83 protein-coding genes, 1 tRNA gene and 1 pseudogene are annotated in these 94,647 nt (G+C 56.3%); 49 read left to right on the top strand and 36 right to left on the bottom strand.

Annotated features, from left to right (window positions below; all coding sequences use genetic code 11):
• Positions 1-201: 201 nt before the first annotated feature.
• Entirely contained in the window at positions 202-465 is a 264-nt protein-coding gene (locus tag RBB62_RS09105; RefSeq protein WP_309398443.1) for a hypothetical protein, read from the bottom strand.
• Between the two features lie 22 nt (positions 466-487).
• Here RBB62_RS09105 and RBB62_RS09100 point away from each other — a divergent pair, with 22 nt between their 5' ends.
• From RBB62_RS09100 to RBB62_RS09065, 8 genes are all read left to right on the top strand, one after another.
• Complete coding sequence (locus RBB62_RS09100) at positions 488-1,180, top strand: hypothetical protein (RefSeq protein WP_309398442.1); 693 nt, start codon at positions 488-490, stop codon at positions 1,178-1,180.
• Positions 1,180-4,398, top strand: coding sequence for a cytochrome c biogenesis protein (locus RBB62_RS09095; protein WP_309398441.1), 3,219 nt, complete (start codon positions 1,180-1,182; stop codon positions 4,396-4,398). The genes RBB62_RS09100 and RBB62_RS09095 overlap by 1 nt, the downstream gene beginning before the upstream one ends.
• A 136-nt stretch (positions 4,399-4,534) precedes the next feature.
• Positions 4,535-4,744 (top strand): hypothetical protein, encoded by a 210-nt coding sequence (locus RBB62_RS09090; RefSeq protein ID WP_309398440.1) that lies wholly within the window; start codon positions 4,535-4,537, stop codon positions 4,742-4,744.
• 403 nt (positions 4,745-5,147) lie between these two features.
• Entirely contained in the window at positions 5,148-5,816 is a 669-nt protein-coding gene (locus RBB62_RS09085; protein WP_309398439.1) for a response regulator transcription factor, read from the top strand.
• A gap of 32 nt (positions 5,817-5,848) precedes the next feature.
• The gene (locus tag RBB62_RS09080; protein ID WP_309398438.1) at positions 5,849-7,255 is read left to right on the top strand and encodes an ATP-binding protein; all 1,407 of its coding nucleotides are present in this window, start codon (positions 5,849-5,851) and stop codon (positions 7,253-7,255) included.
• Positions 7,256-7,306: 51 nt separating this feature from the next.
• Complete coding sequence (locus tag RBB62_RS09075; RefSeq protein ID WP_309398437.1) at positions 7,307-8,680, top strand: replication-associated recombination protein A; 1,374 nt, start codon at positions 7,307-7,309, stop codon at positions 8,678-8,680.
• Between the two features lie 80 nt (positions 8,681-8,760).
• Positions 8,761-9,300 carry a hypothetical protein gene (locus tag RBB62_RS09070; protein WP_309398436.1) on the top strand — a complete coding sequence of 180 codons (540 nt, stop codon included), beginning with the start codon at positions 8,761-8,763 and terminating at the stop codon, positions 9,298-9,300.
• A gap of 20 nt (positions 9,301-9,320) precedes the next feature.
• Positions 9,321-9,779 (top strand): phage holin family protein, encoded by a 459-nt coding sequence (locus tag RBB62_RS09065; protein ID WP_309398435.1) that lies wholly within the window; start codon positions 9,321-9,323, stop codon positions 9,777-9,779.
• Positions 9,780-9,800: 21 nt separating this feature from the next.
• Here the strand turns inward: RBB62_RS09065 and RBB62_RS09060 are convergent, their stop codons facing one another.
• Complete coding sequence (locus RBB62_RS09060; RefSeq protein ID WP_309398434.1) at positions 9,801-10,703, bottom strand: LysR family transcriptional regulator; 903 nt, start codon at positions 10,701-10,703, stop codon at positions 9,801-9,803.
• Between the two features lie 72 nt (positions 10,704-10,775).
• Here RBB62_RS09060 and RBB62_RS09055 point away from each other — a divergent pair, with 72 nt between their 5' ends.
• Positions 10,776-11,465, top strand: a complete 690-nt coding sequence (locus tag RBB62_RS09055; protein WP_309398433.1) for a YggS family pyridoxal phosphate-dependent enzyme — start codon at positions 10,776-10,778, stop codon at positions 11,463-11,465.
• Between the two features lie 458 nt (positions 11,466-11,923).
• On the opposite strand, the gene RBB62_RS09050 is transcribed toward RBB62_RS09055, so the two are convergent.
• The 6 genes from RBB62_RS09050 to RBB62_RS09025 form a co-directional block, all read right to left on the bottom strand.
• A complete protein-coding gene (locus tag RBB62_RS09050) occupies positions 11,924-13,597 on the bottom strand; it encodes a putative manganese-dependent inorganic diphosphatase (protein WP_309398432.1) in 1,674 nt (557 codons plus the stop codon).
• Positions 13,598-13,790: 193 nt separating this feature from the next.
• The gene (locus RBB62_RS09045) at positions 13,791-14,492 is read right to left on the bottom strand and encodes a type II secretion system protein (RefSeq protein ID WP_309398431.1); all 702 of its coding nucleotides are present in this window, start codon (positions 14,490-14,492) and stop codon (positions 13,791-13,793) included.
• 159 nt (positions 14,493-14,651) lie between these two features.
• Entirely contained in the window at positions 14,652-15,923 is a 1,272-nt protein-coding gene (glyA, locus tag RBB62_RS09040) for a serine hydroxymethyltransferase (RefSeq protein ID WP_309398430.1), read from the bottom strand.
• A gap of 742 nt (positions 15,924-16,665) precedes the next feature.
• Positions 16,666-17,118 (bottom strand): hypothetical protein, encoded by a 453-nt coding sequence (locus tag RBB62_RS09035; protein WP_309398429.1) that lies wholly within the window; start codon positions 17,116-17,118, stop codon positions 16,666-16,668.
• Between the two features lie 56 nt (positions 17,119-17,174).
• Positions 17,175-17,717 (bottom strand): hypothetical protein, encoded by a 543-nt coding sequence (locus RBB62_RS09030; protein WP_309398428.1) that lies wholly within the window; start codon positions 17,715-17,717, stop codon positions 17,175-17,177.
• Between the two features lie 219 nt (positions 17,718-17,936).
• Positions 17,937-19,475 (bottom strand): endonuclease/exonuclease/phosphatase family protein, encoded by a 1,539-nt coding sequence (locus RBB62_RS09025; RefSeq protein WP_309398427.1) that lies wholly within the window; start codon positions 19,473-19,475, stop codon positions 17,937-17,939.
• Positions 19,476-19,553: 78 nt separating this feature from the next.
• On the opposite strand from RBB62_RS09025, the gene ispH reads away from it, so the two are divergent.
• The gene (gene ispH / locus RBB62_RS09020; protein ID WP_309398426.1) at positions 19,554-20,414 is read left to right on the top strand and encodes a 4-hydroxy-3-methylbut-2-enyl diphosphate reductase; all 861 of its coding nucleotides are present in this window, start codon (positions 19,554-19,556) and stop codon (positions 20,412-20,414) included.
• Between the two features lie 290 nt (positions 20,415-20,704).
• Here ispH and RBB62_RS09015 read toward each other — a convergent pair whose 3' ends face one another.
• Genes RBB62_RS09015 through RBB62_RS09005 form a run of 3 tightly spaced genes read right to left on the bottom strand, consistent with a single transcriptional unit; the run spans position 20,705 to position 21,931 of the window.
• Positions 20,705-20,881: a hypothetical protein gene (locus RBB62_RS09015; protein WP_309398425.1), complete on the bottom strand. Its 177-nt coding sequence runs from the start codon at positions 20,879-20,881 to the stop codon at positions 20,705-20,707.
• A gap of 58 nt (positions 20,882-20,939) precedes the next feature.
• Positions 20,940-21,461: an SMI1/KNR4 family protein gene (locus RBB62_RS09010; protein WP_309398424.1), complete on the bottom strand. Its 522-nt coding sequence runs from the start codon at positions 21,459-21,461 to the stop codon at positions 20,940-20,942.
• A 23-nt stretch (positions 21,462-21,484) separates the two neighbouring features.
• The gene (locus tag RBB62_RS09005) at positions 21,485-21,931 is read right to left on the bottom strand and encodes a DUF2262 domain-containing protein (protein WP_309398423.1); all 447 of its coding nucleotides are present in this window, start codon (positions 21,929-21,931) and stop codon (positions 21,485-21,487) included.
• A gap of 645 nt (positions 21,932-22,576) precedes the next feature.
• Here RBB62_RS09005 and dnaB point away from each other — a divergent pair.
• The 10 genes from dnaB to RBB62_RS08955 all read left to right on the top strand — a co-directional run bounded on the left by dnaB (position 22,577) and on the right by RBB62_RS08955 (position 32,824).
• Positions 22,577-23,989, top strand: coding sequence for a replicative DNA helicase (gene dnaB, locus RBB62_RS09000; protein ID WP_309398422.1), 1,413 nt, complete (start codon positions 22,577-22,579; stop codon positions 23,987-23,989).
• Positions 23,961-26,438 (top strand): outer membrane protein assembly factor BamA, encoded by a 2,478-nt coding sequence (bamA, locus tag RBB62_RS08995; RefSeq protein ID WP_309398421.1) that lies wholly within the window; start codon positions 23,961-23,963, stop codon positions 26,436-26,438. Before dnaB ends, bamA begins: the two co-directional genes overlap by 29 nt.
• Before the next feature lie 91 nt (positions 26,439-26,529).
• Positions 26,530-27,078 carry an OmpH/Skp family outer membrane protein gene (locus tag RBB62_RS08990; RefSeq protein WP_309398420.1) on the top strand — a complete coding sequence of 183 codons (549 nt, stop codon included), beginning with the start codon at positions 26,530-26,532 and terminating at the stop codon, positions 27,076-27,078.
• 130 nt (positions 27,079-27,208) lie between these two features.
• Positions 27,209-28,249 (top strand): UDP-3-O-(3-hydroxymyristoyl)glucosamine N-acyltransferase, encoded by a 1,041-nt coding sequence (gene lpxD, locus RBB62_RS08985; protein ID WP_309398419.1) that lies wholly within the window; start codon positions 27,209-27,211, stop codon positions 28,247-28,249.
• Between the two features lie 148 nt (positions 28,250-28,397).
• The gene (locus tag RBB62_RS08980) at positions 28,398-29,354 is read left to right on the top strand and encodes a ribose-phosphate diphosphokinase (protein ID WP_309398418.1); all 957 of its coding nucleotides are present in this window, start codon (positions 28,398-28,400) and stop codon (positions 29,352-29,354) included.
• A 186-nt stretch (positions 29,355-29,540) separates the two neighbouring features.
• Complete coding sequence (locus tag RBB62_RS08975) at positions 29,541-29,777, top strand: hypothetical protein (protein WP_309398417.1); 237 nt, start codon at positions 29,541-29,543, stop codon at positions 29,775-29,777.
• 187 nt (positions 29,778-29,964) lie between these two features.
• Positions 29,965-30,201: a ribose-phosphate diphosphokinase gene (locus RBB62_RS08970; RefSeq protein WP_309398416.1), complete on the top strand. Its 237-nt coding sequence runs from the start codon at positions 29,965-29,967 to the stop codon at positions 30,199-30,201.
• Positions 30,202-30,505: 304 nt separating this feature from the next.
• Positions 30,506-31,264: an HU family DNA-binding protein gene (locus RBB62_RS08965; RefSeq protein WP_309398415.1), complete on the top strand. Its 759-nt coding sequence runs from the start codon at positions 30,506-30,508 to the stop codon at positions 31,262-31,264.
• A gap of 325 nt (positions 31,265-31,589) precedes the next feature.
• The gene (locus RBB62_RS08960) at positions 31,590-32,057 is read left to right on the top strand and encodes a hypothetical protein (protein ID WP_309398413.1); all 468 of its coding nucleotides are present in this window, start codon (positions 31,590-31,592) and stop codon (positions 32,055-32,057) included.
• Between the two features lie 32 nt (positions 32,058-32,089).
• Positions 32,090-32,824 carry a hypothetical protein gene (locus RBB62_RS08955; RefSeq protein ID WP_309398411.1) on the top strand — a complete coding sequence of 245 codons (735 nt, stop codon included), beginning with the start codon at positions 32,090-32,092 and terminating at the stop codon, positions 32,822-32,824.
• A gap of 68 nt (positions 32,825-32,892) precedes the next feature.
• On the opposite strand, the gene RBB62_RS08950 is transcribed toward RBB62_RS08955, so the two are convergent.
• Both RBB62_RS08950 and RBB62_RS08945 read right to left on the bottom strand, forming a co-directional pair.
• A complete protein-coding gene (locus tag RBB62_RS08950) occupies positions 32,893-33,930 on the bottom strand; it encodes an alkaline phosphatase D family protein (protein ID WP_309398409.1) in 1,038 nt (345 codons plus the stop codon).
• Between the two features lie 152 nt (positions 33,931-34,082).
• Positions 34,083-35,111, bottom strand: a complete 1,029-nt coding sequence (locus RBB62_RS08945) for an aspartate-semialdehyde dehydrogenase (protein ID WP_309398407.1) — start codon at positions 35,109-35,111, stop codon at positions 34,083-34,085.
• Between RBB62_RS08945 and RBB62_RS08940 the strand changes: the two genes are divergently transcribed.
• A complete protein-coding gene (locus RBB62_RS08940; protein WP_309398406.1) occupies positions 35,110-35,652 on the top strand; it encodes a L,D-transpeptidase in 543 nt (180 codons plus the stop codon). The genes RBB62_RS08945 and RBB62_RS08940 overlap by 2 nt on opposite strands.
• A 279-nt stretch (positions 35,653-35,931) precedes the next feature.
• Here RBB62_RS08940 and RBB62_RS08935 read toward each other — a convergent pair whose 3' ends face one another.
• Entirely contained in the window at positions 35,932-36,933 is a 1,002-nt protein-coding gene (locus RBB62_RS08935) for an SPFH domain-containing protein (RefSeq protein ID WP_309398405.1), read from the bottom strand.
• Between the two features lie 20 nt (positions 36,934-36,953).
• A complete protein-coding gene (locus RBB62_RS08930; protein WP_309398404.1) occupies positions 36,954-37,388 on the bottom strand; it encodes an NfeD family protein in 435 nt (144 codons plus the stop codon).
• A 139-nt stretch (positions 37,389-37,527) separates the two neighbouring features.
• Here RBB62_RS08930 and RBB62_RS08925 point away from each other — a divergent pair, with 139 nt between their 5' ends.
• Positions 37,528-38,199: a polysaccharide deacetylase family protein gene (locus RBB62_RS08925; RefSeq protein WP_309398403.1), complete on the top strand. Its 672-nt coding sequence runs from the start codon at positions 37,528-37,530 to the stop codon at positions 38,197-38,199.
• Between the two features lies 1 nt (position 38,200).
• On the opposite strand, the gene RBB62_RS08920 is transcribed toward RBB62_RS08925, so the two are convergent.
• Positions 38,201-39,019 carry an AraC family transcriptional regulator gene (locus tag RBB62_RS08920; RefSeq protein WP_309398402.1) on the bottom strand — a complete coding sequence of 273 codons (819 nt, stop codon included), beginning with the start codon at positions 39,017-39,019 and terminating at the stop codon, positions 38,201-38,203.
• An 85-nt stretch (positions 39,020-39,104) separates the two neighbouring features.
• Between RBB62_RS08920 and melA the strand changes: the two are divergent.
• From melA to RBB62_RS08860, 12 genes and pseudogenes are all read left to right on the top strand, one after another.
• A pseudogene (gene melA, locus RBB62_RS20385) lies at positions 39,105-40,382 on the top strand (alpha-galactosidase); the annotation flags it as partial.
• A gap of 1,048 nt (positions 40,383-41,430) precedes the next feature.
• Positions 41,431-42,027, top strand: a complete 597-nt coding sequence (locus RBB62_RS08910; protein ID WP_309398400.1) for a crossover junction endodeoxyribonuclease RuvC — start codon at positions 41,431-41,433, stop codon at positions 42,025-42,027.
• Between the two features lie 65 nt (positions 42,028-42,092).
• Positions 42,093-42,935: a DUF4339 domain-containing protein gene (locus RBB62_RS08905; protein ID WP_309398399.1), complete on the top strand. Its 843-nt coding sequence runs from the start codon at positions 42,093-42,095 to the stop codon at positions 42,933-42,935.
• A complete protein-coding gene (locus RBB62_RS08900; RefSeq protein ID WP_309398398.1) occupies positions 42,935-43,435 on the top strand; it encodes a hypothetical protein in 501 nt (166 codons plus the stop codon). The genes RBB62_RS08905 and RBB62_RS08900 overlap by 1 nt, the downstream gene beginning before the upstream one ends.
• A 24-nt stretch (positions 43,436-43,459) precedes the next feature.
• Positions 43,460-44,479 carry a DUF975 family protein gene (locus RBB62_RS08895; protein WP_309398397.1) on the top strand — a complete coding sequence of 340 codons (1,020 nt, stop codon included), beginning with the start codon at positions 43,460-43,462 and terminating at the stop codon, positions 44,477-44,479.
• A 21-nt stretch (positions 44,480-44,500) separates the two neighbouring features.
• Positions 44,501-44,812 (top strand): B-box zinc finger protein, encoded by a 312-nt coding sequence (locus RBB62_RS08890; RefSeq protein ID WP_309398396.1) that lies wholly within the window; start codon positions 44,501-44,503, stop codon positions 44,810-44,812.
• Between the two features lie 2 nt (positions 44,813-44,814).
• Positions 44,815-46,488: a hypothetical protein gene (locus tag RBB62_RS08885; protein ID WP_309398395.1), complete on the top strand. Its 1,674-nt coding sequence runs from the start codon at positions 44,815-44,817 to the stop codon at positions 46,486-46,488.
• A complete protein-coding gene (locus RBB62_RS08880; protein ID WP_309398394.1) occupies positions 46,485-47,744 on the top strand; it encodes a DUF4350 domain-containing protein in 1,260 nt (419 codons plus the stop codon). The genes RBB62_RS08885 and RBB62_RS08880 overlap by 4 nt, the downstream gene beginning before the upstream one ends.
• Positions 47,741-48,703 carry an AAA family ATPase gene (locus RBB62_RS08875; RefSeq protein WP_309398393.1) on the top strand — a complete coding sequence of 321 codons (963 nt, stop codon included), beginning with the start codon at positions 47,741-47,743 and terminating at the stop codon, positions 48,701-48,703. The genes RBB62_RS08880 and RBB62_RS08875 overlap by 4 nt, the downstream gene beginning before the upstream one ends.
• Before the next feature lie 7 nt (positions 48,704-48,710).
• Positions 48,711-50,057, top strand: coding sequence for a DUF58 domain-containing protein (locus tag RBB62_RS08870; RefSeq protein ID WP_309398392.1), 1,347 nt, complete (start codon positions 48,711-48,713; stop codon positions 50,055-50,057).
• Between the two features lie 9 nt (positions 50,058-50,066).
• Positions 50,067-51,089 (top strand): stage II sporulation protein M, encoded by a 1,023-nt coding sequence (locus tag RBB62_RS08865; RefSeq protein ID WP_309398391.1) that lies wholly within the window; start codon positions 50,067-50,069, stop codon positions 51,087-51,089.
• Positions 51,086-51,883, top strand: coding sequence for an RDD family protein (locus RBB62_RS08860; protein ID WP_309398390.1), 798 nt, complete (start codon positions 51,086-51,088; stop codon positions 51,881-51,883). Before RBB62_RS08865 ends, RBB62_RS08860 begins: the two co-directional genes overlap by 4 nt.
• 95 nt (positions 51,884-51,978) lie before the next feature.
• Here RBB62_RS08860 and rpmH read toward each other — a convergent pair whose 3' ends face one another.
• Complete coding sequence (rpmH, locus tag RBB62_RS08855) at positions 51,979-52,140, bottom strand: 50S ribosomal protein L34 (RefSeq protein WP_309398389.1); 162 nt, start codon at positions 52,138-52,140, stop codon at positions 51,979-51,981.
• Positions 52,141-52,161: 21 nt separating this feature from the next.
• Positions 52,162-52,238, bottom strand: a tRNA-Val gene (locus tag RBB62_RS08850).
• Positions 52,239-52,789: 551 nt separating this feature from the next.
• Here RBB62_RS08850 and recN point away from each other — a divergent pair.
• Complete coding sequence (gene recN / locus RBB62_RS08845) at positions 52,790-54,460, top strand: DNA repair protein RecN (RefSeq protein WP_309398388.1); 1,671 nt, start codon at positions 52,790-52,792, stop codon at positions 54,458-54,460.
• Between the two features lie 266 nt (positions 54,461-54,726).
• On the opposite strand, the gene RBB62_RS08840 is transcribed toward recN, so the two are convergent.
• A complete protein-coding gene (locus RBB62_RS08840; protein WP_309398387.1) occupies positions 54,727-55,020 on the bottom strand; it encodes a hypothetical protein in 294 nt (97 codons plus the stop codon).
• Positions 55,021-55,351: 331 nt separating this feature from the next.
• Complete coding sequence (locus RBB62_RS08835) at positions 55,352-56,410, bottom strand: CNNM domain-containing protein (RefSeq protein WP_309398386.1); 1,059 nt, start codon at positions 56,408-56,410, stop codon at positions 55,352-55,354.
• Between the two features lie 198 nt (positions 56,411-56,608).
• Here RBB62_RS08835 and RBB62_RS08830 point away from each other — a divergent pair, with 198 nt between their 5' ends.
• From RBB62_RS08830 to RBB62_RS08805, 6 genes are all read left to right on the top strand, one after another.
• On the top strand, positions 56,609-57,607 hold the full coding sequence (locus RBB62_RS08830; protein WP_309398385.1) for an AAA family ATPase: 999 nt from the start codon (positions 56,609-56,611) through the stop codon (positions 57,605-57,607).
• Positions 57,608-57,628: 21 nt separating this feature from the next.
• Positions 57,629-58,510, top strand: coding sequence for a DUF58 domain-containing protein (locus tag RBB62_RS08825; protein ID WP_309398383.1), 882 nt, complete (start codon positions 57,629-57,631; stop codon positions 58,508-58,510).
• Positions 58,510-59,067 carry a hypothetical protein gene (locus tag RBB62_RS08820; RefSeq protein WP_309398382.1) on the top strand — a complete coding sequence of 186 codons (558 nt, stop codon included), beginning with the start codon at positions 58,510-58,512 and terminating at the stop codon, positions 59,065-59,067. Before RBB62_RS08825 ends, RBB62_RS08820 begins: the two co-directional genes overlap by 1 nt.
• Positions 59,064-60,140, top strand: coding sequence for a vWA domain-containing protein (locus RBB62_RS08815; RefSeq protein WP_309398381.1), 1,077 nt, complete (start codon positions 59,064-59,066; stop codon positions 60,138-60,140). The genes RBB62_RS08820 and RBB62_RS08815 overlap by 4 nt, the downstream gene beginning before the upstream one ends.
• 65 nt (positions 60,141-60,205) lie before the next feature.
• Positions 60,206-61,171: a vWA domain-containing protein gene (locus RBB62_RS08810; protein WP_309398380.1), complete on the top strand. Its 966-nt coding sequence runs from the start codon at positions 60,206-60,208 to the stop codon at positions 61,169-61,171.
• Positions 61,164-63,059, top strand: coding sequence for a tetratricopeptide repeat protein (locus RBB62_RS08805; RefSeq protein ID WP_309398379.1), 1,896 nt, complete (start codon positions 61,164-61,166; stop codon positions 63,057-63,059). Before RBB62_RS08810 ends, RBB62_RS08805 begins: the two co-directional genes overlap by 8 nt.
• A gap of 108 nt (positions 63,060-63,167) precedes the next feature.
• Here the strand turns inward: RBB62_RS08805 and RBB62_RS08800 are convergent, their stop codons facing one another.
• From RBB62_RS08800 to RBB62_RS08780, 5 genes are all read right to left on the bottom strand, one after another.
• Positions 63,168-64,115 (bottom strand): metal ABC transporter permease, encoded by a 948-nt coding sequence (locus RBB62_RS08800; RefSeq protein ID WP_309398378.1) that lies wholly within the window; start codon positions 64,113-64,115, stop codon positions 63,168-63,170.
• Positions 64,112-65,404, bottom strand: a complete 1,293-nt coding sequence (locus RBB62_RS08795; protein WP_343219082.1) for a metal ABC transporter permease — start codon at positions 65,402-65,404, stop codon at positions 64,112-64,114. The genes RBB62_RS08800 and RBB62_RS08795 overlap by 4 nt, the downstream gene beginning before the upstream one ends.
• 145 nt (positions 65,405-65,549) lie before the next feature.
• A complete protein-coding gene (locus tag RBB62_RS08790; RefSeq protein ID WP_309398376.1) occupies positions 65,550-66,377 on the bottom strand; it encodes a metal ABC transporter ATP-binding protein in 828 nt (275 codons plus the stop codon).
• Between the two features lie 35 nt (positions 66,378-66,412).
• Positions 66,413-67,375, bottom strand: a complete 963-nt coding sequence (locus RBB62_RS08785) for a metal ABC transporter solute-binding protein, Zn/Mn family (RefSeq protein WP_309398375.1) — start codon at positions 67,373-67,375, stop codon at positions 66,413-66,415.
• 6 nt (positions 67,376-67,381) lie between these two features.
• Positions 67,382-68,593 carry a carbohydrate porin gene (locus RBB62_RS08780; protein WP_309398374.1) on the bottom strand — a complete coding sequence of 404 codons (1,212 nt, stop codon included), beginning with the start codon at positions 68,591-68,593 and terminating at the stop codon, positions 67,382-67,384.
• 239 nt (positions 68,594-68,832) lie between these two features.
• Between RBB62_RS08780 and RBB62_RS08775 the strand changes: the two genes are divergently transcribed.
• Positions 68,833-69,258: an iron dependent repressor, metal binding and dimerization domain protein gene (locus tag RBB62_RS08775; RefSeq protein ID WP_309398373.1), complete on the top strand. Its 426-nt coding sequence runs from the start codon at positions 68,833-68,835 to the stop codon at positions 69,256-69,258.
• A gap of 8 nt (positions 69,259-69,266) precedes the next feature.
• On the opposite strand, the gene RBB62_RS08770 is transcribed toward RBB62_RS08775, so the two are convergent.
• A complete protein-coding gene (locus tag RBB62_RS08770) occupies positions 69,267-70,439 on the bottom strand; it encodes a hybrid sensor histidine kinase/response regulator (protein WP_309398372.1) in 1,173 nt (390 codons plus the stop codon).
• Positions 70,440-70,494: 55 nt separating this feature from the next.
• Between RBB62_RS08770 and RBB62_RS08765 the strand changes: the two genes are divergently transcribed.
• The 3 genes from RBB62_RS08765 to RBB62_RS08755 all read left to right on the top strand — a co-directional run bounded on the left by RBB62_RS08765 (position 70,495) and on the right by RBB62_RS08755 (position 74,090).
• Complete coding sequence (locus tag RBB62_RS08765) at positions 70,495-71,196, top strand: PDDEXK family nuclease (protein ID WP_309398371.1); 702 nt, start codon at positions 70,495-70,497, stop codon at positions 71,194-71,196.
• 869 nt (positions 71,197-72,065) lie between these two features.
• Positions 72,066-73,376 carry a PEP-CTERM sorting domain-containing protein gene (locus RBB62_RS08760; RefSeq protein WP_309398370.1) on the top strand — a complete coding sequence of 437 codons (1,311 nt, stop codon included), beginning with the start codon at positions 72,066-72,068 and terminating at the stop codon, positions 73,374-73,376.
• 72 nt (positions 73,377-73,448) lie between these two features.
• Entirely contained in the window at positions 73,449-74,090 is a 642-nt protein-coding gene (locus RBB62_RS08755; protein WP_309398369.1) for a carbohydrate binding domain-containing protein, read from the top strand.
• Positions 74,091-74,160: 70 nt separating this feature from the next.
• Here RBB62_RS08755 and RBB62_RS08750 read toward each other — a convergent pair whose 3' ends face one another.
• Positions 74,161-75,219 (bottom strand): LacI family DNA-binding transcriptional regulator, encoded by a 1,059-nt coding sequence (locus tag RBB62_RS08750; protein WP_309398368.1) that lies wholly within the window; start codon positions 75,217-75,219, stop codon positions 74,161-74,163.
• Positions 75,220-75,301: 82 nt separating this feature from the next.
• Between RBB62_RS08750 and RBB62_RS08745 the strand changes: the two genes are divergently transcribed.
• The 3 genes from RBB62_RS08745 (at position 75,302) to RBB62_RS08735 (ending at position 80,486) form a co-directional block, all read left to right on the top strand.
• Entirely contained in the window at positions 75,302-76,357 is a 1,056-nt protein-coding gene (locus tag RBB62_RS08745) for a hydroxyacid dehydrogenase (RefSeq protein WP_309398367.1), read from the top strand.
• Positions 76,358-76,423: 66 nt separating this feature from the next.
• Positions 76,424-78,694: a heparinase II/III domain-containing protein gene (locus tag RBB62_RS08740; protein ID WP_309398366.1), complete on the top strand. Its 2,271-nt coding sequence runs from the start codon at positions 76,424-76,426 to the stop codon at positions 78,692-78,694.
• 22 nt (positions 78,695-78,716) lie between these two features.
• Positions 78,717-80,486, top strand: a complete 1,770-nt coding sequence (locus tag RBB62_RS08735) for a sodium:solute symporter family transporter (protein ID WP_309398365.1) — start codon at positions 78,717-78,719, stop codon at positions 80,484-80,486.
• A 188-nt stretch (positions 80,487-80,674) separates the two neighbouring features.
• On the opposite strand, the gene RBB62_RS08730 is transcribed toward RBB62_RS08735, so the two are convergent.
• The 9 genes from RBB62_RS08730 to RBB62_RS08690 all read right to left on the bottom strand — a co-directional run bounded on the left by RBB62_RS08730 (position 80,675) and on the right by RBB62_RS08690 (position 93,894).
• Complete coding sequence (locus RBB62_RS08730; protein WP_309398364.1) at positions 80,675-81,388, bottom strand: hypothetical protein; 714 nt, start codon at positions 81,386-81,388, stop codon at positions 80,675-80,677.
• The gene (locus RBB62_RS08725; RefSeq protein WP_309398363.1) at positions 81,388-84,822 is read right to left on the bottom strand and encodes a hypothetical protein; all 3,435 of its coding nucleotides are present in this window, start codon (positions 84,820-84,822) and stop codon (positions 81,388-81,390) included. The genes RBB62_RS08730 and RBB62_RS08725 overlap by 1 nt, the downstream gene beginning before the upstream one ends.
• A 111-nt stretch (positions 84,823-84,933) precedes the next feature.
• Positions 84,934-86,280: an acetylxylan esterase gene (locus RBB62_RS08720; RefSeq protein WP_309398362.1), complete on the bottom strand. Its 1,347-nt coding sequence runs from the start codon at positions 86,278-86,280 to the stop codon at positions 84,934-84,936.
• Positions 86,281-86,305: 25 nt separating this feature from the next.
• Positions 86,306-87,616 (bottom strand): trehalase family glycosidase, encoded by a 1,311-nt coding sequence (locus RBB62_RS08715; RefSeq protein ID WP_309398361.1) that lies wholly within the window; start codon positions 87,614-87,616, stop codon positions 86,306-86,308.
• A gap of 9 nt (positions 87,617-87,625) precedes the next feature.
• A complete protein-coding gene (locus RBB62_RS08710) occupies positions 87,626-89,623 on the bottom strand; it encodes a heparin lyase I family protein (protein WP_309398360.1) in 1,998 nt (665 codons plus the stop codon).
• A 123-nt stretch (positions 89,624-89,746) separates the two neighbouring features.
• Complete coding sequence (gene metX / locus RBB62_RS08705) at positions 89,747-90,895, bottom strand: homoserine O-acetyltransferase MetX (RefSeq protein WP_309398359.1); 1,149 nt, start codon at positions 90,893-90,895, stop codon at positions 89,747-89,749.
• Between the two features lie 63 nt (positions 90,896-90,958).
• Complete coding sequence (locus RBB62_RS08700; protein WP_309398357.1) at positions 90,959-91,417, bottom strand: SRPBCC family protein; 459 nt, start codon at positions 91,415-91,417, stop codon at positions 90,959-90,961.
• Between the two features lie 148 nt (positions 91,418-91,565).
• On the bottom strand, positions 91,566-92,525 hold the full coding sequence (locus tag RBB62_RS08695; protein WP_309398355.1) for a sodium:calcium symporter: 960 nt from the start codon (positions 92,523-92,525) through the stop codon (positions 91,566-91,568).
• Between the two features lie 643 nt (positions 92,526-93,168).
• Positions 93,169-93,894, bottom strand: coding sequence for a PEP-CTERM sorting domain-containing protein (locus RBB62_RS08690; RefSeq protein WP_309398444.1), 726 nt, complete (start codon positions 93,892-93,894; stop codon positions 93,169-93,171).
• Between the two features lie 282 nt (positions 93,895-94,176).
• Here RBB62_RS08690 and RBB62_RS08685 point away from each other — a divergent pair, with 282 nt between their 5' ends.
• Positions 94,177-94,437 carry a putative signal transducing protein gene (locus tag RBB62_RS08685; protein WP_309398354.1) on the top strand — a complete coding sequence of 87 codons (261 nt, stop codon included), beginning with the start codon at positions 94,177-94,179 and terminating at the stop codon, positions 94,435-94,437.
• The last annotated feature ends 210 nt before the right edge of the window (positions 94,438-94,647 follow it).

The raw sequence follows: 94,647 nt of genomic DNA, 5'->3' as shown, positions 1-94,647 counted from the left end.
CGTCCTTTTGGCATGAGCGAAGATAAGCAGGAAGGAAGCCAATTATTTAGCGAATTTAACTCGCGGGACACTAGCAGGCGCTTGCTTGGGCGAAGATTATCGCGGCATAAAGCCGCTTGCACGGCCGCTTCGTATTAGGTTGGAGCGGCTTTTTGCCGCGATGTGCTACCCAAAAGTTTGCTTTAGATTCCATGATTTGGGTCAAAATTGGGCAAAAAAGTGCATAAAAGTATTGGTTTGAAGCCTGGATTTTGAATTTTTGATGTGTAAGATGTTGATGGATATGAGTTTATGGCTTTTTTGTGAGCAGGGGCTATTTTCGAAACCAATCGTCCAAAAAAATGAGGTGTTTTTGGCCTCCACAGCATGACCTAAAGGCCGAATGAGCGGCCCGAATCCAAGTGATGAATTTTGCGCATCGGCGGAATCGTCCGGTTCGCCTTGACCTTTGATCGGGCTCGGCAAACCTTGGCCAAACTCGACTCTGATGTATCTTAGAACCACACTCTCCATAGTGCTTGGCACCGGGCTGCTGCTCACTGGCTGCAAGCCGAAGCCCGAAGTTAGCACTTACACGATTCCCAAGGAGGAAACTGCGTCCCGCCCGACGATGGCGGGCACCGGCTCAGGCGATGCGCCGATGACGCCCCCCGCGAGCGGCGCTCCGGCAGGGCCGATGATGAGTGGCGGCGCGCCGATGGCAGGCGGTGGTTCGATGACCGCGACTCCCGGCATGGTGGCGCAGGTGAGCGGCTTTGCAACGCCGAGCTGGACTGCACCCGCGGACTGGCAGGCGAAGGATCCCGGCTCCGTGCGCAAGGGCTCGTGGGACATCGTGGGCGACGGCGGCAAGGCCGATATGTCCGTTACGGTGTTTCCCGGCGATGTGGGTGGCGACCTGCAAAACGTCAACCGCTGGCTGCGTCAACTGGGGCAACCGCCGGTCGACGCTGCGGGCCTGCAATCGATGATGATGCACCTCGACTTTGGCGGCGCGCACGGGCACGTGGTCCACTTGGAGAGCCCGGACGGGCAGGCTATTCTGGGCGCGATTCTCCCGCGCGACGGCGCCACGTGGTTCTTTAAAATGCAGGGCGACAGCGCTCTGGTCGCCAGCCAGGAACCGGGCTTCCTTAGCTTCCTGGAATCCGTCGACTTCTCCAACACCGGCAATCCCTGATGAATCCAATTTTCCGCTTTTTTAGCTCACTCACGTTGACGGTTTGGCTGCTGGCCCTGTCGATTGTCTTGGTGTTTTTCGGCACCCTCGACCAGGTTCAGTGGGGCATCAGCCACACGCAGAAGTTGTATTTTGAAAGTTGGGTGGTGATGTCGCCCGTGGTGTCGCTGATCAAGGTGTTCACCTCGCAGCAATTCGACCCCGACTTGGCGCACATCAAGTTCCCGCTGCCCGGCGGCTTCACGCTGGGTGCCTTGCTGCTGATCAACTTGACCTGCGCACATTTCCGCTACTTTAAGGCGAGCTGGAAAAAGTCCGGCATCGCGATTTTGCACCTGGGCGTGCTGCTGCTGATTATCAGCGGCTTCACCACGGCGATGCTTCAGCAGGAGAGCCAAATGACGCTCAACGAGGGTGGGGCGCCGGTCAATTTCTCCGTTGATTACAACGATCAGGAAATTGTGCTGATCGATAAGTCCGCCGCCGATACTGACACGGTTACAGCCGTGCCGTTTACCCTGGCGATGGACGAAGATTCGGTCACCTTGCCGAACGGCTTCCAGCTCAACATCCTGGCAGCCGTCGAAAACGGCGGCATGGGGATGCGTTCGAACTTGCTGACCGAGTATGAAACCTTTGCCAACGGCGTCGGCAAGCGGGGTGCGCCGCAGATGAGCGAAGCGCAGTTTCGGCAGGTATCCAACTCTGCCGCCAGCCTGCGCGACCCCAACGTCGTCATGCTCGACATGCATGGTCTGCCGCTACTCAACGCCGAAGGGCTGGCTTTGAAAGGCTTTGCGCCGATGATGGACGGGGTAGTGATCGAACACCCGCCGACGTTCAAGCAGGACGAGGCCAACATGGCCGCCGCTGCCGTGCAGGTGGTTGCACCCAACGGCGAGACGCTCGGCACGTGGCTGCTTAGCGCGGGCCTCGGTCCAGAGTTCCCCGCCCAGGGCTTTGAATACGAGGGCAAACGCTACGACCTCGCCCTGCGATTTGAGCGCACGTATTTCCCGTTTACGCTACAGTTGAAGGACTTCAAGCACGACAAATACCCGGGCACGGAAATCCCGCGCAACTTCTCCAGCGACGTCATCATCGACAACCCGGAGACCGGCGAAAATCGCCCGACGCTGATTTACATGAACAACCCGCTGCGCTACGGCGGCTACACGTTCTTCCAGGCGAGCTTTGCCAACGAGGATACGACCTCAATTCTGCAAGTCGTCAGTAACGCCACCTGGTGGCTGCCTTACCTGGCGATCACGCTGGTGGGCCTAGGCATGTGCGTGCAGTTCGGCTTGGGCTTGATGTCGTTTGCCAATCGCAAGAGCAGCGCAAAAAAGAAGCAGCCCAAGGGGATGGTGCCGCCGTTGGCGGGTGGCGTGATTGTGCCCGGGATTTTCTTGGTGATCGGTTTACTGATTTCGTTTTGGGGCTTGTTCTCGCTGCCAAAGTCCGACTTCGATGTGCAGGGCTTTGCGGAGCTACCGGTGCAGAGCGGTGGGCGCATTTTGCCGATCGATTCCGTGGCGCGTAACTCACTGCGCATCATTCGTGGTCGCCAGAATGTGCGCTTGGAAGACGGCACGAAACTCAGCGCCGCCGAGTGGCTGCTCAACTTGTCTTACAAGCCGCAGGAGGCGGACGATTACCCCGTTTTCCGTATCGTCAACGCGGAGGTATTGGGGCTCTTTGGCTGGCAGCAGGACGACCGCAAATATTTCTCATGGAATGAGCTACAGCCTCAGTTTAACCAACTCGCTGAGCTCGCGCGCCAAGTGCCGGAGCAGGAGACGCAGCGCACGCCTTTCCACAAGGCGCTGCTGAAATTGACTAATGCCCTCACGCTTTACAACTCGCTTGGCCATGCGCTCAATCCTGGTGAGGACTACGCGGTGTGGCCGGAGATTGCCGGGCCCGGCGGTGAAGCTCTGCAAAATCGCGAGCAAGGCAAGCCATTCAGCGAAGAGGCGTTGACGCCCTTCATCATGATGGCGGATTACTACATGCGCCTCGCCAATACCGCCGATCTGGGCATTACGCCGCCGCCCGAAAGCCGAGGTAACAACGACTGGCTGAACATCGGCGAAGGCATGTTCATGACGATCCAGAGCGGTAGTCTGAATCCCGTGGTCGCTGGCTACGGCGCTGCTGGTGATGCTTACCGTACGGGCGACCCGGTTGTCTTTGCCAACGCCGTGGCCGGCATTGAGCACGAGCTTTCGCAAGATGTGAATGCCGGGCGCGTGAAGTTCGAGGAGTGGTTTAACCTGATACAGCCTTTCTATTATACGATCGTGATTTACGTGCTGATCTTCGCTCTGGTTTGCGTGAGCTGGCTGAAGTGGGCGGCGCCGCTGCAAAAGTCGGCCTATTGGCTGCTGATCCTGGCGCTGGTCGTGCACACCTTCGGTCTGTTTGCCCGTATGTATATCCAGGGGCGTCCACCGGTGACGAATCTCTACTCGTCGGCGATTTTTGTTGGCTGGGTGTCGATTATCCTGGGTGTTATACAGGAGCGAATTTACCGCAATGGCGTGGGCAGCTTTGTCGCGTCGCTGATCGGCTTTGCGACGCTGATTATTGCGCACAACCTAGCCCTGACTGGCGACACGCTCGAAATGATGCGCGCGGTGCTCGATGATAACTTCTGGCTCGCGACGCACGTGGTGATCATCACGGCAGGCTATGGCGCGGTGTTCCTGGCCGGTGCGCTGGGGATCATTTACATCAAGCGCGGCTTGCTGACGCCGAGCCTCGATAAATCGACCGCCAAGACGCTTTACGGTATGAGCTACGGCATCACCTGTTTCGGGCTGTTGTTCAGCTTTGTGGGCACGATGCTGGGCGGCGTATGGGCTGACCAAAGCTGGGGCCGCTTCTGGGGCTGGGACCCGAAGGAGAACGGCGCGCTGATCATCGTCTTGTGGGGCGCGTTGATGCTCCATGCGCGTTGGGGCGGCTTGGTGCGCGAACGTGGGTTCATGGTGCTCGCGGTCGGCGGAAACATTGTCACGGCTTGGAGTTGGTTCGGGACAAACCTTTTGGGCATCGGTCTGCATTCGTATGGTTTCCTGAGCGCGGCTTTCACTTGGCTGACAATATTCTGGCTGAGCCAGGTCTTGATGATTGCCTTGGGGATGCTGCCTCTTAAGCTATGGGGAAGTAAACAGTTATGCGAAGACTCACCTCCTCCTTTGCCGCAGTCTTAATGTCTCTAATCTTATCTGGCTGCGCATCATCATCAGAATCGGAAAATTCTGATCGCACAGAAAATGTGCTCAAGATGGAACAAAAGCGTCAGGAATATCAACCACAGGCGCCCGGTAACTAGAGCGTTAATTAAACATGAAAATAGCCCTTATTAAATTCACTATTGCGATGTTCATAAGCGCTTCTCTTTTGATCGGTTGTCAATCGACTCCGCTCACTGCAAAAGAAAAAGAGGCCTACGCCAAAGATGAGGCCGTATTGAGTTACGAGAATCAACAAGAGGCTAATGAAATGGAGTTTCTAAGTGGCGACGGCGTTGATGGCGATGGTCAATTGAATCCCTGAAAATTGGCAATTACCAAAGGCTATAGGTAGACTTACTTAGTTTCCTGTTGGCAAAATAATGACTTCGGAGCCGTGGTTCACGAATTTTTGACCACAAAAGTTACAAAACGCATTTTTTTGAAAAAAAGGCTTCTCAAAGCATAAGGTTTTAAGGAACATGTCGTTTATATTATTGACGATACAAGCGTTGGGTAAAACCAACACTTCAGTCAGTAGTAGCAGTAGTAGTAGTAGTAGTAGCAGCCAGTCCCCGCCCTGTGGGCGGGGACTATCTGTGTACAAATTTCCGAAGTGCTCTTTATCTTCATGTCGACCTATTCTTGCGTTTGATGCCCCTACAGCGTCATGTTTTTTTGGCAGCGGGCTGCAACTATCTGTTATAAACGCTGTTTATAAGGTGATTATGAAAATTCTTGCTGTTGAGGACGAACGAAAGATCGCGGACTTCATTCGCAGTGGTTTAGAGGCCGAGGGCCACGTAGTAGACCTCGCGCACTCTGGCACCGAGGGGCTTAATCAAGCTCGGGCTCAGAGCTATGACGCCGTTGTGCTCGACATTATGCTGCCCGAGCAAGACGGACTTGATGTGCTGCGCAGCATGCGGCGTGAAGGGTTGAATATGCCGGTTGTTCTGGTGACCGCGCGTGGACAGGTGGAAGATCGCGTTGAGGGCCTTCAGCTCGGTGCTGACGATTATCTGGTGAAGCCATTTTACGTGGAAGAGCTAGCCGCACGTTTGCAGGCCGTGAGCCGCCGAACCTCAGGTGAGCACTTAAACCTACGGCAATATGGGGATCTCACGCTCAACCTGGCCACACGGGAAGTTCGTTGGGGTGAGCAATCCATCGAGTTGACTTCGCGGGAGTTCAATATGCTGGAGTATTTTATGCGTTCACCGGGGCGGGTCTATACGCGCCCACAAATTCTGGAACACGTGTGGCAATATCATTTCGATCCGGGCACAAACCTCGTTGATGTTTACATTAAGCGCTTGCGTCAGAAGCTGACGGATGAAGGTGCGCCACCTTGTATTGAAACTGTTCGGGGGGTTGGCTACCGTCTGGCCGCCTAGCTATGTGCTGGCTGAATTCATTTCGCTGTCGTGTGGCGCTGTGCAGCGCACTGCTGATTCTGGGCATTATTTCCGGCCTCGCATTGACGCTTCGTTTCACCATGAAGGGGCTGTTGATCGATAGCCTCGACGAGAAAATGCATTCGCAGTTGGATTTCTATTGGCCCACCCGCGATACACTGAGTAGCGACCCTTATGGAATCGGGGATTTTCACATGCCTCCGATGCCGCCACTGGAAAATGGTGCAGCTTTGGTAGCCTATGATGAAGGCGGCTTGTTGCTTATGCAGCGGGGCAACGTTGGTGCGTTGAATAGTGATCGGCTATGGGAAGCAGCGCAAGATTTGCCTCCTGCTCAGGCGGGTGGCTTCCACTATTTCAGCTATCCGAAAGGGACCAATGAATGGCGCTTGGCGGTTTCCCGCGAAAATGGCGTTACGTTTGCCTGGGTGGTGAGCCAAGCAAATGTGGTGCTGGCCCTTGCGAAGCTTGACCGCGCGTTTCTGGTTCTGTTGCCATTTGCGTTGATTACAGCGGGCATTGGTGGGTGGGAAATTGGTCGACGGACACTGCGGCCCGTTAGCGTGCTGGCTGAGCGGATGCATGAAATTGATGCCGCCGGCCTCGACAAGCGGCTTGATGAGCGTGGCGCGACGTCTGAGATCCGCGTGCTTATCCTCAATCACAACCGTATGCTTGATCGTTTAGAACGACAATTTCACCAGGCCTCGCGTTTTAGTGCTGACGCTGCTCACGAGCTCAACACGCCACTCACCGTCATGCAGAGTGAGGTGGAGGCGCATTTACGCACGGTGGAGAATTCCCCCGCGGACCTGCGTTTGTGTGAAAGCTTGTTGAGCGAGATTATGCGGCTCAAAGCGATGTCGCAAAAGCTGCTTATGCTGGCCCGCAGTGACAACGGGCAGATGCCCATTGATCGAAAGAGTATTGATTTATCGGCGCTTGTTTCGGACTTGTGGGAAGACATTCCCCTGATCAACCCAGAGCTGAGCTACACCGCACATATGGCTCCGGATGTTCAAGTATTGGCCGACGCCGATATGCTGCGCTTGCTAGTGCAGAATTTATTGGTCAACGCGGTGCGCTACAATCGCCCCGGTGGTTGGGTCCGCGTGACGTTGACGGCGAATGCAGCCGAAGCTGAGCTGACCGTTGCGAATGCTTCCTCTCCAATCCCTCCTGAGCAGGCTGAGCGTTTGTTTGACCGTTTTTACCGAGTGGACGCATCACGTACGAGCGCCTCCGGTGGCAGCGGATTGGGGCTCAGTTTGGCGCGGGAAATTGCTGATGCTCATCATGCTGAGCTGAAGCTTTGTCGTAACGACGGCGGCGTGGCGGCTTTTCGCCTCAAGCTGGCTTGCGACAGTGGGCAGGCCGAAGCAAGGGTGCGTCCGGCGAGTCGCATTTTGGTGGGGTAACTCGCAGCGAAGGTTTGCAAGCCGAGGCGTGGGCGCCCATGTTTTCGGTTCATGCCACGTTCCGAACAAACCTCGCTCTTTCAGAGCTCGTCCTCGCAGAAGTCTGGAGATGAGCCTATCGAGCCAGCCTCTGCGAAGGCGCATCAGCCGTTGGCCGTGCGCATGCGCCCGCGCAACTTGGGTGAGGTTATTGGGCAGGAACATTTATTAGGCGAAGGTTGCCTGCTGCCGCGCTTGATCAAGGCGGATTCGTTTGGCAGCCTGCTGTTTTACGGCCCCCCGGGCTGTGGTAAGACGACGATGGCGGAAGTCATTGCCGAAGAGACGGGTAGCCACTGTGTGCGGCTGAACGCCGTGTTATCCAATGTGGCCGAGCTCCGTGATGTGCTCCGCGTGGCGCGTTATCAGCCAGATAGGCGGACTATCTTGTTTATCGACGAAATCCACCGCTTCAATAAGGCGCAGCAGGATTTGCTCTTGCCTGATGTGGAGGCGGGGCACGTGCGTTTGATTGGCGCCACGACGCATAATCCCGGCTTTTACGTGATCCCGCCGCTGCTTTCGCGGAGTCATTTGTTCCGGCTCGAGCCGTTGCCTGAAGGCTCCGTGGTGCAGGTGCTGCGTCGGGCGCTGGAAGACGCGGAACGCGGTTTGGGCAAGTCGCATTGTACAGCGCAGGACGAGATCCTCCTCGGCTTGGCGCATTTGTGCGACGGCGATACGCGCCGCGCATTGAACGCCCTGGAGACCCTGGTGCTTAGCCACCCTATGGGCAGTGAGCTGACGACGGACGATTTATCCGTCTTCGCCCGTGAGCGGCAAATTCGTTACGACAACAACGAGGACGAGCACTACGATACGATTTCGGCCTACATCAAAAGCATGCGTGGGGGCGATCCAGATGCGGCGCTTTACTGGTTGGCCAAGATGCTGGCCGGAGGCGAAGACCCGCGGTTCATTGCGCGTCGTTTAGTGATTTTGGCCAGTGAGGATGTTGGCATGGCGGATTCCCGGGCGCTTCCGCTGGCGGTCGCGGCGTTTCAGGCATGTGAATTTATTGGCATGCCTGAGTGTGAGCTGAACTTGGCGCATGTGACGGTGTTTATGGCCTGTGCGCCTAAGAGTAATTCGACCACAATGGCGATCAGCGCGGCAAAGCAGGCGATCCACCAGGGTCCCTTGCAGGCAGTGCCGATGTGGCTGCGTGACGCTCATACCAAGCTCAATAAAAAACTAGGACAGGGGGCAGGCTACCGCTACAGCCATGAGTACCCGGAGGCGGTGTCAGGGCAGGACTACATGATCGACCCGCAGACTTTTTACGAGCCGAAGCAAGCCGGCGCCGAGGTGGCCATTGGTGAGCGCTTGAGTAAGTGGCGCGCGATGAAGGCTGAGATACAACGTGCCGAAGGCGATCAGGGGTAGGTGGTGCGCATCTGGGCTATAGACCGGAGGGGGGAACTTGTCGCTTGAGGATTAGCCTGAGTGTTGCTAGATATTTGCTTATGAAATTAACCGCCAACATTCGATTCGGATTCTCCCTGTTGTTCATTTTGGCCGCTGCCGCCCTTGAGGGGCAGGTCGTCGAAGGGGAAAAATTAGAGCCTGAACTCGGGCTCTATGTTGATATCGACGCGAAAGAATGGGGCGCTGCGAAGCTCAATCTGCGCATTGTTAACAACAATTTTCAGGCTTATTTTTTAGATGAAAACGATCTGTTAGTCGCACCGCCGATCGATAAGATGATTGTGCATTATTCTAATTTTATCAAAAAATCCCAAGCTAAGCTGACGATTATGCTTGAGCCTGCTGGCATGATGATGACCTCCAAGCGGGTGATACCGCCACCTTATCGCTATCAAGTGCGCATCTTCCTTAAGAAGACAGTGAACCCGGATGACTATTACGAAGAAAGCTACGAGGAGAAAGAATTTATCGGAATGCACACGCTTAACCAATTGGGTGGTGACATGTTGGAAAAGACCACGACCGAGCCGACCAGCGTTGCTCCGCCAGCAGAAGAAGGAGCCGCCGAGAAGGAATAACGTGCAGCAATTCGAATAAGATGGCAGAACCAAAAGCTCAAAACTGGGGCACCTGGTTTCGTTCTTGGGCAATCATTGCACTGGGTGTCCTCGTGGCGGCTTGGACGAACGACGGCATTAGTTTTCACAGTAATGCGGCTCTCGTGCTGGGCGTGCTACTTATCAGCTTGCTGAATGTCTTTTTGCGGCCGCTATTGCTACTGTTTGCGCTGCCCTTCGTCGTGATGACTTTGGGTGTGGGCATCGTGTTGATCAACGGTCTCTTATTCTGGCTGGCCAGTAGTGTGGTGCCAGGTTTTGAAGTGGCTGGCTTTTGGTCAGCCGTGTGGGGCGCGGTGGTGGTTAGCATCACCAATTTCTTCGCCAATGCCTTACTTGGTGGCCCGAAACGTTTCCGAGTACAAGTAAACCGCGGCTCTGGCGGTCAGCAGAAGCCGCGGGATACTGACAAACGTGACGACGATGTAATCGACGTTTAAGCCCTTGTTGGTGGAAGGACGTTATTCGGCGTCCTTGTGAAGCAGATTCTTGGTGGTCAGTAGCTTCACAAACTTCTTCATGGCGGGAGTCAAGACGCGGCCTTTGCGGTGCACAATAGCAAGGGGACGGGTAACCTTTTTGCCGCGCAGTGGCACTGCGGCGAGTAGGCCTTGCTTCACTTCTTGCAGAACCGTGGTGGACGGAACCAACGAGACGCCGGCGTCGATTTCGACCGCGCGCTTGACGGTTTCGATGTTGTCGAACTCCATAACTGGGTCGATGTCGAGCTTGCTGTCGCGGAAGAGTTGGTCGGTGGCCTTGCGGGTGGGAATGTCCGGATCGAAGCCGATGAACTTGTAATTTTCTAGTTCCTTGAGCTCGACGCTCTTCATATTAGCCAAGGGGCTGCTTGGTGAGCAAATGGCGACGAGTTGGTCTTCCTGGAATGGAATGGTCTCAAGCTGGCGCAGCTTTTGCGGGTAGGCGACCAAACCGAAGTCCACCGCGTTATGGAGGATGTCTTCGTAAACGAGGTTGGCGCGGCGGTATTCCACGCGGACGTTGACGTCCGGGAACTCTTGTAGGAACTCCTTCACGTAAGGGGGCAGTTCGTGGAGACCAATGGAGTAGATCGTGGAAATATGAATAGTGCCACTGATGACCTTCTTCATTTCCTGTAGCTCGCTCATCAGCTTTTCATAGAGATGAAGGAGCTCCTTGGAGGATTCGTAAAGCTTGGCACCTTCGCGGGTGAGGTGGAATTGCTTTTGACTGCGGTCCACGATTAGCGCATTAAAGTGCTTTTCCATGGCGCGTAATTGCTGGCTGACAGCTGATTGGGTAATGCCATTCAATTTTGCCGCCTTTGAAAAACTCTGGCTTTCAACGAGATCAGAAAAGATTTTCAGATTTTCTATATGCATAATTAAGTCTAATATCACGAGAGCTAATCGGTTTGCAATATAAAAAATAGCAAAACTTATCGGGATTTTTAAGTGATTACCTACGAACAGTTTTTAGAAAATAATCAACGGGTGCAGGAGCGTTTTTGGGCTGCTTGCGAGGCAGCAGGACGAAAGTCCAGTGATGTCCAGATCATGCCCGTGACGAAGACGCATCCGGTGGATGCCGCTGTGTATGCCGCACAGGCAGGTTACGTCGCAGTGGGTGAGAATCGTGTGCAGGAAGCTCTGGATAAGATTGCCGATGGCAAGGCGCCGATTCGCTGGGAACTGATTGGCCATTTGCAGTCAAATAAAGCCAAGGTAGCCGCAGAGAAGTTTGACCGCGTTCAGTCCGTGGATAGTGTCAAGCTGTTGCAGAGGCTGAATGCGGCGGCGGAGTGCTGTGGCCGCCGTCTGCCCATTTTACTTCAAGTCAACGCGGGGAATGATCCGGCAAAGTATGGTTTGGCGGTAGAAGCGACTCCCGGGGTGTTGGAGCACGCACTAGAGTTAGAGTATCTGCAGGTTGACGGGTTGATGACGATTGCTCCCTTGTCTGACGATGCCGACGTGGCGGTGCGTTGCTTTATGCGCTTGCGTGAGCTGCGTGATCAGCTCGCCAGTAAGTTTGGCGTTGCTTTGCCAGAACTTTCGATGGGGATGAGTGGTGATCTGGAAGCTGCTGTTGCCTCAGGAAGCACCTTGCTGCGGGTAGGAAGTGCGTTTTTCGGCGCTCGCTAGTCTAGAACGCCAGATATCCGCCAAGGCTGTGCTTAAGAGGTTTTGTGCGGCACTTCTGACTGCATGTCGCGGTGTCGCCGAATGTGCATAAGGATTCACAGGGGGAGCAGGTTGGCTCTGGTCTTTTGTTAGTTTTTCACTCAGTGCTTTCATGTATCAAGGGTAATAATCGGTCGAAAAACCCCAGCATTAAGCAAAATTGTGCTACTGAACTTTGGGAAAACCAAAATGTCGGCGCAGCTCACGGACGAGTCGCTCCAATTCGTCTGAGCCAGCCTGAATTTGGTCTATACTCTTAGCGAGTTGGTTTTCGTCTTGGCTGCGCTTAATGATCTCACAATGTCCCCGAATAAGAAATATCTGGCCATTCATATCATGGACCATGGATCGCAGGGAGTCTTCCTCATTTTCAGAGAGGTTCATAGGGGCACAATGCGATTAATTGTGGGCAGTGCAACCTAAACTGCCTCCACTCCCATGCTATCCAGCAAATTGCTCAAATAGGGAATCAATTGCTTTTTACGGGAGACAATGCTGGGCATGTCGAAAATATTCCGGTGATTATCGACATGTGTGAAGGAAATGTTGGCGATGATATCGCTTTCGCCTGAGGTCAGTAGGAGTGAATTCTGCTGATTGATATCGGTTACGAGCAAGCAGGAGAAGTTCAAGCCATTGTTGGTTAGGTAGTTGTCGAGTGCCTTTTGGATGGCATCCTGGTGCTTCCAGAAGTTTTCGTAGCCGAGTTCTTCGATCTGCGAGACGGAATACCTGATGCCGCCCTGGTCATACTGCTTGCAGTCTGTCTCGATGACGCGGTCCGGAGTCGAGGTGAGAATGATGGAGCCAGAGTTGAAGACTAGATCGCACATTTCTTCGACGGAGACGCCGGACAGCTCCACCAGCCAAGGTAGGAGTTCGGCATCTTTGGCGGTCGAAGTTGGGCTTTGCAGGTTGAGTGTGTCCGAAATCAAGCCTGCCATCATGATGCCAGCTATTTCTGCGGATGGCGTGATTTTCGCTGCCTGGAAAAGGCTTGCGATGATGCTACTGGTGGAGCCGATGATTTCGTTGCGGAAGAAGATAGGCTGGGCGGTGGCTGGGTTGGCCAAGCGGTGGTGGTCGATGATTTCGACAATGTTCACTTCGCCAGCGCCATTAACCGCCTGGCCCAGCTCGTTGTGATCCACAAGCACGAGTCGGGTGGGGACGGGCTTGAGCAGGTCGGTTTTAGAGAACAGGCCGATGAGCTTTTTATTTTCGTCAACTACGCAGAAAATCGGTGCGCTCAAATTGGCAATCTTGCGCTTTACAGAGCTGATCTTCTCATCGGGCCCAAAGGTGGGGACCTCGCGGTCGATCATCGGCTCAAGTAAAGTCGCGGTGCGAATAATCCACGAAGTCGTGGCGGAGTCAGCCTCGCTGACGATCAGTGAGACGCCGCGGTCTTTGGCAAACTCGATTACTTCCTTGTCTACTTCAAGGCCACCCGTGATGACTACCAGGCGGGCACCACCTTGGATGGCCTTCTGTTGGATGTCGTAGCGGTCGCCGACGACGACAACGCTTTCCTTGAAGGTAACGCCTTCACTCTCGGTGAACGCGCCAAAGGAGCGGATGTCCATCGCGCCAATGCGGACGTAGAGGTCCTGCGTCATCTCGGGATCGATTACGTTGAGCACCTCGGCCTTGAGCGAGCGAATGATGTGCCCGATCGAAGTGAAGACGTGGCGCATTTTGCGCGGTTCTTTGGGCTTTGGAATGAAGAATTCGCCGAGGGAGAAAATAGAGACCTGGCCAGCGAGCACGCCGTCGGGGTTGACCACAGGCAGGGAGCGGATGTCGTGCTCGTCGATGATCTCGAGGGCTTCGGCGCAAGTGGCTTTGTCGCCAATGCGGTAGATGTCGCGGCGCATGATGTCGTGTACGCGGGGAGTGACGTCGCCAAGGAAAAGGGGGAGGGGCTGGTCAAAGCGCTTCAGGATGGCGTCAATACGGGCATTGGAGTTGCCGCAGCGTGCGGCGGTGTAGCCCTTTTCGCCAATGGCTTGCTTGTAGGCGGCGTAAGCGATGGCCGAGCAAATGGCGTCTGCATCCGGGTTCTTATGACCAATAATATACGTGGGTGTCATGGATTTATGTACTCTATCAAAGTAGCCTAGCAAGATACTCACCTAATTGTGGAACGCGAGAACTAAAGCTGGATTTGGGAGAAAATGAAAGTAATCTTTCGCTATCTTTCAAACGCGTATGCCTCATTAGCAAACAAAAAGACCGGGTCGAAACCCGGCCTTTTGAAAAATAGGTTTATGTGTTAATCAGCGCTTACTTAACGCTGTCCTGATATGTCTTGGCATTGCTGTTCTGCGCTTCTGGGATGGTGTATGCTTCACCAGAGCCATCATACTTGGCAAGTGGTTCTTCTTCGAGGTCTTCGTAGAAGGTCACGTGACCGTCGAGGAAGATGATGTGGCCGCCGTCACCCTTCCAAGGTGAGGTAGTGTCCCAAGTGCTGGCGGAGTCTTCGATACCGCGTGTGTAGAGCAATGGGGTGGTGCTGGTCGGCGCATTGCTGGAGAGGTTACAGGTAATTGCCCAACTGATCGGGCCCTCGAAGGACGTGAGGTTGTTGGTCGGCTCGCTGGAACCTTCGGCGGTGGTGATGACTGTCTTCGGAATGCTCAGGCCTGCGAGGTTGTCATCGCTGGTGATGTACCAGATGGCAGCATCATTCAGGTCTGCCTTGTCGGCAAGAATTGCCGCGAATTCTGCTGGGGTGGTTGCCGAATAGGTGGAGCTTGCGCTGTTACCGATCACGCGGGTCTTGCCGCCGCCATTGGAGAATGTGCTGTAGGCGAGACCTATTTGGCGACCATCACTGGATGCGGCAGACTTTTTTGCGGATTCCTGCACCTTACCAACGGCGGGAATCAGGATCGCGGCGAGAATGCCGATGATCGCGATAACCGTCAGAAGTTCGACGAGGGTGAAGCCTTGGCGGCTGATTGCTTTACGAGATAGTGTCATTTTCCGGTAATCGGGTTGTGGGATTAGTCGATAGCGGGTTAGACCATCGATTGATGATTTATAATCTTCAGGTTAATTATGAATATCACTTCAAGTCGGCTGAAAAGCAAATTTTCGCTGTTAATCGCGATATTTTCAGGGGCTTGGTGATGGTTGTGCTTAGTAAGGAAGCGGAAATTGGTTCGATAATTCTAGGGCGATTGCTTTAGCTTGGGCAATCTTTTCTTCACTATCGGGATCGCTGAGCACCAAATCGATGGCTTCGACGATCTTCACCATCTCGGCTTCCTTCATGCCACGGGAGGTAACAGCGGGAGCGCCGAGACGTAAACCACTGGTTTGGAACGGGCTACGCGTTTCGCCGGGCACGGTGTTGCGGTTGGTGGTGATGTTGGCTTTGTCGAGGGCGATCTGGGCAACCTTGCCGGTCAGGTCTGGGTGGCTGGGGCGAAGGTCAACGAGCATAAGGTGATTATCGGTTCCATCGCTCGTAAGTTTATAGCCCTTGTCAATTAAAGCCTTGGCCATGGCGTCGGCGTTGAGCTTGACCTGCTTGGCGTATTCCTTGAAGGCCGGCTTGGCGGCTTCCTGGAAGCAAACGGCCTTGGCGGCGATGATGTGCATCAGCGGGCCACCCTGGCCACCGGGGAATACGGCGCTGTCGATCTTCTTGGCAAATTCGGCGTTGCACATGATCAGGCCGCCGCGGGGGCCGCGGAGGGTCTTGTGCGTGGTGGTGGTGACAAAGTCTGCGATGCCGACGGGGGAGGGGTGCTCACCGGCGGCGACCAGGCCAGCGATGTGCGCGATGTCGGCCAGCAGTAGTGCGCCAACGCTCTTGGCGATCTCACCCATGCGGGCAAAGTCGATGACACGCGGGTAGGCGGAGGCGCCCACGGTGATCATCTTGGGCTTTTCCTTTTCGGCTTGTGCGGCGAGGCCATCGTAGTCGATGCGGCCATCTTCCGGGCTCACGAAGTAGTGGACGACGTCGTACAGCTTGCCGGAGAAGTTGGCCGGGTTGCCGTGGGTCAGGTGACCGCCGTCGGAGAGGTTCATGGTCAAAATCTTGTCGCCGGGCTGAAGCGTAGCCGCGTAAACAGCGAAATTGGCCTGGCTGCCGGAGTGCGGCTGCACGTTGGCGTGGTCGGCACCGAAGAGGGCCTTGGCGCGGTCGATCGCGATCTGCTCAACGACGTCGACGAACTCGCAACCGCCGTAGTAGCGCTTGCCCGGGTAGCCCTCGGCATACTTGTTGGTCAGCACGCTGCCGGCGGCCTCAATGACGGCGGGCAGGGTGAAGTTTTCCGAGGCGATCAGCTCGATGTGGCTTTGCTGGCGAGCCTTCTCCTTCTCCATTGCGGCGAAGATGTCGGGATCGAGTTGAGCGAGCGGGGTGGCGTCGATTGCGGAGGTTGCTTCGGTCATCATGATAAAAGGTGAATACGTTGAGGGATTTTGCGCGGATCGCAAAGAAAAAGAAGGGGAAGTTTCGGTGTGCTGAGTGGTGAGGAGTGGGTGGTGAGTTTTGAGAATTCAGGGGAGGGGGGGGTAAAATCAGGCTTCGGGCAAATGTGCGGGCGCAGCAAGGCATCCCGTGGGCCGGAGTGGCGTTGAGCGGGAGGCAGGCGCCCCGTTGTGTCGGGCGCACCAACGTCGATGCGGGCAACGGGCAGGCTGGCATAATTTCGCGCGGACCTTGCTGGACGATGGCTGTCATCGGCCGGATTAAAACCTGGGGGCGTCAACGGGCTGTCTGCTGTCACCAGAGCAGGCGTTGAATAAGCCCCGTTAATGGCTCAAGGGCGCGGGAAAACGAATGCAGTCGCGCGGCATCGACTGGACTAGCCGCACGCTAAGGCGGGCTCGGCAGAATGGTGGGAGTGTGTTTCATGGCGGTGTTGTGTTGGGAGTGGTGGTAGGGCGCAGTCTCTAGACAAGCCGCCAGCATCCTGCTGGACCGATAGATTTGCCATGGGCAAATACCACTCCGTTGGGCGGCTTGTCTGGAGACTGCGCCCTACCTCAGAGTCATGGATTTAGGCTTAACTAAATGTTCATAATAACACTATCTAGCGGAACGGAATTTGCCAACTAAAAAGTGAACATGCGGACATTTTTTGCCAAAGTTTTTTGGCCAATGATTCTTCTGGGAAAAGGGTGCCCTCGTGGCCTATCTCTTGGCTTCGTCGTAGATGGCCTTGACCGACGGGCGCATAAGCACGATGAGCGTTATTGCGCCCAAGGCGGTGCCGATGGGAAAGGCCACGCAGTTGATGCAGGCGACGACGAAGGAGAAATTGTATCCCCGCCGTCGCTTGAGCTGGCGGCCGGAGAGGATGAGCGAAATCGCCAAGGCCTGGCCCAACAGGAAGAAGACCAGTCCAGCGATGAAGAAGAACCAGCCAAACAGTTCTGGTGGAAACGGAAAGCCCTCCGGGTGCTTTTGCAGCTCTTCGGCCATCGGGTTGCCTCCGATAATGAAGCTCAGGCCGACAACCATGTGAATCAGCGGCATGCAGGCAAACAGCACACCGATGCCGCCAATGGCGTAGTGTGCGATGGCCAGCGAATTGAGATGGGATTCATCTTGCGAGGCAGGCAGGGCTGGAGGCGTCTGTTGCATAAACTGTAGCGACTATTAATGTATACGGAGATGCTGTCATTATTTTAATGGCTGATCTACACCTCCCGAATCGCGTCGACTTCGGCGAGGATGTCGCGGACTTTTTCGGCGTCCTTGACGCCATCGACGATGACCGGGCGGTTGCCGGTGGTGGACATGAATAGGCGATGAATGCCGGCCCAGCGCATTAGGTGGTCTTGGGCGACGGAGAAGTCCGTGATCGAGCGAAAGTGAATCTTGCGGTCTTCGTGCTCGGGTATGCTTTGGACGACTTTGAGGAACGGACCCTGGACTTCGATACTGGCGGCGTTGGCCCGGCGCTTGGCGCGCCAGTGGGAGAATAGCAGGTGGAGGATTCCGCCAGTGAGTACACCGCCGATGAAACCAACGACGCCGCCAGCGCCGAGGTAGAGGCAGCACTGTAGAAGCGTGGCTTGGTGAACGCTGTCAAGCCACGCTGAGCCTAGGATGAAGCCTGGCACAATGCCTATTATGCCAAAGAACCAGCCAAAGCCCCAGAGTGAAGCCAACTGGTAATACCGGCGCAGCTTGAGGCGGTCGATTTCAATGGTGAAGTTTTCAGGATAGCGGTCTTTCATGCCGCTATTTTCTCACTTTCGAGGCACGCGTGCTATTGCAATGAAAGGGGGTGTTTATAACGCGGCGCGGCGGGCTGGGTGATGTTGGCTCGCGGTGGATGCATCCCGTAGCAAACGCCCGTTATCCCTAATGGGTAGTTCCATCCTGCTGGGCCTACATTAATAGATGTGACTGCGAACTGGGTTGATCCGCGCTACCTTTGCAACTAAGCTGCATCCTTACTGAATCCAGCTGATGTCGTGGATCACAAACTGCGGCTTGCCCTGGTATTCGCCAAGCTGGCCGATGAAGCGGAATTCGCTGTCGACTTGTTGCTCGCCGAGGCGGGCTTTGACTTCGATCACCGGCGAGTAGAGTTCGTACTCGTGGCCGTTGACGTTGATCGTGCTCGGGCGGTTGTTGGTGTAAACGCCGGTGACTGCGTAGACCTCGCCCATGTTCTTGGAAAGGGTTTCCGCCTTTTGATTCACTAAGCCGCTGAACTCCATGACGTTGTCGAAATCCAGGGTGGTGTAATCGACCGTCGGCACGGAGTTAGGGGCGTTGGCCCTCAGGTTGGAGGGCTTATCAAAAAGTGGCTCCGGGTCCGTGGAAAGCGTGATCGCGATGGGGTAGTGGTCGGAAAAACCGCCGCCGGTCTCGCCCATGAAGTGCCAGGATTGCGGCTCATGCCAGGGGCCGTGCGAGTTGAGCCCGGGCACAGCGATGACGCGGAATGAGTTGTCCACGTAGTGCAGCCCCTGGCCGTTATAGAGGCCGGGCGTGATGAGGATTTCCATCAGCGTGCCCCAGTAGCCGCGGTAAAGTTCGCTGCCGCGCTGGTCCTCGGGGAGCTCAAACCAGAGGTTGTAGAGTGCGGCTTTGCCGTCGCGCGTGGCCTTTTCATTGCCCTGGGAGCCAAGCTCAGCAATGGAAAATTCCTGGACATGGCTCCAGCGATCCGGGTGCTCCTTGGGAAAGTGTTCAGGGGCGTTGTAGTAGGTATTCAGATCACCGCCGATGAGGACGTCCGCCTGCGGGTTTCTCGCCAGGACTGCCTCGACGGCGGCGCGGAGGTCACGGGCGTTTTGCACACGCTTGGGCTCGGTTCGGGGGCTGGAGGCACCGCTTTTCCAGTGGTTGTTAAACACGATCAGCTCGCTGCCATCGACGTCGATGCCGACTTCCTGAATCACGCGCGCGCTGGGCGTGGGATGATCTTTTTCGTAGGTGATCGGAAATTTCGTGAAGACGACGTTGGTGTGCGCGGGGGAGTCCTCAAACGGTGTCAACGGGGCAGGCAGGGCGACGTGGTAGCCCTTTAGGCCGTGGTCCTCGAAATACTTCAAGATGAGCGCATCGACGGGGAGGCCTTTGACGGTGTCGTCGAACTGCTCGGTCAGCATCAGGTCGACCGTGGTGTCTTTATAATACTCCAGAAAGGTGGCGTAGTTTGGCACGGTGCTCTCCGGGGTGCGGTCGAGCTCAAACTCTTGGAAGAGAATGATTTCCGGGCCCTCACCGTTGTTGAAACGTTGCAAGACCTTGGTGATGTTCTGGATCTTGGTCAGTGTCTTGCGCGGGCTGTAGGGGGCGGGGTTGTTGTCGTTGTCGGGCTGATAATCGCCGTAGAGCGCCACGCCGTCGGCGTCGAAGAGGTTCTCGACGTTGTAAACAACGAGCGTCAATTGGCGTCCTTGGAGGGGAGCGAGCGTGATTAGCAAGCAAACAAGCGCGTAAAAGCAGCGTAACATGATGGTTTCCTTAGCTAGGTTCATTCCTGAATTCAAGCGATGCAGTTTTAAATTTGGGTTACGGTGTTTGACCTGCGCGCGATTTAGCGCATCTTATGCGTTGTGAAAGTAATTACTGCACCTAGTGCCGGCTTCTGCTGGGGAGTTGAACGCGCCATCGATATTGCCCGTAAAAACACGGGCGAGGATCGTCGCGTCTACACCGATGGCCCACTAATCCATAATCGTCAAATGATGGAACAACTTGAGGGCGAAGGCATCCGCGAGGTGGGGGACTACCAGAGCCAGTCGCCGCTGGAGCTGGAAAATCAGACCGGCGACGTGATGGTCGTGCGCGCACATGGGGTCTCCCCCGAGCGCCGGACCTACCTGAAAAACCTCGGCATGACTTTTAAGGACGCGACCTGCCCGGACGTGGGCATCATCGCAGGCAAGGTGAAGCTCCACGCGCGCAAGGGCTACCAGGTGGTCATTTTTGGCGACCCCAAGCACCCGGAAGTGATCGGCATCCTCGGCTACGCCACGAGCGGCGGCCACGTGGTGAGCAACCCGGAAGACATCGCCGCGCTGCCCGACCTGGGCGAAGAAGTGTGCATGGTCTCGCAGTCGACGATGTTTGTGGATGAGTTTCAGAAGCTGGCCAGCCTGCTGGTCCAGCGTTTCCCGAAGGCGGTGATCATCAACACGATCTGCGGCGCCACCCGCGAGCGTCAGGACGATATTTACACGCTGATCAACCAAGGCGTCGAGGCCATCGTGGTCGTCGGCGGCCGCCACTCGGCAAACACGATCAAGCTCGCCTCGTTGGTCGAGAAAAACGGCCTGCCAGCATTCCATGTCGAGTCGCCGGAAGAGTTGGACGTGAGCTGTCTGAAGCAATACGCCAAAATCGGCCTCACCGCCGGCGCCTCAACCCCCGGCTACCTGATCGACGCCGTCCGCGAAAAGCTGGAAGCGGAGTAGAGGGGGGCGCTGTCCAAATTGGCAAACTCGCTTTACGGAGTTTGGACGATTTCTAGGACTTTTACTTCTTTAACCGGGTGATCAGGGTAGTAAGTGATCGCGTAATCTCGAACGATCTTGCAGTAGACTATTCGTCCCTCCCGATCAGTCTCCGGAAAATCCCCTTCATCGAAGGGGTTATCTGAAAGGTAATCGATATACTTTTCGATTGCCCGTTTGCGATACCCACGAAGAGTCTTCAATAAATCGTGGACAGGCCGCTTCAAGAAAATGGCGTATGGCTCCGACATCTATTGGTCGGCATCCGGTGTCCAACGGACAAAATCTTCGCCATCAATTAGTTCCGCCAGTTGATCCTTCCTTTCGGGGTCACGGGCGCGGCGCAGTTGTAGGATCAATGCCGCAACTTCATCCAAGTCCGCTGCTTGTAAGGCTTTGATTTCCTCTTTGATTTCAACCAAACTCATATCCTTAGCATAGTTATTCAGTGCCGATTTTCAAACTTTCATTTTCCTAACGCTGAACTCAGGAATGGGGAGCTTGCTCGCCATTTCCTGAAGTGGCTTCTTGTGGTTTATCATCTGGAGTGGTAAGTGAGTTTAGAAATGTTGTGAATCTATCGCAGACAAAAATACACCCATCATCTCCTCCGATCTCATGGAACCAGTATACTATGCTTGGTTCTTCTTTGTTCTCTCGGTAGTCGAAGCATATCCAATTCCCACCGCCATCTTCACCAAACGGAATTATCTTTTCACTTAATTCGTGTTCATTCCATGCGCTCAAAGATGACCAAATAGTTTCTCTGTCCCATGGGCTTAAGGACAACCAGATACCCATGGAACCGCCATATTCTGAGCCAGGTATGGGGAAATCAACATCGCCATATGCTCCGTTGAACTCCCTTATTACTTTTTTATATTCTTCAGGGAAAGATACACCGATAAGGTTCTCAGCTCCCTCGATCTGAGTTTCGGTAATCGGTGATTCGGATTTGTCGAAACCTTTCATAACCTTTTTACCATAACAGTATTTTTTGAAATTCATTTGTAGGACATAGACAAAAAAAGCTACCCAGCGAGATGGGGATCAGAGACTGAACCATCTTCGCTATGCCATACTACTATTGAATGTTCTTCAAAAAAGCCCCCATCATCAAAAAACATTTCCGCTAAACCTCCCTTTGAGAGATTGATTGTTGCTCCCTGTGGAACGATTGCGTCCATCAGCATCTCTCTAGTTATTGGATCTTCATTTTCGTCCAGCCAGCTTTCATTTTTCAAAGGAACCATTTTTTCCGCAATAAGCAAGTGGGCCTCAGCCATAACACTCTCAATCCGATTACAGAATTTCCTTAATTCAGAGATGAAGTCTTCCATCCTCTCGAACTCATCACAACTCAGGCTCACTTCGACCTTCCCGTATTTTGTATCCAGCAAAACATCATACCAATTTAAGTCGGGATTGTAAATCAACGGACCTAGTTCTTTGTCAAAATATTTTCCTTCTTTCTTCATTTCAACAGTATTTTTTAAGTGACGCGAACGTTCATTGAACAAGGAGAGTAATCTGAGGGTGAGGCAGATTGAATGAAAGCGGTGTCGTGGATAGCGATGCTTGGCGGGATACGGGTTATGGCACGGGAGGGTGGCTGGTCGCTCCTTCCAACGTGGTAAAGTACTTTACTGTCGTTATCGGCAAAGATGACAAGGGTAAAGTAATTGCATTCAATGAATTTTACATGGGCGGAAGGTGTGGCCGCCTTAGATTGCTGTTGAGGCAAGCCACTGGGGGTTCGGGACCCAACCCTCCCCAGGGTTTCGACACGAACAAGCTAAGGGTTGTGACCAAACCCTTAGTAGGGTTGGGTCGAAGCGTCGGCGAAGTGTCGGGGACTTCGGTAGGGCGTCCATTTTCTCGGCGCGGACCGGGGAGAGGTCGGGGATGTTCCTTTCGAACTTAATATTGGCGTTCAGCAGCGCGATCGAGAACAGGGCGACTAACTAAGGTAGGGGCCGGTCGCCGCAACTTTTTGGGCAAAAGTGTAGGAGGGTTTCAGCGCTTGGGCTCCTGAGGTTATTCACAGTCGGATGTGAAAAACTTCTTGGGCGCTGGTTGACGTTTTTCTTGAAGGGCAGGGGGGCTTTCACAATGTTGATCCGATGGCTGATACCAAGAGGAAGTCGCGACCGTTCGAGAAGCGCGATAAGCTAGATTTTGACCATTATTCCGGCGATCGGATTATCCCGCACGACTTGCGCCTCGAGCAGGCGCTCTTGGGCTGTGTGCTGCTGGAAGGCGGTGCCGACACCATGGCTCAGTGCATTCAGGAAAAGCTCCGTCCGGAGTGTTTCTACAGCCCGAAGCATCAGCTGATGTTCGAGGTGATGACCGAGCTCTACAACAACTCGACCCCGATTGACGAAGTCATCCTGCGCGACGAGCTCACCCGCACCAAGCGTTTTGAGGAAATCGGCGGCGACGCCTACCTGTTTGAGGTCACCGACCAGATCAGCACCACGGCGCACCTGCCGCACTACATCGACCGCATCAAGGAATACCACCTGCTGCGCGAGCTGATCCGCTTCTCCAACCGCACCATCGAGGGTGTGTTTGAGAACCCGGACGACGTCACGGCCTTCATTGAGGACGTCGAGCAGAGCATTTACAAGATCAGTGAAGACCGCATTTCGGACGCCGCTCAGCCGGTCGAGAAGACCGTCGACGACGCGATGCGGATGATCTACCAGATGTATGAAAACCGCGGTGAAATCACCGGCACGACCACGGGCTTCATCGACCTGGACAAGATGACCACGGGCTGGCATCCTGCGGAAATGATCGTTGTCGCCGCCCGTCCTTCGATGGGTAAAACATCGATTGCGCTGAACATGGTCGAGGGCGCGTTGTTCCCCCGCGTAGGTGAGGCGGCGCCGACACTGGTCTTCTCGCTGGAAATGCCCTCCGAGCAGCTGGCTGTCCGTATGCTTTGCAGCCGCGCCCGCGTCAACATGTCGAAGCTGCGCGAGGGCTTTTTGCCCAAGGAGAAGCAGCAGGACCTCGTGAAGGTCGCGCAGGAGCTCAAGCAGGCGCCTTTGTTCATCGACGACAGCTCGGGTCTGACGATTTTGGAAATCCGCGCCAAGGCCCGCCGACTTTCGAATCAGGTCAAGCTCGGTCTGGTGATGGTCGACTACCTGCAGCTTGTGGCCGGCGACAACAACATCCCGCGCGAGCAGCAGATTGCGGAAATTTCCCGCGGCATGAAGGGCATGGCGAAGGAACTCGGCGTCCCGGTCATCGTGCTCGCGCAGCTCAATCGTGAGAGTGAAAAAGAGAAGCGCCAGCCCCGAATGAGCGACCTTCGTGAGTCCGGATCGATCGAGCAGGACGCAGACGTAATTTTGCTAATATCCAAGCCAAGAGAGTTTGATGAACAGGAAGACCTTGCCAGTGACGCGGTTGCACGCGATTTAATCATTGCCAAGCAACGCAATGGGCCGGTAGGAACCGTGCCTTTAATGTTCACAAAGAACCTGACGCGCTTTGAAAACTACACGCCACAACCTGCTTGACTGGACGGTCAAGGCATTCCTGTTTCTCACTTTGCTTCTCGCGCCCCAGTCTGGCTGGGCGCAGGAAACAACAGGCTCCGGGCCGATTGTCGAAAAAATCGATATCCAGTTCGAGGGCTTCAAAAACGTAAGCGAACAGAATGTTTTTGCTCACATTCAGCAGCGGGTGGGTACGCCCTACGCTGAAGCGCAGATCGATAAATCCGTTCGATCGCTCTACCAGAGCGGACTTTTCGAATTCATTGAGGCGCGCCGCACGACGCTCCCCAGCGGCAACTACGAGGTAATCTTCGTCGTGGTGCCGAAATATCGCGTGACTAAGGTCGTTTACGAGGGCCTCAAGGGCACTGACCCCGGTGACTTCGAGGACGATGTCAAAACCGCTGAGGGCCTTCCGCTGGACGAAGTACAGGTCAAGCGCGATTCCACCAAGATCTTCGACATCTTGCAGGAAGACGGCTACACCAACGCCAAGGTCAGCTACCGCATCGACCGCAATGAGCAACTAGGCACGGCCGAAGTGATTTTCGTGGTCGACGAGGGCGATAAGCTCGACATCGACAACATCGAGTTCGTCGGCAACGAGCACTACAGCTCCGGCGATTTGCGCGACCTGATGGAGACCGAGGAATACTTCTGGCTTTGGTCCTGGCTGATCGGTGGTGGTCGTTTGCAGGAAGAAACGTTCCAGAACGACTTGGAAAAGCTCCGCGACTTTTATAAGAACGAAGGCTATCTGGACGTCGAAATTCCGGAATCCGAAGTGGTGCTGGAATACCCATCGGAAGGTGAAATGAACATCGTCATCACCATTCACGAGGGCCGCCGCTACTACGTGGGCGACATCGCTTTCAAGGGGAACGAGCTTTTCACCACTGAGCGCCTCGAAAGCATTCTGGCGACGCAGCCCGGCAATTATTTCTCGCCGAAGCAAGTCGACCAGGACGTTGAACTGCTGAAAGATTTTTATGGTCAGATTGGTTACCTCGACACCTTTGTCCGAATTGAGCGCCTGCCCAATGTGGAAGAAGGCACGATTGATATGACCTTCGTGGTCACTGAAGGAGAACAATTCTACGTGGAAACGATCACCCTTCAGGGCAACACCAAGACCCGCAACAACGTGATCATCCGCGAATTGGCCCTTGCGCCTGGCGACGTGTTTGACCTGGTTCGCATGAAGGCCAGCCAGGCCCGCCTCGAAAACACCCGCTTCTTCGAGTCCGTGAACTTGGCCCCCGAGGCCACGAACCTGCCGAATCGCCGCAACCTGCGCGTAACCGTCAAGGAAGGCAGCACGGGTAACTTGACCTTCGGCGCGGGCTTTAGCTCGGTCGAGTCGGTAGTTGCCTTCGCGGAATTGACCCAGAGCAACTTCGATATTCTGAACTACCGCTCGATGTTCCAGGGTGGCGGTCAGAAGTTCCGCTTGCGTCTGTCCATCGGTCTGGAGTCCAACGAAGTCCTGCTCTCCTTTGAAGAGCCGTGGGTTTACCAGCGTGAGTTGGCTGCCGGTTTCAACCTCTACCGCACCGAGTCAGACTACCTCTCCAGCAATTACAACGAATTGCGCATGGGCATCGAGCTCTACCTGCGCAAGCGCCTCTTCGAGCTCGTGGAAGGCCGCCTGTCCTACACGATTGAAAACATCGACATCAAAGACGTGAATCCTTTCGCCTCGCCGGTGATTCAGCAGGAAGAGGGCAATACCCTCACGTCCAAAGTTGGCTTCGGGCTCTTGCGTGATACCCGTAACAACTTGCTTTGGACTACGAGCGGCAGCCGCTTGCAGTACATTTCCGAACTCGCGGGCACCGGCTTCGGTGGGGACACGAATTATGTGCGTCAGGAAGTGCGCGCCACGAAATACTTCCCGACCTTTGACCTGTTCGACCAAACGATCCGCTTGCATGGACGCACCGGCACGGTCATCCCCACCAAGCGCGAGACCGGCACCTTCTATAACCAGCGTGCACAGCAAACGGAGACTTTCGACGACGGTGTGCCCTTCTTCGACAAATACTTCCTCGGTGGACCTTACACGTTGCGCGGCTTCGACTACCGCGAAGTTGGCCCGAAGGACCCGTATTCCGGTGAGCCATTGGGTGGGGACACTATGGCGATGGTCCAGGTGGAATACATCTTCCGCTTTATCGAGCAGCTTGGCTTCAAGGTCTTCTATGACGGTGGTTTTGTGAACGCCGATGCTGGCGATTGGGCACCGAATCAACCCATTACCAACAGCGGGCAAGTTTACAACAGCTCTACCGGTAATCGCGATACTTACACCGCAACATCCGGTGGTTGGAATGACGACGTAGGCTTTGGTCTGATCATCATGCTCCTCGGCTCGCCGCTCAATCTGGACCTCGCATGGCCGATTCACACCGACAAGTTTAATGATCAAACTGGTCCGGTCTTTAACTTTTCCTTCGGAACGGTTTTCTAATCCTCTTGTCTGCAATAGGCAGTTCTGATACCTCGAACGTCATTGATTAAATCAATTTAGCAATACGCCCTAGTATATACACATCCTAACTATGAGAAAAATCCTGATCACCCTCCTCGCAATGTGCGCCATGAGCGTTGCCTTTGCGCAGAATTCTCCGGTCATCCTTACGGTCAACGTCGCCAAGCTTTACGACGGTTACTGGAAGGCCAAGGAAGCCGAAGCCAAGTTCCAAAGCTCCATTGAAAACGCCCAGCAGGAGATCCAAACCATGATCGCGGACGGGATGAAGCTGACCGAGGAACTGCAGGAGCTACAGGCCGAGTCCTCCAGCCCTGCAATCTCCGAAGAGCGTAAGAAGGAAATCGCCAAGGAAGCGCAGACCATGATCCAGACGATTCAGCAGAAGGAGCGCGATGTAAACCAGTTCCGTCAGACTACGGACCGCCAGCTTCAGCAGCGCCGTCAGGCCATCACCGAGCTCCACCTCTCCGACATCCAGGCTGTAGTGACGGAAGTGGCCGAGGGCAAGGGCGCGGACCTCGTGCTCAACACTCAAGGCTTGGCCGTGGTTTACTCCAATGAGTCCATGGACATCACCGACGAGGTGCTGACCAAGCTCAACGCCGACAAGCCCTAAGCGCTTTTCATCGTTCATTTTAGCAGCCCCGGTAGACCCACGTCACCGGGGCTTTTTTTGCCCTCATTTTGACGGTCAACACGAATAAATGTTCGCCATGCGCGGCTGGCTTCTTGAATCTGGCCCCACGATGAAAATCGCTTTTTCCGTAGAGCAAATTCAGAAATTGAGCGAGGCTGAGGCCGTCGAAGGCAACTTCGCAGGCGTCATATCCAGCATCGCCGCCCTGAAGGAAGCCGCCGCTGGCGATCTCTCCTTTTTGGGTAACAAAAAATACACCCCGGACGTCAAGGTCTCCCAGGCCAGCGTCATCTTGATCCCCACCGATTTCGAGGGCGCCCCGCAGGACGGTCAGTGCTTTGTGCGCGTGAACAATCCCTCCTGGGCTCTGGCGCGTATTTGCGCCGCCATCGAGGCTGAGATGTGGCCGCGCCCGGCACCGGGCATCCACCCGAGTGCGGTGGTTGACGCGTCGGCTGAGATTGATCCGACAGCCTACATTGGCCCGACATGCGTGGTCGAGGCGGGAGCCAAGATCGGCGCTGGCGCATGGCTACAAGCGCAAGCTTATATCGGTCGCGATGTGGTGGTCGGCGAGAAAAGTTGGCTGCACCCGCATGTTTCCATTTACGCCGGCAGCGTCCTGGGCGACCGCGTGCTCCTGCATTCGGGTGTGGTGATTGGCGCCGATGGGTTTGGCTACGAAAGCCAGACCGGCGTGCACGAAAAGGTGCCGCAGATCGGCAATGTCGTCATTGAGAACGATGTTGAGATCGGCTCGAATTCCACGGTCGACCGCGCGCGTTTTGACTGCACGCGGATCTGCGAAGGCGCCAAGATAGACAACCTCGTTCAGATCGGCCACAACTGCCAAATTGGCCCTCATTGCTTGCTCGTGTCGCAGGTCGGCGTATCCGGCAGCACGATTCTCGACCACCATGTGGTGTTGGCCGGGCAGGCGGGCATCGCGGGGCACTTGAAGCTCGCCGCCGGCACTGTGATCGGCGCGCAGGGTGGACTCCATTTCGATACCGAACCCGGCAAATACTACCGCGGCACGCCGGCGCTTGAATCTTCTTTGGCTAACAAAATTCACGTGCTCTCCAAGCGCCTGCCGGACCTCTTTAAGCGGGTCAAACAGCTGGAGGATTCTCTGGTTTCTTCGAACTAAGCTTGTCAGAGCATCCTTGCGACAGTGACAGTTATCATTTCGAGAAATACCCGCAGGAGGTTTTTTTCGGAAAGACTCGCCATCCGTCACCTAATTGTTGAATTTCCCACCTCCTTTGACTGATTCCCTCTATCCAGAAACCTCCGGCATGAAAGAACAAGAACTCAAAATCTTTACCGGGAACGCTAATCCCAAGCTGGCTGAAGAAATATGCCAGCACCTGGGTTGCCGCCTCGGTAAGGCAGATGTCACCGCCTTCCCCGACGGTGAATCGTTCGTGCGCATCGATGAAAACATTCGCGGACGCGATGTCTTCCTCGTGCAGCCTACCTGTTGCCCCGCGAACCATCATCTGATGGAGCTCTTGATCATGGTCGACGCCGCCCGCCGCGCTTCGGCCAGCCGCATCACCGTCGTGCTGCCGTTCTTCGGCTATGCGCGTCAGGACCGCAAGGACCAGCCTCGCGTGCCGATTACCGCCAAGCTCGTGGCCAACATGATCGCCGCCGCCGGCGCGCACCGCGTGCTCACGATGGACTTGCACGCCCAGCAAATTCAGGGCTTCTTCGACTTGCCCGTCGACCACCTTTACGCCGCGCCGGTTTTCTCTGATTACCTGCAGCAGCTCAAGCTCGAGAGCGATCTCGTGGTTTACTCGCCCGACGTTGGCGGCATGAAAATGGCCGCTGCTTACGCCGAAATGCTTAAGGCCCCGCTCGGTTTTGTCGCCAAGAAGCGCACCAGCGCGACTTCGGTGGAAGCCACCAGTCTCGTGGGCGATGTGGAAGGCAAGGACGTGCTCCTCGTCGACGACATGACCGAAACCGCCGGCACCCTGATCGCCGCCGCTGAGCTGATCAAAGACCACGGCGCAAATAGCGTCCGTGCAGCAGTCAGTCATGGCGTGCTCAACGAGATCGGCTACAAGCGCCTCAAGGACAAGGCGGGTATTCTGGACGAGTTGATCACCACGAATTCCACGCCGATTGAGTCGCGCGACTTGCCGATCACGGTATTGTCTGTCGCCGAGCTCCTGGGCAAGGCGATCATGCACATCCACAGCAATGAATCCGTCACCAGCCTCTTCGAAATCAAGGGCTTCTAAGGCTTCGATCAGACGCATTTTTTAACCACAGAGGGCACGGAGAAGCGGAGATCAACATCTCTCAACTCCGTGCCCTCTGTGGTTTTGTGCATGGGGTAGGGACGGTTGCCCTCAACCGTCCGGTTTCATTTCTCGCGGTCATGCTTGCGTGGCGGACGGTTGAGGGCAACCGTCCCTACCTTTTCAGTGAGACAAATCTCCGCGCTCTCTGTAGTTCATGGCGTGCTCAACGAGATCGGTTACAGGCGCCTCAAGGACAAAGCTGGCATTCTGGACGAGTTGATCACCACGAATTCCACGCCGATTGAGTCGCGCGACTTGCCGATCACGGTATTGTTGGTCGCCGAGCTCCTCGGCAAGGCGATCATGCACATCCACAGCAACGAATCCGTCACCAGCCTCTTCGAAATCAAGGGCTTCTAAGGCTTCGATCTGACGCATCTTTTTAACCACAGAGGGCACGGAGAAGCGGAGATCAACATCTCTCAACTCCGTGCCCTCTGTGGATTTGCGCATGGGGTAGGGACGGTTGCCCTCAACCGTCCGGTTTCATTTCTCGCGGCCATGCTTGCGTGGCGGACGGTTGAGGGCAACCGTCCCTACCTTTTCAGTGGGACAAATCTCCTCGCTCTCTGTAGTTCATGGCGTGCTTAACGAGATCGGTTACAGGCGCCTCAAGGACAAGGCGGGCATTCTGGACGAGTTGATCACCACGAATTCCACGCCGATTGAGTCGCGCGACTTGCCGATCACGGTGCTGTCCGTCGCCGAGCTCCTCGGCAAGGCGATCATGCACATCCACAGCAACGAATCCGTCACCAGCCTCTTCGAAATCAAGGGCTTCTAAGGCTTCGATCAGACGCATTTTTTAACCACAGAGGGCACGGAGAAGCGGAGATCAACATCTCTCAACTCCGTGCCCTCTGTGGTTTTGTGCATGGGGTAGGGACGGTTGCCCTCAACCGTCCGGTTTCATTTCTCGCGGTCATGCTTGCGTGGCGGACGGTTGAGGGCAACCGTCCCTACCTTTTCAGTAAGACAAATCTGCGTGTTTGCTTTGGTGAAAAAATGCTCCCTGTTTTGGCTTGTGGTTCCATTTGTTTTGGATAATAATGTTCACTGAACGTTTAATCCTTAAATCCACTGCCATCATGCTGAAATACTATCTCGAATCCTTCCAAAACATCGACTCTCAACCCGGCTCATCCAGCCAATACATCGCTCGTGTCAAAGGCGAAGATACCTTGCAGGGCAAGGCCTTGCATCAACGCCTTGCCATGCGCTCTGGCCTGCGCGAACACGAAGTCGCCGCCGTGCTCGCGGCGCTGGGTGACGAGGTCTGCGACAGCCTGCGCGAGGGCCGCCGCGTCAACCTGCAAGGGCTGGCGCAGTTCATTCCCTCGGTGCAGGGAACCTTTGACGACATTAACGAACTCCGCGACGCCAAGCGCCATCAGGTGAAAGTTGGCGTGCGCGTACCGCCGAAGCTGAAGCGGGACATCAACTGCCAGCTGAGCTGGGAGCGCGTCCATGCGCCGGACACCCGTTTGCGCCCGAACGTCACGGCGATCTTCAATGCGCGCCACGAACACGTCACCACGCTCAAGCCGGGTATGCCGCTCAAGGTCTATGGCGCGCGTCTCAAGTTCAACGAGGCCGCGCCCGACGAAGGCGTCTTTCTGGTCCCGCTGGACAAGTTTCCCCACGAGGGCATCCCTTTGCAGGACTTGGTGATGAACACGCCACAATGGCTCATCGCCCAAGCCCCCTACGACTTGCCGCCCGGCGACTACCAGCTCGAAGTCCGCTCCCGCATGCGCGACTGCACCACCTTGGTGGTTGGCGTAGGCCAGCAAGTGTTGTCGGTCGAAACTCAGTCGAGTACTGCGCCAAACCAAGCCGTGGCTTAGATCAACTCCTTAGGCTGTGTTGCTGCTTACGTCCATGGACGTAGCCCATCTACCTCCCGGGACGTAACCTCCCTCCGTCCCCGGACGTAAGCCCGCTACGCCCACGGGCGTAGGGAGTAACAACCGCCCGTGCATTGAGGCAACACACGCCTGGATTCACGGCAACAAGCGGCTAGGTTCGGGTTGAATTCAGTGAATGTATTACGATAGTGCCTTATCTGTCGTATGCGAGAATAGAACCTGGGGCTTGATGGAGTAACCGTAAATCAGTTAATAATTGAGAATTAACTTTTAAATATGATGGTTTGGTTTATATCTTTTTCTAATGGAAAGAAAAGACGCTGAATATATTGCATGGAAGCAGAGACAGGATCACATTAATAATAGATGGTCGCAGCTTTATGAACTCGATAAAGAGTGGGGGAAAGAAGCAATCAAATATCTAATTTTGATGAATTCAGGTGGTGCTGTCGCAACTTTAAGCTTTCTTGGAGCGTCAGCTGATATCAGGGGCACTCTACCTCCGAAGTTAGCGCTTATCTTTTTCTTTGTTGGTCTAGTGTCGAGTGGATGCATGGTGGCTTACGCATATGAAAGTATGAATCGATTATTTAGTCATTGGCAGAAAGATGTAGAGGCTCATTACATGAAAGAGTTGGATTATGCTGACTTGATCAAAAGAGACTCAAGTAGGGTGCCAAGTGGGAAGGTTGATCGAATATTAGGTTATACTGGCCTTACTGCATTTATTCTTGGATTTATCGTGGGTGCTACTGGTTTGTTTTTAACCTGATCCTATAGTGTTGATGTCTAATCTAAATTCGTATGTCAGGTGTATTGGTAGAACAGCAATTTAATTGCTTTGTTAAAGAGTTTGGCGGCACGGTACTAGGCGAGCATGTAGGTAAGTCGCCTTGCTTTTCAAATGCTGATTATTATTTCGAGAAATATAATATTGTTGCTGAACTAAAGACTTTGACTCAGGACAAGTCTGATGATCCTCGCGTTCAAACGAAACTAAATCGATTGTTGGAGCTGTGGATTAAAGATGGCCTAATTCCAGACCCTGGCTATGGAACATTCAAACTTTCAACAAAAGATCTTCCACGACAATGTCAGGATGAAATTTACAAAGTATTTCAGAAGCCAATTCACAGGAGAATTGATAAGGCTAATAAACAGATAAGGCAGACAAAGAAGCATTTAAGTTACCCCTCTGCTAAGGGACTTTTATTGCTGGTTAATGAAGGGAACTACGCGCTTGAGATCGATGCTTTGGCTCATGCAGTAGATAAAATATTAGATAATGGATTCAGCTCTATTGATAATGTTTTGATTTTTACTGTAAATCTAGCTGCATTTATGCATGGGCTAGACCGTAAGGTCCTCGTATGGCTTCCTTGTTATAGGAAAGGTTACGAAGGTATTGATCGCGAGATATTTGATCTCATGCAGATTGGATGGACCAAGCATTTGGAAGGAATTGTTGGTGAGAATATTCCTAAGATTGGACCTATGCCCACTGAGCAATTATCCAATATTCGATACTTCAGAAGGTAATGTTAAATGTTATTTTTTGAGAGCATGCAGACTGCTTAGACATTCAATATACATGATCTACTTTATATTTATTTTCTGCTTGGACTCGTGTCCCGCAGCGCCCCAATCGGCAGTGAGAGCACGTTTTCGGTGATGCCGCTTTGGTTCACAATCTTCGCGGTGAGGGTGGCGGGCTGGGCGTCCCAATCGAGCTCGATCAGGCCGAAGGCGAGGCCGCTGTAGATGGGGCCGGAGCGGTAGTGGTTGTCCTCGCCGGGGAAGTTTTTCCAGTAGTGCGTGAGGCCGCTGGAGGTGACGTCGATCAGCGGGTAAATCGTCTCCGCGTCGCTTTTGATCGAGATCTCGTGCAGGTGGCGATCGCCGCTCAGGAAGACGACGCCGGGTATCTGGTTTTCGCGAATGAAGTTCAGCAGGCCGGCGCGGGAGGGCGGGTAGTTCGCCCACTTTTCATGGAGGTGTTGTTCGGACAGAAATTGGATGCCGGTCACGATAAGGTTGATCTGCGCTTTGCTCGCGAGCAGCTCTTGCTGGAGCCAAGCCCACTGCGCATCGCCGAGGAGGTCGGAGCCAGGCGTCTTGGGCTGGCCGGCGAAGTAGCGGTCGTCGATCAGTATGACACGCACGCGCTTGCCTTCGGGGCCGAAAACATAGCTGCCGTAGATGCCCTCGTGTTGACGGCGTGGATCGTCAGTGGGCGTCTCGTAAAAGTCCAGCGCGAGCACACTGGATTCTGCCTTCATCGGATACCAATGGCCCGCATCGTTGGCGCCGTAGTCGTGGTCGTCCCAAGTGCCGAGGACGGGCGTCGTTTTGCGGAAGGTCGCGTAGTCCGGTTGGTTGAACTGCGCGTCGTATTTCTCCTTGAGGATCGTCATGTCCTCGGTGTCGCCGTAAATGTTGTCGCCAGCCCAAATCCACAGGTCGGGCTGCTGGGCGTCGATTACGGCCCAGAGGGGTTGGGGCAGGTTGTGCTGGTTACATGAGCCGAAGGCAATGGTGGTCAGCGGCGACTCAAAGTCGGTCGGAAACTTCGCCCACAGCGGGGCGCAGGAGAGAAGCAGTAGTAGGCAAGCGCGGCGGTTCATGCCGTTCATTGAAATAAGCATAAACAAATAAGGCAACGCCGATTCAGCGCTGCCTTATGAAATTTGATTTTGCAGGGCGGCGATGAAGGATCATCGCCTTCCACTTCTACGCTTTGCCTCACCGCATTTTCGCAGTGCGAAAATCAATCGGTGCAGCGGGACACTGCCGCTGCCTAGGCGCTCGCCTTCGGGGTTACTAGATTCTCCTTGGCCACGAGTTCTGCGATTTGCACGGCGTTGAGTGCGGCGCCCTTCCAGAGCTGGTCGCCGGAGACCCACAGGGCGAGGCCGTTGTCGAAGGCGGCATCGCGGCGAATGCGGCCCACGCCACACTTTTCCTTGCAGGAGAAATCGATGGGCATCGGGTATTGCTTTTCGGCCGGGTTGTCGACGAGCTCAGCGCCTTCGAAGACGCCGACAACTTCCTGCGCGCGCTTCACGTCGACGGGCTTTTCGAACTCGGCGTTGATCGCGATGGAATGGGCGCGGAGCACCGGCACGCGGACGCAGGTCGTCGAAGCCTTCAGCTCGGGCATGCCCAGAATCTTGCGGGACTCGTTGAGCATCTTGTGCTCTTCCTTGGTGTAGCCGTCGTCGTAGAAGACGTCCACATGCGGGATGAGGTTAAAGGCGATCTGGTGCGGAAATTCGCTGACGGTCAGTTCCTCGCCCTTGGTCCAGGCGTGGAGCTGGTCTTCGAGCTCGGTCATGGCGGCCGCGCCGGCACCGGAAACGGCTTGGTAAGTCGCGGCGAAGAAACGCTTGAGGCCGAACTCGCGGTGCAGCGGGTAGAGTCCCATCAGCGCGACGGCGGTCGAGCAATTGGGGTTGGCAATGATGCCGTTGTGTTCGCGGGCGGCCTCGGGATTGATTTCCGGCACGACGAGCGGCACCTTCGGGTCCATGCGGAAGGCCGAAGAGTTGTCGATCGCGATGCAGCCGCGCTTGGCGGCCTCCGGGCAAAGCTCCTTGGAGAGGGTTCCGCTGGCGCTGAAGATGGCGATGTCCAGAGTTTCGAAAGATTCGGGGGTCGCTTCCTGCACGGTCCAGGATTTGTCCTGCCAGGTGATGGTTTTGCCGGCGGAACGGGCGGACGCCAACAGGACGAGCTCCGACATCGGGAAATGACGACGATGGAGCAGGTCGATCAATTCTTGACCCACGGCGCCAGTTGCGCCGACTATGCCTACACGATAACTCATGGATTCTTCCTCTTATTTTCAGCGCGTGCTCGCAGTGTGCGACGAGCGCCAAGTGAAACCGACCAACCATGCGCTCTACGTCTCGATTGGCGAGCAAAAACTTTGGGCGTGGGAAGAGGGGAAACTGCGCAAAATCTACGCCGTATCGACCTCCCGTAAGCCGCCGAGCTGCGTGGAAAACTCCCTCGGCACGCCAACCGGCCTTCACGTAATCGATGAGAAAATCGGCGACGGCTTGCCTGCCGGCGCGGTGCTCAAAGGCCGCGTGCCGACGGGCGAAAATTGCTACGAGCTCGAAGCCGCGCGCAATGAGGAAAACCTGATTACGACGCGCATTCTCTGGCTGCGTGGTTTGGAAAAGGGCGTCAACGCAGGCCCGGGCGTCGACACGCATGATCGTTATGTCTACCTCCACGGGACGAATCAGGAAGACCGCATCGGCACGCCCAACAGCCACGGCTGCGTGTTGCTGAGCAACGAGGATGTCGTGGAGTTATTCGACGCCACGCCCAGCGGCGCGCTGGTGTTGATTGAGCTGTAGGGAAATGGAGGGCGATGCTCCGTCATCGCCGCCAGCGTTGCGGTAGCACAGGTGTCTAGCCTGTGCTTCTATCTCTCATAAATACACGCGTCGAAACCGTTGGTTAGGGCACAGGCGGGACACCTGTGCTACTAATTACGCCACTCTGGCATGCGGCGATGACGGAGCATCGCCCTCCAGTTGGCGCGCCTCCATCTTCGCCGTTTCTATGTCGCTCAGCATTTGCACGAAGTGCAAATCAATCGATCCAGCGGGACGCTGGCGTCAACTCTGTGAAGGTTAATTGACGCTTGGTGGCTGTTGGCTGGCCATGAGCTCCTTGATGCCGCCGAGCGAGCTGAGGATGCCGGTGGCTTCGTAGGGCATGTAAACCGTCTTCGTGGCGTCGCCTGCAGTCATGGTCTTCAGCGAATCCAGGTAGCGCACGGCGATCAGGTAGCGCGTGGAGTCGGCGTTTTCACCCGAGGTGCCAATGGCTTCGTGGATGCTGCGGATCGCGTTGGACTCGCCCTGGGCCACGAGCTGGCGTGCGTTGGACTCGGCTTCGGCGCGCAGGATTTCGGCCTGGCGGTCGCCCTCGGCGCGGAGGATGGCCGACTCGCGCACGCCTTCAGCTTCGAGGATCGCTGCCTTCTTTTGGCCTTCGGCCTCGAGGATGGCGGCGCGGCGTTGACGCTCGGCGCGCATCTGCTTTTCCATGGCGTCGCGGATGTCTTGCGGCGGGTTGATATCCTGCAACTCGACGCGGTTGACTTTGACGCCCCACTTGTCGGTGGCCTCGTCGAGGATGACGCGGAGCTTCTGGTTGATGTGGTCGCGGGAGGAGAGCGTCTCGTCCAGATCCAGCTCGCCAATCACGTTACGTAAAGTCGTTTGGGCGAGCTTTTCGATGGCGTTCGGCAGGTTGGCAATTTCATAAACAGCTTTCACCGGGTCCGTGATTTGGAAGTAGAGCAGGGCGTTGATTTCGATTGCCACGTTGTCGCGGGTGATCACGTTTTGGCGCGGGAAGTCGTAAACGGTTTCACGCAGGTCGATGCGCTTGACGGTTTGAAATTTCACCTTCGGCTTGCCGGCGACCTCGGTCGTGTAGCGCCAGTTGATGACGCGGACGGTTTCGACAATCGGCCAGATCACGTTGATGCCGGAGGGCAGGGTGCGGTGATAACGGCCCAGGCGTTCGACCACCAGAGTTTCGGATTGGCGCACGAGCGTGACGCCCTTGATTGCCATCGCGATGATGAACAAGGCGACCAGTGATGAGATGATGATGTATTCCATTTTCGTATTCCTGTCTAAAGTTAGTTTTCGGGTAATTGAGCAACGCGCACGGTGGCGCCGCTGACGGCAGTGACCATCACTGCGCTGCCTTCGGCGTGCATCATGTCGCTGACGGCGCGCCAGTGTTCTCCGCCGAGCAGCACGCGGCCACCCTGGTCGGAAACGGTTTCGGTGACGATGGCTTTGCGGCCAATGAGGGCGTCGGTGTTGGTCTTTTCACCGCCAGTCAGGAAGAACGTGCGGTTAAAGAAACGGCGGAAAAAGAGCAGGCCGATCAGGATGGCGATGGTGAAGCCGAAGATCTGCCCGGTGAGTCCGAAGCCGAGCCAGTCGGCGACCATACCTCCGATGCAGCCGATCGCGAGGTAGATGAAAAATACACCCGTGAGGAGTAGTTCGATGATCATCAGCACGATGCCGGCGATCAGCCAATAGAATGCGGGTTCAAGGTTCATTGTATCAGGTTTGGTTTAACTTGATGATACGCCTCCAGCCGCGCACTCGCTATTATAACCGAATCGTCTGTTTGTAATGACTGTCCACAACGCGAAATGTTGGCTTGTCTGCGGATGGGCATTCGCTTTCGGTATCCGCATGAAATCCCTCCTCGTTGTCCTCGGCGTGGCGCTTGCCATGTCCACCTTTGCAAACGCTCAGTCGGAAAAAATCACCAAGGTGAAAACCGATCAGCCCTACGTGGCGTTGACCTTTGATGACGGGCCCAATGGTGAAAACATGGCGGCGATGATGAAGATCCTTGCGGACAACGAGGCGAAGGCGACGTTCTTCCTGATCGGCAAAAATGTGGTGAAGGAGCCGGAGTTGGCCGCAAAAGTTCACGAGCAGGGGCACGAGATCGGCAATCATACCATGACGCATCCGCACCTGACCAAGCTTCCGGCGGAAGAGGTGGATGGCCAAATTGCCGAGACGCAAAAGGTAATTGCGGAAGCAACCGGAGTGACGCCCATTATCTTTCGCGCTCCGTATTTGGATCAGAACAATGAAGTGCTCACAGTCGTTGAGCAATACGGGATGCCCTATGCGATTGGTTCCTCGATCAGTGTTCGTGACTGGCAGAAAGACGTGACCACCGAGAAGATTTACGAGCGTGCCGCCAAGGGCCAAGCGGGCGATGTGATCCTGATGCATTCGTGGTCGGTCCACACGCGCGAGGCGCTGCCCCGCATCATCGAGACGCTCCGCAGCAAGGGGCTTCAGTTCGTGACGGTGTCCGAGCTGCTGGCTGCGCGCACCGATCAGTAGCCTAACGCCGCGCCTTCTTGGCTTCGTGTTCCAGGTAGCGCTGCCGGTATTTTCCGGGCGACAATTTAAAACGGCGGGCAAAGGCGCGGGCAAAGCCATCGGGATCGAGGTAGCCGCAGTGTCGGCTAATGGCTTCGATGGGCGCGGTGGTGTGGCATACGATGTCGCGACCTGCGTTGAGGCGCAGCGCTTGCAGGTGTTTGCCGGGAGACTCGCCCCAGTGTTTAGTCAGTTGGCGCGTCAGGTGTTCGCGGCTAACGCCGGAGGCTTGGGCAACTTCCTCCATAGTGATTGGCTGGTGGAAGCGTCGTTCAATGTATTCTGCGGCGTAGGCGATGGGATCGCGCTCCACTGGTGTGCGGGCCGCTTCGCGGAGCAGTGACGTGAGCAGTTCATAGATGAGCAGCGATTCGTGGTAGGGGTCCTGAAATTGTTTTTCGGTAAAGCGCCGCCGAATTTCGTCCAGCAGACGGGTGGGCTCAGCCTGACGCGGTAGGTGAATTACGCCGCCACTGATCTGGAGGATTTCTTGGAAAAACTCCATGCACTGTGGGCCGTTGATCGCGAGCCAATCGAGTTCATAGGGCCCCTGACTTTCTTCCGCATAGCCATAGTTGGAGTTTTCGCCATGCCAGAACAGCATGGCATAGTTGGCTGGGACGAGAGCTCTTACCCCATCGCGCTCGATGAATCCGCAGCCTCGCAACGTGCGTTGGATACAGAACATTGGAGGTCCGCCGCGGTTACGGTTGTCCCACATGTAGCGCCGGGAGTGGCGGACTTCTTGATCGACCCAGTTGACATGGTAGAGTTCTGGCATTTGGCGAATGGTCACAAAATGCCGGAAAATTGTCAATTTCGACTGCTTGTTAAATTTACCTAAATGCATTGAGCTGGTTTCCATCATGGCTTGTAAAATCACCCTCATCGGCGCCGGCTCGGTGGTCTTCGCGAAGACCCTGATTGGCGACATCCTGCAATTCCCGGAACTGTCCGACGCGCATATTTGCCTGATGGACATCGATCCAGCTCGCCTCAAGGTGGCGGACGTGATGATGAAGCGCGTGGCCGAGACCCTTGGCGTCAAGGCCACCGTGACCTCGACGATGGACCAGAAAGAAGCAGTCAAAGATGCGAAATACGTCATCTGCACGATTCAGGTTGGTGGCTATAAGCCCTCGACGATGCGCGACTTCGACATCCCGAAAAAGTATGGCTTGGAGCAGACCATTGCGGACACGCTCGGCGTTGGTGGCGTCTTCCGCGCACTGCGCACGATCCCGGTGATCAATCAGATTGCGAAGGACATAGCTGATCACGCACATCCGGATTGCCTGCTCCTGAATTACACCAACCCGATGGCCATGAACTGCATGGCGGTCGATGCTGAGGTGGGCATTCCGCACGTGGGCCTTTGCCACTCGGTTTTTGGCACCGCGCGCATGTTGGCCAACCACACGCACCTGCCAATGGAAGACGTCAGCTACCAAGTGGCCGGCATCAACCACATGGCCTTTTTCCTGAAGTTCCAATACAAGGGCCGCGACGCGTATCCTTTGCTTTACAAAGTATTGGAAGACAAAAACCGCGACTTCGAGCTCGTGCGCTACGAGATGATGCGCCGCACCGGGTACTTTGTCACCGAGAGTTCCGAGCACCAGAGTGAATACGTGCCTTATTTCATCCACCACGGCCAGGAGATGATCGATAAGTTCAAGGTGCCGCTCGACGAATACCCGCGCCGCTGCGAGGGCATCATGGCGTCGTGGAAAGACACCGAGGCCAAGCTGATCGGCGAGGGCGATCACAAGATGGTTGTCGGCGAGCCGTCGCACGAGTATGGCAGCTACATCATTCACTCGCGCGAAACCAACACGCTGCGCACCGTTTATGGCAACGTGCCGAACCGCGGCATCATCAAGAACCTGCCCGACGATTGCTGCGTCGAGGTTCCCTGCCAGGTGGACGCGATTGGCCTGCAGCCCACGATGATTGGCAACCTGCCGCCGCAACTGGCCAGCATGTGCATGACGAATGTCAACGTGCAGCAACTCACTGTGCAGGCTGCGCTCACTGGCAAGCGCGAGCACATTTACCACGCAGTGATGCTTGATCCGCACACCAGCGCCACGCTGCCGCTCGACAAGATCTGGGCAATGTGCGACGAGCTTATCGAAGCGCACCAGAGCGACGGTTTCCTTGGCGAGTTCGAGCCGGTCATCGCGAACACTGGCCGCAGCTACGCCGGAGTGGGCGACCAACTCATTGCCCGCGCAAAGGCCCGTGGCCTGCGCTTTGATCAGGTGGGCAGCGGCTTCGAGCTCGAAGTCGAAGTCGACAACCCAAGCCAGCAGGATGCCACTTTCGATGTGGCCATTGAATTGGAGAACGACGCAGTCGCCTTCGAGTCAACCAGCGCCACGGTCAACGCGCCAGCGGGCCAGACGGTAGTCGTGACTTTGCCAGGCAAAGTAAATGCCGAGGTCGAGGACATGCTCCTCGTCAAGCTGACTGCCAGCGATGAAAACGTGCTGTGCGTCGACACGATGCTGCGGCCTTATCCGGTCATTGCCGCAAACGATGCAGGTGCGGCCGAGTTCAAAATTGATCTCTCCGGTTTCCCCTGTGCAGCGGGTTCCTTGCAGCGCGATGGCGACAACATGGTCATCCATATCCGGGTCGAAGATTCGGATATCCAACCGACGAATCGCAAGTTCTTCCTCGGTTCGGGAGCGGAGTTCTTCTTTGCCGATCCGACGGCTGAGCCGGTCAAGCACTTCATGCTGTTACCGGACCTCAATGGCGAGGTTAGCTTGGTGGACGGTGATCGCAATCCGGTGGCCGGAGCGCAAGTCGAGTTTACGAAGAAGGAGCTTTTCTACGAAGCAAAGATCACGGTGTCCGCTGCGCTGGTCAACGCCACGCAAGACACGTTCTTCTTCGACTGCTCGGTCAACCTCGGCGCGCTGGGCGACGCCCACTCTGGCGGTCGTTCCTCGCTGAGCCACGGCGCCAACACCAAGGAAGACATGACCAAGGCCCACCTCATCGACCTGTCGCCCGCGTTGGCGAGTGTTTAAGGTGGTGGAGTTTATTTGATGCGAGAAACCCTTTTGTCCACAAAAGGGTTTCTCGCGCTCTTCCCAAAAAACTTTGTTCGCGGCGCTTTGCGCCTACTGATTAAAACCAGCGTTGCCACGGCGGGGAAGTTGCGTTGTGGTGTGGGGGCATATGGGAAGGAAGTCCTCGCGAGCACTCTGGAGCGCCAAGTTGGCGGGGCAGGGCGTGTCCGAGGCCGTGACGGTCGAGGCGATCGAGGCGCAGTTTGCGGCCAAGCGTGAGCCTTTTGATGGCACGGTGCTGGGCGTCGATCCGAGTTTGCGCGGCACGGGTTTGGCGGTGGTGAAGTTTGTCCCTGGGGAGCCGACACAGCTTGTTGGCAGCCACACGCTCAAGCTCAAGGCGAAGGCGACTCAGAGTGATTGTTTGGGCGAGATTGCGCGCGCGGTATCGGCTATTTTGGAGAAGGAAACGATCACGTGCGTTTCGCTGGAGCAGACGATTTACGTGCAGAATTTCCAGACGGCGCAGATCATGGGCATGGCGCGTGGGGCGGTGATTGCGACGGCGGCCATGCGGGGCTTGCCGATCCATGAATACGCCCCTTTGCGCATTAAGCAGGCCGTTGTGGGCTATGGCCGAGCGAGCAAGGAGCAGGTCGCGGCGATGGTCCGCCAGCACCTCAAGCTGATGGCCGATCTGCCCTCCGACGAAGCTGATGCGGCGGCTGCGGCCCTTTGCCATGCGATGACGGGGGCGCGCTCGTAAAATATATCACGGATTGAAAAAAGGACTCGTCTTAGGCTCGGTGCATCATCTAGCGTGGCAATGTCTTGAGTAGCGATACAATCAAGTGGCATTACGCAATCGACGATGAACGGCTCGGTCCAGTCTCGGAAGCTGAGTTGGCAGCGTTGGCGGAAGCAGGCACGATCACCAGCGACACCCTGGTGTGGCGCTCGTCTATGCCTGGCTGGCAAGCACTGAGCACCGCCCCGGGCGCGCCCAAAGGGCCGTGGTCCAAACCGGCAACGCCCCCGCCGTTAACGCCGCCTCCCATGTCGCCCATTGCTCAGAAAGGCGCCATGTCAACGCCGGTTGCTGCCCGCCCAAATTATGCTGTTCAGGAGTTGACTTTATATGCGCTCAATCGCCCCAGTCATATCCTGCCGCTGCCGAGCGAGCCGGTGGTGGACAACTACGGGAAGCGCGAATCGAAGGTGGCGCACCACGTGCATTTGTATCCGGCTTTTTTGAAGCGCGCAGGGCTGGCGCAGGGCAAGGAACTGCTGGAGGCCGATGAGTCGAGCTGCTTTTACCACCCGCAGTTTGCGGCGACGAATATGTGCAGCCACAGTGGCCGCTTTATCTGTGATTTGTGCTCCACGGAATTCAATGGCGAGGTCATCAGTCTTCAGGCCTTGAGCGACATTAAGGCCAAGGGCAAGGTCTCCAAGCTGGACGATACCCGCAAACTGTGGGACGACATTGCGCTGGCGCTGCTTTTGGTGCCGTTCTTTGCGCCGATTGCGATTGGCATCTGTCTTTGGAAATGGAAGCAGGGCCCCACCAGCATTGTCCGCAAAACGCGTAGCCGCTACGTCGTGGCGATGGTCATCGGGCTCATTGAAATCCTGCTGCTGGCCTGGGTCTTTACGGGAGGCTTGGATTTATAATGAGCGACGCAGATCAATACAAATTGGCGGCGCGGGGTGGCGGTTCCTTTGAGCGACAGAAGCTCTACTTTGGTGATGACCATTTGCTGGTGATCGACGGCTCGACCACCGAGCGCTATCGGCGCCTCTATTATAAAGACATTCAGGGCTTGCTTTGGCACCCCACGGCGATGTCGGTCATCGTCCAGTTGCTTCTGGTGCTGATTATGTTGTTCAGCGTCATGGGCATTGCTTCAGGACGGGATGCGCCGAACTGGGGCGGGCTGTTTGTCTTTGTGCCGTGCGCGGTTATTTTTGCAATCATGCTCTATCTGGGACGCAGTTGCGCCGTGGGTGTGAAGACCCGCGTGCAGTTGGTGCGCCTGCCAGCCATTGGCAACATACGCAAGGCCCGTAAATTTGAGCGTCAGCTCACTGAGCGCGTGGAGGCCGTGCAGGGAACGTTGACGAGTGAAGCATTGCAAGCGGCACAAAACGCTACACAATCTGCGGTCACCTAATCCCAATTCCATCTCTTCTACATTATGCAGTGGTACTATTCGAATAACAATCAGCAGCTGGGGCCGGTCGAAGACGCGGAGCTACAGGCCCTGGTCAGCCAGGGCGTCATTCATGCGCAAACCCTCATTTGGCGTGAGGGTATGGCCGAGTGGCAGAGCTACCAGTCGGTTTTTGGCCAGGCAACAGCGCCCGCGGGCGTCGAGGGCATGGTGGCTTGTCCCAACTGTGGTGCCATGACGCATTCGAATAACCTCATTCCGCTCGGCGACAATAAAGTAGTCTGCCCGCAGTGCAGCGGCGGCTATTCGCAACGCCTGATCGAGGGCGCCAGCGCACCCGCGGGGAAACCCGAAGGCACCGGCGGCTTGACCCCGATTTCCGAACTCAAGGCGCAGGCGCGTGATTGCCTGTCGGTTCAGTGGGGACCGGCGGCCTTGTTTTCATTTTTGATTTGGATGATCCAGTTTGGCATCAACATGGCCGCAGGCATGATCCCCTTTGTGGGTTTCCTGGTTCAATACGCAGTCAGCGGCCCCTTCACCTTGGGCTACCAGAACAACATGCTCATGATCGCGCGCGGGGAAGCTTCCAGCAACGATTACATGTTTAGTGGATTCCAGGACTTCAAGCGCGCATTCGGCGTCTACATTCTCCCCATGTTGATCATGCTCGTGCCGATTGTCATCATCGGCATTCTGGCAGCATTGATGATACCGGCGATGGAAAAAGGCGGTGGTGGTTCAGACGTCGTTTTCGGCATTCTCGCTTTTGTGTTCGTGGTTGCTTTGCTGGCAGTGGCGTTTTTTGTGCAACTTAAATTTGGCCTATCGTATTTTCTGCTTATCGACAATCCGGACCTAGGGGTCATTGAGACGCTCAAGACAAGCTGGCACATGATGCAGGGACACACCGGAAAGCTGTTCATGCTCTACATCTCCTTCATCGGTTGGGCCCTGTTGGCGATGCTCACGCTGGGTATCGGGCTGTTTTGGCTGATGCCATACGCCATGGTGTCCTTTGCCCGTTTTTACGACGACCTTTAATCGCTCGAATCCGCGCGCCCAGTGTCTGTCCTCGTCAAGCAACGCTGCCGCATTCACGGACAACGTGAGGCGGTTGCGCGTTGCCCGGAGTGTGAGAAATTTTTCTGCCGGGAATGCGTGACCGAGCACGAGGGCCGCGTGATCTGCCAGTCCTGCCTCTCCGAGTTGCTCAAGCCGGAGGTTAAGGAGCGCTCGCCCATCTGGGGGCGCTTGCTCGGGCTGGTCGGCGCGGCAGGCGGGTTTCTGCTGGCTTGGTGGGTATTCTACATGATTGGCCGCACGCTGCTGTCCATCCCCAGTGAATTCCACGACGGGAGCTTCTTGAATCGCTAGCTATGGCTCGGAAGAAGAAACAGAAACGTCCGCCACGGATTCGCCGCAAAAAGCGTCGCATTGGAGACGAACCTTCCGGCCTGGACATGATCGAAGAGTCGATCCATCTGTTGCGGCAATTACCGATGGCGTGCTGGACCATGTATCTGCTGGGCGCAGCGCCGTTCCTGGTAGCGTTTTTGTATTTCTGGAATGAGATGTCTTTCAGTGGCCTGGCAGCGGGCGAGCTCCTGGGTGATTCGCTGACGTTGGCTGGGCTCTTTGTGTGGATGCGCTTTTGGCAGGCGTGGTTTGCCCGCGGCATGTGGGCGACGTTGCGGGGGCAAGAGCTGCCGCCGGTTTCACTGCAAACGGGCCTACGGATGTTGCTCAAGCAAGTGCAATGGCAGACCACTGGCCTGCTGGTCCTCCCTATCGCGGCGTTACTCACCTTTCCCTTTGCGCGCCTTTACGGCTTCTTTCAAAACCAGCTGTTACTGTCGGCCATTTGTGATGAGCAGGCGGACGAGCCGATCACGCCCCGCGCTTTCAAGCTGGCAGGGGTGTGGACCAACCAAAGCTGGTCACTCATTGGTCTGCTCATCTTCCTGGGCATGCTGTTTTACCTGACCTGGCTCACGGTGATCATGACGATTCCGCTGCTGCTCAAGACCTTCTTTGGGGTGGATGGCGCGGCGATTCGCGGCAGCGAATTCATTACGTCGAACTCGACCACGGTGTCCATTGCGCTGGGCTTGATGTATTTGGTTTATGCGCCGTTGGCTCAGGGCGCTTACCTGCTCCGTTGTTTTTATACGCAGTCGCTACAGAGCGGCGACGATTTGTTGTTCAACCTGCGGATGCTCAAAAAAGGCACCCGTAAACTCGGGCGGATTGCATCTGCCGCAGTTGTGATGCTCGCGCTGGGCTTGGTGCTGGCTCAGCCGCTGATGGCCGCGCCCAATGAGCAGGGGCCGAGCGAGACCTCCGTCGAGGAAGCCATTGAGGACACCATGAGCCAGCCGGATTACATCTGGCGTTTCCCGAAAGAAGAAGTCACCGGCGAAGTCGAGCCGTCGAGTTGGCTCAAAGATTTTTTGGAAAGATTGAAGCAGATGTCGGACGACTTTTCGAAGTGGCTGGAGGGCCTCTTCGACGACAAGGAGCCGGAGCCCAGCGAGCCGTGGGACTTCGATTTCAGCGGGCTGAGCATTCTCGATGTGCTGACATATTTGCTGATCGCCATCGCGGTCATTGCGCTCATTTGGGTGGCGGTCAAGCTGTGGCTGTCGCGTCAACCGGCGCCCGCGGCGGCGCTGAATGTATCCGCCATCGAGCAGATGCCGGACCTCAATCGCGAGGACATCACAGCGGACGAGCTGCCCCGCAACCGCTGGTTGGAAATTGCCGAAGAACTCATTGCCAAAGGCGACTACCGGCTTGCGCTGCGTGCGCTGTTTTTGGCCGAGCTGTCCTACCTCTCGGAGGAGGGGATGATCAAGCTGGCCCGCCACAAGTCCAACTACGATTATCGCCGCGAGCTGATGCGCCGGGGCGATTCCGCGGGCGCGGTGCTGGAGGCTTACGTGGCGAGCGCCAATCTGTTTGACGGTGTGTGGTATGGCGAGCGCGCCGTGGGCGAACCTGAGATTGAACACATGCAGGGCTTCCTGCGCAACGCGGGGTTGGCCTGGTGAAGCAGCGTTACGGCATCCCGATTTTATTGCTGGTCTGCGTGGCAGGGCTGATCTTCGCGCTGGTCAAGCTGGTGCATGTGCGCCTGGAGCGCGGGGATATTTATCCGGCGCATTCGAGCCTGCGCGTTGACCCGCTGGGGGCACGCGCTCTGGCCGAGTCACTCGACGCCTTGTCGGCCATTGAAGTGGAGCGCAACTACCGGCACTGGGCCAAAGTCGACTTCCCCTCCGACGGCACGCTGTATGTTTTTCGGGCGCACCCGGAGTCGTTGTTCGAGCGCCGCAATGGGCCCAATCGCCTCTTGGATTTCATGGGGCAAGGCGGCCGCGTCGTCATGAGCTATGCCGATAATTACTCGTCATTCAGCAAGTTTCTGGAAGAGCAGGAGGGCTTTGATGACTCGGATCAAGAATCGGACGAAACGCCGGTAGCCGAACAAGATGAAAAGGCCGAACCGGCGGATGATGCGGAGGCAGAGGAAGACGTCGAGGAGGAAGAAGAAGTGGTGGTCAGCAGGTGGGAGCTGAGCACGAAGATTGGCGACTTTGACACCCCCGGCGCGAGCCGCGTTGCGGATGTCTCTGCACCGGAGAAAATCGAATGGAAGGGGCAGGACTACTTCGTCGAATTCGATGAAGAATGGGAGGTGCTTTACGAAACCAAGAACGGCCCCGTCGCGCTTTGGCGGAGCTACGGCAAGGGCGAGGTGATCCTCCTGGCGAACACTTATTTATTTTCCAATGAAGCCATGATGCTCGACCGCGAGGCGGGCTTGCTCAGTTGGTTGCACGGCGACGCCGCGCACGCGATTTTTGACGAATGGCACTTCGGCCTGCGCGAGCCGACCGGCGTGGCCATCCTCATGCGGCGCTATCGCCTCGGCGGCCTGGCGCTCGGTATGGCCTTGCTGGCAGGGCTCTTTGTGTGGCGCAATTTGTATTCGCTAACGCCCGTTCGCGCGGCGGATACGAACCTCAGCGCGGGCGTGGTCCGCTTGTCCGGCTCCACGCACACCGGGCTTCGTAATTTGCTCAAGCGCTCTATCGCACCCGTGGATTTGCTGCCCCTGTGCGTTGAGCGTTTCTCCAACCTCGGCCCGCAGCTCAAGCGCATGTCGGGCTGGAATCCGGCGATGGAAGAAATTCGCGCCGAGCTTTCCGCTTTAAAAATTACGCCGCCGCGTAAGCGCCGCCCCGTGCAGGCTTACCGCAACATAGTTCACATTTTAACCAAACACCGCATCAACTTGAGATGAACGAGACCCAAACCTTAAAAGAAGTCATTGCCGCCGCCCGCCAGGAAATTGGCAAGGTGATCATCGGTCAGGAAGAGGTGATCGACCTGACGCTCATCACGATCCTCACCGGCAGCCACGCGCTGATCGAAGGCGTGCCCGGCGTCGCCAAAACACTGCTCGTGCGCACGCTGGCGACGGTCATGGGCTGCGAGTCCGGGCGCATCCAGTTCACGCCCGACCTGATGCCCGCCGACATCACCGGCACCCACGTTTTCAACATGAAGACGCAGGAGTTCGTGCTGGTGAAGGGGCCGGTGTTTACCGACTTCCTGCTGGCCGACGAAATCAACCGAGCGCCCGCCAAGACCCAGGCCGCGCTGCTTCAGGCCATGCAGGAGCGCACGGTGTCGATCGACCGCACGAACCACCAGCTCAGCCAGAACTTCACCGTCTTCGCCACGCAGAATCCGATCGAATACGAGGGCACCTATCCGCTGCCTGAAGCGCAGAAAGACCGCTTCATGCTGAAGATCGACATGGGCTACCCGGACGAGTCCGACGAGCTTGAGCTGGCCCGCCGTTTGTTGTCCATCGACACGCCGGAGCACGCCTTGGCCAGCGGCGCCATCGAGCCCGTGCTGACCAGCGAACAGCTTGAAGCTGCGCGCAGCAATTTACTCGCCGTCACGGTTAAGGAAGAGCTGCTGAACTACATCGTGCAGATCGTCCGCAAGACGCGCGCGCACGAAAGCATCCTCGTCGGTGCCGGCCCGCGCGCCACGCAGGCGCTGCTCCTGGCCGCCCGCGCGATGGCCGTTTTGCAAGACCGCGATTTCGCGACGCCGGACGACGTCAAGGCCGTGGCCTTGCCCGTGCTTGGCCACCGCATCGCGCTGCGCCCGGAATATGAAATCGAGGGCCTGACCGTGGCCGAAGTCATCCGCCAACTGCTCGAAGCCGTCGCGGTGCCGCGTTAACTTTTCCATGACCTTTGCTCCCGCCAATCGCCTTGTTTTGTTCGCCGGCTTGCTGTGCCCGGCGGCCTTGCTAGCACCGCTGAACGCTGCGTTGCTCGCGGTGTGCGCCGTGCTGTATGTGGCGGTGTTTGTCGTGGCGGTGGTTGATTGGCTTGGTGCGCGCAAGCGCTTGTCAGCGATCAAGGTGGAGGCTGCCGCGGTCACCCGCATGTCGCTGGGGAACCCCAACAAGGTCGAGCTGTTTATCCGCCGATTAGGGCCGGGCTTGAAACATTTTAACCTCGCGCTGGGGCTTGATCCGAGTCTCGAATCCGAGCACGCGAAACTCCCTGTCACGCTCGATGACGAGGGCGAATTCTGGTCCACGAATTGGCCGCTGACGCCGCGCCAGCGTGGCGTTTATCACGTGGGCGCGGTCTATGCGGAAACGACCTCCGCGCTCGGCCTGTGGACATTTCGACGGGAGTTCCCGGTGGAGTCCGAGATCCGTGTTTACCCGAATTTGCGCCGCGACCGCCGACAGCTGGCGAACCTGTTCATGAACCGCGGTTCCGTCGGCACGCACGTGCAGCGCATCGTGGGGCAGGGGCGCGACTACGAGCAGCTCCGCGAATACCTGCCCGGCGATAGCATGTTCGACATCCACTGGAAGGCCACCGCCAAGCGCAACGAGCCCGTCACCAAGACTTACCAGATCGAGCGCACGCGGGAGATTTACCTCATCGTCGACCACTCGCGCTTGTCGGGGCGCATCGTGGCTGAGGGCCAAAACGGTGGGCCGGACGAAAGCACGCTGGAGCGATTCCTGACCGTTACGAGCATTCTGAATATGGTGGCCGCGCGTCAGGGCGACCTCTTTGGCCTCGTCACGTTCTCGCACCAAGTCACGAATTACCTACGCGCCAGCACCGGCCGCGCGCATCAGCAATGCGTGCAAGACGCGCTCTTTGACCTGCAAACCGACCGCACCACGCCGGACTTCGACGAGCTGTTCACCTTCCTGCGCCTGCGTTTGCGCCGCCGCGCGTTGCTCATTTTCCTCACCGACCTGAGTGATCCGTCCGCCGCCGAGGCCTTCGCCAGCCGCGTGCGGATGATAACGCGCAAGCACGTCGTCCTGGCCAACATGATTGTCGGCGAGGAGATCGGCCCGTTGTTCCGCGCCAGCCCCGAGCCGCGCAGCGTGGACGACATCTACGGCGCGCTCAGTGGCCACCTGCGCTGGCACGACCTCACCGAGCTCAGCCGCGGCTTGAAGCAATCTGGCGTCGACTTGGCGCTGCATCAGCAGGGCAACCTCGCCGTGGAAATCGTCAACCAATACCTGCGCGTCAAGCAGCGCCAAATCCTTTAAACCGCCGCCATGATCATCGACCTCAAGCGATTCATCAGCGCCCGCCGAGCCGAGTGGGACGAGTGCGAGCGCACGCTGACGCGGTTGGAAAACAACCCCAAGCTCCGACTGGGGCTCGACGAGGCCCAGCGCTTTCACTACCTGCTGGAGCGCGTGGCGGCCGATCTCAACCAGATCAATACCGCCGCTGCCGACCCCGCCACGCGCGCCTACCTGGAGTCGCTGCTGGCCCGTGGCTACAGCGAGGTGCAGGAGACGCAGCGCCTGCCCGTCCTCCGGACGATGGCCAACTGGCTCATGCTGACTTTTCCGCAGACGGTCCGCCGCCATTTTGGTGCGCTCAAGCTGGCGCTGGCGGCGTTTCTCTTGGGCTCGTTGTTTGGCGCGATGGCGCTGATGCTCGACGTGGAGGCCAAGCCGACGATCATCGGGTTCGACCACCTCATGGGCTCGCCCAGCGAGCGCGTGGCGGAAGAGGAGGCCAACCGCGGCGCCAACATGTCCGACGGCAAGACGACGTTTTCCGCGATGCTCATGACGCATAACATCAAGGTCTCGATGTATACCTTGGCGTGGGGCATCACGTTCGGCATCGGCACGATCATCAACCTGTTTTACAACGGCGTTATCCTTGGCGCGGTCGGCATGGACTACATGCTGGCCGGTGAGACAAAGTTCCTCATCGGGTGGCTGCTGCCGCATGGGAGCATCGAAATTCCGGCCATCATCCTCGCCGGGCAGGCGGGGCTCGTGCTCGGCAAGGCGCTGCTGTTCCGCGATGGCGACAAGGGCCTCGTGACGCGGATGCGCGAGGTGCGCGGCGACTTGCTCACGCTGATGGGCGGCATCGCGGTGATGCTTGTTTGGGCTGGTCTGGTGGAGGCGTTTTTCTCGCAATATCACGAGCCAGTGTTGCCGTATTCGGTGAAAATTATCTTTGGCTCACTGGAGCTCGTTGGGCTGATCGCGTTCCTGATGTTCGCCGGACGCCGCCGCCAAGTGGACCGCGAAAACGAAGGGCTGCCAGCATGAGCGAGCAGCGTCAAAACACCCTCGTGATCGAGACACCCGAAGGCGTGCGTTTTTCGATGACGCTGGCCAGCCCGGCCGTGCGTTTGCTGGCGCTTTCGGTCGACTTGATGGTGATCATTGCGATCATTGTCGGGTTTTCAATCGCACTGGCGTTCCTGAGCATTCTCAGCATCGAGCTGGCCGGTGCGGTCGCGTTCATCGGCTATTTTCTAATCTCGATCTGCTACTTTTGGGTCTTGGAATGGGCTTGGCGCGGGCAAACGGTCGGCAAGCGCGTGTTCCGCATCCGCGTGGTCGACGCGCACGGGCTCAAGCTCCACACCGACCAAATTGTCCTGCGCAATCTCCTCCGCTTCGCCGACATGCTGCCCGGCCTGTATTTTCTGGGCGGCTGCGTGAGTATTTTCAATCGCCGCTACCAGCGCCTGGGCGACCTCGCTGCTGGCACGGTGGTGGTCCGGCAAAAACTCCCGCGGCAGCCTGACTTGTCCAACCTGCCCGAAAACAAATTCAACTCCCTGCGCGTGCATCCGCACGTTGAGGCGACCTTGCGTCAGCGCATTGCGCCGGAGTTGGCGATGCTGGCTTTTCAGGCGCTCCTCCGCCGCGAAAAATTGGAGCCCGCTTCGCGCGTCAAGTTGTTTGCCGAACTGGCGGAGGAGTTCAAGGCCCGCGTCAAGCTACCCGAGGACGCGATTTTCGGCATCTCCGACGAGCAGCTGATCCGCAACTGCGTGGAAAGTATCTACTTGCAGGCGGAGAAGAAGGCGACGGCAGCCGAGGCGGCAGCGTAGGAAAGGCGCGTTTGTTTGAGGCAACTCTCCATTTTCCCACAAAAAAAGACGACCCCGAGGAGTCGTCTTTTAGAAAATGACTTGTAGCCTGCGCTTTAGCGGCAGAGGCGGCGCGTGTGCTTGATCAGGGCAAGGCGCTTGCGGCCCTTGGCGCGGCGTGCAGCAATGACTTTACGACCGCCTTTTGTCTTCGTGCGCGCGCGGTAGCCGCACTTGCGAAGGCGCTTAACTTTGTGTGGACGGTAAGTTGGATCCATGATGAAATCTAAGTTTGAAAATGGTGGGAGTAACTGGGCTCGAACCAGTGACCTCATCGATGTCAACGATGCGCTCTAGCCAACTGAGCTATACCCCCATAAATGGGAAAAGGAGGAAAAAAGACAGATCAGGCACTCGGCGCAAGAATTATTTTAATTTTTTTGAAGCATCCGGGCAACGTGCCGCTGCAGTCATGGATTTGCCCAGTGGGCAAATGGGCGAATGTAAGGTGAGGGCGCAGTCTTCATGCGACTAGCTCATGGCAGGCCTGACAAGCCGCTGCGCTGCCTCTGAGTTCTAATCGACCACTCCGAGGTAGCGGCCAGCGTCCCCGCTGGCCATGATGTAGGCCGCAAATAAATGATTATCGTTAGGTCGTCTTTCGCGGATATGGCTTCGCGCGGACCAATTCCTTTTCGTTGAACATGCTTGGCCAGCGGGGACGCTGGCCGCTACCTCCCACTCCGCCGCCTCGGCTTGTCTAGCCTGCCATGAGCTGGTCGCATGGAGACTGCGCCCTACCTCGATCGGCACGCCGGCCATTTTTGCTCTGCAAAAATCTATGGATGCAACGGCACGTTGCAATTTTGTGGGGTGGGGTAACGTTGATCTTTCCACTGAGGCGATTTTCGTTTTTCCTTCTGACTCGTGCTACAATTTCTGCGCATTTGTAATTTGGCCCTGCTGGACGAAGTCTCTCTCGACTTCGAGCCTGGCTTTACCGCGGTGACGGGTGAGACCGGCGCCGGCAAAAGCGTCCTGCTGGGCGCGCTGTCGCTGCTGGCGGGCAACCGGGCGGACAAGACCATTATCCGCGTGGGTGCGGACGAAGTCCTCGTCGAGGCCTCGCTCCACGTGGGTGAAGACCGCGATATCGTGGCGCTGCTCGAAGAGCTGGAGCTGCCCGCTTGCGAGGAGGGCGCGCTGATTCTGCGGCGGAGCCTGCACCGCAAACGCGGCGGCAAGGTGATGATCAATGGCGCGCTGGCGACGGTGACCGCGCTCCAGCAACTGGGCGAAATCTGGATCGATTTCCATGGCCCGGGCGAGCCGCAGAAGCTTTTTCACGAGAAAAACCAGCTGTCGCTGCTCGATATTTTCGCCCGCAACGGCAAATCACTCGAAAAATACCAGGCCGACTACGACGCCTGGCGTGGCCTGTGGCGCGAGATGGACAACCTCCGCAGCGCCGAGCAGCTCTCGCCCGAGGAGGCGGAGTTTTTGCAGGGCCAGATCAACGCCATCGACCAAGTGGACCCGTCGGACGAGTCCATCGAGCAGTTGGAGCGTGACTTTAACCGCCTGGACAACGCCCGCGAGCTGAGCGCTTTGTCCGAGCAGGCTGGGGAGGGTGCCCGCGAGGCAGCCCGCGCGGCCTCTCACGTGCTCCGCGCCGCCCGAGATTTGGCGGAAATCGACTCGTCAGCCGACGCTTTGGCTGGGCGCATGGATGCGCTAATCATTGAAGCCGAAGACCTTGCGGACGAATATGACGCGTTGGCCAGCGGTGGCGATTTTGACCCGAGCGAGGCGGAGGCCATTCACCAGCGCATGCAGACTTGGCTGCAAATTCGCCGGAAATACGGTCCCACCACCGAGGCTGTGCGCGCCAAGCGCGAGGATTTGAAGCGGAAAATCGGCTCGCAAACCAACGTGGAAGGCCAGCTGATCAAGCTGGAGCACCGCGCGGGCGAGCTGGAAAAAGCGCTCCGCAAGCAGGCCGATGAGCTGCGTCGCAACCGCCTGAAGGGGGCGAAGGATCTCGCTGCGCAGGCCAAGGAGCTGCTGACGAAGCTCGGCTTTAAAAAGGCGGATTTCGCGATCGAAGTCGCCACCGAGGACAAGCTGTCGCGCCACGGGCACAGCAATTGCCAGTTTGTGTTTTCGCCCAATGCCGGGCAGCCGTTGATGCCGCTCAACAAGATTGCCTCCAGCGGGGAAACCGCCCGCGTGATGCTCGCCCTGAAGGCGGTGCTGGCCAAGGCAGACTCGACCGCGCTGCTCGTGTTTGATGAAGTCGACGCGAATGTCGGCGGGGAAATCGGCGCTGCGGTCGGCCGCGAACTCGCGGCGCTGGCCGGCGATCACCAGGTATTTTGCGTGACTCACCTGCCGCAGGTGGCCGCGCTCGCGCGTCAGCATTTTCTGGTGGAGAAGGGGCAGGACGACGATTCGACCACGGTCTCCATCCGCCGCATCGACGACGATAAGGACCTCCGCGAAAGCGAGCTGGCCCGCATGCTCGGCGACCGCGACTCCTCCTCCGCCCGCGAACACGCCCGCCAACTCATGTCCAGCAGCGTGCCACTGCACCCATAGCCAGCCTCCGGCTGGACCGGCGGATGCTTTGCATCCGGATTTGCCCATTGGGCAAATGGCTTGTCTAACTGCATGAGGTGGCGCGAATCGTCTCGATCCGCAGTTTCATATAGGTGGTCAGCTCGGGCGACGCCCACCATTCAGCCAAGCTTATGGCTGGCCAGACAAGCCGCCGCTCTGGAGTGGAAATTCAGCATATACCCACCGAGTACAGCACACCACCCATTTGCCCAATGGGCAAATCTAACGGTCCAGCCGGAGGCTGGTTAGTGGTGGTGGGCGAACATTTCCATCACCGAGGGGCGATGACGGGGGCCTTTGCGGAGGGCATTGAGCAGGCAGATGGTCGTCACCGGGAAGCTTATCAGTAGCAACGCCACTGCAATCATGGTGACTAAACCGTGCTGCGGAATCACACCTACGGCCAAGCCGAAGACGATGAGGATCATTAGCCCGAGACCAATAACGCCGATCAGGAACTGAGCACGATACTCGCGCAATTCGCGCTCATCCCAAGTGCGCCGCATGGCCGCTTTGCCAGACTTGGGGGTATTTATCATGTATTACAAATAATTAGAAAACAGCCATTTGGCAAGCAAAATCGCTGTCCACCAAGCCCATTTCATGGTCCAAAGTTTGCTCCACATGCCATAGATTTGTCTATTTGGGGCATGAAAATGGCATAAAAGTATTACTTTGCGATGGGGTTATGCGTCTGGAAGTGTCGTAAGTTGTTTGCTGATAGGTGGATGCAGTTGTTTTGCCTAAAACAGGCCTGCGACAGCGTTAAAAACGGCGAAAAGTGCTATTTTTTGACGATTGAATGGGAGCAGGCTAGCTTGTTGGGAGCGCAGTGCGAATTTAGCTGAGACTGCTCTTTACCGGTCGGGGCTACTCTGCCTCGTCGAGTGCGATGCCCATGCGCTCGGCACGGGTGCGCCATAGGCTGCGAGCAACGGCTTGCAGGTCTTGGTGGCGATCGTTCTCGTCGACTATTTCAATGCCCAGCACGGTTTCGATGACGTCTTCAAAAGTCACCACGCCCGTAGCGGAGCCAAACTCATCAGTCGCGAGCATGATGTGGGTTTTTTCCTCAGAAAGTCGGCGAAAGAGCACTGCGACAGATTCCTTTTCGGGGGTGACAAGGATGGGTCGACTGAGCGCCTCAATGTGGAAATCCTCTCCCTCGGTGGCGCAGCGGTAGAGCACCTCGGCACGGACCACGAAGCCATTTACATCATCTCGGTTGCGACCGAAAATGGGGATACGACTGAAGGGCTTGTCTTTAATGATGGCGACGAATTCGCTGCCAGTGGTGTTCTGCGGGAGCATGAAAACAACCGGGCGTGGCGTCATGATGTTCTCTACGTGCACCGCATTTAGCTGGAGCAGGTTTTGAAATACGGTGCGCTCTTGCGGCGCGATGATGCCTTCTTCCTCCCCAAGGTTGGCCATGGCGAGGAGCTCTTCGCGGTTGGTGTGCGGGTGTTCGGCGTCACCGCGGGTGATGACGCGCGTGATCTGTTTGCACAGCCAAACGAGTGGCCCGAGCAGGCGGATTAGCCACGGCAGCAGCCAGGAAACGCTGGGCGCAAAGAATAAAGCGTAGCGAGCGCCCAGGGTCTTCGGAATGATCTCGGTGACGATGAGGATCGCCAAGGTCAGTGCGCCGGCAAAAATGGCTTCGCCTGCGTTTCCGTAGATGCGGGCATACTGGGCGCCTGCGCCGGCTGCGCCCATTGTGTGGGCAATGGTGTTGAGGGTGAGGATGGCCGAGAGCGGGCGGTCTATGTCGTCCTTGAGTTTTTCCATGCGCGGTCCCCAGGGCAGACCGGCTGCTTTGGCGGACTCGATCTTGGACGGTGTCACCGTGAGTAAAGTGGATTCCAGGAGCGAGCATAGGAATGAAAATCCCAGCGCGATAAGCACATAGATGATGAGGAGGGCCATGTTTTGCGACAGTGGAGCATACCCTTGTGCAACTCACAACAAAAACCGGCTCTTGATCGACGTGTCGCGCCTGAAGCTTTTGCAGCTTTTTCAATGATATTTTTGGCAGAAACTTATATTCGAAGAAAACGCTTCTAATTTGTTTGGTAACGCACTACTTTTGCCGTCACCGATCGATCCCCCAACCCAATCACCACAGTGACTGAGACCGAAGACTATATCTCGCAAATCACCGAAGAGGTGCAAAATGCCAACCAGTGGCTACCCGCCCTCTACGAGCAACTCGCCAAGCGCATTGTTGGCCAACAATACCTGATCGACCGTCTGCTGGTCGGGCTGCTCGCGAACGGCCACGTGTTGCTTGAAGGCCTACCGGGGCTGGCCAAGACATCGACGATTAACGCGTTGGCGCTCGCGGTGAACTCCGACTTCTCGCGCATCCAGTTTACACCCGATCTCTTGCCGGCAGACTTGATCGGCACTCTGATTTACAACCCGAAGGATAATGTTTACACGACCCACAAGGGCCCACTGTTTGGCAACTTGATCCTTGCTGACGAAATTAACCGCGCACCCGCCAAAGTGCAGTCTGCGTTGCTCGAAGCGATGCAGGAACACCAGGTGACGATTGGCGACACGATCTATCCACTGCCCGAGCCTTTCCTCGTTTTAGCGACGCAGAATCCGGTCGATCAGGAGGGGACTTATCCGCTGCCGGAGGCGCAGATGGACCGCTTCATGTTGAAGGTGGTTGTTGATTATCCGGAGGAGGAAGAGGAACTGCAGATTCTCGACATCATGGCTCAGACTCGCCCCAAGATTCCAATCGAGCCGGTGCTGTCGCCCGAAAATATTTTGGCGATGCAGGATATCGTAGATAAGATTTACGTAGATGAATCCGTGCGACGCTACATCGTGAGCTTGGTCATGACCACGCGTGATCCGGCCCGTGTCGATGAAAGCCTCGTGCCTTACATTAAATACGGTGCCTCACCGCGTGCGACGATTAACCTGACGCTCGCCGCGCGCGCCAAGGCCTTCCTTTCCGGTCGTGGCTACGTGACTCCGGACGATGTTAAAGAAATGGCGCTCGACGTGATGCGCCACCGTATCAACACCACCTACGAAGCAGCGGCCGATGAGATAACCCGCGAGGATATTTTAACACGTGTGCTGGAGACCGTAACTGTTCCCTAAGCCAACGCAGATCGCTGTATTATGAGCGCCAAGCAATGGTTGAAGCGAGTTCGCGCCGTCGAAGTGAAGACACGTCTGCTGTCCGAGCAACTATTGCAGGGCCAGGCGCATTCGATCTTCACCGGGCGCGGGATCGACTTCGAAGACGTGCGGCCCTACCAGCCGGGTGACGACGTGCGCCGCATCGACTGGAACGTGACCGCGCGCATGCGCGAACCCTACGTGAAGCGTTTCATCGAGGAGCGCGAGCTGACGTTTATCATCTTGTGCGACTTGAGCTCGTCCGGCGTTTTCACGTCCGCTGAGCAGTCGAAAAACGAACTGGCAGCGGAGCTCTGTGGCGTCTTTGGGTTCAGTGCAATTCGTTCGAACGACCGTGTGGGCATGGCGCTGTTTACGAGCGAAGTAGAGGCGTGGATACCCCCTGCCAAAGGCGAGGATCACGTGCTCCACATGATCAAGGGCGCGTTGTTTCACGAGCCGCGTAATACCGGCACGAATATCTCCGAAGCGATCAAATTCTTGGAGCGCGTTTCGGCGCGCCCAGCGGTGGTTGTTGTGATTTCGGATTTCATGGATGAAGGTTTCGAGCGCGCCATGAAGTCCGCTAACCAGCGTCATGAGATGATGGCGCTGAACTTGGTCGACCAGCGTGATTTTGAGTTGCCGCGTGTGGGCTGGGTCACTTTGCAGGACCCTGAAACCGGTGATTTTGTGGAGATCAATACCAACAAGAAGAAAGTGCGCGCGGCATACACGGAGCGAGCAATGGCGCGCTACCGCAGCCTCCACCACAAGCTGTGCAGCGGCGGGGTGCCGGCTTTGGACATTTATACCGACCGCCCTTATTTCGTGGATCTCTGCCAATTTTTAACCGAGCGCTCGGCGCGAAGACTGGCCTGATGGCGGACGAATCCACAGACGCTCAAGTGGTCGAAGCAGTCGGCCTTATTGATGACTTCACGCCGGCCACGCCACCAGTGGAAGTCAGCATCTGGTGGTATGTCGGGCCGCTGATTGTAGCGTTCGTTTTGGTCGTTGTGCTCTGGCTGATGCGCGGAAAAATTCAAGCCAAGTATGCCAAGATGACGGTGCCAGCTCCGCCCGACCCGGCGAAGAATGCGCGGGAAGAATTGGCTGAGCTTCGCGCCAGCATGGAGGGTATGGCAATGCGTGAGTTTATCGATCGATTGTCGAAGATTTTTCGTCGCTATTTAGAGGGGCATTACAAGGTCCGCGTGACTTCTCAGACTACCGGTGAATTCCTACGGGCAGTTGCTGGAAATGAAGATTTTGAACAACTTACCCGCGATAAAACGCAGGAGTTTTTAGAAACTTCCGATGCCGCCAAGTTTGCGCACCGCACGGTGCCGATCTCCACTGGAACGGCGTTCCTCGATTGGGTGGAAAATTTCATCAAGGCAGTTGAAGTGAAGCCAAAGAAGGGGGCTGCGAAGTGAGCGACTTCTGGTTACGCTTTTCCGAGCTATCCTTTGCCTATCCGTGGGTCTTGTTGTTGTGGTTCTTGATTCCAGTCGCCATCTATTTTGCGTCTAAGCATGGGCCAGCTGGATCGATCACCTTTTCGTCGACGAAGATACTCACCGGCCTTGCGAAAGAGAACCGTGTGAGTCGCGGTTTTTTCTTACGTTTGTTGCGAGTTATTGGGTTAGCGATGTTGGTTGCAGCCTTGGCGCGTCCACGTATTCCACAAGGAGAGATTCCAGATTCGGAGAAGGGCATCGACGTGATGCTGGTGCTGGATTTTTCCGCCTCAATGGATGCGGAGGACTACATTGTTGACGGACAAGAAGTCTCTCGCTTGACGGCGCTGAGCACAGTAATCGGTGAGTTTCTGAAAGGACGTAAGCATGACCGTTTTGGTATCGTTGGGTTTGCCAAGTATCCGTATCTCACGAGTCCCCTGACGCTCGATTATGACTGGATCGAAAATGCTCTGCGGTCGATTAAGACCGAGGGTGGAACGGCGGTTGGCGAAGGTATCCATATGTCCGTAAAATACCTCTTGGCCGATGAGCAAAAGCGTGCTGCTGACAAGGCCAATGGTGCGCCGGAAGCAAAGGCAAACTGGTATGATTTACTGAATATACAAGAGCATATCGATGTCGAAGGTTCGCGTGGTCCGGACAAACGGCAGAAGGTATTGATTCTTGTTTCTGATGGTATCAGCAACACGGGTATGTCGCCGATGGAGGCGGCCATGATTGCCAAAAAGCATGACATTCGCGTGCATACCATTCGCATTAATCCGGGCACGGTACGTCCACGCGATTTAGAACGTGACGTGATGTATGCCATTGCCAAAGAAACCGGTGGCGAGTTTTTCCAAGCGACAAACACCGCGACGCTGATGTCGATTTACCAGCAGATTGATCAGATGGAGAAAACGGTCATTGAGCAAAAGCGTTTTCAGAATTTCGATGAAGTATTCCACTGGTTTGCGTGGGTTGGGTTGGGCAGTCTTACCTTGAATTTTCTGCTTTGGCAGACTTTGAAAAGGAGGCTGCCATGAGGTTCGTTTACCCTGAGATTTTGGGGGGCGGCTTGATTGGGATCCTTGGCCTTGTTGCGGTTTTTATGTGGTCGAACTGGCGCGCTAAAAAACGACTGCGCTTGTTCCTGGGCCCGGCCATTGAACGAGTGGAGAATCTCAGTTCAGTCTATGCGCGCAGCCGGTTGAAGGCGTTGTTTTTTCTGACCGGTTTATTGTTCATCGTCATTGCGATGGCGCGTCCAGTCCTGGAGCCCGAAGATCAGGAAATTAAGCGCATTGGCATGGACTACTTTATCGTGCTTGATGGTTCGAAGAGCATGCTAGCGACCGACATGGAAAGCAATCGCCTGGAGGCCGCCAAGCGTGCAATCAAAAAGCTGCTCGATGTGTCGAAGGGAGACCGCGTCGGCTTGGTGGTCTTTGCGGGTAAAGGCTACTTGCGCGCGCCACTCACGTTTGACTTTGCCGCCTACAACCTCGTGCTCGATCATGTGAGCGCTTCGAATACCTACCCGGGTGGCACGAGTTTGCAAAGCGGTTTGGAGCGCGTATCCGAAGCGATGGCTCCGATGGATTTAAAGCAAAAGGCAGTCATTGTGATCTCCGACGGCGAAGAGTTGGAGGGCGATGCCGTTGGCTTTGCGCGGCGGATGGCAAGCGAGGATGACATCACGGTGCACACGGTTGCCGTGGGCACATTGGAAGGTGCCAAGATCGAGCTTTATCGTCGTGGCGACCGGATTTATTATCAGCGAGACGCCTATGGTTCTGAGGTGGTTTCGCGCATGGATCGCTCGCTCTTGCGGCGGGTGGCTGAGGCCGGTCGGGGGAAGTTCATCGAGCTGGACGAAGACGGTGATGCATTGACAAATCTCTACTACGAATCGCTGAAGCCGCTCGGTGATGAAGCCGATGCCACGACCATGAAAGGCTATGTTGAATTTTTCCCCATTCCGTTGTTTATTGGTATCGTCATATTGCTTTTACAGACCGTTATCCCCGAGAAGAACCTGCGGCACACGCCGCGCGCAATTTTGATTGATGAATAATTCTACCTGCAAAAGCGTCCTCCTTGCCTCGTTGGTCTTTGTGTCGCCGATGTGGTCCTTGGCGAAAATAGATCCCGTTGAGCAACTGATTGAAGCAGGCAAATTTTCGGAAGCTCAACCGCTCATTGAGAAGCGATTGGAAGAGACGCCGGGTGATCCCTACCTACTCTACAATCTGGCGCTGACCCATTATGCGGCCGGTGATTTTGAAGAGGCAGTGGTGCTTTGGGAAAAGGTGCGCATGGCTTCCGATCAAGATCTGGTGACGAAGGCGATGGCACAGATCGGCAACGCGAGTTACCGCATCAGTGAAGTAATACAAGAGGAGGGGCGCCAAGAGGATGCGACGATTCAACTACGACGCGCGCAGCACTCGCTCCAAGCTGCGGTTGAGCGGGACGATGACTACGATGTAGCGGTTCAGAATTTTGATTTCGTTTCGAAGAAACTCGTCGCGCACCTCGTGCAGCAGGGCAATTCAAAGATCGAGAAATCCGAAAGCAAATGGGTCAAAGGTGAGCGAGACCTGGTGTTGTATCGATCGGCGTTGACGGACTACGAGGAAGCCTTGTCGATCAGGCCGGATGACGAGGCAATTCAAAAACTCGTCAACGACACACGCCAGAAGATGACAGATTACCTGATGAATTCCGGTGAGAAAAATTTGTCGTCCGCTGAGAAGACACTTAAAAAAGTTAAAGAGCCTACTGCCGAGGATCGCTTGACGAGCGAAGAGGGACGTGAGCTGAACCGGGCACAAAATGAAATCAGCGAAGCGGTGGCCAACTTTGAGGATGCGGCTTCTATCAGCCCGGATGATCAAGAGGCCGCTAACGCACTGGAAGAGGCGCGGAAGAAGGCTTCTGATTTGATGAAGGATATCGCCGACAAATGGCGAGAAAACAGTGAAGCTTTGGATGACTCCATTGCACAGATGCAGGAGCGTCGGCAAGTCATTCAAGCGCAGTTGAAAAACGAAGAGGACGAAACAAAGCGTAGTGAGTTGGGCAAGGAAAACAAAGATTTGGCGCGGGAAATGAGCCGTCAACAATATCACGCGGATCTCCAGGCTGAGCGGGCGTTAGAAGACTATGAGCAGGCGCTTAGCCTCAATCCCGACAATCAGGAAGCCTTTGCCGAGAAGTGGAAGCTGGAGCAAAAAATGTCCGAGAAACATGAGGCTAAGGCTGACGCAAATTTACAGGTTGCACAGCAGGCGCTGCAGAATATCGAGGATCGTCAGCCGCGTTTGGAGCAAATGCGTGAGCAGCTTGAAACCGCGCCGGAAAATAAGCTGAAAGGTCTGGAGAACGAAATTGAGAAATATGAGAACTACCAGGCATCGAGCGCTCAGCACGCGGCGGATCGTTTGTTGAAAGCGAAAACAGATTTAGAGAAGTCCACACAACTTGACCCCAGTAATGAGTCTGCTCAGCAAAAGTTGGAGCAGACCAACGCTCACATTGCCGATGTATTGGAGCAGGCTGCGGATTTGCAGTTAGCTATCGCTGAGCGGCTCCAAGATGCTGGTAAGGACGACCAAGCCATCGCGCGCCAGGAGATGGCGATCAAGAATTTTGACTCAGCCCTGGCTCTCAGTGAGGACGAGCAGCAGCAAGCGGCGTTGGTGCAAAAGATGGCGGCTGCGCGTCAGGATTTGCTCTCGCAGCGCAACGCGCGCGCCCAGCAATTAGCAACTCAGCAACAACAGCAGCAAGTGCAGCAGCCCGGCGATCCTAATGCGCCCCAGCAACTGAATGCAGAGAACGCACAGGAAGTCGCTATGGAATACAAAGAAATGGTCCAGTTTGCTGAGGATCAGCAGGGCAGCGAAGAGTTTGGCAACTTCGATACCAAGGCGATGAAGCGGGTGGTGAAGGACTGGTAGCCACGCAGTCCGGCGTTGCGTCGCAGTTCTTTGCTGATCGCAGACTGGCTCACGCCAAGGGCAAAGGCGATCTCTTGCTAGCTGTATGCTTCAGAACCTTCGCTTACATTAATCCGTTGGCAATGGTCCACTGAACGGGTTTTCGACGTCCTTGCGCGATAAAATGCGCGATAGCCACCCGTAGTTCGGCGCAAAAAGCCAGGCCACGATGAAGAGCAGACCGGTTGTTACTGCCATCATCCCGGATGTCGTGGTGCTTTCAAAACCGATGAGCGGAGGGACGACAATGGCTAGCACGTGACCGATGCCTGCTGCGCTGGCACCGATGATTGCGCTGATTACCAGCATCCAGTGCAGACGATCTGTTAATAAGTGAGCGGTTGCCGCAGGGGTGACGAGCATCGCGATCACGATGATGCTGCCCACGACCTCAAACGCAGCTACCGTTGTAATCGCGACTTGGGTCATTAATAGGTAGTGCATTAGTTGGGCATTGATACCTTGCGTAGTCGCGAGTTCTGGATCGAAGGCGCTGATTTTTAGCTCCTTGAAGAAGAACACGGTAATGCACAGATTTAGCAAAGCGACGCTGCCCAAAATAATTGCCGCGCGCGGCACGAAAACCAGGGTGCTGCCCCAGTTGAATTCAAAGGATACATCGAACGTAGTCCATTCGATATTGCCGTAGAGGACGCAACCAGGATCGAGGTCCACGTAGTCAGCAGCTTGCACGATTAGCAGCAAGCCCAGCGCAAAGAGCGTCGTGAAAACAATACCCATCGATGCGCCGCGGTCGACTTTTCCCAGATTCGTTATCCACTGGGTAAACACGGCGGTGAGCACACCCACTACGGCTGCCCCGATGAACATTGTAAAGCTGGCCCGTGTCCCGGTGACGAGGAATGCTATGGCGAGTCCTGGTAGCACAGCATGGCTGATGGCGTCTCCCATCATGCTCATGCCTCGTAGGACGAGGAAACAGCCGGGTAGGGCGCAGGCAATAGCGGTCAGCGCGCCAATGATAACTATCCAGGTGTCATCGACAATCCAGTTCATGCGGGGCCTCCTCTCGCTGCTTGCGCAATGTAGTGTGGGCTCTCGGGGATACCTAGCATGTCGAGTTTTTCTTCGAGCTCGCGCACCATGTCCGGACTCAGTACGTGCTCGACGGAGTCCGCATCGCGGTCCACGTGGCTCGCTGCAATGTCGGCATGAGTGATCAGAAATATTTCCCACAGGCGGTGGTTGCGGGTGATGCGCGCGGCCTCGCCAAAGCCGGATTCAGACAAGCGCACGTTGTCGCCGTCGATCAGGTCGATGTGGTCTTCGTGGTCTGCCTGACGGAGTAGTTGGCGCACGCGCTTGGGTGTCCAACTACGGTGATTGAGCAGCGTCTTGAACGGGACGGCTACGTTTGCGGGATCTTTGCTCTGCTCAAGGCAGAGCGCTTCCTGTATTTCGAAAACGGCGCGTAGCAGGTGTTGGCGACCAATTTTGCGCTTGAGCTTATACATCGACAGCCAACGGCGAACCACGCCGCGGGCGCTGCCAAAAAACATACTAAACATAAAAATCATCGCGGCGACGAGGACGATCACCGCACCCGCAGGCAAACGTGGGAGCAGGGCGCTGAGGGTTGCTCCGAGCCAGCCGCTGATGCTGCCGATTATCGCTGAGAGGATCACCATGACCGTTAAGTCATTCGTCCAAAAACGGGCAGCTGCTGCCGGTGTGATCAAGAATGCGATGATCAGAATGAGCCCCACCGCTTGCAGTCCGACAACCGTGACCAGCGTGACCAGCGCCAGAAGAATGACGTCCAAGCCGTTGACTGGCCAACCTTGGCTACGGGAAAACCCTTCATCAAAGCAGAGTAATTTAAATTCTTTGAAGAGTAAAACTGAGCAGAGGAAGACCACTGCAGCCACTGCCTGAATCATGTCTGCATCTTGTTGGGTGATCGATGCGGTTTTGCCGTAAATGAATGATTCAAGGCCAGCGGCGCTATAGCCCGGGCTTTGCTGTACAAGCGTCAAAACAACTGTCCCAAGTCCAAAAAAGACGCTCAGCACAATGCCCATCGCAGCGTCATCCTTAATCCGCGAGGTGTTGCGAATCATCATCACCAGCACTACGCCGATTATCCCCGTGATGGTTGCTCCTAGCAACAGCCCGCTCAGGTTTTTCCCTTCCAGTCCCATGAACTGCGTCATGACAATGAAGGCTAGTCCAATGCCCGGGAGGCAGGCGTGGGAGAGCGCATCGCCCATCAAAGAGCGTTTTCGTAGCAGCAGGAAGCAGCCGACCAAACCAGAGGCAAGGCCAAGGACTGTGGTGCTAATCACGACTTTTGCCGTCGTACTGTTTTCCAATAACAGCACGTTCAGCAGGGCCTCTATTGAAGGCCAGTCTAAGCCGGTGTTGTGGAGACCGGAGACCATAGCTAGAGAGCACTTTTCATTTAACTTGTCCGATCAGGTGGGGATAAGATCATCCGCGTTTAATCTGGCTCAGCGCGTGGCCGGCCTCGGCAAGCAGGGTCAGCTTGCCGCCGTAGGTGCGGTGTAGGTTTTCCGCCGTGAAGACTTCTTCGGTGGGGCCGGCGGCTACGACGCGCATGTTGAGCAGAATGACGTAGTCGAAATACTGGGTGACGGTGGCCAAGTCATGGTGAACCACGAGTGTGGTCTTGCCCTGGCTTTGCAGATCCTTGAGCAAGGTGACGATTGCGCGTTCGGTCGCAGCGTCAACTGCGGCGAAGGGCTCGTCCATGAAGTAGAGCGAAGCGTCTTGCGCAAGGGCGCGCGCGAGGAATACGCGTTGCTGCTGCCCACCCGAGAGTTGGCTTATTTGCCGTTCCGCCAAGTGGCTGATGCCGACTCGGTCTAGCGCAGCACGGGCGATGTCTTTGTGCTTTCTGCGGACGACTTTGAACCAGCCGATGTCGCGGTAGAGGCCCATCGTCACAACATCCAACGCGCTGACGGGAAAGTCCCAGTCAACGCTTTCGCGTTGCGGCACATAGCCCACCACACTGCGCTGGCGCTTGTAGGGCTGGCCATAAACTTGCACTAGCCCGCTGGCCTTGGGGACGAGGTCAAGGCAGGCCTTGATCAGCGTGCTCTTGCCGGCGCCGTTGGGGCCAATGATGCCGACCAGCTTACCTTCGGGAATGTCGAGGTCGATGTCCCACAAGACAGGCTTGCGGTGGTAGGCGACGGTGAGGTCGTGGATCGACAACGGTGCCCGCGGCGAATGATCGTCCTCCCGTAGGGGGGGCGTGGCACTCGGCTTGTTGTGATAGGCTAGGTCTGGCATGGTGAGTCCTCCTTTCTAAGCATGTTTTGCGCCGCTTAGTCGCTGGGGGTGAGTTTGCCGTTTAGGCCTTGGGCGGGGGCTTGGCCGCCGAGGGCGTTGGCGATCGTTGTGGCGTTGTGGTCGATCATGCCGATGTAAGTACCTTCGTAGGTCCCGGTTGTGCCCATTGCATCGGAGAAAAGTGAACCGCCGATCTCGAGCTTATGGCCTTTTGCCTCCGCGCCTTCGATGAGCGCGCGGACGTTTTTATCACTCACCGAGGTTTCTACGAATACGGCGGGTATTTGGTTCGCGACGAGGAAATCAACGAGTAGCTCGATGTCGCGCACGCCGGCTTCGGACTCCGTGCTGAGGCCTTGGATGCCCTTGACCTCAATGCCATAGGCGCGCCCGAGGTAGTTAAACGCATCGTGGGCCGTGACGAGGTAGCGTTGCTGCTCGGGAATCGTTGCGAGCACTTCGCTGGCGTAGGCGTCGAGTTTCCGGAGCTGCTGAATGTAGGCCGCGGCGTTTTTCTCATAATATGCGGCGTTCTTCGGGTCGTATTCGGACAAGCTTTCTGCGACTACTGCGGTGGCGGCGATCCAGCCCTGGACGTCCATCCACACATGGGGATCGTAATGCTGGGACTCGTCGGAGAGCACATAGCCTTCTTGTTCTTCAATACCTTCGGTTACGGCAAAGATCGGCTTGCGGGAGGCGAGTTTGACGAGCACATCCGTCATTTTTCCTTCGAGCATGAGGCCGTTGTAAAAGATGATGTCTGCTCCCTTTAGCGCGATCAGGTCTTTGCGCGTTGGTTTGTAAAGGTGGGGGTCGATGCCTTCGCCAATGAGCCCATCGACGACGGCCTTATCACCAGCCACGTTGTGCACGATGTCAGTAATCATGCCCACCGTGGTGACGACTTTATATGGATAGCTCTTGGGAGCGGCTGTGGCCGTTTGGGAGAAAAATGCGGCGCATAGAGCGCTGAAGTAGAGGAGTGTTTTTTTCATAGTTGGTTAAAAGGCGACCGCGCACCTGGCGCCGACGACTAAGGCGTCGCGGTCGCTGTAGTGCGGGTTGATCACGTATTGTAAATCGGGTTGGATGGAGAGCCATCCGGCAACAGCCACGGCGTAGGTTGCCTCGATGACGGTTTCGGTGCTGGTGACGCTAGTTCCACTGGCGCGGGTCGCATTGAGGTAGTCGTCGCCAAAGATGGTGTGCGAACAGGCGAGGCCAAGGGCGTCGTCATCGAAGCAGATGCTATGGAGCGATATGCCGCCATCGACGTAGGCACCCACAGTGGCCAGATTGTCATCTGGGGTAACACCGCCACGACAGAAGACCGACAGGCCAAAGGCATCGACGGACGGATCCATGATCTGGTGGTCAATTATCGCGTAAACCGCGCCGAGGCCTGACTCCGTGGCACCGGTGTTGAAGTCTGCAAATTGCGTAGTCGCGTAGTAGCCGCCAAGTTTGAACACGCCGTTGCCCAGCAGTTCAAAGTCTAATGCGGCTTCAGCAAACCATGCCATGCCGGCACTGCCGCCGGTGCGCCAGTCAAAGCCATGAACGTTGGATTGGTTGGGACCAGCGTCACCAGCATAAACCGCCGTTTGGAAATGAAAGTTTTTGATCGGCTCGATCTGAACAAGGGCACCAGGTGCCGCTAGCGGGTAAATCGGCGCGGTAATGTTGCCTGACTCGACGGGAAGGGGGCCATAGGCGGAGTTGATGAACAGCAAGGCAGTGTCCGACACCATGAAGTCATCGTCCGCAGCTATTTGACCCAGCTTGATGGTGAAGAGCTCATCGGCGAAGGACTGCTGCAGGAAGATGTTGAAGACATTGAAGTCGGTGTCTGTGTAGATGTTGCTGACCGCGTTAAAATCGCCCACGTAATACCCACTAATGTCGTTGCCATGAAAATAAAAGGCATTGGCGAAAAATACGCCGCCTTCCCAACCAGCGAGGCTTTCCAAGTCGACCTCCAAGCCAAAGTCGAGCAGCCCTTGCCAACTGGAGCCTGTAGCCCCGCCACCGTTGGCATTGGCAAGAAATTGTCCTGTGAATTCAGCATAGGGCTGGATGCCTATCTCGTTCAGATCGTTTCGAACGCCAAACCAATCGCCACTCACTCCTTCGCTTTCCAGGAATGAGTCCTCAAGTAGGGGGCTCGCCGTACGAATCTCGTCACTTTGGCCATCTATTGGGGGCGTTTCCATGGTTGGATCTGCCGGGAGAAGAGTTGGCGCGAAAGTTAAAAGAGCGGCGATAGTATGTCTCATTTTCATAATGAGATAGCCTCTAGCATCTGGCAGGCCGAATACATTCATGAGAAGGGTGTATTATTCTAATATGGTAGGATTGTTAATTCTGCTAATGTAGCTAGTGCTACCATATTGATGTAGCCTGTGCTACGAGGTTGACTTGTCAACAGTTATTGCTTCCATGTGGTTAAAACATGAAGGCAGCCCCAAACAAACAATCTACAGCGCGTCGACATCAACGTGTGCGCAAGCAGCATTCCAATGAATTGGCGCAGGATTACGTCGAGGCCATTCATCAAATGACTGAGGCGGGGCAACCTCCCAGGGTGACTGATTTACAGGAGATATTCGGCGTGTCACATGTGTCTGTGGTGCGCGCATTACAGCGCTTTGAGAAGCGAGGTTTGCTCAATCGCTCTAGCGAAGAAGGACTTATACTGACTGACTCGGGTCGAAAAATGGCGCTAGAAGCGCAAGTACGCCACAATCTGGTCGTAGATTTCTTACTGAAGCTGGGGGTATCTGATGCCCAAGCGCATGCCGATGCAGAGGGTTTAGAGCACCACATCAGTGATGAAACGCTTTCAGCAATGCAGCGCTTCTTGGATGCCGCTCAGTAGCTCTGGAATTATTTTTCTATGCCGAGCATAGCTTGACGCAAGCTGCGCTGAAGCTGCTCAATTCGAAATGGCTTAGGCACGATATCGGTGATTGAAAGCTGGTCGAACTGCGGGTTTTCCTTTGTGTCGTCGAAGGCGGTGATGAGAATGAAGGGAATGTCCCGGCGGACTTCACGCACCGCGGCGGCCAGTTCCATACCAGTCATTTCTGGCATGCGTGAGTCGCTTAAGATGATGTCGAAATATTCCGGGCGACGCTCAAATATTTCGAAAGCTTCTTTGCCATGACTAGCCACGGTGACGCGGTATCCAAGCGAGTGGAGGATATCAACACCGAGACTGCGGATGGTAGGCTCGTCGTCCACCAGAAGAATGCAAATGGTGCGTGCCTGTTGATGATCGGCTACCTCTTGAACGGCTGGAGTGGTGGCTATTTCCTCGATGACGTTACTCGGCGCCAGTGGCATGTGGATATCGAATGTGGCACCTTGACCTTTTGCGCTTTTGACGTGGATGGTTCCCTTGTGGGCGTCGATCACGCTTTTGACTACGGCCAATCCGAGGCCGCTACCCATACCGTAGTGCTTGGTGGTGTAAAAAGGGTCGAATATGCGATCGAGCTTTTGCTGGTCGATGCCATGACCGTCGTCCGACACATGGATGCAGGCTTGGCCGTTTTGATTCCTGAGCTTAATGGTCAGCTCTCCGCGATCTTGTTGACTCAAGGCCTGGAGGGCATTGGTGCATAGATTCATCACGGCTTGTGCCAGTTGGCTGGAGGCGCCGACGACGTAGATTGGCTCATCGGTGATATCGACGCTGAGTGAGATGTTCGGCGGAATTGTTGACTTGATGAGCTGGACGATGTCGTTGACGACTTTTGCCAAGTCAAAGCATGCTGTGGGCATTTGATGCGTCCGGCTAAACGCTTGAATCTGCCCAGTGAGCTCGGTGATTAGCCGCGATGCCAACCGAATGTTGGACAAGGATTTTCGCAGCTCGGCCTCGTTATCGAGAGCACGTTCGGCGAGTTGCGCATTGCCTTGAATGCTGGTGACGAGGTTGTTGATGTCGTGGGCGATCCCGCGCGCCAGTTTGCCCAGGGTGATGGTTTGTTCCAACGATTGCTCGTTGTCTTCGCAGGGCGCTACAGGCTCAATGTCCTCGTTTACATCTGGCATGGATTACAACATTGATTAATGTACCGTAGTTTCAAGCATCATCTGAATCATGTACGTGGGACTTAAAAAACACTGCCAATTCTTCTGCTGGTTGACTCTGGCCTGTGCTTTAGCTGGGCTTCGGGCTGAGACTTCGCCTGTGGCGCAGTCGGGCTTGGAGGCATTAGTCGCACGGGATGATAACGCTGGTTTTGCGTTCCCGAAATTGATCAAGGCTATCTCCGGCTACCACGTCATTCCTTGGGATGGCGAGCAGGCCGCCGCCTTGCAACGAGCTGCCGAGGCGACTCTCCTGAGTGCGCAGGAAAGGCCGGTCAAATCGGGTCGTGTGAACGAAGTGGGGCTGGCTGTTGAAAAAAGGCTTCAGGCAGCTTTGGAAGCCGAGGGCTTCGTGGTGGACATTCCGCGGACACAATCAGGGCGTCGCCAAAGCGCCGGCTATCCGGACCTGGTTGCGCGCAAGGATGGAGAAATATTCTACGTGGAGGTTAAGTGCTTCAGCAAAAAAACGGAAAACTCCACGCAGCGTTCATTCTACCTTTCGGCCACTGACGACCCAAAGGTGCGTGAAGCTGCGATTCACTTGCTGTTTGGCTTTCAGGTATCGGAGTTTGCCGAGGACTGCTATCGCATTGATTCATTTGAAGTGCTCGATTTGGCTGGGTTAGTCTGCGAACTGAAGCTCGAGTTCAACGCGAGCAACCGCGATTTATACAATGGCGATTTAACCATCCTCAAATCGAGCGACGATAGTTAAACTCCAATTCCTGCTCCGTGTGGGGGCGGGGGGGGGGGGGGGGGAATCGCCCCGAATGAATATCAAAGAACATTGTTCAACCTGCCCGCTCGCCGGAACGAGGCGCAGGTGGGACGCAGGCAGCTCAGGGGCCACCGCCGGAGAGACGTTTGACGCCTACTCACACGTCAACGCTGCGCTGGGCAGGCTGGCATAGAGTGTCCGGCGTGGAGTTGGGTTGCGCAGCATTGGGCGTCGGGCGACGGGCATTTTACACCTACCCGTCGGCGAATGGGCCCGCTGACGCAACGCTCACACGACGACGACTCGAAAGCCCTCGCATGGCGTCGACTGGGATACCTTCGTTGTGTTGGCTAAGGTGGGTGGTGCTGGATGGAGAAGTTCATCGGTGGTAAGGTGTGTCGGTTCGAAAAGTTGGGAGCCAGCGTCCCGCTGGGCTGATCGATTTGCCCAGCGGTCAAATGGCTAATCAATCTGACTAAGGGACGCGCTTGTGCTACCTATAGAGTCTTTTTTGATGATCGCTTGAATACTAATTTAATGAGCGGGAAATGCCACTAAAAAGTGCTCACTTGAGCATTTTGTTAGTGAGTAGCTCTCTCTATTAACTCGCGCTGGGAATCAACGACTTACACTCGCAAAATGAGCGCGCCAGTCGGCGGAAGTCCGGGGCAAGGGGGCGCTCATGTAGTCGCATGGCTCACTGGAAAAGATTTTTTTTATCGAGGGGCAGGAGTGATCCGCTTAAACGCTGCAAATATTGCTCAACAGTTTGAGCATTGGGCAGATTGAACAGCGCTCAAAACTAAGCTTAATTGGGGGAAATTCATTAAGTCTTCCACCCAAACAACCCCTAACGAACTAAGATTATGAACAACCTCACCCCTTCTGCGTTGAATCGCAGTGCTGCCCTGGCCGCTGGTGCCTTGTTAATGTTTACCACCACCGGTTCCGCGGTTGACCTGACCTGGATCCTGTCCGGCGATGGCAACTGGAACACGACTGACCTCAATTGGAATAATGGGAGCTCCGACGTTGCCTGGACCAATGGCAATGCCGCAATCTTTACCGGCTACACCGAGCTCTACAACATTGACTTGGAAAGCGACATTACGGCGACAAGCATTCTGCGCACGAGCGCTGATGGCACTGGCACCGTGCGCTTGAATGATTTTTCCATTGATGTGCCGATTATCACCACCACGGGTAACGGCTCAATCGATATGTATTCGGTCATCACCGGCGATCACGATCTGACTTACACCGGCGACAGCACCGCATACACCGGCCGTCTCAATCTGAAGACTTCGGCCACTTACACGGGCGATACCTACCTGCAAAACCGCGCTTACCTGATGCTCGATGGTGAGAGCAACGCCCTGCCCACGACGACGACGGTCAACATGACCTCGAATGTTACCTGGCGCTTTGGCAAGACTGGGCTTACGCAGGAAATCGCAGGCTTGAGCGGCTCGGGTTTGATCCGTGGCAGCACGAGTGGCAACAACACGCTGACGATCAACACCAAGTCCGGCGTATCGACCAGCTACAGCGGCACGATTCGCGACCAGTTCAACATCGTCATCGATGGCGCCGGAACGCAAACTCTGGGCTCGAATCTGATCTACACCGGCTCCACCACGGTTTCTGGCGGCACATTAGTTTTAAGCACCAGCCCGGGCAGCACTTCGTCGGTTTTGGTCAATGGCGGTGACCTGCAAAGCAGTACGACGAACATCAACCTCGGCCTTGGTGCAGTGTCGATGAGCTCGGGCTCGATCACGCCCAATGGCATTGGCAGCGCTGGCACATTTACCGTGGCTGCGGACCAAAACTTCACGGTAACTGGTGGCACGATGAACCTCGATGTGGGCACAGATCTCGACCAGATTCTTGGGTCCGGCTCGGGCGTTTACAGCATCGATGGCGCATCCATTGCGCTGAGCCTGGGTGCTGGCTTCGACTATGGTGACACCTATGAACTGCTCAGCGGATTCAGCAGCGGCTCGTATAGTAACGTAAGCATTACCGGCTATGATACGGCCAACTACGTGGCTACTTTGGATAGCTCCTCCGGCTCATTGATCCTGGGCTTCGATTCGATTCCAGAGCCATCTTCCATCGCGCTGATCTTTGGTGGTTTGATGGGGGTATTGGTTTGCCTGAAGCGCCGTAAATAAGTTACCTTGATACGATCATGTGTTCCAATGGCAGAGGATTGTTCTGCCAAAAGTTTCTAAACGATTATAGTTATGCAATGGTGTCAGTCATTTAATCTGGTGGTGGCAATTGCGGGCCTGGCGGCCTCCAACTGCGCAGCGGAGAACCTTCTCTACAACGGCGATTTCGAAGATTCTGAGACCAACTGGTCGCTCTTTGCGCCGGGTGACGCCTCGACTGTTGGGTGTTCGTGGTCCGTCACTACGGAAGATCCGCACAGCGGAACTTGCGCAGCGGAAATGCAGTCGCCCGAGGCAGTGCGCTATGGTATTGTCAACTATGTGAAGGACCACGTATTTACCCCGGGCCAGCGCTATCGCGTGACAGCCTGGGTGAAGGCGGGGGACGATTTCCAGCCAAAATTTGACAGCCCTGGCTTCTTGCTTCGGGTGACGATGTTTGCGACCGAACGCGGTTGGGAGAATGCCACCAATGGCATCATCTACCTGGGCGTTGATGACGCAGTGGTGCGTGGAGGAGACGTCAGTGTGTTTGAAGGACAAACCATGCCGACCAAGTGGACAAAGCTGGAAGCCGTTTTCGAAGCTTCGCCCGACACGGCGAAAATGAATGTATCGCTTTTCGTGTGGAAAGGCAGCGGTAGTTTTTACGTGGACGATGTATCCCTGGAACTGGTGGAGGACTCAACGCCAATATCGGCGGGGGCTGAGTAAATTGGGGGATGAGCACTGGTTGATTCCAGGCCATCGTTCATACGGCCGACAACTGTTTTTCAGTTGTCGGCTATTTTTTGCGGCGTGCTTTGGGCTTGGATTGCGGGGCGATGGTTTTACCCGGTCGCCAGGAACCTTCCACCAACATGCGTATGGGCGTTTCGGGTATGCCACGTTCGCCGCGTTGCAGCATGCCCACAAGGAAGTCGATTGCGGTCTGGCCGATGATTTGTCCCTTTTGGTCAATGCCTGCGCGGTGGTCTTTTTCACCGCTTTGGCTGAGCCAGGCACAGCCAATGTCCTCGGGGACGCGCAGGCCCATGTCGGCGAGCATTTCCTTGGTCGGTTCGTCGGTGTCGCTCAAGATGACGTCTGGCTTGTACTGGTCATACCACTCGGCCAATGCCTCACGGTCGCTTTTTCCATCGGGGACAATGCATGCTGGCAAAAACGAATGTTCGGGGTGGTGCTGTTGGAAACTCCAGTAGCTTGAGGTATAGGCGTTGTCGGTTTTGCTGTCGACGTAGTCATGCAGGTAAACGCCGATGCGCTGGTAGCCCAACCTGGTGAGTTCTTCGAGAGCGAGACTCATGCTGTGATACTGGTGATTGGTTACCAGATGAAACACGTGGGGTGTGATGCTATAGCCAAAGGTGACGGTGGAAAATTGCGTGTAGTCTAGGTCCAGTCGGTTGCGCGGACTCTCTTGCGGCGGCAGTAAGATGCCGACAATGCCGCGGCTGTTGAGCACCTGCGTGAGACGTTTCGGCGAGAGCTTGCTGTCGCGCAGCTTAAACTCCTCCAGGGTGTAGCCCAACTGGCGTGCGCGTTCCAAAGCGCCTTCGAAATATTCGTTGAAAGTGGGCTGGTCGCGGAGCTCGTATTTGCCGGTCCAGGTGTCGATCCAGGCGAGGGTCGATTTGTAATGAACCGGCAGCTTGGTTTTGCGGTAGGCGTTGAGCGCGGATAGGGCGGGGTCGGGCACGTAGCCCATCTCTTGCGCCAGCTTTTTGATCTTTTCGCGAACGGGGGCGGACACGCGTGGGTGGTCGCGCAGGGCCAGACTCACGGAGCTATAATGCACGTTGGCGACTTCTGCAATGTCGCGAAGGGTAACGCGGGAATTCATGCCCTTAATTTCACTCGGAATAAACCAGCTGTCAACAGTTTGAGCATGGTATGGCTCGTTCCTGCATAAGGGCTGATTAACAATGGCTGAAATGCCCCAGGATTCGGAACTAAATATTACGCTTCCCAGCCACTGCAACGCCCAGCCAGAGCGTCGCGTTCTCTGCACGCTGACGGATGATGAGCTTGCGTTGTTTTTCCCACGAGGGGTGAAACTGGATGGTGTTGAGCTGCGTCAATTTAATACGGACGACGGCCCCGAAGTGTTTCACCAAACGATGCTTGAATTTGAGCCGGAGTTGCTCATTGCCTGTTGGAATACGCCGCCTTTGCAAGAGTCCTGGCGAAAGGATTTTTCTTTCCTTCGTTATGTGTGCTACGCCAGTGGCTCAGTGCGTAATTTGATCCCGCGCTCCTATTTGGAGCTCGGCCTCGTCGTGACAAATTGGGGCACGCTGGTGGCGGCCAATGTAGCTGAGCATGCGTTGCTCTTGGTATTGGCGGGTCTGCGCCGCGCCACGGAATGGCCCAGTGTGATTGCGGGCGAACGGGAGTGGCAGCCGTCGCCAATCGTGACACGCACTTTGTTTGGCAAACGCGTTGGCCTGCATGGCATGGGCAACGTCGCCCAGAATTTAATCCGCCTGATGCAGCCGTTTGGCGTCAGCGTGTTGGCCTATTCCGAGGGAGCGCCCAGTGACTTGTTTTTAGAGCATAGTGCAGCGCAGTGCGACAGCCTGGAAAACTTGTTTGCCAACAGCGACATCATCGTGGAATGCGAGGCGCTCAACGAACGTACTCAGGGCACGGTGACCCGCCAAATACTTGAATGCCTGCCCGACGGCGCACTATTCGTAAACGTCGGGCGTGGCGCAGTGGTGGACGAGCAAGCGCTGGCGGCCTTGGCGTCGGCCGGTCGCATCGATGTCGCGCTGGATGTTTTTGCGGAAGATCCCATTGAGCCGGACTCGCCGCTACACGAAGTCGAGGATGCGGTGCTTTCGCCACACATCGCTGGCCCGACTTCGGATCAATTTGCTCGTTGCGGAGACCAGGCCTTGCGCAACATGGCTGCCTACTTCAAGGGCACCCCCCTGGAAGCGGTGGTAACTCTTGATATTTACGACCGAGCGACTTGAGTAGTTGTCGGCATCATACATTCCCTAGCCTTCGTCGTCTCGACGAAACCAACCCCCTGATGCTTTATGAAGCTTCGTTACCGATCTTTTGTGTTCCTATCTTTGCTCACACTGAGCGCCCGCGCGAGTGACTTGCCGGTCATCACGCCGGAGGAAGTTGGCGAGTCCCTGCGCGAATATGCTGCGGAGTGGGAGCAAGCCGTGCAAACGCATGAGCCGCGCCTGTTTTATACGAACGAACAATGGCCCGCCATCGCGCACGGCATCGACGCAATGACCGGCGTGCGCGGCGAGTATCGCGAGACGTTTTTTAAGGAAGCCGACCGTCGTCTGGGCGAGCCGGTCCCCGAGTATTTGCCTCCAGAGAAAATTGCGGGCACCCGTGGCGATGCGCGCACGCTTTACAGTGCCCGCGAAGAACTCTGGCAACGGGATGTCGGCAATGAGATTTTTGGCTACGCGTTCGCCGTGCGCTTGCGCCCGGACAACGAAGCCTATCGCACGCGCCTGCGCGACTTGGTTATGGCGGCCATTACCTACCAGTCTTGGGGACGCCACGATCCGCCGATGGGTAGCAATTCAGACTTGGCGGCTGGCCACATTGGCCGGGGAATTTCTTTGGCCTACGATTGGCATCGCGATGTGTTTTCGGCCGACGAACAAAACAAGATCCGCCAAGCGATGGCGCGGCGCATGCCCAACCTTTTGCGTGCGCTTTACGGCGATGCTTACTGGGCGCGCGGCTATGGCGAGAATCACAACCACGTGAGCGTGACGGCGCTGGGTTATAGCGGCATTGCGTTCTATGATGAGATCCCCTCGGCGCCGATTTGGCTGTCAGCGGCGCGGTTGAATTTTATCAACGTCGGCCGCAGCATGGCGTCGGATGGCAGCTCTGTCGAAGGTGTGTCGTACTGGACGTATGGTATGGAATACATCTTGCAGTTCATCGAGGCAACGCGGCCAATCATCGACAGTGGATCGCTTTACAATTTGCCGTTCTTGGAGAACGCTGCGAGCTATCGGCTGATGGCGTCGACATCCGGCTTGGGCGGTAATCTCTTGTGGGGTGACGCCGTGGCGCGCGACTGGCATGGCCCGCATCATATTCTCTTTGGCTTGGCGTCGGTTTACAACGACCCCAACGCTGCGTGGCTCGCAGAAAATATTGCCTATCCGCTCAACGGTGGCTTGGATCAATACGCCTTGCAAATGCTCTGGGCGAGTCTTGCGCCGACACCGGAGAACGCGCCGCAGCAGTTGGACCATCGCTTGACGGAAAACGACATGATCACCACGCGCAGTGGCTGGTCAGATACGGATTATTTGCTGAGCATGAAGGCGGGCTATACGAACCGCAATCACAGCCACCTAGACGCGGGCGCGCTGATGCTTGCCTATGGCGATGACTGGTTGCTGACTTCTCCTGGCTATGGAAAAGGCGGCGGCGAGAGTCATTTCTGGCAACGACATGGTCCGCGCTGGGAGTATTTTTCCAACGCCACGGAGTCCCATGCCACGTTGCTGATCAACGGGCAAAACCAACGCTTCGATAAAGACGCAAAGGCGGTGGTGACGGAGTTTCTGTCTGCGCCGAATTGGAACTGGGCCTCGGTGGACTTGAGTGATGTTTACGACGATGTCAGCGCAGTTGAGCGTGGGTTGTTGCATCGTCGCGGCGACTACTTCCTAGTCTTTGATTCAGTGAAAGCGCCCGAGCCGGTGAAGGCGGAATGGCTGGCGCAGTTTCGCTACGCGCCAAAGGCAGCCAACGACGGCATGCTGATCAATGGCAAAAAGGGCAAGCTGTTTGTCCGCTTATTAGAGCCGGCGATGGCCTTGACCAAGCGCATGCCCACCAAGGAAAAAGTCGATGTGAAGCTGGATCGCAATCGCAGCTACGCGGTGGAGCAGGAAGGCGATGACTTGTCCTTCGTCACGCTGCTTCAGCCAATGGCGAGAGAGAGCGGACTCGCACCATTGCAAACGAAGATCGTGGCGAGCCAGCCAGGGCAATGCCAGCTCACGTTGTCCAACGGCGACTGGGTGGACTACTTAGCCTGGCAGGTTGAGCCTTCTATGCAGACGCTTGCGTTGGGCGAAGACAAGGCCGAGCTCAAGGCTGGGCTTGTCGCGGTGCGCACCGAAGGCGGTAAGGCAACGTCGGTCATTGCGATTGGCGCAACGCAACTGAAGTTTATTGGCTTTGATTTTCAGTCGAAGGAGTCGCGCGATTTTGCGGCCGTGTTGAGTGAAGATGGCGTTTGGGAAATATCTGCGGTTGATGATATGGCGCAGGTAATTGTTCTTGCCGCTGTCACTCATGCCGCACAATAGTGGCTGCTTATACATTGCCTGAATGAAAGTAGAATACATAACTCTCGTTGTTTACCTCGGCGTCCTGTTACTTTTGGGCGGGCTGTTTGCCCGCTTTAATAAAAACCTAAGCGACTTCGTACGCGGCGGCGCCCAAGGTACCTGGTGGATGGTTGGCACGAGTATGCTCATGAGTGGCATCAGCGCCTTCACGTTCACCGGCAATGCGGCGGCGGCTTATGAAGGCGGGCCGAGCTTGTTGATTATCTACGTGGCGAATTGCCTGGGCTTTGCGATCGGTGGCTTGTTTCTGGGAAAATGGTTTCGGCAGACGCGCGCTTTCACGACGGCCGATGTGGTACGGACGCGCTTCGGTACGGCAGTGGAGCAATTTTCGGCGATCTCCGGTGTTTTTCTTGGGCCATTTGGCGCCGCGATTCAGCTGTATGCCTTGTCGTTGTTTGCGAGCACCGTGCTCAATATTGAGCTCGTACCCGTGCTGATCGGCATCGGCATCATCGTTACTTTTTATTCCACTACGGGTGGTAAATGGGCAGTCATGGCAACGGACTTTGTGCAGGCGTTGATCATGTTTGCGATCACGCTGGTGGTCTGCTTTTTATCGCTGCGCGCGATTGGCGGATTGGGCCCGTTCTTTGATTACTTCAGCGATCCGCGGGTGAGCGAAGACTTCCGCTTCATCAATGAGCCGGGGCAATTCGACGGCGACCGCTTCACCTACCAATGGGCAATCGTGGTCTTCGTCATGCAGATCTATTCGCAGGTCAGTTTTAGCGCTGCGGGGCGCTACATTGCGGCGCGCGATGGGCGGGAAGCGGCGCGCTCTTCGTGGTGGGCGTTTGCGATGATGGCCATTGGCAGCGCGGTGTGGTTCATTCCGCCGATGGTGGCGCGTTTCATGTTCGAGACGGATATCGTGGCCAGCGGATTGGAAAAACCGTCGGAGAGCTCCTATGCGTTCATTGCCACGAAGTTGTTGCCCAACGGCATGCTGGGCATGCTGATTGCGGCGATGTTTGCCGCCACGATGAGTAGCATGGATTCCGGCTTGAACGGGCAGGTCGGCGTCATCGCGCGTAACATCATCCCGCGCTTGCGGGGCGCTTTGGGCTATGAAGATGACTTGCCGCCCAAGACCGAAATTCGCATCTGTCACATCTCCACGATCATTCTTGGCGGGATCATCATTACCTATGCTTTATTGATCGCCGCTCAGACGGAGTTTGCGCTCTTCGACGCCTACCTGATTCTCGGCTCGGTGATCGGGGTGCCGATGGGCTTTCCGATGCTTATGGGGCTTTGGATTAAGAAACTGCCTAAGTGGTCTTACTTCCCGATTTTTGGCGGCTGCATGCTGCCGTCGATTTGGTCGTTCTGGCAGCAGTACACGACTGGCGAGGAATGGACCATTCAAGAACGCACGATGTGGATTCTGCTCTTTGGTTTGGCGGCCACGGTCATTTGCCGTTTGCTCTACCGAACGACTCCGCAGAAATCGCGCGAGGATGTTGACAAGTTTTTTGAAACGATGCATCGGCCCATCGACTACGAGAAGGAAGTCGGCTCGAGCAGCATTGATTACGACCAATACTTCGTTTTGTCGAAGGCGGTGCTGGGCGTGGGCTTGGGCGTCCTACTCATCCTGCTGGTGCCGAATGACTGGGGCGGGCGGGCGTGTGTCTTGTTCATTTCGGCGTTCATCCTGTGTGTCGGCGGGTTGCTTTACTGGGGTGGCCTCCGTGCAAAGAAGAGCGTATTGAAGATAATCGAACAGCGCGATCGCGAGGCTTAAAACAACCCAGGATACGGAGGGTTTACAGGAAGATCGGAAAGAACGGGAAGGTTCTTGCTGCTTCCCGTTCTTTCCGATCTTCCTGTTTAAATCAATTACATTGCACCAATTGATACTGCAAACTCTCGAATGCACCTCACCGACTCGATCAGCCTTTTTAGAGCACTTGGGCAACACTTCGCTCTACTTTATTCTTTCGGCTTCGGGGCGCGCTCGATAAAGTTGCGCACAAGCAGCTCTTCAGTCACGGGGCGGTCTTCGGACGGTTCCTGATCCACGAGGACAATCGTTGAGCGTGAATTGGGAATCAGCGCTTGCGGTGCGCTGACGCGCAATGCCCATTCTTCTTTTTCCAGGACTGCGGCTTGCAGCCAAACTTGGAGCTTGTCCGAATAAGGAAACTGATGTGAGTCGCTGGTTCTGAGCTCTGCCACCTCGTCGCCGATCTTAATCATCGCCAGGCGTGGCGAGTAATTGAACACGCGCATGAAGCCGACGGGATGCAGCTCCCAGGAGTCGTTGACGACCTTGATGAGCACGTTGTTCGTGTCCAGCGGATTGACGTGAAAGAGGACGAGGTAGGGGCCCGCGTCCGGGAGTGTGAAGTCGGCAATTGAAAGTTTCTGTGGCGGGTCAGTCGGTTTTTCGCCAGGAATTTCGCGATAGATTTCAACCTTCTCGCCGATCTCGGTTTGGTAAGGCGAGGAGAATCCCGAGCTGCCGGCCATGATGGTCTTCGGCTTGCCATCGATGTCGTAGAATACATTCGAGAGTGTTTTGCCAAGGGCGAGGGTGCGGAAGCTGGCAGTCGTCTCGACGGCGTCTTGCGCCAAAGCGGTAGCACTCGCCAAGGCGATGCCCAGACCAAGGAGGCTGGCTTTGAATAGGGAGTGGTGGGGCATTAAATTTCTTCGGGGGTGAGCCATCTGAATGATACGATTTGAAATTTGCGGCCGAAGGACCGGTTTTGCAGAGTGAGGTCGTCGAGCGTGTCTTCAGGAGCATTCGACTCAGAGTCTATGTAATCGATCTGGCGTTGGACAATGGCTTCGCACCAGGCGCGGCTTTGCACCTCTTGGGTAAGTGGGTTTAGCGCCTCACCATAAGTGCGGATGACGAAGGTGTCCGAGCGTGCGGTCAGCCCGGCGCCGATGGCGGACAATACGTCGGCTTGAGTGAGGAACTGCGGTGCGAAAGCGGACGTGGAGCCGTAGGGGACCTCGCCGTCGAGCGTGCCTTTATAGCCTTGCATGAGCTCGAGGTCGAGGTTGCCCCCGGTGTAGTTGGGCAGCTCGCCAGTTTGGTGGTGGAAGGGGTTGGATCCACTGCTGCCGTAGGCGTTGTCTTCGCCGCGGTTGACAGCGGCCGAGCCAGAGTAGGTCGCATCGATGGCGGCTTGCAGTGCGCCTTTGAAGCGTTCGTCGTCAGCGGTGCTGGCGTTGTTCACGAGGCGACGGTTGATGAAGTCTGCGAGTGAAACGAATGGTCCGCGGTTGCGAATTTCTGCGACGATGTTTTTGGCGAGCTCGGCAATTTGCTCATCGGTCAACTGGCGATAGCCTTGCCAGCCCCAGGCCTGCGTGGAGTCAATGCTGGGCACCTCGGTGGGCCGACTGAAGCGAGGCAGGGCTGCGCCGAGTTTACTGCTTGAAGCGGTGTCGCTTTCGGGATCGTAGGGTAGTTGATTGATGCCGCCCAGAACTGCGCGCCAAGCTTGCTCGGAGGTTGAATTGATGTTGAAGCCGCCCTTAAGGGTGAGCCCGGCAGCGGCTAGTTTGGCATCACGCAGTTCTGCGTCCGTGAGTGTATCGTTGGATGCAATGCGTGCATTGGGCAGCTCGGCAGGGATATCGCTCAAACTGGTGTCGGTCGCTTTGCCAGTACCAGCATTGGGAATGGTGGAGACAAAGTAGCGGTCCCACAGCGCGCGATTGAGCAGCCAGGATATATCGTAGTAGGAGGTGATTTTATCACTCGGGGATTGAACGCCGCCAGAATAGGTCAGACGGAGTTGATCACGCGCATTGCGGAAGTGATAATCAGCCAGACTATTGCCAATGGGGTAGGCCGGGTAGGTATTGATGTAAGACAAGTTGGCGTGTTGCAACTGGCCCAGCGCAAGCAACGGCTGGTCTTCGGAGCGGAACTCAAATAAGGTAGCGTCAACGATGCCAGTAACTGAGTCCAGACTGGTTCCCGCCGAGGCGCGCTTACCGCTGGTTTCGGCATTAAATGTCATCCATGGGCTTTCCATTCCTCCGCCGGCGCTGAAGTTGGATGGGTTACTGGAGTCACTCCTTGTCTTGGTGATGTAAAGTGAGCGTGGGTTGCTTTGAGCAATCCAGCGCACGTCAGTGTAAATCGAAGACGAAGGTGGGGCCGCAGCAAAGTTCTTCTCAATATACATGACCGAACTTGGCTGGACCGCAAACTCATCGAGTTGCGCAGGTGCCTGGAGGAATTCGTTTCGAGCGCTGTTGCCAACCATCACGGTATTGTTAGCGCTGTCCTGCGCTGGCGAAATTCGCGAGATGGTTTGATGCCATTGCTTGTCATTGCTGTCACTGGTTTCGTAGCCGAGGGGGCCGGTGGATACGACTTCACCCAGATATGCGGATAATTCACCGCCGGACATTCCGTAGCTACTATTAACTGGATGATACAGGTATGCGCCTGTGACCCTAAATTGGGCATCCACTTCATCGGCCTCCATATAAATCGCGTTGTTGCCAAAATCGCAGAGCACATGCCCTGCGCTGTAAAGTCCGTTGGTCAGGACATTTTTAGGTTCATCATTGGCGTCGGCGTCGTAGGTGGCTCCGCTCTCACTGCCTTGTAAGGAGAAGATGAGGCTGGCACCTGGAGGGATGTCCGGGCAATCAATGGCGAAGCGAACGTAGGTGTTGTTATCCCATTGGCTGTTGATGCCTGCGCCCCGGTTAAAGCTCACCGACTCTCTTTCCTTCCACTCACCGGCATCTTCATCATAAACTTGAAGCTGATACCAGGCGTGAAAAGGTCGGTTGAGGCCGACTTCATAAGTATGTGCTTTAAGCGTGGTCGTGTAGGGATTCCAGAGCACGACGAGCGGAAACATCGCCAGGCGTATGGGCGCGCCTTCGTAGCGTCCTTCTGGCGCTACGTAGTGAAGGCCCAGCGAGAAGTAGGTGAGCACTGGCGAGACGCCTACATCGGTCGTGGTGGGGACGCGGGGTTCCAGTCCACCTGAGCTGGGGGTGGTGGTTTGAGCGAACGAACGGAGGGCACCCCAGGTTGGCACGGCGAAGCTGTCATTGGCGTCGTCTGCATCTGGCTCGAAAATGTAGTCGCTGTCGGCGGGGGAGATCGCACTCGTTGCGAGCGCAGCGGAGAGGTCTTGCTTCAAGCCGCCTGCATAGCTATCGACCAAGAGTGTTTCGGAATGAATGGTGATCGCGTGTGGGTTGGCCTGCATGGCGTCGATCATTTCGCTGGAGTCGTTCACCGCGAGGAAGGACAATTCGTTGAGCGAGTTGAGCAGCGATAAACTCTCCGACGACGGGTTGAAATTATCGCCGATTAACTGGCTTGATGTGAAAGTGGGGTAATCGTCTTTGTCCATCAATTCGATGGCCGTGCGTTGCGCGCTGACGAATGCTTTGTCGAGGTTTGCGGTGTCGGCCATGCCGAGTGTCGCGTTGGCCTTGGCACCTTCATCGCCAACCCACCAGGCATAGCGTCCGCTGGTGGCCGAATTCGCGTCGTTAGTGATATCGACTAGCGGCGCCGCCACGTAATCATAAACCGAAGAAGCGGCAGCTTCGCCGAGCAGGAGAACCTGTGTGTCGGTGTCAGAGGGAAAGGCGCTTGCTTGGCTGAGGTCCACAGTGCTGATGGGCGTAAATGCGAAGGAACTGGGCGCGTTGAGGATGTGGCCATCGTCGGCGACATCGGTTTCAGGTGTGAAGTCGACGCCTTCGTTACCACTCACCAACCAGTTAAGCAACTTGGCTTGAGAGCCCTTGCTGTCGGAATTATTTGCAATGGTTGTCGATACGGAAGACGGCAACTCGCTGTAGTCAACAGGCGCGCCATTGCCGTAAACGCCGATCCACTGGGCGTTGGCGCCGGTGGTGTCGACGAGGTTGGCGTCGATGTCGGCGCGGACGGTGGTACGCTGATCCGGGCCGGCGTATTTCTGCAATTGGCCCAAGGCGATGTTGAGCGCGAGCAGTGCGTTTTCCCGCGCGATGGATGATTGCTTTTTCTGCGTGGAAAGCTCCGTCTCGACCTTGGTCAGCGTCGTTAAGGAAATTAAGAGCAGGACCATCATGCCCATCAAGAGCATTGCAATCACTAGTGCGAAACCGCTGTGTCGAGTAGGGCGAGCCAGGGGGCGTTTGCTCTGTCTGATTTTTGCTGGCATGAGGGGCAGGGGTTCTTGGTTATTAATATATCGGCTCTACGCTCACTTCTTCAACTGTTCCTTGATGAAGTTCTCGTATTCGCGGCGAAGTTGGCTGTTGGGGATGGACATTTGGTGGTGTCCTTGATCGGGAGCGCTGATGATGCGTTTCGGCGTGTCCAACTGATTATAGGCGGCATAAACGCCAGGCGGTGGGCAGGTGGTGTCAATGAGGCCCACGGCCATAAGCGTGTCAGCCTGAGAACGGGCGTTAAAATTAACAGCGTCGAAGTAGCGCATGGTGTTGGCGATGGCTTCCGCTTCTGGCGTGCCTGCTTTCGCATTGCCAAGGCCCGGCCATCCGGCCACGTTGCCGGAGATGTCGCACAAGGCGGGGACGATGGCGACCGCGCCGGAAACACGGTGATCGAGCCCTGCTGCGGCGAGCACCTGGCCGCCACCCTGGCTGATGCCGTAGGCGAGCAAATGCTGGCCATCCCACTCCGGTTGCGCGCAGAGGAAATCAATGGCGCGCATGAGGCGCAGGAACATGCCCAGGAAGTAAAAATCGTCACGGCTCTGGTTGCCCTGATGGCGGTAGTTTTTCAACTCACCCTTTTCCAGATCGTCGTAGTAGGCCTGTGGTTGGCCGTTGAGCATGCCGTGGGCGTTGATGTCGATCACGATGGCGTTGTATTTCTCCGCCATTGACAGCGCTTGGACGAGGCTGGAGCGGCACCAGCCGCCTTTAACGCCAGCCGCGTGGAAGAGAATGATCGCGGGCGTGCTGCCGCGCGCTGCGTCTTTGGGCGCACAGTAGTAGCCGCGCACGGGCTGGACATCGAGGCAGGGGATTTCGACGTTCGCGTAGGTGAAGCCTTTCTCGGCAATGCGCTCGATCTTCTTGCGGTGATCCGGATTCTTCGCTTCGAGTTTAAATTGCTCGGGCGTCAGCGGCGTGATGATCGGGGTGGCGGGCGAGGCCGCGAGTCGCTCTTTTTGCGCAGTCCAGAACGCATCGAAATCTTCCGGCGCGGGCATGGACGGCTGAAACTTTTCCGGAGCGACCACGATGCCGGATTCCGCCGCTGGGCGCCTTACCTCGGGCAGACGAATTGAGCAGCGATACCAGCCATTTCCATCCGGCGAGAAGTTGATGTTTTCCTCGGCAAGTTGGGCATCGAGCGGTTGCGTGGTGATGGTGTCCCAGCGGTTTTGCCAAATGCGATATTCGGCGCTTTGGCCGATGGCGGCTTCTTCACGCTTTACTTGAAAAACTGCGGTTTCGCCCTCGGCGTAAATGCCGTCCGCATGATCGCCGCTAACGCTGTATTGCGTTTTGGCGGCATGGACGGGTGCCCAGGGGAGGGCGGCAAGGAGCGCGATGAGGATTGGCTGTTTGAATTCCATTTGGGTATTTCTAAAAATGTTCTGGCTAGGCGATGCTTGCGGGTTGGCTGGCGCTGATGTAGGCAACAGCGTCGACGAAGACACCGGCGGTCCAGCCCATCATGGCAGGTGGCTCGGCGGATTCAGTCGTGGCTTCTGCCGTGGCGAGGTTGTCCGGGTTGATCAGATAGCCCGCTTCTTCCAAAGTGTGATGCGTGCCGTTGATGACATTGTATTTCTCCCACAGGTCTCCGGTCGCGGCAAACGTTTGGCAGACGCTGGCAATATATTTACGGGCAATGCGGCGCGCGTCCTCCACGTAGCCATAGCGGTCCAGCGCGCGATAGACCAAGTGCTGAATGCAGGCCCACGCGTTTGGGTAGTCCCACTGTTGCGGCGCGTCATTCGGAACGCCGGTGGCAACTCCGTAGGCGTGCTCAAGCTGCGGCAAGACGTTCTTCACGACAGCGGCGGCTTGGGCTTCGGTGGCGAGGCCCGCCCATAGCGGCTGGAGCGCTGCCGAGCTGACGACGGTGCTGCGTCGGCCTTTGGCAAAGTTATAGTCCGCGAACATCTGGCGTTCTTCGTCCCAGCAATATGCGTTGATGAGCGCGGCGCGCGCATCGGCCTTTGCTTGCCAATACACGGCCTCATTTGCGGGTGCCCATTCGGCCAAGAGCTTTTCGTAAAGCCAGAGGTTGCTGTTTAAATCAACCGGGCAAAAGTCCGGACAACGGCCGCTAAAGCGGGAGTTGAAATCCCAGCCCGACTCGCATTCCGCCATCGCACGCGCAGTCTCGGCAAGGCAATCTTCCGGCTTGCGGTGACTCAGGCCCAGGCGGTGTTTGATCGTTTCGAAAAACGCGATGAGCTCCTCGTCTGTTGCCTGCTGACCATGACGCGACAGACCGGTGGGCGTCGCACGTTGCTTCGACCAAAATTCGTGCTCATGCTTGAGCAATGGATAGGCCTCGGCGGTTAGCGTTGGGTGTTCCAAATTACGAGCGACGACATCGACCAGCGGCGCCAGGTAAGGTGGCTGCGAGCGCGTCAGGTAGTAAGTGCGGTTGCCATTGGGCACGTAGCCGTAGCGCTCGACTTGGGCGAGCAGGTTGCGCGTGTTGTTGAGCGCGAGTTCGCCTTGGCCGTTGGCCAACAGGCCGAGCGATGTGAAATACGTGTCCCAATAATACAGCTCCTGGAACGCGCCTTTGCGGCAAGGAATCGTGTAGGGGTGGGGGAGCCCGATCAGCGTTCCGTCGTCAGCCGGGCAGGCGCGTACGGTGTCCTGCCAATGTGCGGCGATGAAGTCGCACACTTGGTCGATGGCGTGGTCACTGATGGTTGGGTTGCTCATGAAAATGGATCAGGGATTTTGAATTTCGGCCGAATCGATGCGGACATCGTTCACGTAAAGGTGATAGCTGGCGGGCGTGTCACTGGAGCCGAAGTAAACGCGGTCGACGAAATCGACGGGGTTGCTCAGCGCTGCGTCTTCGAGGCAAAGCACGCCATTGACGTAGATATTGGTGAGGTCTGTCGCAGGATTGATGGTCGCTTCGACCAAGTGCCAGTTGTTGGCGGGGATGGCGCTGAGAATCACGTCGCTGCCATCGGCTTGGCGGTAAAGCAAGTTGCCGAGGCCGTCGGTTACCAAATCGATCGCGGGGGTTTCGCCTGATTGAATACGCATCACGTGGCCGTCGACGATGCCGTTTTCGCGGAAGCTCCAACTGGCGGTGACGGGGTTACTTTGCGGCACAAAGCTTTTCCACATGCGCGGGTATCCGTTGGTATTTCCGTCCCAGAGTTGGACGGATTTATCCGTGGCGCTCGGGGTTTCGCGGACGGCGACGTTGGTGCTGCTGTCCATCTTATAGATCCAGGTTTCTGGGCGGGAGCGGGTCTCCATTTCGTTGAAGCTTTCATCGAGGATCGGCGCGAGGTTGGAGATCACGATGTCGTTTATGTAGAGGTGGTGAGTGTAAGACTCGTTGCTCGTGCCAAAGAGGAGGCCGTCAAACGTGTTGGCAGGCATCGTAAAGGATGCGCCGCTGAGCACGCGCACGCCGTTCAGATAGACATCGGCTACGCCGTGGACTGGATTCACCACCACGTCCACATCGTGCCAGGCACCGGTGGCGACGGGGGCCAGCGCGTGGTAAATGTTATCACCGTCGCGATAGACGAGGTAGCCGCTCAAGGTCAGTAGCTCGACGGCAAAATCGCTACCCGAGAGCAGGCCCATGTGATGACCTTCACCGAGCAGAGAGCCGCCGCCAGTTTGCTTAAAGCTCCAATGCAGATTAAAGGGCGCGGTGAGGTCTGGAATGCTGCGCCATGCTTCGATTTCGCCGACGGGGTTGCCATCATAGAACTGCATGCTTTTGTCGGTCGCGCTGGGTGACTCGCGGACGAAGATATTGGTCGACGAATCCTTGCCGACGCTCCAGCCGGTTGGCCAGGAGCCGGTGGTCATCTCGTTGTAGGTTTCGGTGAAGACTGCGTCGCCCAGCTCGGGCATCGTGTAGCCGGTTCCGTAGTCCGTCGGCTTCACCAAATCAAAAGCGTTGGTTGGGTTGCCGACAAAGTAGGCGATGTCGTCGTAGAAGATTTCACGACTTTCGTTGGCGTCGTAGTTGGAGTGATCCCAGCAGTAGGGCCCCCATTTAACATACGCGCCGTTGGTCATCTCTTCGTCGCTGGTCCAGGCACCGTTGCCGAGGTTGATGCCGGTGTATTCGACGGTGGGCAAGGCTTCGGGCGCGCCGTCATACCAAGCGCGGAGAATGCCGGTTTCGGCGCGGGACAACTTGCAGTAGAGGATCAAGTCGTGCCACTCACCTTTGGTCAGCTGAGGGGCGATTTCGGAATAAACCGTGACTGTCTTGCTGCCATCGCCAACGCCATAAGCACCTTCCAGAATCAGTGCGCCGCTGGCTTCAACGCCGACCGTGATGGTGATGTTGGTGGCGGGCAGGCTGGAATGCCATGCGTGGATTTGGCCGAGCACCATTGCTTTGCCCGGCGTGGGAAAACTCTCCGGCGCGTAGAGGCTGAAGCCGAGCCAGCCTTCGCCCGTGATGCGATCCAAGTGAAAGCCGGAAGAGCCTTCGACGCTCTTGCTGGAGCGGTTGCCATTGTAATTGGCGGAATTCCAGACGAAGTGATGCACCTTGCTGCCGGAGCGGGCCGGGAAACCGGTGGGCGTGATGATCTCCGCCGTATTGCCGCTGATGACCTCGATGTTGAACGGCGATACGCTGCCGTCCTCGAAGTCTTCAGAAGCCGTTTGGGCAGATGCGTTAAAGTTGCTGAAGGCCAGAGAGAGGCCCAGTGCGATCGATACGGGGAGTTTACACATGGGGTTTGTTGAGTATGCGGAATATTCAATCCGATACTAACAGCCATGCCAAATGATGATCTGCTCACACTGTTGATTCAGTTTGTGGCTGGCGCAATGGATCCCTTATGCAGCCTGGACGGTTTACTTGGCTGCGATGCTTAGAAAACGGCGGATAAGGGCCTCAAGTTCGGGGGCATCGACCAGGAAGGAGTCGTGGCCGAGGTCGCTGTCGATCTCGGCATAGGTGGCGTGCTTGCCGTCGCGGAGGAGGGCTTGGGCTATGTCGCGGTTCTGCTGGGGGGGGAACAGCCAGTCCGTCTTAAAGCCGATGACGAGCGTCTTGCATTTTACCGCGGCGAGCTGGTCTTCGAGCCGACCGTCTTCGCAATATAGGTCGAAGCGGTCGAGCGCCTTGGTGAAATACAGGTAGGTATTGGCGTCGAAGCGGTTGACGAAGCTTTTGCCCTGATAGCGCAGGTAGCTCTCCACTTCGAACTCGATGTCGAAGAGCTCACGGGCGTCGGAGGAGCGCTTGCGCCGGCCAAATTTGTCGTCCATGCCGCGGTCGGAAAGATAGGTGATGTGGGCCATCATGCGGGCAATGGCGAGGCCGACGTGGGGGCCTTGGCCTTCACCGTAATCGCCAGCATTCCAATCGGGATCTTGCATGATTGCGCTGCGGCCAACCTCGTTGAAGGCGATGGCCTGCGCGTTTTGCCGGGCGGTGGTGGCCATCGGCAGCGCGAGCTGCATGGCGTCGGGATATTCGGTCATCCATTGGAGAACCTGCATGCCGCCCATGGAGCCACCGATTACGGCATGTAACTGCTTAATGCCGAGGTGCTCGATGAGTAGCTTTTGCGCGCGGACCATGTCGCGAATGGTGACCACGGGGAAATCCAGGCAATAGCGTTTGCCGGTGGCCGGGTTGATGCTCGATGGGCCCGTGGACCCCTGGCAGCCGCCCAGACAGTTGGAGCAGATAACGAAATATTCGTTGGTGTCGATGGGCTTGCCCGGGCCGATCATGGTGTTCCACCAGCCGGTCTTTTTATCGTGGAGATCGTGGACGCCGGCAGCGTGGTGGTCGCCACTGAGGGCGTGGCAGATCAGGATGGCGTTGGTCTTTTGCGCGTTGAGGCGGCCGTAGCTTTCGTAGCGCAGGGTGAAACCGGGCAGCACGCCGCCGCCTTCGCAGGTGAAGGGCTTTTCGTGAACATAGTCCTGCCAGGCGACGAGGCCGACCTCGCCGGAGGTGTCTTGTTCAAGATAGGCGGATGCATCATTCATGCTGGCACGACTGTTTAATCCCGAGCGTCCGGGGGCAAGTTCATTTCGCCGACATTAAATGCGCTAAGCGTTGGGCAACAACAATTGCGGGATGACCTCGTTGCGATGGCGGAAGATACCCTCGACTTGCCGCTTAATGAACGGGTAGGCGAGGTCACCCAGCGGCGTGAAGGGCAGCTCGTAGCGCACGTAATCCGTCATGCGGGTTTCGCGGGGGCCGAGTTCTTCAAAGGAGTGGCGGTGAATCCACGTTTTGTAGGGGCCCTTGATCTGCTCATCGACAAACTCGACCGGCGGCTGCCAGACGGGGATCAGCGTGCGCCAGCGCATCGGGAGGCCATGCAGGCGGATGCGGTAGTCGATCACGACGTCCTGCCGCATGGCGATGGGCAGCGGGGTGAGGATGCGGAAGCCGAGCTCATTCGGAGTGATCTTTTCCAGGTTCTCGGCCTGAGAGAAAAACTCGAATAGCTCATCGCGCGGGAGGGGGAGGGTTAACTCGGTGCGGATCGAATGCCACATGCGCAAACCCAAGCCAAGCGGCGTGATTTTGCAACTGAGAGAAGCGATTGTCAGGCTAGGAACGCGAAGCTTCAGCGAGCGACACGTTTGCTGAGCGGCGGCGTACACTCGCTGAAGCTTCGCGTTCCTGCTATGGGGCAATCAGGACTCAGCCGTTCCAATAAAGGAACAGGCCGTAGAGCACGATCAGCACGGCGCCGCTCACGCGATGTAAACGCCGGAAGAGCGCGAGGCTGATCACGTGGAAGGCTGCGACGCCGGCAATCATCAGGATGCCGGGCGTGAAGTTTTCCCCGAGGTGCAGCGGCTTGACCACGGCGTAGAGGCCGATGCAGAGCGGGATGCAGACATGGGCGTCGCCTGCCTGAGCGCTGTAAACGACGTCGGCCTCCTTGCGGGCACCGTAGAAAATCGACAACATGGCGTTGGGCAGGGCCATCAAGAGGCCGGTCAGCAGGCCGAGGTTTTCCCGGCTGATGAAGCCCGTTTCGATGGCCGACAGCCAATCAACGAGCCCGGTGATGCTAAACAGCAGGCCGTAGCCGCCCAGGGCGAGCAGGGTGAACTCTACGATGAGCCACGGGTTGAACCGGCTGCTGCTGCGGACGTTTTCCTTGAGCACTTCATACACGTGGAAAAGCTGCCACAGGAAGAACAAGGCAATCAGCGCGAGGCCGTCGCCAAAGTCGAGCACGCCATCCTTGCCCAGGGCCCAGGTGATGCCGCCGAAGAAGAAAATGGCGAGCAGCGTGAGCAGCAGGGCCAGGCGGTGCAGCTCGGCCTGTTGTTTGGCCTTTTTGGCTTTGCCACGGGGGGCGAGGCTGAGGCCCCAGATGACCGCGGGCAGGCCGAGGAGCAGGGTCAGGTTGGTGGCGTTGTTGACGAGGCAGTTGGTCATCACCTGATCGCCGGGCTGATGCGTGCGCAGCACGACGGCCACGAACAGCAAATTGCCCAAACCGCTCAGGTAAGGCATGACGAGGTTGCCCAGTACCGTGCCCTCCATGCCGCCGTTCGACAGTTCCTCCAGCCGCCAGATCATGAGGACCGAGGCAACCAGGAACAGGCTCAGCAAATAGGCCGGGTTCTGCAATACGTCTAAAACCACTCGAAAGCGCCTTATCAAAAGCGGGTTGCGGACCAGGTGAAAGATTTTTTCTTCTGATGCGCATCCTTCACTTTTTCTTAACGGTTAAAATCCGTTTTGAGGCGGGGAGGGGGGGGGGCATTGACGCGTAAAATCGAACTGACAAGGAACAGTAGGTCCCGCCCTGTCGCCAGATGGGCGCAGGTAGGGCCAGCGAATACGGCGCAAGGCTCGTTTTGCTGGGGGCGAGCATGATGGGGGATCGCTCGGGCGCAGGCTGCAAGCTGGCATAGACTGGGACGGCGCTGGGCAAGGCTCTGGTGAGGGAGCGTCTTGCATTAAACCCTGTGGGCGTTGCCGCGGAAATGCTGTCACCAAGACGGCGGCAAATGGGCCCGGTCGGCGGGTGCAACGCTGCGCGCAGTCGCGAGCAGCCGGTTAGGGCGGCAAATCATGGCCGCCCGAAAGCTAGATGGGGAAAGTTGGTTGGGGGGAGTTCATGGCGGTAGGGATGGATGGTTGTGTTGTTAAAATGTTCAGTATGTAGATTTTTGAGGAGTGAACAAGATAAAAGTGAACAAAGTTTTATTTTTGTTTGGCGATAGGCCGAAAAAAAACGCCCGCTTAGTAGCGGGCGCCTTTAGGTTAGTTGCGGAGAAATTATTTACCCACGACGACGACGTGCGAGGAGGCCGAGGGTCACGAGTCCCGCGAGGAGGGCGTAGTGGCTTGGCTCGGGAATGACATCCCCGTCGACGGTGAAAGCCGTGGTGCCCGTGGCGGGATTGGCTCCGCCAGCGGTGAGGTCGGACACCTCGGTCAGATAAAAGCCGACGGCAGTGATGTTGCCCGTGCCATCAAAGCTGGAGCTTGCGCCGATAGCCCAAGCGTCGGTAGCGGGAGCGTATTCGTTCCAGCTCAGGGTGCCGATGTCATACTGGGTGACGCTGCCCGAGGGAGAGGAGATTTCGTTACTGATCACGTAACTGGAGTCGTCCAGTTGGACCACAAATCGCAAAAAGGTTTGGGTATTCGCTCCGGAGCCGCTGCCACGGACGGCGAACTCGAAGAAGTTTATCGCGCTGACGTTGGTTACCTCCAGGATTGGCACAAAGAGCATGGCGCCGGTTCCAGTCTCGCCGGTCATATTGGTGGAGACGGTTAGGTAGTCTGGCGAGGTGCTGATTGCAGCGCCCGTGATCGAGCCGGTGAACTCAGCGTCGTTGAGCTCCGCGCCGTAGAAACCATAGAACTCCGGACCGACATAGTTGGCGGAGGATGGGCTGATGATGGAGCCGGTTTCCGGGTCTTCCCAAGTGTTTTTGGTTCCTTGGAAAGCGGCGTAAGCGCTGGTGATTTCGTCACCGTTGCCGATGTTGGCGATGGTCACCGCTGACAATGGGCTTAGGGTGAAAGGTAGGATTGAGAGTGTTAATATTTTAGGGGACATAATTGTTGGGCAGTTTTCAGTTTGGTGTAGGAGTAAAGGGTTTGATGAAGGGGGCGTCAATTCTAAATATAACGACTTAGGCGTTTTTTTGGGTGATTTTTCGATTAATTATAGGGGATTCGATAAAATGCCATAATTTTTGCGGGAGATTAGGCGCATGGACGGTCGAGACATGGTTGGCACCTTGACTTGGTTTTGTCGCTTGGTAAAGTTGGATATAAGATGATCGAAGTATTCCGCGATATGAGCTCCGCGCGAGTGGGGCTCTACAACAGCATGCTCGAAAGCGCGGGTATTCCAACAATGGTCCGTAATTGGAATGCCATTACCATGACCACGGAGATTCCGATACCCGTGATGTACCCTAATATTTGCGTCTTCAATGAGGAGGACGCCAAGGCCGCGCGTGAGATCATCGCGGGGCTGGCGGATGATGCATCCGAGGATTTGCCCGATGGGCAAATGTCTGAGCCAAGTGAATGAGGCAGCGGGCGGCTTGTCTGGAGACTGCGCCCTACCTTTAGTCGTGGATAGGCCATTTGCCCAATGGGCAAATCGATGGATGCAACGGCACGTTGCTAGCCCACGCCGATGAAGCTGTGGATCGAGATCCCGCTTTGTGGGACAGGCTGATTGCGCCACCTTTCGAGATAACGTAAGGCGTAGAGGCAGGGGGCGGCTTGTCTGGAGACT

The organism is Cerasicoccus maritimus (assembly GCA_031296935.1).
Taxonomy (GTDB): Bacteria; Verrucomicrobiota; Verrucomicrobiia; order Opitutales; family Cerasicoccaceae; genus Cerasicoccus; species Cerasicoccus maritimus.
This window is presented reverse-complemented; position numbering and strand designations above follow the sequence as displayed.

Excerpts from the sequence above, each read along its gene's own strand:
- RBB62_RS08760 (WP_309398370.1), top strand. The coding sequence starts at position 72,066 with ATGAACAACCTCACCCCTTCTGCGTTGAATCGCAGTGCTGCCCTGGCC.
- RBB62_RS09100 (WP_309398442.1), top strand. The coding sequence starts at position 488 with ATGTATCTTAGAACCACACTCTCCATAGTGCTTGGCACCGGGCTGCTG.
- RBB62_RS08735 (WP_309398365.1), top strand. The coding sequence starts at position 78,717 with ATGAAAGTAGAATACATAACTCTCGTTGTTTACCTCGGCGTCCTGTTA.
- RBB62_RS09030 (WP_309398428.1), bottom strand. The coding sequence starts at position 17,717 with ATGAAAGACCGCTATCCTGAAAACTTCACCATTGAAATCGACCGCCTC.
- RBB62_RS08730 (WP_309398364.1), bottom strand. The coding sequence starts at position 81,388 with ATGCCCCACCACTCCCTATTCAAAGCCAGCCTCCTTGGTCTGGGCATC.
- RBB62_RS08955 (WP_309398411.1), top strand. The coding sequence starts at position 32,090 with ATGTCAGGTGTATTGGTAGAACAGCAATTTAATTGCTTTGTTAAAGAG.
- RBB62_RS08965 (WP_309398415.1), top strand. The coding sequence starts at position 30,506 with ATGCTGAAATACTATCTCGAATCCTTCCAAAACATCGACTCTCAACCC.
- RBB62_RS08835 (WP_309398386.1), bottom strand. The coding sequence starts at position 56,410 with ATGGCCCTCCTCATCATCTATGTGCTTATCGCGCTGGGATTTTCATTC.
- RBB62_RS08895 (WP_309398397.1), top strand. The coding sequence starts at position 43,460 with ATGCAGTGGTACTATTCGAATAACAATCAGCAGCTGGGGCCGGTCGAA.
- RBB62_RS09065 (WP_309398435.1), top strand. The coding sequence starts at position 9,321 with ATGGCAGAACCAAAAGCTCAAAACTGGGGCACCTGGTTTCGTTCTTGG.
- RBB62_RS09015 (WP_309398425.1), bottom strand. The coding sequence starts at position 20,881 with ATGAGTTTGGTTGAAATCAAAGAGGAAATCAAAGCCTTACAAGCAGCG.
- RBB62_RS09070 (WP_309398436.1), top strand. The coding sequence starts at position 8,761 with ATGAAATTAACCGCCAACATTCGATTCGGATTCTCCCTGTTGTTCATT.
- RBB62_RS08930 (WP_309398404.1), bottom strand. The coding sequence starts at position 37,388 with ATGAACCTTGAACCCGCATTCTATTGGCTGATCGCCGGCATCGTGCTG.
- RBB62_RS08980 (WP_309398418.1), top strand. The coding sequence starts at position 28,398 with ATGAAAGAACAAGAACTCAAAATCTTTACCGGGAACGCTAATCCCAAG.
- RBB62_RS09075 (WP_309398437.1), top strand. The coding sequence starts at position 7,307 with ATGCCACGTTCCGAACAAACCTCGCTCTTTCAGAGCTCGTCCTCGCAG.
- RBB62_RS08825 (WP_309398383.1), top strand. The coding sequence starts at position 57,629 with ATGAGCGCCAAGCAATGGTTGAAGCGAGTTCGCGCCGTCGAAGTGAAG.
- RBB62_RS09095 (WP_309398441.1), top strand. The coding sequence starts at position 1,180 with ATGAATCCAATTTTCCGCTTTTTTAGCTCACTCACGTTGACGGTTTGG.
- RBB62_RS08740 (WP_309398366.1), top strand. The coding sequence starts at position 76,424 with ATGAAGCTTCGTTACCGATCTTTTGTGTTCCTATCTTTGCTCACACTG.
- RBB62_RS08860 (WP_309398390.1), top strand. The coding sequence starts at position 51,086 with ATGAGCGAGCAGCGTCAAAACACCCTCGTGATCGAGACACCCGAAGGC.
- RBB62_RS08805 (WP_309398379.1), top strand. The coding sequence starts at position 61,164 with ATGAATAATTCTACCTGCAAAAGCGTCCTCCTTGCCTCGTTGGTCTTT.
- RBB62_RS08910 (WP_309398400.1), top strand. The coding sequence starts at position 41,431 with ATGGGAAGGAAGTCCTCGCGAGCACTCTGGAGCGCCAAGTTGGCGGGG.
- RBB62_RS08780 (WP_309398374.1), bottom strand. The coding sequence starts at position 68,593 with ATGGAAACGCCCCCAATAGATGGCCAAAGTGACGAGATTCGTACGGCG.
- RBB62_RS08925 (WP_309398403.1), top strand. The coding sequence starts at position 37,528 with ATGAAATCCCTCCTCGTTGTCCTCGGCGTGGCGCTTGCCATGTCCACC.
- RBB62_RS09025 (WP_309398427.1), bottom strand. The coding sequence starts at position 19,475 with ATGAACCTAGCTAAGGAAACCATCATGTTACGCTGCTTTTACGCGCTT.
- RBB62_RS08870 (WP_309398392.1), top strand. The coding sequence starts at position 48,711 with ATGACCTTTGCTCCCGCCAATCGCCTTGTTTTGTTCGCCGGCTTGCTG.
- RBB62_RS08790 (WP_309398376.1), bottom strand. The coding sequence starts at position 66,377 with ATGCCAGACCTAGCCTATCACAACAAGCCGAGTGCCACGCCCCCCCTA.
- RBB62_RS08720 (WP_309398362.1), bottom strand. The coding sequence starts at position 86,280 with ATGGAATTCAAACAGCCAATCCTCATCGCGCTCCTTGCCGCCCTCCCC.
- RBB62_RS09005 (WP_309398423.1), bottom strand. The coding sequence starts at position 21,931 with ATGAAGAAAGAAGGAAAATATTTTGACAAAGAACTAGGTCCGTTGATT.
- RBB62_RS08750 (WP_309398368.1), bottom strand. The coding sequence starts at position 75,219 with ATGAATTCCCGCGTTACCCTTCGCGACATTGCAGAAGTCGCCAACGTG.
- metX (WP_309398359.1), bottom strand. The coding sequence starts at position 90,895 with ATGAATGATGCATCCGCCTATCTTGAACAAGACACCTCCGGCGAGGTC.
- RBB62_RS09010 (WP_309398424.1), bottom strand. The coding sequence starts at position 21,461 with ATGAATTTCAAAAAATACTGTTATGGTAAAAAGGTTATGAAAGGTTTC.
- RBB62_RS08885 (WP_309398395.1), top strand. The coding sequence starts at position 44,815 with ATGGCTCGGAAGAAGAAACAGAAACGTCCGCCACGGATTCGCCGCAAA.
- RBB62_RS09085 (WP_309398439.1), top strand. The coding sequence starts at position 5,148 with ATGAAAATTCTTGCTGTTGAGGACGAACGAAAGATCGCGGACTTCATT.
- RBB62_RS08700 (WP_309398357.1), bottom strand. The coding sequence starts at position 91,417 with ATGTGGCATTCGATCCGCACCGAGTTAACCCTCCCCCTCCCGCGCGAT.
- RBB62_RS08920 (WP_309398402.1), bottom strand. The coding sequence starts at position 39,019 with ATGCCAGAACTCTACCATGTCAACTGGGTCGATCAAGAAGTCCGCCAC.
- RBB62_RS08875 (WP_309398393.1), top strand. The coding sequence starts at position 47,741 with ATGAACGAGACCCAAACCTTAAAAGAAGTCATTGCCGCCGCCCGCCAG.
- glyA (WP_309398430.1), bottom strand. The coding sequence starts at position 15,923 with ATGATGACCGAAGCAACCTCCGCAATCGACGCCACCCCGCTCGCTCAA.
- RBB62_RS08990 (WP_309398420.1), top strand. The coding sequence starts at position 26,530 with ATGAGAAAAATCCTGATCACCCTCCTCGCAATGTGCGCCATGAGCGTT.
- RBB62_RS09060 (WP_309398434.1), bottom strand. The coding sequence starts at position 10,703 with ATGCATATAGAAAATCTGAAAATCTTTTCTGATCTCGTTGAAAGCCAG.
- RBB62_RS08950 (WP_309398409.1), bottom strand. The coding sequence starts at position 33,930 with ATGCTTATTTCAATGAACGGCATGAACCGCCGCGCTTGCCTACTACTG.
- RBB62_RS08840 (WP_309398387.1), bottom strand. The coding sequence starts at position 55,020 with ATGATAAATACCCCCAAGTCTGGCAAAGCGGCCATGCGGCGCACTTGG.
- RBB62_RS08770 (WP_309398372.1), bottom strand. The coding sequence starts at position 70,439 with ATGCCAGATGTAAACGAGGACATTGAGCCTGTAGCGCCCTGCGAAGAC.
- RBB62_RS08960 (WP_309398413.1), top strand. The coding sequence starts at position 31,590 with ATGGAAAGAAAAGACGCTGAATATATTGCATGGAAGCAGAGACAGGAT.
- RBB62_RS08940 (WP_309398406.1), top strand. The coding sequence starts at position 35,110 with ATGGATTCTTCCTCTTATTTTCAGCGCGTGCTCGCAGTGTGCGACGAG.
- RBB62_RS08820 (WP_309398382.1), top strand. The coding sequence starts at position 58,510 with ATGGCGGACGAATCCACAGACGCTCAAGTGGTCGAAGCAGTCGGCCTT.
- RBB62_RS09090 (WP_309398440.1), top strand. The coding sequence starts at position 4,535 with ATGAAAATAGCCCTTATTAAATTCACTATTGCGATGTTCATAAGCGCT.
- RBB62_RS08685 (WP_309398354.1), top strand. The coding sequence starts at position 94,177 with ATGATCGAAGTATTCCGCGATATGAGCTCCGCGCGAGTGGGGCTCTAC.
- RBB62_RS08800 (WP_309398378.1), bottom strand. The coding sequence starts at position 64,115 with ATGAACTGGATTGTCGATGACACCTGGATAGTTATCATTGGCGCGCTG.
- RBB62_RS08715 (WP_309398361.1), bottom strand. The coding sequence starts at position 87,616 with ATGAGCAACCCAACCATCAGTGACCACGCCATCGACCAAGTGTGCGAC.
- RBB62_RS09035 (WP_309398429.1), bottom strand. The coding sequence starts at position 17,118 with ATGCAACAGACGCCTCCAGCCCTGCCTGCCTCGCAAGATGAATCCCAT.
- RBB62_RS08945 (WP_309398407.1), bottom strand. The coding sequence starts at position 35,111 with ATGAGTTATCGTGTAGGCATAGTCGGCGCAACTGGCGCCGTGGGTCAA.
- RBB62_RS09045 (WP_309398431.1), bottom strand. The coding sequence starts at position 14,492 with ATGACACTATCTCGTAAAGCAATCAGCCGCCAAGGCTTCACCCTCGTC.
- RBB62_RS08710 (WP_309398360.1), bottom strand. The coding sequence starts at position 89,623 with ATGTGTAAACTCCCCGTATCGATCGCACTGGGCCTCTCTCTGGCCTTC.
- RBB62_RS08745 (WP_309398367.1), top strand. The coding sequence starts at position 75,302 with ATGGCTGAAATGCCCCAGGATTCGGAACTAAATATTACGCTTCCCAGC.
- RBB62_RS09050 (WP_309398432.1), bottom strand. The coding sequence starts at position 13,597 with ATGACACCCACGTATATTATTGGTCATAAGAACCCGGATGCAGACGCC.
- RBB62_RS08775 (WP_309398373.1), top strand. The coding sequence starts at position 68,833 with ATGAAGGCAGCCCCAAACAAACAATCTACAGCGCGTCGACATCAACGT.
- RBB62_RS08935 (WP_309398405.1), bottom strand. The coding sequence starts at position 36,933 with ATGGAATACATCATCATCTCATCACTGGTCGCCTTGTTCATCATCGCG.
- lpxD (WP_309398419.1), top strand. The coding sequence starts at position 27,209 with ATGAAAATCGCTTTTTCCGTAGAGCAAATTCAGAAATTGAGCGAGGCT.
- RBB62_RS08810 (WP_309398380.1), top strand. The coding sequence starts at position 60,206 with ATGTGGTCGAACTGGCGCGCTAAAAAACGACTGCGCTTGTTCCTGGGC.
- dnaB (WP_309398422.1), top strand. The coding sequence starts at position 22,577 with ATGGCTGATACCAAGAGGAAGTCGCGACCGTTCGAGAAGCGCGATAAG.
- RBB62_RS08785 (WP_309398375.1), bottom strand. The coding sequence starts at position 67,375 with ATGAAAAAAACACTCCTCTACTTCAGCGCTCTATGCGCCGCATTTTTC.
- RBB62_RS08755 (WP_309398369.1), top strand. The coding sequence starts at position 73,449 with ATGCAATGGTGTCAGTCATTTAATCTGGTGGTGGCAATTGCGGGCCTG.
- rpmH (WP_309398389.1), bottom strand. The coding sequence starts at position 52,140 with ATGGATCCAACTTACCGTCCACACAAAGTTAAGCGCCTTCGCAAGTGC.
- RBB62_RS08865 (WP_309398391.1), top strand. The coding sequence starts at position 50,067 with ATGATCATCGACCTCAAGCGATTCATCAGCGCCCGCCGAGCCGAGTGG.
- RBB62_RS08900 (WP_309398398.1), top strand. The coding sequence starts at position 42,935 with ATGAGCGACGCAGATCAATACAAATTGGCGGCGCGGGGTGGCGGTTCC.